The 101,078-nt window shown below is 68.3% G+C and carries 92 protein-coding genes and 1 tRNA gene; 50 read left to right on the top strand and 43 right to left on the bottom strand.

Going from position 1 to position 101,078, the window contains the following annotated elements; translation table 11 throughout:
- Positions 1–314: 314 nt before the first annotated feature.
- The 8 genes from ACYQ7X_RS16380 to ACYQ7X_RS16345 all read left to right on the top strand — a co-directional run bounded on the left by ACYQ7X_RS16380 (position 315) and on the right by ACYQ7X_RS16345 (position 10,034).
- Positions 315–608 (top strand): hypothetical protein, encoded by a 294-nt coding sequence (locus ACYQ7X_RS16380; protein ID WP_459698142.1) that lies wholly within the window; start codon positions 315–317, stop codon positions 606–608.
- A 560-nt stretch (positions 609–1,168) separates the two neighbouring features.
- On the top strand, positions 1,169–1,396 hold the full coding sequence (locus tag ACYQ7X_RS16375) for a helix-turn-helix transcriptional regulator (protein ID WP_459698141.1): 228 nt from the start codon (positions 1,169–1,171) through the stop codon (positions 1,394–1,396).
- Between the two features lie 67 nt (positions 1,397–1,463).
- Positions 1,464–2,729 carry a phage integrase gene (locus ACYQ7X_RS16370; protein ID WP_459698140.1) on the top strand — a complete coding sequence of 422 codons (1,266 nt, stop codon included), beginning with the start codon at positions 1,464–1,466 and terminating at the stop codon, positions 2,727–2,729.
- 327 nt (positions 2,730–3,056) lie between these two features.
- Positions 3,057–3,359 carry a hypothetical protein gene (locus ACYQ7X_RS16365; protein WP_459698139.1) on the top strand — a complete coding sequence of 101 codons (303 nt, stop codon included), beginning with the start codon at positions 3,057–3,059 and terminating at the stop codon, positions 3,357–3,359.
- Entirely contained in the window at positions 3,356–3,973 is a 618-nt protein-coding gene (locus tag ACYQ7X_RS16360; protein WP_459698138.1) for a hypothetical protein, read from the top strand. The genes ACYQ7X_RS16365 and ACYQ7X_RS16360 overlap by 4 nt, the downstream gene beginning before the upstream one ends.
- Before the next feature lies 1 nt (position 3,974).
- Positions 3,975–4,385, top strand: coding sequence for a hypothetical protein (locus tag ACYQ7X_RS16355; protein WP_459698137.1), 411 nt, complete (start codon positions 3,975–3,977; stop codon positions 4,383–4,385).
- 286 nt (positions 4,386–4,671) lie between these two features.
- On the top strand, positions 4,672–8,211 hold the full coding sequence (locus ACYQ7X_RS16350) for an AAA domain-containing protein (RefSeq protein ID WP_459698136.1): 3,540 nt from the start codon (positions 4,672–4,674) through the stop codon (positions 8,209–8,211).
- Positions 8,208–10,034 carry a phospholipase D-like domain-containing protein gene (locus ACYQ7X_RS16345; RefSeq protein WP_459698135.1) on the top strand — a complete coding sequence of 609 codons (1,827 nt, stop codon included), beginning with the start codon at positions 8,208–8,210 and terminating at the stop codon, positions 10,032–10,034. The genes ACYQ7X_RS16350 and ACYQ7X_RS16345 overlap by 4 nt, the downstream gene beginning before the upstream one ends.
- Here ACYQ7X_RS16345 and ACYQ7X_RS16340 read toward each other — a convergent pair.
- From ACYQ7X_RS16340 to ACYQ7X_RS16290, 11 genes are all read right to left on the bottom strand, one after another.
- On the bottom strand, positions 9,994–10,935 hold the full coding sequence (locus tag ACYQ7X_RS16340) for an S-4TM family putative pore-forming effector (protein ID WP_459698134.1): 942 nt from the start codon (positions 10,933–10,935) through the stop codon (positions 9,994–9,996). The genes ACYQ7X_RS16345 and ACYQ7X_RS16340 overlap by 41 nt on opposite strands.
- A gap of 469 nt (positions 10,936–11,404) precedes the next feature.
- Positions 11,405–11,481 (bottom strand) — tRNA-Arg (locus tag ACYQ7X_RS16335).
- Between the two features lie 81 nt (positions 11,482–11,562).
- Positions 11,563–12,675 (bottom strand): 3-isopropylmalate dehydrogenase, encoded by a 1,113-nt coding sequence (gene leuB, locus ACYQ7X_RS16330; RefSeq protein ID WP_459698133.1) that lies wholly within the window; start codon positions 12,673–12,675, stop codon positions 11,563–11,565.
- 53 nt (positions 12,676–12,728) lie between these two features.
- Positions 12,729–13,349 (bottom strand): 3-isopropylmalate dehydratase small subunit, encoded by a 621-nt coding sequence (gene leuD / locus ACYQ7X_RS16325; RefSeq protein ID WP_459698132.1) that lies wholly within the window; start codon positions 13,347–13,349, stop codon positions 12,729–12,731.
- Positions 13,350–13,351: 2 nt separating this feature from the next.
- The gene (gene leuC / locus ACYQ7X_RS16320) at positions 13,352–14,764 is read right to left on the bottom strand and encodes a 3-isopropylmalate dehydratase large subunit (protein ID WP_459698131.1); all 1,413 of its coding nucleotides are present in this window, start codon (positions 14,762–14,764) and stop codon (positions 13,352–13,354) included.
- Between the two features lie 258 nt (positions 14,765–15,022).
- Complete coding sequence (rplS, locus tag ACYQ7X_RS16315) at positions 15,023–15,430, bottom strand: 50S ribosomal protein L19 (protein ID WP_459698130.1); 408 nt, start codon at positions 15,428–15,430, stop codon at positions 15,023–15,025.
- A 26-nt stretch (positions 15,431–15,456) separates the two neighbouring features.
- Positions 15,457–16,218, bottom strand: a complete 762-nt coding sequence (gene trmD, locus ACYQ7X_RS16310; RefSeq protein ID WP_459698129.1) for a tRNA (guanosine(37)-N1)-methyltransferase TrmD — start codon at positions 16,216–16,218, stop codon at positions 15,457–15,459.
- The gene (gene rimM / locus ACYQ7X_RS16305) at positions 16,215–16,772 is read right to left on the bottom strand and encodes a ribosome maturation factor RimM (protein ID WP_459698128.1); all 558 of its coding nucleotides are present in this window, start codon (positions 16,770–16,772) and stop codon (positions 16,215–16,217) included. The genes trmD and rimM overlap by 4 nt, the downstream gene beginning before the upstream one ends.
- Before the next feature lie 28 nt (positions 16,773–16,800).
- Positions 16,801–17,151 (bottom strand): 30S ribosomal protein S16, encoded by a 351-nt coding sequence (gene rpsP / locus ACYQ7X_RS16300; RefSeq protein ID WP_459698127.1) that lies wholly within the window; start codon positions 17,149–17,151, stop codon positions 16,801–16,803.
- A gap of 75 nt (positions 17,152–17,226) precedes the next feature.
- Positions 17,227–18,630: a signal recognition particle protein gene (gene ffh, locus ACYQ7X_RS16295; protein WP_459698126.1), complete on the bottom strand. Its 1,404-nt coding sequence runs from the start codon at positions 18,628–18,630 to the stop codon at positions 17,227–17,229.
- Positions 18,631–18,777: 147 nt separating this feature from the next.
- Entirely contained in the window at positions 18,778–19,725 is a 948-nt protein-coding gene (locus ACYQ7X_RS16290) for an aldo/keto reductase (RefSeq protein WP_459698125.1), read from the bottom strand.
- Positions 19,726–19,957: 232 nt separating this feature from the next.
- On the opposite strand from ACYQ7X_RS16290, the gene ACYQ7X_RS16285 reads away from it, so the two are divergent.
- The 6 genes from ACYQ7X_RS16285 (at position 19,958) to ACYQ7X_RS16260 (ending at position 26,802) form a co-directional block, all read left to right on the top strand.
- Positions 19,958–20,851, top strand: a complete 894-nt coding sequence (locus tag ACYQ7X_RS16285) for a proline iminopeptidase-family hydrolase (protein ID WP_459698124.1) — start codon at positions 19,958–19,960, stop codon at positions 20,849–20,851.
- Positions 20,852–20,892: 41 nt separating this feature from the next.
- Positions 20,893–22,566 carry an ABC transporter substrate-binding protein gene (locus ACYQ7X_RS16280; RefSeq protein ID WP_459698123.1) on the top strand — a complete coding sequence of 558 codons (1,674 nt, stop codon included), beginning with the start codon at positions 20,893–20,895 and terminating at the stop codon, positions 22,564–22,566.
- A gap of 171 nt (positions 22,567–22,737) precedes the next feature.
- Positions 22,738–23,784, top strand: a complete 1,047-nt coding sequence (locus tag ACYQ7X_RS16275) for an ABC transporter permease (RefSeq protein ID WP_459698122.1) — start codon at positions 22,738–22,740, stop codon at positions 23,782–23,784.
- 6 nt (positions 23,785–23,790) lie between these two features.
- On the top strand, positions 23,791–24,765 hold the full coding sequence (locus ACYQ7X_RS16270; protein WP_459698121.1) for an ABC transporter permease: 975 nt from the start codon (positions 23,791–23,793) through the stop codon (positions 24,763–24,765).
- On the top strand, positions 24,755–25,798 hold the full coding sequence (locus ACYQ7X_RS16265; RefSeq protein WP_459698120.1) for an ABC transporter ATP-binding protein: 1,044 nt from the start codon (positions 24,755–24,757) through the stop codon (positions 25,796–25,798). Before ACYQ7X_RS16270 ends, ACYQ7X_RS16265 begins: the two co-directional genes overlap by 11 nt.
- Positions 25,795–26,802: an ABC transporter ATP-binding protein gene (locus tag ACYQ7X_RS16260; protein WP_459698119.1), complete on the top strand. Its 1,008-nt coding sequence runs from the start codon at positions 25,795–25,797 to the stop codon at positions 26,800–26,802. Before ACYQ7X_RS16265 ends, ACYQ7X_RS16260 begins: the two co-directional genes overlap by 4 nt.
- 109 nt (positions 26,803–26,911) lie before the next feature.
- Here the strand turns inward: ACYQ7X_RS16260 and ACYQ7X_RS16255 are convergent, their stop codons facing one another.
- A complete protein-coding gene (locus ACYQ7X_RS16255) occupies positions 26,912–27,685 on the bottom strand; it encodes a DeoR/GlpR family DNA-binding transcription regulator (protein WP_459698118.1) in 774 nt (257 codons plus the stop codon).
- Positions 27,686–27,923: 238 nt separating this feature from the next.
- On the opposite strand from ACYQ7X_RS16255, the gene glpD reads away from it, so the two are divergent.
- From glpD to dhaM, 6 genes are all read left to right on the top strand, one after another.
- Positions 27,924–29,411, top strand: coding sequence for a glycerol-3-phosphate dehydrogenase (gene glpD, locus ACYQ7X_RS16250; RefSeq protein WP_459698117.1), 1,488 nt, complete (start codon positions 27,924–27,926; stop codon positions 29,409–29,411).
- A gap of 52 nt (positions 29,412–29,463) precedes the next feature.
- Complete coding sequence (gene glpK, locus ACYQ7X_RS16245; protein WP_459698116.1) at positions 29,464–30,963, top strand: glycerol kinase GlpK; 1,500 nt, start codon at positions 29,464–29,466, stop codon at positions 30,961–30,963.
- Between the two features lie 31 nt (positions 30,964–30,994).
- Positions 30,995–32,011, top strand: a complete 1,017-nt coding sequence (locus ACYQ7X_RS16240; RefSeq protein WP_459698115.1) for an MIP/aquaporin family protein — start codon at positions 30,995–30,997, stop codon at positions 32,009–32,011.
- Positions 32,012–32,103: 92 nt separating this feature from the next.
- Entirely contained in the window at positions 32,104–33,105 is a 1,002-nt protein-coding gene (gene dhaK / locus ACYQ7X_RS16235) for a dihydroxyacetone kinase subunit DhaK (protein WP_459698114.1), read from the top strand.
- Positions 33,106–33,165: 60 nt separating this feature from the next.
- Positions 33,166–33,810 carry a dihydroxyacetone kinase subunit DhaL gene (gene dhaL, locus ACYQ7X_RS16230; protein WP_459698113.1) on the top strand — a complete coding sequence of 215 codons (645 nt, stop codon included), beginning with the start codon at positions 33,166–33,168 and terminating at the stop codon, positions 33,808–33,810.
- A 30-nt stretch (positions 33,811–33,840) separates the two neighbouring features.
- Entirely contained in the window at positions 33,841–36,171 is a 2,331-nt protein-coding gene (dhaM, locus tag ACYQ7X_RS16225; RefSeq protein ID WP_459698112.1) for a dihydroxyacetone kinase phosphoryl donor subunit DhaM, read from the top strand.
- A 61-nt stretch (positions 36,172–36,232) separates the two neighbouring features.
- Here the strand turns inward: dhaM and ACYQ7X_RS16220 are convergent, their stop codons facing one another.
- Positions 36,233–36,553: an EthD family reductase gene (locus ACYQ7X_RS16220; RefSeq protein WP_459698111.1), complete on the bottom strand. Its 321-nt coding sequence runs from the start codon at positions 36,551–36,553 to the stop codon at positions 36,233–36,235.
- A 189-nt stretch (positions 36,554–36,742) separates the two neighbouring features.
- Between ACYQ7X_RS16220 and ACYQ7X_RS16215 the strand changes: the two genes are divergently transcribed.
- Together ACYQ7X_RS16215 and dmeF are read left to right on the top strand one after the other, a co-directional pair.
- Positions 36,743–37,021, top strand: a complete 279-nt coding sequence (locus ACYQ7X_RS16215; RefSeq protein WP_459698110.1) for a metal/formaldehyde-sensitive transcriptional repressor — start codon at positions 36,743–36,745, stop codon at positions 37,019–37,021.
- Between the two features lie 4 nt (positions 37,022–37,025).
- Positions 37,026–38,330, top strand: a complete 1,305-nt coding sequence (gene dmeF / locus ACYQ7X_RS16210; RefSeq protein WP_459698109.1) for a CDF family Co(II)/Ni(II) efflux transporter DmeF — start codon at positions 37,026–37,028, stop codon at positions 38,328–38,330.
- Positions 38,331–38,381: 51 nt separating this feature from the next.
- Here dmeF and folD read toward each other — a convergent pair whose 3' ends face one another.
- The 7 genes from folD to dapA all read right to left on the bottom strand — a co-directional run bounded on the left by folD (position 38,382) and on the right by dapA (position 44,113).
- A complete protein-coding gene (gene folD, locus ACYQ7X_RS16205; RefSeq protein WP_459698108.1) occupies positions 38,382–39,248 on the bottom strand; it encodes a bifunctional methylenetetrahydrofolate dehydrogenase/methenyltetrahydrofolate cyclohydrolase FolD in 867 nt (288 codons plus the stop codon).
- 12 nt (positions 39,249–39,260) lie between these two features.
- A complete protein-coding gene (purU, locus tag ACYQ7X_RS16200) occupies positions 39,261–40,142 on the bottom strand; it encodes a formyltetrahydrofolate deformylase (protein WP_459698107.1) in 882 nt (293 codons plus the stop codon).
- Between the two features lie 112 nt (positions 40,143–40,254).
- A complete protein-coding gene (locus ACYQ7X_RS16195) occupies positions 40,255–40,938 on the bottom strand; it encodes a GTP cyclohydrolase II (protein WP_459698106.1) in 684 nt (227 codons plus the stop codon).
- On the bottom strand, positions 40,935–42,086 hold the full coding sequence (gene ribD / locus ACYQ7X_RS16190) for a bifunctional diaminohydroxyphosphoribosylaminopyrimidine deaminase/5-amino-6-(5-phosphoribosylamino)uracil reductase RibD (RefSeq protein WP_459698105.1): 1,152 nt from the start codon (positions 42,084–42,086) through the stop codon (positions 40,935–40,937). The genes ACYQ7X_RS16195 and ribD overlap by 4 nt, the downstream gene beginning before the upstream one ends.
- Positions 42,079–42,744 (bottom strand): phosphatase PAP2 family protein, encoded by a 666-nt coding sequence (locus tag ACYQ7X_RS16185; protein WP_459698104.1) that lies wholly within the window; start codon positions 42,742–42,744, stop codon positions 42,079–42,081. Before ACYQ7X_RS16185 ends, ribD begins: the two co-directional genes overlap by 8 nt.
- On the bottom strand, positions 42,741–43,232 hold the full coding sequence (gene smpB, locus ACYQ7X_RS16180) for an SsrA-binding protein SmpB (RefSeq protein WP_459698103.1): 492 nt from the start codon (positions 43,230–43,232) through the stop codon (positions 42,741–42,743). Before smpB ends, ACYQ7X_RS16185 begins: the two co-directional genes overlap by 4 nt.
- Before the next feature lie 2 nt (positions 43,233–43,234).
- A complete protein-coding gene (dapA, locus tag ACYQ7X_RS16175; RefSeq protein ID WP_459698102.1) occupies positions 43,235–44,113 on the bottom strand; it encodes a 4-hydroxy-tetrahydrodipicolinate synthase in 879 nt (292 codons plus the stop codon).
- A 234-nt stretch (positions 44,114–44,347) separates the two neighbouring features.
- On the opposite strand from dapA, the gene ACYQ7X_RS16170 reads away from it, so the two are divergent.
- From ACYQ7X_RS16170 to ACYQ7X_RS16160, 3 genes are read left to right on the top strand one after another with little or no spacing between them, the layout of a single operon-like run.
- Positions 44,348–46,324, top strand: coding sequence for a lytic transglycosylase domain-containing protein (locus tag ACYQ7X_RS16170; RefSeq protein ID WP_459698101.1), 1,977 nt, complete (start codon positions 44,348–44,350; stop codon positions 46,322–46,324).
- Complete coding sequence (locus ACYQ7X_RS16165) at positions 46,321–46,785, top strand: phosphatidylglycerophosphatase A family protein (protein WP_459698100.1); 465 nt, start codon at positions 46,321–46,323, stop codon at positions 46,783–46,785. The genes ACYQ7X_RS16170 and ACYQ7X_RS16165 overlap by 4 nt, the downstream gene beginning before the upstream one ends.
- A gap of 9 nt (positions 46,786–46,794) precedes the next feature.
- Entirely contained in the window at positions 46,795–47,298 is a 504-nt protein-coding gene (locus ACYQ7X_RS16160; protein WP_459698099.1) for a CinA family protein, read from the top strand.
- A 15-nt stretch (positions 47,299–47,313) separates the two neighbouring features.
- Here the strand turns inward: ACYQ7X_RS16160 and ACYQ7X_RS16155 are convergent, their stop codons facing one another.
- From ACYQ7X_RS16155 to ACYQ7X_RS16130, 6 genes are all read right to left on the bottom strand, one after another.
- Complete coding sequence (locus ACYQ7X_RS16155; RefSeq protein ID WP_459698098.1) at positions 47,314–47,613, bottom strand: putative quinol monooxygenase; 300 nt, start codon at positions 47,611–47,613, stop codon at positions 47,314–47,316.
- Between the two features lie 121 nt (positions 47,614–47,734).
- Positions 47,735–49,474 carry an NADPH-dependent assimilatory sulfite reductase hemoprotein subunit gene (locus tag ACYQ7X_RS16150; protein ID WP_459698097.1) on the bottom strand — a complete coding sequence of 580 codons (1,740 nt, stop codon included), beginning with the start codon at positions 49,472–49,474 and terminating at the stop codon, positions 47,735–47,737.
- A 7-nt stretch (positions 49,475–49,481) separates the two neighbouring features.
- On the bottom strand, positions 49,482–51,284 hold the full coding sequence (locus ACYQ7X_RS16145; RefSeq protein WP_459698146.1) for a diflavin oxidoreductase: 1,803 nt from the start codon (positions 51,282–51,284) through the stop codon (positions 49,482–49,484).
- An 11-nt stretch (positions 51,285–51,295) separates the two neighbouring features.
- A complete protein-coding gene (locus tag ACYQ7X_RS16140; protein ID WP_459698096.1) occupies positions 51,296–51,886 on the bottom strand; it encodes a precorrin-2 dehydrogenase/sirohydrochlorin ferrochelatase family protein in 591 nt (196 codons plus the stop codon).
- Between the two features lie 95 nt (positions 51,887–51,981).
- A complete protein-coding gene (locus tag ACYQ7X_RS16135) occupies positions 51,982–52,992 on the bottom strand; it encodes an alpha-E domain-containing protein (protein WP_459698095.1) in 1,011 nt (336 codons plus the stop codon).
- Entirely contained in the window at positions 52,989–54,452 is a 1,464-nt protein-coding gene (locus ACYQ7X_RS16130) for a circularly permuted type 2 ATP-grasp protein (protein ID WP_459698094.1), read from the bottom strand. The genes ACYQ7X_RS16135 and ACYQ7X_RS16130 overlap by 4 nt, the downstream gene beginning before the upstream one ends.
- A gap of 223 nt (positions 54,453–54,675) precedes the next feature.
- Between ACYQ7X_RS16130 and ACYQ7X_RS16125 the strand changes: the two genes are divergently transcribed.
- Entirely contained in the window at positions 54,676–55,293 is a 618-nt protein-coding gene (locus tag ACYQ7X_RS16125; RefSeq protein ID WP_459698093.1) for a hypothetical protein, read from the top strand.
- Positions 55,294–55,467: 174 nt separating this feature from the next.
- The gene (locus tag ACYQ7X_RS16120; RefSeq protein ID WP_459698092.1) at positions 55,468–58,020 is read left to right on the top strand and encodes a DNA translocase FtsK; all 2,553 of its coding nucleotides are present in this window, start codon (positions 55,468–55,470) and stop codon (positions 58,018–58,020) included.
- A 44-nt stretch (positions 58,021–58,064) separates the two neighbouring features.
- On the opposite strand, the gene ACYQ7X_RS16115 is transcribed toward ACYQ7X_RS16120, so the two are convergent.
- The 3 genes from ACYQ7X_RS16115 to ACYQ7X_RS16105 form a co-directional block, all read right to left on the bottom strand.
- Complete coding sequence (locus ACYQ7X_RS16115; protein WP_459698091.1) at positions 58,065–58,436, bottom strand: response regulator; 372 nt, start codon at positions 58,434–58,436, stop codon at positions 58,065–58,067.
- A gap of 43 nt (positions 58,437–58,479) precedes the next feature.
- Positions 58,480–60,534, bottom strand: a complete 2,055-nt coding sequence (locus ACYQ7X_RS16110) for an NAD(+) synthase (protein WP_459698090.1) — start codon at positions 60,532–60,534, stop codon at positions 58,480–58,482.
- A gap of 82 nt (positions 60,535–60,616) precedes the next feature.
- Positions 60,617–61,222, bottom strand: coding sequence for a pyridoxamine 5'-phosphate oxidase family protein (locus ACYQ7X_RS16105; protein ID WP_459698089.1), 606 nt, complete (start codon positions 61,220–61,222; stop codon positions 60,617–60,619).
- A gap of 265 nt (positions 61,223–61,487) precedes the next feature.
- On the opposite strand from ACYQ7X_RS16105, the gene ACYQ7X_RS16100 reads away from it, so the two are divergent.
- The 4 genes from ACYQ7X_RS16100 (at position 61,488) to ACYQ7X_RS16085 (ending at position 64,327) form a co-directional block, all read left to right on the top strand.
- Positions 61,488–62,036: a gluconokinase gene (locus ACYQ7X_RS16100; protein ID WP_459698088.1), complete on the top strand. Its 549-nt coding sequence runs from the start codon at positions 61,488–61,490 to the stop codon at positions 62,034–62,036.
- A gap of 46 nt (positions 62,037–62,082) precedes the next feature.
- Complete coding sequence (gene pncA, locus ACYQ7X_RS16095; RefSeq protein ID WP_459698087.1) at positions 62,083–62,709, top strand: bifunctional nicotinamidase/pyrazinamidase; 627 nt, start codon at positions 62,083–62,085, stop codon at positions 62,707–62,709.
- A 147-nt stretch (positions 62,710–62,856) separates the two neighbouring features.
- Complete coding sequence (recA, locus tag ACYQ7X_RS16090) at positions 62,857–63,894, top strand: recombinase RecA (RefSeq protein WP_459698086.1); 1,038 nt, start codon at positions 62,857–62,859, stop codon at positions 63,892–63,894.
- Entirely contained in the window at positions 63,878–64,327 is a 450-nt protein-coding gene (locus ACYQ7X_RS16085; RefSeq protein ID WP_459698085.1) for a cytidine deaminase, read from the top strand. The genes recA and ACYQ7X_RS16085 overlap by 17 nt, the downstream gene beginning before the upstream one ends.
- On the opposite strand, the gene ACYQ7X_RS16080 is transcribed toward ACYQ7X_RS16085, so the two are convergent.
- Positions 64,328–66,202 (bottom strand): ABC-F family ATP-binding cassette domain-containing protein, encoded by a 1,875-nt coding sequence (locus ACYQ7X_RS16080; protein WP_459698084.1) that lies wholly within the window; start codon positions 66,200–66,202, stop codon positions 64,328–64,330.
- Between the two features lie 116 nt (positions 66,203–66,318).
- Between ACYQ7X_RS16080 and ndk the strand changes: the two genes are divergently transcribed.
- Positions 66,319–66,741 (top strand): nucleoside-diphosphate kinase, encoded by a 423-nt coding sequence (gene ndk, locus ACYQ7X_RS16075; RefSeq protein ID WP_459698083.1) that lies wholly within the window; start codon positions 66,319–66,321, stop codon positions 66,739–66,741.
- A gap of 52 nt (positions 66,742–66,793) precedes the next feature.
- Here ndk and purN read toward each other — a convergent pair whose 3' ends face one another.
- Positions 66,794–67,381: a phosphoribosylglycinamide formyltransferase gene (purN, locus tag ACYQ7X_RS16070; RefSeq protein WP_459698082.1), complete on the bottom strand. Its 588-nt coding sequence runs from the start codon at positions 67,379–67,381 to the stop codon at positions 66,794–66,796.
- Positions 67,381–68,457, bottom strand: coding sequence for a phosphoribosylformylglycinamidine cyclo-ligase (gene purM / locus ACYQ7X_RS16065; protein WP_459698081.1), 1,077 nt, complete (start codon positions 68,455–68,457; stop codon positions 67,381–67,383). The genes purN and purM overlap by 1 nt, the downstream gene beginning before the upstream one ends.
- A 181-nt stretch (positions 68,458–68,638) precedes the next feature.
- Between purM and ACYQ7X_RS16060 the strand changes: the two genes are divergently transcribed.
- From ACYQ7X_RS16060 to ACYQ7X_RS16040, 5 genes are read left to right on the top strand one after another with little or no spacing between them, the layout of a single operon-like run.
- A complete protein-coding gene (locus ACYQ7X_RS16060) occupies positions 68,639–69,742 on the top strand; it encodes an AI-2E family transporter (protein ID WP_459698080.1) in 1,104 nt (367 codons plus the stop codon).
- 9 nt (positions 69,743–69,751) lie between these two features.
- A complete protein-coding gene (locus ACYQ7X_RS16055; RefSeq protein ID WP_459698079.1) occupies positions 69,752–70,522 on the top strand; it encodes a P-loop NTPase family protein in 771 nt (256 codons plus the stop codon).
- A gap of 9 nt (positions 70,523–70,531) precedes the next feature.
- Entirely contained in the window at positions 70,532–72,787 is a 2,256-nt protein-coding gene (locus tag ACYQ7X_RS16050) for an RNA degradosome polyphosphate kinase (RefSeq protein WP_459698078.1), read from the top strand.
- Between the two features lie 3 nt (positions 72,788–72,790).
- The gene (locus ACYQ7X_RS16045; RefSeq protein WP_459698145.1) at positions 72,791–74,290 is read left to right on the top strand and encodes a Ppx/GppA phosphatase family protein; all 1,500 of its coding nucleotides are present in this window, start codon (positions 72,791–72,793) and stop codon (positions 74,288–74,290) included.
- Positions 74,291–74,292: 2 nt separating this feature from the next.
- Positions 74,293–75,720 (top strand): FAD-binding oxidoreductase, encoded by a 1,428-nt coding sequence (locus ACYQ7X_RS16040; RefSeq protein ID WP_459698077.1) that lies wholly within the window; start codon positions 74,293–74,295, stop codon positions 75,718–75,720.
- Between the two features lie 26 nt (positions 75,721–75,746).
- Here the strand turns inward: ACYQ7X_RS16040 and ACYQ7X_RS16035 are convergent, their stop codons facing one another.
- Entirely contained in the window at positions 75,747–76,997 is a 1,251-nt protein-coding gene (locus tag ACYQ7X_RS16035; RefSeq protein ID WP_459698076.1) for a D-alanyl-D-alanine carboxypeptidase family protein, read from the bottom strand.
- A gap of 259 nt (positions 76,998–77,256) precedes the next feature.
- Here ACYQ7X_RS16035 and ACYQ7X_RS16030 point away from each other — a divergent pair, with 259 nt between their 5' ends.
- The 3 genes from ACYQ7X_RS16030 (at position 77,257) to clpA (ending at position 81,059) form a co-directional block, all read left to right on the top strand.
- A complete protein-coding gene (locus tag ACYQ7X_RS16030; protein WP_459698075.1) occupies positions 77,257–77,883 on the top strand; it encodes a phasin family protein in 627 nt (208 codons plus the stop codon).
- Positions 77,884–78,217: 334 nt separating this feature from the next.
- Positions 78,218–78,556, top strand: a complete 339-nt coding sequence (clpS, locus tag ACYQ7X_RS16025) for an ATP-dependent Clp protease adapter ClpS (protein WP_459698074.1) — start codon at positions 78,218–78,220, stop codon at positions 78,554–78,556.
- Between the two features lie 172 nt (positions 78,557–78,728).
- Positions 78,729–81,059 carry an ATP-dependent Clp protease ATP-binding subunit ClpA gene (gene clpA, locus ACYQ7X_RS16020; protein WP_459698073.1) on the top strand — a complete coding sequence of 777 codons (2,331 nt, stop codon included), beginning with the start codon at positions 78,729–78,731 and terminating at the stop codon, positions 81,057–81,059.
- Between the two features lie 107 nt (positions 81,060–81,166).
- Here clpA and ACYQ7X_RS16015 read toward each other — a convergent pair whose 3' ends face one another.
- Complete coding sequence (locus ACYQ7X_RS16015) at positions 81,167–81,739, bottom strand: HdeD family acid-resistance protein (RefSeq protein ID WP_459698072.1); 573 nt, start codon at positions 81,737–81,739, stop codon at positions 81,167–81,169.
- Between the two features lie 245 nt (positions 81,740–81,984).
- On the opposite strand from ACYQ7X_RS16015, the gene ACYQ7X_RS16010 reads away from it, so the two are divergent.
- Positions 81,985–83,190, top strand: coding sequence for an alpha/beta fold hydrolase (locus tag ACYQ7X_RS16010; RefSeq protein WP_459698071.1), 1,206 nt, complete (start codon positions 81,985–81,987; stop codon positions 83,188–83,190).
- Between the two features lie 24 nt (positions 83,191–83,214).
- Here ACYQ7X_RS16010 and ACYQ7X_RS16005 read toward each other — a convergent pair whose 3' ends face one another.
- From ACYQ7X_RS16005 to ACYQ7X_RS15975, 7 genes are all read right to left on the bottom strand, one after another.
- Entirely contained in the window at positions 83,215–84,216 is a 1,002-nt protein-coding gene (locus ACYQ7X_RS16005) for a Tim44 domain-containing protein (RefSeq protein ID WP_459698070.1), read from the bottom strand.
- A gap of 62 nt (positions 84,217–84,278) precedes the next feature.
- Positions 84,279–85,613 (bottom strand): TldD/PmbA family protein, encoded by a 1,335-nt coding sequence (locus tag ACYQ7X_RS16000; protein ID WP_459698069.1) that lies wholly within the window; start codon positions 85,611–85,613, stop codon positions 84,279–84,281.
- A complete protein-coding gene (locus ACYQ7X_RS15995) occupies positions 85,610–86,875 on the bottom strand; it encodes a M16 family metallopeptidase (RefSeq protein WP_459698068.1) in 1,266 nt (421 codons plus the stop codon). The genes ACYQ7X_RS16000 and ACYQ7X_RS15995 overlap by 4 nt, the downstream gene beginning before the upstream one ends.
- Before the next feature lie 19 nt (positions 86,876–86,894).
- Positions 86,895–88,295, bottom strand: coding sequence for a threonine synthase (gene thrC / locus ACYQ7X_RS15990; RefSeq protein ID WP_459698067.1), 1,401 nt, complete (start codon positions 88,293–88,295; stop codon positions 86,895–86,897).
- A 113-nt stretch (positions 88,296–88,408) separates the two neighbouring features.
- Entirely contained in the window at positions 88,409–89,503 is a 1,095-nt protein-coding gene (gene ychF / locus ACYQ7X_RS15985) for a redox-regulated ATPase YchF (RefSeq protein ID WP_459698066.1), read from the bottom strand.
- 1 nt (position 89,504) lies between these two features.
- Positions 89,505–90,083 (bottom strand): aminoacyl-tRNA hydrolase, encoded by a 579-nt coding sequence (pth, locus tag ACYQ7X_RS15980; RefSeq protein ID WP_459698065.1) that lies wholly within the window; start codon positions 90,081–90,083, stop codon positions 89,505–89,507.
- A gap of 34 nt (positions 90,084–90,117) precedes the next feature.
- Positions 90,118–90,798 (bottom strand): 50S ribosomal protein L25/general stress protein Ctc, encoded by a 681-nt coding sequence (locus ACYQ7X_RS15975; protein ID WP_459698064.1) that lies wholly within the window; start codon positions 90,796–90,798, stop codon positions 90,118–90,120.
- A gap of 184 nt (positions 90,799–90,982) precedes the next feature.
- On the opposite strand from ACYQ7X_RS15975, the gene ACYQ7X_RS15970 reads away from it, so the two are divergent.
- The 5 genes from ACYQ7X_RS15970 (at position 90,983) to trmB (ending at position 95,676) form a co-directional block, all read left to right on the top strand.
- The gene (locus ACYQ7X_RS15970) at positions 90,983–92,041 is read left to right on the top strand and encodes a glycosyltransferase family 4 protein (protein ID WP_459698063.1); all 1,059 of its coding nucleotides are present in this window, start codon (positions 90,983–90,985) and stop codon (positions 92,039–92,041) included.
- A 122-nt stretch (positions 92,042–92,163) separates the two neighbouring features.
- Positions 92,164–92,886: an acetoacetyl-CoA reductase gene (gene phbB, locus ACYQ7X_RS15965; protein WP_459698062.1), complete on the top strand. Its 723-nt coding sequence runs from the start codon at positions 92,164–92,166 to the stop codon at positions 92,884–92,886.
- A 38-nt stretch (positions 92,887–92,924) separates the two neighbouring features.
- Positions 92,925–93,686, top strand: a complete 762-nt coding sequence (gene dapB / locus ACYQ7X_RS15960; protein ID WP_459698144.1) for a 4-hydroxy-tetrahydrodipicolinate reductase — start codon at positions 92,925–92,927, stop codon at positions 93,684–93,686.
- A gap of 104 nt (positions 93,687–93,790) precedes the next feature.
- Positions 93,791–94,978, top strand: coding sequence for a methionine adenosyltransferase (gene metK, locus ACYQ7X_RS15955; protein ID WP_459698061.1), 1,188 nt, complete (start codon positions 93,791–93,793; stop codon positions 94,976–94,978).
- Positions 94,979–95,055: 77 nt separating this feature from the next.
- Positions 95,056–95,676, top strand: a complete 621-nt coding sequence (gene trmB / locus ACYQ7X_RS15950; protein WP_459698059.1) for a tRNA (guanine(46)-N(7))-methyltransferase TrmB — start codon at positions 95,056–95,058, stop codon at positions 95,674–95,676.
- Here the strand turns inward: trmB and ACYQ7X_RS15945 are convergent.
- Positions 95,649–96,866: an acyltransferase family protein gene (locus tag ACYQ7X_RS15945; protein ID WP_459698058.1), complete on the bottom strand. Its 1,218-nt coding sequence runs from the start codon at positions 96,864–96,866 to the stop codon at positions 95,649–95,651. The genes trmB and ACYQ7X_RS15945 overlap by 28 nt on opposite strands.
- A 76-nt stretch (positions 96,867–96,942) precedes the next feature.
- Positions 96,943–97,572, bottom strand: coding sequence for a YbhB/YbcL family Raf kinase inhibitor-like protein (locus ACYQ7X_RS15940; protein WP_459698057.1), 630 nt, complete (start codon positions 97,570–97,572; stop codon positions 96,943–96,945).
- A gap of 257 nt (positions 97,573–97,829) precedes the next feature.
- Here ACYQ7X_RS15940 and rimP point away from each other — a divergent pair, with 257 nt between their 5' ends.
- From rimP to ACYQ7X_RS15920, 4 genes are all read left to right on the top strand, one after another.
- On the top strand, positions 97,830–98,390 hold the full coding sequence (gene rimP / locus ACYQ7X_RS15935; RefSeq protein WP_459698056.1) for a ribosome maturation factor RimP: 561 nt from the start codon (positions 97,830–97,832) through the stop codon (positions 98,388–98,390).
- Positions 98,391–98,427: 37 nt separating this feature from the next.
- Positions 98,428–99,951, top strand: coding sequence for a transcription termination factor NusA (gene nusA, locus ACYQ7X_RS15930; RefSeq protein ID WP_459698055.1), 1,524 nt, complete (start codon positions 98,428–98,430; stop codon positions 99,949–99,951).
- Positions 99,952–100,033: 82 nt separating this feature from the next.
- Entirely contained in the window at positions 100,034–100,639 is a 606-nt protein-coding gene (locus tag ACYQ7X_RS15925; protein ID WP_459698143.1) for an RNA-binding protein, read from the top strand.
- Between the two features lie 2 nt (positions 100,640–100,641).
- On the top strand, positions 100,642–101,078 hold a 437-nt coding region (locus ACYQ7X_RS15920), incomplete at its 3' end, for a translation initiation factor IF-2 associated domain-containing protein (RefSeq protein WP_459698054.1).

Raw genomic sequence — 101,078 nt, 5'->3', positions numbered from 1 at the left:
GGGGGCGGCCCTTCAAAGGGCCGCCCCCCTCCCCCACACTTAGCTATTCAGGGCGGCGATTTTGCCGGAAAAGAGGAGGGTGCCTCCGCTTCGGACACGGAGAACCAGCTGCGCGCCCATGCCGCCATAATCGCAACCGCGTGCATGATGGCCCGGCCGATCGTGCCAGCGAGGTATCGAGTGCCGGCTTCGCTGGGCCGCCGCCGCAGCCTCGTCCACCAGCCGCATGTCATGGTCGTGCTCGCGCGTGCGGGCACCAACCCGAGACCTCAGCCCCCGCAAGGGCTCGGGTCTCTCATTTGGAGATCCCCGACATGAACACGATCCAACAAGAGACGCTGGCGGCGCTGGTGGAGCGCCACGCCGGCGAGCACGACCTGCCGCGGCACGTGCTCCGCATAGGCTTCGGCGAGGCGCTGAGCCGCGGAGATGACCCCCTGCACATCCTGCAGTATCTCAAGGATGTCGGCGTTGCCGTAGCAACGTTGGAGCAGTTGTTCGAGGTGGTCAGCGACCCGGGAGAGGAGGATATGGAAGCATTCCGGGTGGAAGATGGCGTCGCCGTCTACCTCGCGGTTGATGGTCAGTGGCTGCTGTTCACACGGTGAGGGACGCAGGCATGGTAGCGCCATCGCCGTGCAACGCGACGCCCGGGGTGGCCAACCCGCGCCGCCGGCAGTCGCCTTCGAGCCCGGCGCCGCACGGTCGCTGTACCCGTGGGCGGTGGCGCGCGCCGAGCTGTTCTCGATCGCTCTGTGTGCAGACCCGGATGGGGGGTGACGCCGGGCCGCTCCTGGTGGGGATCGACCTGGCGCTCTCCACATGGCTCCCCGTCACGCCCTGGCGGCGCCGCTGCTTGGAGGCGAGGCGCTCGGTGCGCGAGGCGCTCTCGGTCCTGCCCGGGCTTGTCTGACCCGCGGCGAGCCGGCGCACTGAGCCCGTGGCGGCCTTGCAGGCCCAGGGCGTCAGTGGGCGCCCGGCAGCAGCCATCCGGCGATGCGCCTTTGCTAGTCGGGTGGCGGTAGGCCAGGCCGCGGATAGCGGCCGGGTTCAGGGGAGCGCCGGCGCGGAGCAAATTTGGCCAACGAGGGCGAGAGCGGACGTTAACAGTCCATTGGGTCGAGCGGGAGGCAAAGGCTCCCGCGCCCGAGGGAACGAGAGGCCACCCATGGACGACATTGAGACCGCAGCCGCAAAGCAGGTCGACCGCCTGCTGAGCCCAAGGGAGGCGGCTGCCTATCTGGGGGCCACCGAGGCGGCATTGGAGCGCTGGCGCAGCACGGGCGAGGGACCGCCCTTCATCAAGCTTAGCCACCGCTGCGTGCGCTACGCCCGGGTGGACCTGGATACGCACATCAGCGCCAGCCGGAGGCGCAGCACCGCGGACCGCGGCTGAGCCGCGGCTGCGGTCCGGCGAAGCCACGAAAAGAACATCCACAACCCTAGACACGAGAGGAGGCCCCATGGCCACGGCCACGATCACGCGCGCGCTGCTGAAGGAGCTGCCGCCCCTGCCGGAGGGCGTCGCCAAGCAGCGCATCTTCGACGACAGGCTGAGCGGCTTCATCGCCGAGCAGCGCGCCTCCGGCATCACATTCTACCTGCGCTACGCGGACGTGCGGCGCCGTCGGCACGAGCTCCGAATTGGCAAGCTCGGTGACGTGACCGTCGACCAGGCGCGGAGGCGGGCAGAGAAGCTGAAGGCCGAGGTGAGCCTGGGCGGCGATCCGGCGGCCGACCTGGCGAAGCTCCGCGCGGTGCCCACGGTCGCGAACTTCGCGCACGACCGCTACCTGCCCTACGTGCGGGAGACCCTGCAGCCGCGGTCCGGCGGAAACGTCGAGGGCTACCTGCGCCTCCGCATCCTGCCGGCGATCGGGCGGAAGGCGCTGGACGAGGTGACCCAGCAGGACGTGGCCGATCTCCGGCGCCGGCTGGTCGACGAGGGCCTCGCCAACGGAACGGTGAACCGGCACCTGGCGACCCTGCGGGCGATGTTCAACCTGGCCCTCAAGTGGCAGCTCTACGAGGGCCGGAACCCGGCCGCCTCGCCCGGGATGCTGCGCGAGACGCACCGCGACCGCTACCTCTCGCCGACGGAGACGCAGGCGCTGATGCGGGCGCTGGACGCCGATAGCGACCAGACGGCGGCGGCGGCGCTGGCGCTGCTGATCGTCACCGGCGCCCGGCGGAACGCGGTGATCATGGCGACATGGGAGAACGTCGACCTCGGGCTGGGGATGCTGACGGTGCCGCGCTCGAAGAACGGCCGGACGCGATACATTCCGCTCTCGCCCTTCGCGGGAGCGATACTGCAGCGCCAGCTCGCCAGGCACAGGTCGAGAGAGGAGGACCGGCTGGCGGGGCTCGCTGCGGCGCGCGCCAGGGGGCAGGCCGCCGATGATGCGGGCCCGAACCCGTTCGTGTTCCCGAGCCGCCGGCGGCCGGGCGCGCCGCTGGAGGGAATCCGCGGCGCCTGCGCGCGGGCGAAGCGGTCGGCGGGCCTCCCCGCCGACCTGCGCATCCACGACCTCCGGCACTCCTTCGCCTCGGCGCTGGCGAACGCGGGGACGCCACTGAACGAGATCGGCACGGTGCTCGGCCATACCCAGCTCTCGACGACGATGCGCTACGCGCACCACTCGCCGCAGCGGTTGATCGCCACGGCCACCGCGGCCTCGAAGGTCTGGAACCTGGCGCCCGAGCCGGAGGAGCAGGGCGTTGGATGAGGGGCATCGGGTAGGCGCACAACCGGGCGCTCGCGTGAAGCGGCTGCGGGACCGGCTGGCGATCGCCCTTACGCGCATCAGGGCGCCGAAGAGGGTCGCTCTGCTGGCGCCGGAGGTGATGGTGTGCCTATGGCTGAGCCGAGATCTACTACTCACGGCGGCGGTACGGTTGCTGACCTGACGGGACCGAGAGCGCCGTCGGGATGGGCAGCGCAAGAGGTCACCCGACCGGATGCATGTGATGAGGTTGCTCAGGCAATGAGCGTCCCGTCAACCAGAGCCCGACCCTGAAGAGGGTCGGGCTCTTTGCGTTTGGAGCCTCAATCAATGGAGACAGCACAGGAGCCGCTCAGCGCGCTGCTGCGGCGCTATGCCGACGAAACAGGGGAGCCGCGGGACGTCCCGCGCATATCCTTCGAAGAGGCCGTGGCACGGGGGGACGACCCGCTTCACGTCCTGCCTTATCTGGCCGGGCTAGGCATCGTCGTCCGGACCATGGACGACCTGCTCATGATCAACGGCGACGGCGGCGAGGAAGAGATCAGCGCCTTCCCGGTCGAGGAGGGCGTGGCCGTCGTGGTGGCGAGCGATGGCGCCTGGCTGCTCTTCCAGCGGGGAGCGGCGCTATGATCGAGATTGAGCCCGAGGACATCGTGGCGACCCGCCTCGCGAGCGACGGGCGCTTCCTGATCTTCCTGTCATACGGCGTGACGCCGGGCTGGCCGCTGAAGTTCTGGGGCGTGGTCGCCGACACCGGCAGCGACGGCCACGGCATGCTGGTGAGGCTCGACGCGATGGTGGCGTGCGACGGCTGGACCCTCCCTCAGCTCCTGAAGGTGGCCCGCGCGCGGCTGGCCGCCGAGCGCGAGCGGGCCGGGGACAGTGCGCGCGAGGCGGAGTCGGCCGTCGTCTACCTCGACCGTGCCCTCGCCGTCTACGCGAACCTGCCGGTGTCGATGAGCGCCGAGGTCACCTTCGAGGCGGGGGAAGCGCCGTCGCCCTACCCCTGGACTGTGGCGCGCTTCGGCGAGTTCGACCTGCCGCTGTGCCCCGACCACGTGGGGCGGGAGGAGGGGATCACGCCGGAGCAGCTCCTGATCGTCATGGACCAGATGCTCGAGGACTGGACGAGGGCGGCGCCTCAGCTCCGGAAGGCCTGGGAGCTCCGTGCCGCCGTGCGGGGCGCGCTTGCGGCCGAGGTGCTTCGGTCAGAACGTTATCGGGCCGCGGCGGGGGGAACTTGACGTGCGGATGCTCAGCCACGTGGGCGAAACCGTGGTCGATGTCACTGTGGCGGGTGACCGGGCCGCCGCTGCGGAAGCGGCGGCGGCAATCGTCGTGCTCGCGCTGCGTGACGCCGGCGCGTCGGTGGAGCATCCGGGCATCGGCTTCGGCAGCGTGCTCGGCCATTCTCTCAACGGCGCGCACGTGGTGATCCGCATAGGATGGGGGCGGTCGTTGCCGAGCTTGGCGCTCTCCGCGCCTCGCGGCCCCCCCTGGGGCTCTTTCGGCCGGATCGCGCTCTACCTCGTGCTGGTGTTCGCGTTGCTTTCGGCGGAGCTGAGGGCTCGCCTTGGCTTGCGGCTGGATGTCGTTATCACAGCGGCGGCATTCTGGTGGTTCTGGCGGCGCACCCAGTATCGAAACAAATGGTGATCGGGGGTGGTGAAGGAAGGGAGGCTGCCGCGCCTCCCTTCCGGTGGTACATTCTTTTTTTCAGCGATGCGGCAAAGGCGGCCTGTCTGTAGTAGCGGCTGCAGCGCTGCAGTTCGTTCTCCGGGTGGACTTTGCTTTCGCCCACACTGCAAACTGGCCACCGCCACCCGCGGAGCGTTGAGGTGGTTTTGTCTGCTCACGGAGGGTTTAATGTCGACTTGCTGCACGCGGGCCGCCGCCTTAGGCTTCGAAGGATCAGAAGAGATGACAAGGACCGTGTAAATCGATGCCGGCTAATGTCGTTGCCGGGCGATATCGCCTTACCAGGAAGATACTCGCCGGCGATCCGCGCCGGGGAATCCCGACTCTTTGGCAGGCCGAAGATGCAGGGGATATCTACTTTGTTAAGGCCTGGCGGCGCCGCGGGGATGACCGCGCCGACATCAAGGCGATGTGGAACAGGGAGATCCGCGGGCTGACGAGGCTGCAGGGGCATCCCGGCGCGTCGGAACTCTTCGTCAGGCTTCACGACCTTCTCAGCGATGACCGGAACTACTATGCGATCCTGAACGGTGGCCGGCGTATAGTGCTCGCGGATGCCTTAAGAGCCCGGAATACTCATCCTTGGCTGACTAACCTCAACGAGGTCGGGAGGCGAAGGCCGCTGTGGGAAGGACTGCTGCGGATCGCCAAGGCACTCGCGATGCTGCACGGCAGTGGCACGCTGCACCGATGCCTGACTTCCAATGCTGTCTTCGTTTCACCAGAGGGGATGGGCGATTTTCGGTTGAGCGGATTCGAATGGTCACTTCGGATCTCGGGCCGTGAGGGGGCGGCGGCCTCGGTCGGGCGCTCCCGGGGCCTAGTGGCGCCAGAGCTCGCGGGATCGTCAGCCGAATATTCGACCGCAACCGATTGGTTCGACTTCGGGCTCGTCGCAGCAGAGCTTATGGGTGCGCCAACGATCTCGCTGAACAGCCGCGAGGGCGTAAGGAAGAACGTGTCGGTTTTGGCCAACCTGAGGGAGGCTGAGCGCGCCTTGGTCCTACGCCTGCTCGACGAGCAGTCAGAACGGCGTTTGGCGTCGGGCCGGCAGGTGGTCGACGAGATCGGTCAACTCGTCCGTGATCTAGGTGCCGTCACGGCCGGCCCGGCGCGAAGTGTCGTCTTGGCGGTCAGGCTAGGTCCGGACTCAGCGCTTTCGCGTGCGGTACAACAGGCGTCCGGCCAGAGAGCCACGGTAGACATGCCCGTAGCCCAGCGCGAGTGGATCGTGAAGGACTTGCGTGGGGATCCCAGGATAATCGCGCGGGTGCTCCCTAGGCCGCAGTTTGTCCTTCGCGGCGAGAACCTGGAGTATGTGGTTAAAGCTTGGAACCTGAACGGTGTCGAAACCTGGGACATCGGCTTTTGTGAAGGTGTTGACGCTGTGCCGCGGCCTTCACCGGATGACCAAAGCTTCGGTCTCGGTGCCAGGCGGCTCGAAATCGTCCAATATCCAGAGGCACGAAGGACCTTTCAAACTATCCGAGACCGGGCAGCCTCCTGGGCAAAGGCGTTCGCGCTGCCCCGCCCATCGGCGCAGTTGGATGTCCATCTCAAAGATGTCCACGACTTCTTTCGGATCACACAGCAAATCGATACGGCCCTGACCGCCGCCCGAATTTGTCCCGTGGAGGTGCTGCATGCTGATGTCGGCACAAGTGGGACCACTGTGACGATAACGCCGCGCGAGGAGCCGGAACGCAACCTCCTGGCCCAACATCTTGACCTAGACCCGCCCTCGGAGCAGCTGAGGGACTGGTTTAAGCTAGGGGCTGACACGCTCGGAGCCGACGACGAGGACGGTCCTGTACTGGGCACGTGCCAGCTCCTTTATCGTCGGACGATCGACAGCGAGGGCATTTCTGCGAGGTGGCGCTTTCACAGCGGTTCCGACACCTTAGACGGCCCGATCTATAAGCTAACCTGCACGGCCAACGTGCCAGTAAGGCCAGGGCAGATGTACCTCGCGCGCGATCATGGTGGCACCATTGCGCAGATCAAGCGCCGCCATAAGGCCATCGAGGAGATGCGGGAGCACGAGGACCTGCTGCACCTCCTGGCCGATCCTGGCGCTTCGGCTAGGAGTGTTGGCGATCCGGTCCCTCCAGTCCGCGTACCGATCAAGCTGGACAGGTCCAAGACCGAGGCGCTCGAGAAGCTCTGGGGGACTCAGCCGTCATTCGCCGTTCAGGGTCCTCCAGGGACCGGAAAGACCACTCTGATACAGGCTTTCGCAGACCGACTGTTGGCTGCAGATCCGGGCGCGCAAATCCTTTTGACCGCACACTCCCACCATACCGTGGACGACGTTCGCGGGAAGCTTGCAAGCCTTTTGGGCGAGCTGCCCGCTGAGGATCGACCGCTGATGTTGAGGCTTGGTGCGGAGTCCCCTGATGAACATGGTGTGGGCCCAGTAACTGCGGCCCTGTTGCGCCGCCTCAAGGGAAGCGAGCTAGCCCGACGCATGCCTCAATCGCTTTTAAGCCGCCTGGAACGGATACTGCCCGACGATCCAGGTCACGACGAGGCGGCAGATATTGAGCTGCGGACGCTGCAGATGCTTGTCCAGGATGCCGCAAACCTGACATTCTCGACCATGAACGCGCCGGAGCTGGAGGAACTTGCCGCTCGCGGCCGCCGGTTCGACTGGTCTGTTGTTGAGGAAGCGGGTAAGGCACACGGTTTCGATATGGCCGCTGCACTGCAGCTTAGCCACCGCCTCCTCCTAATTGGCGACCACTTTCAACTTCCCCCGTTCAACGCTCAGGTTTTCAGAAAGCTGCTGGGAAATCCGCTCCGGGTCCGGAAGGCATTACAAGCAGGACGCCAATTTGCCCCCAGGTTGGTGGATCCCGCCATTGCTGAGGAGGAGGAAGGGCGGGAGCCTTTTGCGGCCCGTTGCGATCGCTGGAGAGGGATGATCAACTTGTTTGGGCGCTTCTTCGAGGCGAGTCTCGGTGACGATCGGGACCGCCCAGGCCCGGCCGCCACGCTGACGGACCAACATCGGATGCATCCGCACATTGCCGAGTTGGTCGGGAGGGTATTCTACCCTTTTCAAGAGGAGGCGGTTGGTGAGGTTTTTCGCTCGGACCGAGACGAGGTGGTCAGCACAATCCTGGTCTCGCCGCGGGAGACACACGCAAGATTTGAGGCCGATCCCCCTTTTCTGACAGAGCTAGGCACTTGGCTGCCGCCGGCGAGGGTTGTTTGGTGCGACGTGCCGTGGAGGCAGAAGACAAAATTTGCCGAGGGGGAATCAGACGGAGTTTTTTCGTCTCCCATCGAGGTCAAGGCGGTAGTTGCCATCCTGGAGCAGCTACGTCCCAGAGGGTGCGAGCCTTGCCACATTCAGGTGCTTTCCCCCTACAATGACCAATTGACAGCGATCAGGGAAGCCCTTGGCGCAGCGAGAGAAGCCGGGCGTCTGGAGTCCTTATACTCGGAGCCATTCAATCTCAGCTTTGGAAAGCGCGCCGGTGCCACGGTAGACGAGTTCCAGGGAAGCGAGGCAGATGTCGTCATTGTCAGCCTAGTCCGGAACAATGCGCTGGTGCCATGGAAGAGCGTGGGATTCCTCAAGGAAGCTAACAGGATGAACGTGCTGCTCAGCCGCGCCAGGCACAAGCTGGTCATCGTGGGCAGCTGGGAGTTTTTCAGGTCGCGCGTTGATGGCGACACCCCGGTAGATGCAGAATACCGCTATCTTGGCGACATGATGAGGGAGATGGAGAGGGCCGAGCGGGAGGGGCATCTTGCGCGGGTGGAGTTCGCACCTTGAAGGTTGTCTACGTGCCGGTGTTCAGGGTAGCGATCAGCTATGCCGTCACGCTCGGAAGGCGATGGAGCCTCCTGGACCACATACTCCTGATTGAACTGGCGGAGGCTCGTCGGTCACTGACGGAACTCTCGGCCGCAGCTGACCTGCCCGAGCGTGTTGTCATCGAGGCGCTCATCAACCTACTAAGGGTTGGGTGGATCGAGGTCCGCTCAGATCAGGACAAGGCAATTTTCGCCGCAACTTCCGTCGGCAAGCGCCGTGCAGCGGACAACGAACTTCAGCCCGAACTCAAACGTGAGGTGAAGTGGACTTCGCTGTGCATGGAGAGGCTTACAGGCCGCTGGCTGCGTACCGACGATCTCGAACTCGTCTATCAGGGTGATCTGCCCGACGGCGCCCAAACACTCGAGCCGGTCGTCTCCTCTCTGAACTATGACGACCCTGACGTACGGGAACTCATCAACCTCAGCTCAGACGAGGGGTTCGACGGTTTCCTGCCAGCAGCGAAACCTCCCGCAAGGCCCTTCGCCAGGGTTATCGTTTCGCATGGGCAGGTTACGAGCGGTGTCCCTGCGGGCTCCTCGATGGGGATGCTCGAGGCTATTTCGGTGGCCGCTGGCGCCCTGCCCGAGGAGATGCACAGCGGGGGGAAGAATGCTCGGGAGGAGAGGACGGACGACGGCATCGCCCGGTGTGAGATCCGGCCAGACGACGTCGTAGCCGGCGGCCCGGAGCACCTCCACCTGCTGCGGAGCTGCCTCTCGTCGGCTAGGACTCACATCGTCGTGCACTCCTGCTTCCTAAACCCGTCCACCGTGCGCCAGCTGCTGCCAGACCTGAATCGGGCTGCGGCGAGGAACGTTCGCGTCGATCTGCTCTGGGGACTGCGGGAAGATGTGGAGGCGAATAGCCGGGCAAGGCCGCTTTCAGAGACGTTGGCCGAACTCAAGCACCTCGATCCTCGCACGAGGGAGAAGGTCCACCTGTCCCCATTCTCTTCAAAGTCCCACGCAAAGATTATCGTGTATGACGAACTCGAAGATGGAAGTTGGACTAGCGTCGTAGGAAGCTGCAACTTCCTCTCCAGTGAGTTCGACTGGCTAGAGCTTTCAGTCCGCGTCCGGAGTCATCGGATCGCCTCGCGCCTCCTCGCGCACCTGATTGCTGGTCAAATACCCGCTTCTGGTGCCTGGCCACCGGCGGCGCGCCGGATGGAGAAGAGCTGGGCCCTTGTTCGGCGGCTGTCGCAGAAACATCCAGAACAAGGCAGGCATAAGTTGGACCTTCTCGTCGATGCTGATCATTACGCGGCGGTGACCCGCGCGCGGGACGTGGCGTCGCGCGACATCATTCTTGGATGCGACCTGTTCGGCGCGGCGGCCGAGACGTCGGTGCTCGTCCCGCTGGAATCAGCGGCTCGTCACGGCGTCGGTTCTCGGCTCGTCTACAACCGGGCCAGCAAGTACCTCCGAGAGACTGGAATCCACCCGGTGTCGGCAGACCTTGTGGCGAGAGGGCTGGACCTGCAGGTGTTCGACAAGCTCCACGCCAAGTTTCTGGCCTGGGACGACGATGCCTTGGCGATCACAAGCTTCAATTGGCTTGCGACAGTCGTAGCCGAAACCCGCAGCCGAGGCGCCGAGATAGGGCTCATGGCAACCGGCCCCGGACTGCGTGACATCCTTACGGAACGCGTGGCCGCTGCCTCGGGTGGTTTGCTCGACCTGCGAGTGATCGCCGGCCGACCACCGACCGGGTCTAGCAGGGTCGACTTGTCCCTGGTCAGCCGCGCGACGCGACAGGAATCTCAACCTGAGAGGTAGAGTGCGCCAAGCCGGTTGCTTGGCGCACGAGCTCGGCGGCGCCGGCTGACATCTCCCGCTCCATAGAGGCGCGCAAACGACCATACAACCAGGGCAGAGGCAGAGGACTGGCCGCGCGGCGCAAGAAGATCGCATCCTGGAACTCCCGCGAGCGGCGCGCGCTCTGCACATCATCGGCTCCGGATTGGACGGCCTCCTCCCAGAACGCCTCTGCGGCCGACTTGATCTGCTCTAGAGCATCCGCCGTGTCTCCCTGTCGAAAGCGTTCACGGATCGCCCAGGTCGCCAGGGGAGACACGGGAACGACCAGCGTCATGATGAAATCCCGAAGGGAGAGCCCAAGCACAAGACCTGTAAGCCAGAGCAGCACGACCGTCGCGGTCGTCGTCCAGAGTAGGACTGCTCCGCCGCGGCGCCTCAAAGTGCTATTGTACCACAGATTTTCCCGCTGGCAGACGAGGCGGGCCAAGGCGAGCGGGATGTTTCCGATCTCGCTTGGAGCATACCATTCTCGCAACGTATTCGGGTCCCGCGTCGAGGTCGCTGCGGCGGCCTCGACCACCTCGGGCTCCGGCCGCTTCCCGGCTACGAAGTCGTTCCACGGCATTTGGAGGACCTCACAATCGAACAGCTCGGACACTCCGGCTGCAACCCTCAGGCGGCTTTTCAGGGCGCGATCGAGCCATGCTGTGTCGAGAAGGGCAGAGAGGACAGCAAGCGCGGCCACCCAAGGCCTCAAGCCTGCTAACGCCAACCCGGCCATAACACCAAGGACCGGTGCGGCGGCCGCTACGGCAAACTGGGCGACCTGCAGCCGCTCAGCTTCGTCATAGATCCGGCCTCGCGCAAGAAGGAGCCGCAACATCTGAGGCGTATTTTGCTTCTCTGGTATCTGGTTCATCGTCGCCCCTTCCACCGCCACGTTGCGTGCCACCGGCTGTCACAGCTATCGCCTGGCCGGAGTTGGACGGGCGTCGTCCTGCCAACCGCTACGGCGTCCACCATGCGATCCTGGTATCACACCGGCATAGATGGCGCATCCGTTTGCGCATCGACCGCCTGTGGGCGAGTCCGCCCCGCTTCTTCAGTCCTCAAGGCGGGAGATTCGCTACGCGCGGACCCGGGTTTGGCAGCTGTCGCAGGAGCCGCGCGGGGCGGTGGAGGGGGGTCTGGTCGCGGCCCATCCTAATGGGTCCGCCGTCGCGGTAAGGCGCCGGCGGGCGTGATCGAAGCTGAACGGCGGAGCGCGATTGTTTGCCACTGCTGCCGCGCTACAATACCCTCCTGGTGGGAACGTGGGGGGCGCGACTTCCGGCCTGAGCCCGGGAGCAGAATCTGACCGAAAGATACCCACAAGTTCAGAGAGATAGTGGCGCACCCGTGAGGACTCGAACCTCAAACCCCCAGATTCGTAGTCTGGTGCTCTATCCAATTGAGCTACGGGTGCAGCGGCGTGGCGGGGGTTTACCGAAAGGGTGGGGGCGCCGCAACCCCCAACCGTCATAAAAAGCCCCTCGCGGGACGCAGATCAGGCCGCCAAGCCCTCCAAGGCCCGCAGGACGGCGGCGCCCATCTCGGCCGTCGTCACGCGGGTTTTGCCCTCCTGCATGATATCGGCGGTGCGCAGCCCCTGTTCCAACACTGAGAGCACGGCGCGCTCGACGAGCGCCGCCTCCTCCTTCATATCGAAGGAATAGCGCAGCAGCAGGGCGAGGCTGAGCGTCTGCGCCAGCGGGTTGGCGATGCCCTGGCCCGCGATATCCGGCGCCGAGCCGTGGATCGGCTCATAGAGCGCGTGGCGGCGGCCGGAGGCATCCGGGCTCCCCAGCGTCGCCGACGGCAACATGCCAAGCGAGCCCGTGCACATCGAGGCGAGATCGGAGAGCAGATCGCCGAAGAGGTTGCCGGTCACGATCACGTCGAACTGCCGCGGGTTGCGGACCAGCTGCATGGCGCAGTTATCGGCATACATGTGGCTGAGCGCGACGTCCGGATAGTCTGCCGCACCCAGCGCCGTCACCGTCTGGCGCCAGAGCAGCCCGCTTTCCATGACGTTCGCCTTCTCGACCGAGCAGACGCGCCCCTGCCGCTGGCGGGCGAGCTCGAAGGCGACGCGCGCCACCCGCTCGATCTCCCCGGTCGTATAGACCTCGGTATTGATGCCGCGCTTCTGCCCGTCGGGCAGTGTCTCCACCCCGCGCGGCTCGCCGAAATAGATGCCGCCGGTGCTTTCCCGCACGATCATGAGGTCGAGCCCGCGCACCACCTCGGGCTTCAGCGTGGAAGCGTCGATCAGCGGGTCGAAAACCGGGGCCGGGCGCAGATTGGCGAAGAGGCCAAGCTCGCGGCGGAGGGTGAGGATGGCGATTTCCGGCCGCATGTCGAAGCCGAGCTTATCCCATTGCGGGCCGCCGACGGCGCCGAAGAGCACGGCGTCGGCGGCGCGGGCACGCGCCACCGTCTCGGCCGAGATCGGCCTGCCCTCGGCCTCGATCGCCGCGCCGCCGACCAGCCCTTCGCTGATCTCGAAGCTCGCGATGCGGCGGCGGTCGAGCCATTCGAGGATGCGGGTCACCTCTGTCATGACCTCGGGGCCGATGCCGTCACCCGGCAGCAGGAGGAGTTTCTTGTTCGCGGGCATCGGTATCGCCTCTCTGGTGAGCGGGGAGGGTCGGCGGGGCGCGGCCGGCCGCGTTAGGCGGAGATCTGCGGCAGCCAGGGCTTGGCGGTGGCGCGCGCCGCCTCGTAGCCGGAAATGGCCGCCGCCCGCGCCATGGTCTGGCCGATCTCGTCCAGCCCTTCGAGCAGCATGTGGCGGCGGAAGGGATCGACCTGGAAGGGGATCTCCTCGCCCGAAGGGCGCACCACCACCTGGCGGGTGAGATCGACGGTGATCCGCGCATTGCCGCCGAGCTTGGTGTCTTCCATCAGCTCGTCGCAGGTCGCGCGCGGCAGCACCACCGGCAGGATGCCGTTCTTGAAGCAATTACCGTGGAAGATATCGGCGAAGGAAGGCGCGATGACGCAGCGGATGCCGAAATCGAGCAGCGCCCAGGGGGCATGCTCGCGGGAGGAGCCGCAGCCGAAATTCTCATGCGCGATGAGGATCTCGGCGGCGCGGAAGGGCTCGCGGTTGAGCACGAAATCCGGCCGCTCGGCGCCTTGATCGTCGTACCGGTAGCCGGCGAGCAGATGGCGGCCGAGGCCCGAGCGCTTGATCGTCTTGAGGAAGCGCGCGGGAATGATCTGGTCGGTATCGACATTGGCCAGCGGCAGGGGGGCGGCGATGGCCGAGAGAACGGTGAAGGCCCGCATGATCAGACAAGCTCCCGGATATCGGTGAGGCGGCCCGTCACGGCGGCGGCGGCGGCCATGGCGGGCGAGAGCAGATGGGTGCGGCCGCCCTTGCCCTGCCGCCCCTCGAAATTGCGGTTGGACGTGCTGGCGCAGCGCTGGCCGGGCTCCAGCTTGTCCGGGTTCATCGCGAGGCACATGGAGCAGCCAGGCTCCCGCCATTCGAACCCGGCTTCGGTGAAGATCGCGGCCAGGCCCTCTTCCTCGGCCTGTTTCTTGACGAGGCCCGAGCCGGGCACGACGAGCGCGCGCACATTCGGCGCCACATGCCGCCCGCGGGCAACCTCCGCCGCCGCCCGCATATCCTCGATCCGCGCATTGGTGCAGCTGCCGATGAAGACGACATCCACCGGGATCTCGGTGAGCTTCTGGCCCGGTTTCAGGCCCATATAGTCGAGCGCGCGGCGCATCTGCGCCCGCGCCGCCTCATCCGCCGCGTCTTCCGGGTTGGGCACGCTGCCGGTGATCGGCAGCACCGCCTCGGGGTTGGTGCCCCAGGTGACCATCGGCACGATCTCGGACCCGTCGATCCGCACCACGGTATCGTAATGGGCGCCCGGATCGGAGGGGAGCGTCTTCCAATAAGCGACGGCGCGATCGAAATCCTCGCCCTTGGGCGCGAAGGGGCGGCCCTTGATATAGGCGAAGGTCGTCTCGTCCGGCGCGATGAGGCCGGCGCGGGCCCCTGCCTCGATCGACATGTTGCAGACGGTGAGGCGCCCCGCCATGTCGAGCGCGCGGATGACCGGGCCGGCATATTCGATGACATGGCCGTTGCCGCCGGCCGTGCCGATGCGGCCGATGATGGCGAGCACGACATCCTTCGCCGAGCAGCCGGGGGGCAGTGTGCCGGTCACTTCCACCAGCATGTTCTTCGCCGGCTTCTGGGTCAGCGTCTGCGTCGCCAGCACATGCTCGACCTCGGAGGTGCCGATGCCGAAGGCCAAAGCGCCGAGCGCGCCATGCGTCGAGGTATGGCTATCGCCGCAGACGATCGTCATGCCCGGCAGGCTGATCCCCTGCTCCGGCCCGATGATATGGACGATGCCCTGGCGTTCATCCAGCACGTCGAAGAAAGGGACGCCGAAATCCCGCACGTTTTCCTGCAGCGTTTCGACCTGCAGGCGGCTTTCCGGCTCGGCGATGCCGTTCTTGCGGTCGCTGGTCGGCACGTTGTGATCGACGGTCGCGATCGTATTGGCCGGCGCATGCACGCGGCGGCCGGCGGCGCGCAGGCCCTCGAAGGCCTGTGGGCTCGTCACCTCATGGACGAGGTGGCGGTCGATATAGAGGAGGGCCGTGCCATCCGCGAGCTGTTCGACGACATGATCATCCCAGATCTTGTCGAAGAGCGTACGTGGGCGGGTGGCGGACATGATCTTCTCCTCTGACCGGGCCTTGAACGGCAAAACCGGCCGCACCCTTTTGGGGGCGCGGCCGGTTAAAATGAGTAAAAACCGCCGGTCAGGCCAGAAGCCTGGCGGCAGGGCCGGCCTGCTTTGCGCACAAGGCCTGAGCCTTTACGGAGGCCTTCATCCAGGGACTTCACCGGGGCTTTCAGCACGAGGCCCGAGGCTTGGCGCGGAGCGACCCGCGCGCGCTCTCTCTCGGTTCGGCGAAGCCCGGCCGGGATCTCAGCCGGCCGCAGCGGCGGTCTCGTCCGCCTTGCTCTCGGTCGGCAGGTCGCGCGGGCGCTCGGCGATGCGGGCGGACTTGCCGCTGCGGTCGCGCAGGTAATAGAGCTTCGCACGGCGCACTTTGCCGCGGCGGACGACGGCGATTTCCGCGATCGTCGGCGAATAGAGCGGGAAGACGCGCTCCACGCCTTCGCCGTAGCTGATCTTGCGCACGGTGAAGCTGGAATGCAGGCCCTTGTTGGAGCGCGCGATGCAGACGCCCTCGAAAGCCTGGGTGCGGGTGCGTTCGCCTTCCACAACCTTCACGGAGACGCGCAGCGTATCGCCGGCCTCGAATTCCGGGACGGGGCGGTCGGCGGCGAGGCGAGCGATCTGCTCGGCCTCGATGGTCTGGATCATGTTCATCGAAACTTCCTCTCGTGAAGCGGCTTTTAGGGTCCGCGCGATGCGGTTGCAACAGATTGCGCCATGCCGGGCGGGGTGGTCCGCCCTGCCTGGCCGCGGGAAAGATGGGCGGCCCAGAGATCGGGGCGGCGGAGCCGCGTCGCTTCCTCTGCCCGGGCGCGGCGCCAGGCGCGGATGGCGGCATGATCGCCCGAAAGCAGAACGGGCGGCACCGGCCGGCCATCCCATTCCGCCGGGCGGGTATAGTGCGGATATTCCAGCAGGCCCGCGGCGAAGCTTTCTTCCTCGGCGCTCGCCTCGCCCCCCATGACGCCGGGCAGCAGGCGCAGGCAAGCATCGAGCAGCACCAGCGCCGCCGGCTCCCCGCCCGAGAGCACGTAATCGCCGATGCTGATTTCTTCGGCGCCGAAGGCCTCGATCACCCGCTGGTCGAGCCCTTCATAGCGCCCGCAGATGAGCATGAGGCCGGGGCCGGCGGCGAAGGTCTCGGCATCCGCCTGGGTGAAGAGCCGCCCGCGCGGCGTGAGGTAGATGAGCGGGCGCGGATCGCCCTCCGGCCGGTGCGCGGCGATGGCCGAGGCCATGACATCCGCGCGCATGACCATGCCGGCGCCGCCGCCGAAGGGCGTATCGTCCACGCTGCGGTGCCGGCCGAGGCCGTGGGCGCGGATATCATGCGCCGTGAGCGACCAGATCCCCTCCGCCAGCGCCCGCCCGGCGAGGGAAGCGCCGAGCGGCCCGGGAAACATCTCGGGGAAGAGGGTGAGGATGGTGGCCTGCCAGCTCATGCCGCCGTCCCCTCGTTGGGCGGCCGCGCCTCAGGCTCTCCCATGATCTCCGCCGGCGGGGCGATGACGATCCGCCCGCCCGCGATATCGACGATCGGCACCGCCGCCGCCGTGAAGGGCAGGAGCAGCGGGGCGCCGCCCGCGGCAGGGCGGATCTCGAGGCTGGTGCCGCCGCCGTAATCATGCACCTGCGCGACATGGCCGGTGAGCCGGCCCTCGCCATCCTCGGCGCGGAGGCCGATGAGATCGGCGAGGTAATACTCATCCTCCTCGGCCGGCGGCAGACTGCTGCGCGGCACATAGAGGCGGGTATTGGTCAGCGCCGCGGCGGCATCCCGGTTATCCACCGGTACATCCCGCCCCGCCACCCGCTCGGCGATGCGGGCGATGCCGTCCCGTTCCCAGGTGAGGGTGAAGGCGCGGCCGCGCTCATCGGTGAGCAGGCCGTATTCGGCCAGCGCCTCCGGATCGGCGGTATAGCTATGGACGTGGACAAGCCCCCGCACGCCGTGCGGCCGGCCGATCACGCCCATCAGGATGCGCTCTTCAGGCAAGGATCATGCCCTTGGGGGATCGCTCGGCTCAGCCTTCGGCGGCAGCCGCGGCGGCGGCGGCTTTGGCCCGCTCCTGCGCCTTCTTCTTCGGCGCGGACTGCTGCGGCTGCTCGCGCCAGGCCGGCATCGGGGCGAGTCCGGCCTTGCCGAGGAAGCGGGCGACGCGATCGGTCGCCACCGCGCCGTGCTGAAGCCAATGGGTGATGCGCTCGCCCTGCAGGCGAACGCGGTCGGCATGCTCGGCCGGCAGCATGGGGTTGTAGCTGCCCACCTTCTCGATGAAGCGGCCGTCACGCGGGCTGCGGCTATCGGCGATCACGATGTGATAGAAGGGGCGCTTATGGGCGCCCGCGCGGGCCAGCCTGATCTTGAGGGACATTGGTTCGTCAGTCTCCGTTGGTGGTCGAAAATGCCCCGGCGCGGCAGGCGCCGCTCCGGGTGGGTGAAATCCGTCTCAGAAGGGCCGCCGGCCGCCGGGCTTGCCCATGCCGCCCATGCCGCCGCCCATACCGCCCATCAGGGCGCCGAGGCCGCCGCGCATGAGGCCCTTCTGGCCGAGCTTGTTCATGCGCTTCATCATCTGCGTCATCTGGTCGAACTGCTTGAGAAGCTGGTTGACCTCCTGCACCGAGACGCCCGATCCGGCGGCGATGCGCTTCTTGCGGCTCGCCTTGATGATGTCCGGGTTGCGACGCTCGGCAAGCGTCATCGAGCTGATGATGGCCCCCTGCTTCTTGACGATCTTGGTATCGAGATTGGCGCCTTCGATCTGGTCCTTGATCTTGCCCATGCCGGGCAGCATGCCGAGGATGCCGGAGATCGAACCCATCTTGCTGATCTGCTTGAGCTGCTTGGCGTAATCGTCGAGGTCGAAGCGGCCCTTGGCCATGCGGGCGGCGAGCTTCTCCGCCTCGTCCTTGTCGATCGTCTCGGCCGCGCGTTCGACGAGGCTGACGATATCGCCCATGCCGAGGATGCGGCCGGCGATACGCTCGGGGTGGAAGGGCTCCAGCGCGTCGAGCTTCTCGCCCGAGCCGGTGAGCTTGATCGGCGCGCCGGTGATCGCGCGCATGGAAAGCGCCGCACCGCCGCGCGCATCGCCATCCATCCGGGTCATGACGATACCGGTGACGCCGACGGCCTCGTTGAAGGCGCGAGCGGTATTGACCGCATCCTGGCCGGTCATGGCATCGACGACGAGCAGGGTTTCCGCCGGGTTGGTGGCAGCGCGGATGGCGCGCACCTCCTCCATCAGCTCCTCGTCGATCGAGAGGCGGCCGGCGGTATCGAGGATGACGATGTCGTAGCCCTCGCGCCGCCCCGCCTCCATCGCACGGTTCGCGATCTGCACCGGCGTCTGGCCTTGGATGATAGGCAGCGAGGCAACCTCCGCCCGTTCGGCGAGCTGCGCCAGCTGCAATTGAGCGGCCGGGCGCTGGGTATCGAGGCTCGCAAGCAGGATGCGGCGCTTCTCGCGGCTGCGCAGCATGAGCGCGATCTTGCCGGCCGTCGTCGTCTTGCCTGAGCCTTGGAGGCCGACCATCAGCACCGGCACGGGGGCGGCGGCATTGAGGTTGAGCGGCACCGCGCCTTCGCCGCCGAGGCTTTCGATCAGCACGTCGTTGACGATCTTGATGACCTGCTGGCCGGGGGTGACGGAGCGCAGCACTTCCGCGCCCACCGCCCGCTCCCGCACCTTGGTGATGAAGTCCTTCACCACCGGCAGCGCGACGTCAGCCTCCAGCAGCGCGAGGCGAACCTCGCGCATGGCTTCCAGCACATCCGTCTCGCTCAGCGCGCCTCGGCCGCGCAGGCGGTCGAAGACGGAGGAGAGTCGGGTCGAGAGGGTTTCGAACATCCGTCATCCCAAAACAAAGCGCGCCGCTGCGCGAACACTCGCGGAGCGACGTCTTAGGCTGCATGGCTTCTGACGCCGAGCGGGACCGGAGTCAAGGACGCGCTGCAACTCCCTGCAGCACGTCCGGGTTGCGCGGGCGCCCGAGGCTCAGGCGCTTGCGTCGTCGAGTATGGTGATCTGCGCCGGCGAAAGCCTGAGAGCGCAGGCCCGCACCAGATCCTCGACCTGTTCCAGTCGGGTGGCGCTCGCGATCGGCGCAGTGATGGCGGGGCGGGCCATCAGCCAGGCGAGGGCCACCTGCGCCGGTGTGCCGCCGGTCTCGCCCGCGACCCTATCGAGTGCCGCGAGCACCGCGCGCCCCTTGTCGGTGAGGTATTTGCCCATGCCCTGGCCACGCGCGGCACTTTTGCCGAGATCGGCGGCACTCCGGTATTTGCCGGTGAGGAAGCCGGAGGCGAGCGAGAAATAGGGAATGACGCCGAGCTTTTCCTTGAGACAAAGCGCTTCGAGCGAGCCTTCGAAGAGCGGCCGCTCGATCAGGTTGTAATGCGGCTGGAGCGAGACGTAGCGCGGCAGGCCATGCGCCTCGGCCACCCGCAAGGCTTCCGCGAGCCGCGGCGCCTCATAGTTGGAGGCCCCGATCGCGCGCACCTTGCCGTCGCGGATGAGATCGGCGAAGGCGCCGAGCGTTTCTTCGAGCGGCGTCTCCGGATCGTCCCGATGCGCCTGGTAGAGGTCGATCACATCCGTCTGCAGGCGCTTGAGCGACCGCTCGACCGAGGTTCTGATCCAGGCGGCGGAAAGCCCTTTGCCGTCCGGCATCTCCATGCCGACCTTGGTCATGATCACGCAGCGATCGCGCCCGCCGCGGGCGGCGAGCCAGCGGCCGATGATCGCCTCCGATTCGCCGCCCCGATGCCCGGACACCCAGGTGGAATACATATCCGCCGTGTCGATGGCGGTGAGGCCGGCTTCGGCCAGGGCGTCGAGCAGGCGGAAGGACGTCGCCTCATCCGCCGACCAGCCAAAAACATTGCCGCCGAAAACCAGCGGTGGAATCATGATGCCGGACGTGCCGAGTGCGCGTTTTTCCATCTCTGGCCTCGCTTTCCTGTCTCTGCCGCCGATGAGAGCGGAGCCTGCCCCGCCTGTCCAGCGGCCTCGTGCGCCGCAGGTGGCGCCGCTTTCCGTGCGAAGCTGGCTTGCCAAGACGCGGCAAGTTGTGGAACAGAATTTGCTTCAAACTGTCGTGTTTGAGCATCTTTTCCTGTCATGCGGCGGCGGCGCCTATCCCCGGGGGCTCGGGGCCACGCCGGATCGAGGTTCCATGAATCAGACTGAAGGCTTCGTCGAGGGGCCGTACGGACGCACCTGGTACAAGATCACCGGGGATCTCGGGGGCGCCAAGGCGCCGCTCGTCATTCTGCACGGCGGCCCAGGCTGCACCCATGATTACGTCGATCGTTTCGCCAAGCTCGCCGCCACCGGCCGCGCGGTGATCCATTACGACCAGCTCGGCAATGGGCGCTCCACCCATCTGCCGGAGCGGGCAGGGGATGGTGCTTTCTGGACGGTCGGGCTTTTCGATGACGAACTGAAACGTCTCGTCGCGCATCTCGGCATCGCCGGCCGTTACGACGTGCTCGGCCAGTCCTGGGGCGGCATGCTCGGCGCGGAACATGCGGTGCGGCAGCCGCCGGGGCTCCGCCGGCTCGTCATCGCCAATTCCCCGGCCTCGCTCCGCACCTGGGTTGCGGAAGCCAACCGCCTGCGGCGCGATCTGCCGCCCGAGGTGCAGGAGACGCTTTCCCGGCACGAGGCCGCCGGCACCATCGACAGCGCGGAATATCAGCAGGCGTCGATGGTTTTTTATGCGCGCCATGTCTGCCGCGTGCAGCCGATGCCGCCCGAGGTGCAGCGCACCTTCGATGCCATCGCGGCCGACCCCACCGTCTATCACACCATGAACGGGCCAACCGAGTTTCACGTCATCGGCTCGATGAAGGACTGGACGATCGAGAGCCGGTTGCACCAGATCACGGTGCCGGTGCTCCTCATTTCCGGCCGGCATGACGAGGCGACGCCGCTCTGCGTGCAGCCCTATGCCGACCATATCCCCGATGTCCGCTGGCGTATTTTCGAAAACTCCAGCCACATGCCGCATGTCGAGGAAGAGGCGGCCTGCATGGCCGCCGTCGCGGAATTCCTCGACGCGGCCTGACCCTTCGTGCAATCGCTCCAATAGAGAGATCGGAGAGACACATGACCTTGCGACGATGGCTTCAAGGTTCCGCGCTCGCCCTGCTGGCGACGGCGGGCCTTGCCGCGGCGAGCCCGGGCGCGGCCTGGGCGGCGGATAATCACATGGGCGGCACGCTGCGCCTGACGGGCGCCGCCGCTGCGGGCACGATCGATCCGCAGATCAACTATACCAGCCAGTTCTGGTCTGTCTTCTTCGTCACCAATGACGGCCTCGTCGCCTTCGAGCATGTCAACGGCCCCGCCTCCAACACGGTCGTCGCGGATCTCGCGACCGCGGTGCCGAAGCCCCAGGACGGCGGCAAGACCTATGTCTTCCACCTCCGCAAGGGCATCAAATTCTCCAACGGCAAGGAGGTGACGCCGGATGACGTGGTCGCCACCTTCCAGCGCATCTTCAAGGTGAGCAACCCGAATGCGGGTTCGTGGTACAACGTCATCGTCGGCGCCGATGCCTGCCTCAAGACGCCGGCCACCTGCACGCTCGCGGGCGGCGTGGTGGCGGATGACAAGGCCGATACCGTCACCTTCCATCTGACGCAGCCCGATTCCGAATTCTTCTACAAGCTCGCCGTGCCCTTCGCCGATATCGTGCCCGCCGGCACCCCGGCCAAGGATCTCGGCACCACCGCCGCCCCGGCCACCGGCCCCTACATGATCACGAGCTACGATCCGCAGAAGGGCATGACGCTCAAGCGGAACCCGTATTACAAGGAATGGAGCAAGCTCGCGCAGCCGGCGGGCTACGTCGATCAGATCGACTATACCTTCGGCCCCAAGCCCGAGGATGAAGTGACGGCGATCGAGAATGGCGAGCAGGATTGGATGTTCGACAGCCCGCCCTCCGACCGCCTGCCCGAGATGGCGACCAAGTATCCGAAGCAGATCCACATCAATCCGCTCTTTGCCATCTTCTACGCGCCGATGAATGTGAACATCGCGCCGTTCAACAACAAGGATGCGCGCCTCGCGGTGAATTACGCGATCAACCGCGCCTCCACCGTGAAGATCTACGGCGGCCCGCGCCTCGCCGTGCCGAACTGCCAGATCCTGCCGCCCGGCTTCCCTGGCTACAAGCCCTATTGCCCCTACACCAAGAACCCCGGCACCAAATGGTCCGCGCCCGATATGGCGAAGGCCAAGTCGCTGATGAAGGCCTCCGGCCAGATCGGCCAGAAGGTGACGGTGATCGCCGATGACCAGAACGTCGATCCGGCGCTTGGCACCTATCTCGTCAGCGTGCTCAACGAGCTCGGCTTCAAGGCGACGCTCAAGGTGATCTCGGCCAATATCCAGTTCACCTATATCCAGAACACCAAGAACAACGTGCAGATCAGCGTCAGCCAGTGGTACCAGGATTACCCGGCGGCGTCGGACTTCATCAACGTGCTGCTGAGCTGCAGCTCCTTCCATCCGGGTTCGGATGCCTCCATCAATATCTCGGGTTTCTGCGATAAGAGCATCGATGCCGAGATCAACAAGAACCTCATCACCGCGGTGACGGACCAGAAGGCCGCCAATGCCGAATGGGCCAAGCTCGACCACGAGCTGACCGACCAGGCGCCGTGGGCGACGATGTTCACGCCGAAGCAGCTTGATTTCGTCTCCAAGCGTCTCGGCAACTTCACCTTCAGCGACCAGTTCCACATGATCTATTCTCAGGTTTGGGTTCAGTAAGATCCCCGATCCCGAGACCGGCCGCCCGGTATTCCGCAAGGGATGCCGGGCCTGGGGGCTGGGATGGCGCGCGGCTTCGGCGCGTGGGCGTGCCATCCCGCCGCACTTGCCTCATGAGGCTTCTTCCAATGTCCTTTCCGCTTTTCTCCGCCCCGCGGGAGACCTTTTCCCATGTCTGACGCTATGACCGAGGCCGCGGCCGAGCCGGCCGTCACCGCGCCCGCCGCATCGCGCGCCGAAGGGCCCTGGGCCGCGGGCCTGCGCAAGCTGCGGCAGGACCGCACGGCGATGGGCGCGGTGATCGTGCTCGTGCTCATCGTGCTGGCCTGTTGCGCCGCGCCGCTCTATGCGCGCTATGTCTCGCACAGCGATCCCTTCCAATCCAATATCGACGGGCAGATCACGCTGAACGGCCAGCAGGTCGATATCATGCAGTCCGATTCCGCGGGCCTCGGCCTCGGGGTGACGCCGATCGGGCCGACCTGGCACGGGCAGTATTTCTTCGGCGCCGATAGCCAGGGCCGGGATGTCGCCGCGCGCATGCTCTACGGCGGCCAGAACTCGCTCCTCATCTCCTTTTGCTCGACGATCCTGACGCTGGTGCTCGCAGCCCTCGTCGGCACCGTCGCCGGCTTCATCGGCGGGCTCACGGATACCATCCTCGCCCGCCTGCTCGACGTGCTCTGGGCCTTTCCGATCTATCTGCTGGCGATCTCACTTTCGATCGTGCTCATCGCCAAGGGGCTCGTCATCGGCCCGATCCATATCGCCTCCAACAGCCTCATCCTGCCCATCCTCATCATCGGCATCGTCTATGTGCCCTATGTCGCGCGGCCCATCCGCGGGCAGGTGATGTCCCTCACGCGGAGCGATTTCGTGCTCGCCGCGCGCTGCCTCGGCGTGCCCTCCGCGCGCATCCTCTGGCGGGACATTCTGCCCAATGTGACGACGACGCTCATCGTCTTCGCCCCGCTGATGATGGCGCTCAACATGCTGACGGAATCGGCGCTCTCCTTCCTCTCGATCGGCGTGCAGCCGCCGGCCGCGAGTTGGGGCACCATCATCCAGGATGGCGAGGATCTGCTCTATACCCAGCCGATGGTCGCGATCGCGCCGGGGCTCGCCATCATCATCACCGTGCTCGCGCTCAACTTCTTAGGAGACGGGGTGCGCGATGCCTTCGATCCGCGCGCCAAGCTGCGCGTGCGCAAGGGTTAGGCCGCCATGCTGCTCCCGGTGATCCGCCGCCTCGGCGAAATGCTCTTCGTGATGTTCGGCATCAGCGTCGTCGTCTTTCTCATCTTCTTCGCGACCCCCGGCGCCGATCCGGCCGCGCGCATCGCCGGACGCAACGCGACGCCGCAGGTTCTCGCGCAGGTGCGCCACTCCTTCGGCTTCGATAAGCCGCTGCCGGTGCAATATGTGAAGGTGATGGAGAAGCTCTTCATCCAGCGTGATCTGACCTCCTTCGTCAATCGCGGCGAGGAGGTCATTCCCGCCGTGGTCGAAGCAGCCCCCGTCACCCTCTCGCTCGTCTTCGGCGCGGCCGTCATCTGGGTTGTCTTCGGCATCATCGTCGGCGTGCTCGCGGCCGCCAATCGCGGCGGCATTCTCGACCGATTATTGATGTTCGCCGGTCTCGTCGGCATTTCCATGCCGGTCTTCTGGGTGGGCTCGGTCGCCAATCTCATCACCCAGTCGCGCTTTCACGATACCTGGCTGTTCCACTGGGTTCCGGGGCTCGGCTATACGCCGCTCACACAGAACCCGCTGCTCTGGTTCAAAAGCCTCGTCGTGCCCTGGATCACGCTCGCCATCCTCTATATCGGCCTCTACGGCCGGGTGCTGCGCGCCAATCTGGTGGAAGCCTATCAGGAGGATTTCATCCGCACCGCGCGCGCCAAGGGCCTCAGCGAGACCCGCATCATGTTCCGCCATGCGCTGCGCACCTCGCTCATCACCTTCGTCTCAATGTTCGGGCTGGATTTCGGCGCGCTCGTCGGCGGTGGGGCGCTGCTCACCGAGGTCGTCTTCAACCTCCCCGGTGTCGGGCGGCTCACCTATGTCGCGCTGCAAAGCCTCGACCTGCCCTTCATCATGGCGACCGTGATGTATTCCTCCTTCTTCGTCGTCATCGCCAATGCGGCGGTGGATATCGCCTATGCCTGGCTTGATCCGAGAGTGCGCGATGCCCGTTGATCCCTCCCCCCTTCCGGCGGACCCGCTGCTCGAGGTGCGGGATCTTTCGGTCTCCTTCCGCTCGGAACGCGGCATCATCCGCATTCTGGAGGATGTCTCCTTCACCCTGGGGCACCGGGAGATCCTCTCGATCGTCGGTGAATCGGGCTCCGGCAAGAGCATGACCTCGCTTGCCATCATGCGGCTGATCACCGATCCGAATGCCATCATCTCGGGCGCGATCCGCTATCGCGGGCGGGATCTGCTGCAGCTTTCGCCGCGCGAGATGCGGGATCTCCGCGGGCGGGAGATCGCCATGATCTTCCAGGACCCGATGACGGCGATGACGCCGGTCTATACCATCGGCTGGCAGATCGAGGAGCAGTTGCGCGCGCATCAGAAGCTCTCGCGCCGGGCGGCGCGCGCCCGCGCGGTCGAACTCCTCGGCGAGATGGGCATTCCCGCCCCGGCCAAGGCCGCCACGCGCTATCCGCACCAGCTCTCGGGCGGCTTGCGGCAGCGCGCGATGATCGCCATGGCGCTCTCCTGCAACCCCTCGCTGCTCATCGCCGATGAGCCGACGACCGCGCTCGACGTGACGGTGCAGGCGCAGATCCTCGAACTCATCCAGCGGCTGCGGGCGGATTTCGGCTCCTCGGTCATCCTCATCACGCATGACATGGGGGTGGTCGCCACCGTCTCGGACCGGGTGATGGTGATGTATGCCGGCATCATCGCCGAGCGCGGGCCGAAGCCTGCGGTGCTCGGCGGCCCGCAGCACCCCTATACGCTCGGGCTGCTGCACTCGATCCCGCCGATGCATGGGGAGCGGCCGCACCGCCTGCCCTCCATCCCCGGCAGCCCACCGACGCCGCTGGCGCGCCCCGCCGGCTGCCCCTTCCAGCCGCGCTGCGCCTTCGCCATGGATCGCTGCGCCGAACGCCCGCCGCTCTTCGCCCATGGCAGCCAGGAAGCCTCCTGCTGGCTCGCGGAAGCGGGGGCGCCGGATTGGGCGCATGAGCGAGCGATCCGCCTGGCGGGAGAAGCGGCATGAGCCCGGTGCAGAACCCGCCGATGCTGGAAGCAGCGGGGCTTTCCAAAACCTTCCGGCTGGGCAGCCGCTTCCGGGCGGGCGGCATCCAGCATCTGCAGGCGCTCAAGGATGTCTCCGTCACCGTGCTGCCGGGGGAGGTGCTCGGCCTCGTCGGTGAATCGGGCTGCGGCAAATCCACCCTCGGCCGCTGCCTGCTGCGGCTTTACGACGTGAACGAGGGGCGCATCACCTTCAAAGGGCAGGAGATCACGCATCTCAGCCAGCGGGAGTTGCGGCCGCTGCGCGCCGATATGCAGATGGTCTTCCAAGATCCCTATTCCTCGCTCAACCCGCGCCGGCGGGTGGGCGATCTCATCGCCGAGCCGCTCCGCGTGCACGGGCGGCATTCCGAGCGGGAGATCGCGGCGCGCCTGCAGGAGCTGATGGCTCTGGTCGGCCTCGCCCCTGAATTCCTGACCCGCTTTCCGCACGAATTCTCGGGCGGCCAGCGCCAGCGCATCGGCATCGCGCGGGCCATCGCGCTATCCCCGAGCCTTATCGTCGCCGATGAGCCGGTCTCCGCGCTCGACGTTTCGGTGCAGGCGCAGGTCGTCAACCTCTTCATGGATCTGCAGGAGAAGCTCGGCCTCACCTACGTCTTCATCGCGCATGATCTCTCGGTGGTGCGGCAGATCGCGACGCGCACGGCGGTGATGTATCTCGGCAGCATCGTCGAACTGGGCGAGACCGATCGGGTGCTGCATCACCCGGCGCATCCCTACACGGCGGCCCTCATCTCCGCCGTGCCGGAGCCTGATCCGGCAGGCCAGATCAAGGCGCGCACCATCCTCAAGGGAGAGCCGCCGAGCCCGGTCAACCCGCCCTCGGGCTGCCGCTTCCATACTCGCTGCCCGATCGCCCAGCCCCGCTGCGCCGAGGAGGTGCCGCGCCTCATGCCGCTCGGCGATGGCCGGGCGGCTGCCTGCCACTTCCCGCTCGACGGCAAGGCGGCGCCGCTCGGGTAGGGCCGGCGGCGAGGCCCGCACCGGCGGCCGCAGGCATGGCCGTTCGCCGCCGGGCGGGTCGTTCACCGGCATCCCCTGGCCGGATGACGTCATCCGCCCAGGATCGGCGCTAAGTGGCGATCTCCAAGGTGCTGCCGGCCTCTTCGAGCAATTGCGCGATATGCTCGGGCGGCGGCGCATCGGTATAGAGCGCCGAGATCTGCCCGAGATGCCCGACCCGGACGAGTGCCGGCCGGCCGAACTTCGAATGATCGGCCAGCAGGAAGACGCGCCGCGAATTGCGGATGATCGCTTGCGTGCACATCACCTCATCGAGGTCGTAGTCGAAGAGGCCGCCATCCTTGTCCACGCCCGAGACCCCGATGATGCCGATATCGGCGCGGAACTGCTCGAACATCTGCACGGCGAGATGCCCGGTGACGGCGCCATCGCGGTTGCGCACCTTGCCCCCGGCGATGACGATCGAGCAGCGCGGATTGTCGCTCAGGATCTTCGCGACATTGATGTTGTTGGTGATGACTTGCAGGTTTTCGTGCGAAAGGAGGGCGCGCGCCGCCTGCTCGGTGGTGGTGCCGATATTGATGAAGAGGGAGGCATTCTCCGGCACGTCCTGGGCGACGAGGGCGGCGATACGCTGCTTGGCGGTGAGGTTCACCACCTGCCGCCGCTCGTATTCCATATTCTCGATCGAGGAGGAGAGGCCGGCGCCGCCGCGATAGCGCGACAGCCGCCCTTCGGAAGCGAGGATGTTCACGTCGCGCCGGATGGTCTGCACCGTCACGCCGAAATGTTGCGCCAGCGCTTCGATCGTCTGAAAGCCGCGTTTGGAGACGAGATCGATGATGCCGCTCAGCCGGTCCTCGCTGTTCTGCTTCTCTGACAAGCGCCTCACCTCATTGCTTTTGCTCATCATAAGAGTTGCCCGCGGCCGGCACCAGGGAGGCGCGACGGCGCGGCCATGTTGCAGCGCGAAAAAGCGCCGGGGATGAAATTGCGAATACACGGAGAAACGAACCGGCGCATTTTCGCTTGCGAACATCACCGCGTCTGGTTTATGGATCGATAGAACAGAACGGACCGATTGAGCCCATCAATCGGCCAAATGAGGGGAAACGCGGCCGGTGCTTCAGCGACTAACGCCAGGCGAGCCCGTTGATCTTTTGGTGGTGGGCGGCGGCGTCAATGGCGCCGCCATCGCCCGGGATGCCGCCGGGCGCGGGCTTTCGGTGCGGCTGCTGGAACAGCATGATCTGGCGCAGCATACCTCCTCGGCGAGCACGAAGCTCATCCATGGCGGCTTGCGCTATCTCGAATTCTATGAGTTCCGCCTGGTTCGCGAAGCGCTGATGGAGCGCGAGCGGCTGCTCGCAATCGCGCCGCATATCATCTGGCCGCTGGAATTCGTGCTGCCCCATGCGAAGCATCTGCGCCCGGCCTGGATGATCCGCGCCGGCCTCTTCCTTTACGACCATCTCGCCCGCCGCAAACGGCTCCCTGCCTCGCGGGCGGTGTCCTTCAAGAGCCATCCGGCCGGCCAGGTGCTGCAACCCGCCTATCGCCGCGGCTTCGCCTATGCCGATTGCTGGGTCGAGGATTCCCGCCTCGTCGTGCTCAACGCGCTCGACGCGGCGGAGCGCGGCGCCGTCATCTCCCCGCGCTGCAAGCTGCTCTCGGCGCGGCCGGTGGAGGGGCTGTGGCAGGCCGAGACGGAGGCAGGGCGTGTCACGGCGCGCGCGCTCGTCAACGCCGCGGGGCCCTGGGTTGCCGATGTTCTCAACCGAAAGCTCGGCCACAATGCCGAAAGCACGGTACGGATGATCAAGGGCAGCCATATCGTGACGCGGCGGCTGCATGAGGGGGACTATGCCTTCATCCTGCAGAACCCGGACGGGCGTATCGTCTTCGTCATCCCCTATGAGCGGGATTTCTCCCTCATCGGCACGACCGATACGCCCTTCGACGCCGATCCCGCCCTCGTCGAGATTTCGCCGGAGGAGACCGAATACCTCTGCGAAAGCGTCAGCCGCTATTTCCGCAAGCCAGTGACGGCGGCAGACGTCGTCTGGTCCTATGCCGGCGTCCGGCCGCTCTATGACGATCATGCCGCCGAGGCGCGCGCGGTGACGCGGGATTACGTGCTCGATCTCAAGCATGATGCATCAACGCCGCCGCTGCTCTCCGTCTTCGGCGGCAAGATCACGACCTCGCGCAAGCTCGCCGAGCATGCGCTCGAGAAGCTGCTGCCCGCCATGGGCCGCCCGGTCGGCCCATCCTGGACCGGGCGCGAGGCGCTGCCGGGCGGCGATTTCGCGGATTTCGACGCCTATCTCGCGCAGTTCCGCGGAGAGTATCCGGCGCTTCCCGGCGCCCTGGCGCACCGCCTGGTGCGCGCCTACGGCACCCGTGCCGCGCGTTTCGCCGGGCAGGACATGGGGGAGGATCTCGGCGGCGGGCTCAGCGAGGCGGAGGTCGCCTATCTCGCGGGGCAGGAATGGGCGCGCACATCAGAGGATATCCTCTGGCGCCGCTCCCGCCTCGGGCTGCACGTGCCAGAGGGCACCGCCGCCCGGCTCGATTCCTATCTCGCGGGGCTGCGGGTGAACAGCTGACGAGACCAAGACCAAGACCAAGACCAAGACCAACAGAGGGAGGATGACCAGCATGAGCAGATATGTCGGCGCGATCGACCAGGGGACCACCAGTTCGCGCTTCATCGTTTTCGACAAGACCGGCAACATCGTCTCGGTCGCGCAGAAGGAACATCAGCAGATCTACCCGAAGCCGGGCTGGGTGGAGCATGATCCGGTGGAGATCCTGAACAACACCAACGAGGTGATCGGCGCGGCGCTGGCCCGCGCCGGGCTCGCCCCGGGCGATCTCGCCGCCGTTGGCATCACCAACCAGCGCGAAACCACGCTGTTGTGGGACAGGCGCACCGGCCGGCCGCTCTACAATGCCCTCGTCTGGCAGGATACGCGGGTGGATGGCTACGTCGCCGAATTCGCGGCCGAAGGCGGGCAGAACCGCTTCCGCAGCAAGACCGGCCTGCCGCTTGCGAGCTATTTCTCCGGCCTCAAGCTGCGATGGCTGCTCAATAACGTCGAAGGCGCGCGGGAGAAGGCGGCCGCCGGCGATGCCCTCTTCGGCACGATCGACAGCTGGTTGACATGGCACCTGACCGGCGGGGTCGAAGGCGGCGTCCACATCACCGATGTCACGAATGCGAGCCGCACGCAGCTCATGAACCTCGCGACCTGCGATTGGGATGAGGAGATGCTCGCCGCCTACGGCATTCCGCGCGCCTGCCTGCCGCGCATCCTGCCGTCTTCGACGCTCTATGGCGAAATCCGCATCCCGGCGCTGCGCGGCGCCAAGCTCACCGGTATCCTCGGGGATCAGCAGGCCGCCCTCGTCGGCCAGACCTGCTTTTCGCCGGGGGAAGCCAAGAATACCTACGGCACCGGCTGCTTCATGCTGATGAATACCGGCACCGATCCCGTGCAGTCGAAAGCCGGGCTGCTCACCACGCTCGCCTATCAGTTCGAGGGCGGCAAGCCGCATTACGCGCTCGAAGGCGCGATCGCCATCACCGGCGCGCTCGTGCAATGGCTGCGTGACAACCTCAAGCTGTTCGACGTGGCGCCGCAGATCGAACCCTTGGCGCGGAGCGTGCCGGATAATGGCGATGTCTATATCGTGCCGGCCTTCTCCGGCCTCTACGCGCCCTATTGGAAGGAAAGTGCCCGCGGCGTCATCGCCGGCCTCACCCGCTTCGCGACGCGCGCCCATCTCGCCCGCGCGGCCCTGGAGGCGACCGCCTATCAGACGCTTGACGTGGTCTCCGCCATGGAAGCCGATAGCGGCATCAAGCTCTCCAGCCTCAAGACCGATGGCGGCATGGTCGCCAACGAACTCCTGATGCAGTTCCAGGCGGATATCCTGGACGTGCCGGTGGTGCGGCCGAAAGTGACCGAGACGACGGCGCTCGGCGCGGCCTATGCCGCGGGCCTCGCCGTCGGTTACTGGCGCAACACGGAGGATCTGCGCAGTAACTGGGGCGTGGACAAGACATGGACGCCGAACCTCCCCGCCGAGAAGCGCGACGCCTATCGCAAGTCATGGAAGAAGGCGGTGCAGAGGTCGTTCGACTGGGTTGATTGAACAAAAACAAGAAATACCTGGGGAGGAAACAATGAATGCAAATGTAAGCGAACGCGCGGCGGAGATCGGCACCCAGTCGATACCCGCGCCCCGGTTCGGCATCAAACACGGGTGGCGGGCGAAATCGGTATGGTCCGAACTCCTGTCGGAGTTCCTCGGCTGCCTCGTGCTCATCGCCTTCGGGGATGGCGTCGTCGCGGTCGCGGTCGCCGGGCTCACCGAATCGGGCCGCACCCTCGTCATCTTCCAGGGGGCGGGCGGCTGGCTCCTGATCACCTGGGGCTGGGCGATGGCCGTCGTCATGGCGGTCTATGTCGCGGGCGGGGTCAGCGGCGCGCATCTCAATCCCGCCGTCACGCTCGCTTTCGCGACCAAGGGGGATTTCCCCTGGCGCAAGGTGGTGCCCTATTGGGCGGCGCAGATCGCGGGCTGCTTCACCGGCGCCGCTCTCGTGATGCTCGACTACTTCAAGGCGATCAATGCCTGGAACATGGGCCATCACGTGGTTGATCGGGCATCCGCCGCCGGCCTCACCACCTTCAGCATCTTCGCGACCTTCCCGGCGAGCTATCTCGGCGGGCAGCTCGGTCTCGCCTTCGTCGATCAGCTGCTCGGCACCTTCTTCCTGGTTCTCTTCGTGCTCGCCATCATCGATGGCACCAATACCGGCCCGCAATCGAATATGGGGCCCTTCATGGTCGGCATGGCGGTCGCCGCGATCGGCATGTCCTTCGGCGTCGATGCGGGCTACGCGATCAACCCGGCACGCGATTTCGGGCCGCGGCTCTTCGCCTGGCTCGCCGGTTGGGGGCCGAACGCCTTCCCCGGGCTGCAGGGCTATTGGTGGGTGCCGATCCTCGGGCCCATGGCCGGCGGCGTGCTCGCGATCTATGTCTATAAGTGGTTCATCGCCGACACGCTCAGCGCGCGGGCCGCGCTGATGAAGCCGGCGCGGCCGGCGCAGGAGGAGACGAGCCTCGGCTTCAGCCTCGAACGGCTGCAGCAGGTTCTGGACGACGTGAAGCAGAAGCACGGTTCCGCCACCTGATCGGCGGCCTGGCAGCGGCATGGGCGGCAGCGGCCTCGCCTGGCCGCTGCCGCCGGCGTTGATCGTCTTTCACCCGGATCCTGGAGGCCTTCATGAAAAAGTTCATCAACGCGCCCGATCACGTCGTGCAAGAGGCGCTGGCCGGCATGGCGCTCGCCCATCCCGGTCTTCTCACGGTGCGCTTCGAGCCCACCTTCATCATGCGCGCCGATGGCCCGGTGCCGGGCAAGACGGCGCTGCTTTCGGGCGGCGGCTCGGGGCATGAGCCGATGCACGGCGGCTTCGTCGGCCGCGGCATGCTCGATGCCGCCTGCCCCGGCGCGGTCTTCACCAGCCCGACGCCCGACCAGATCCTGGCCGCGACCGAGGCCGTGCAGGCCGGCGCCGGCGTGCTCCACATCGTCAAGAACTACACCGGCGACGTGCTGAATTTCGAGATGGCCGCGGATCTCGCCAAGGAGGCGGGAATCCCGGTCGAAGCCGTCGTCATCGATGATGACGTGGCGGTGCAGGACAGCCTCTATACCGCCGGGCGGCGCGGCGTCGGCGGCACCGTGCTCGCCGAGAAGATCTGCGGCGCGGCGGCGGAGGCGGGGTGGGATCTCGCCGCCCTCGCCGGGCTCTGCCGCCGGGTCAATGCCAATGTCCGCTCCATGGGTGTCGCCCTCACCCCCTGCACGGTGCCGCATGCCGGCAAGCCGAGCTTCACCCTCGGCGAGGATGAGATGGAATTCGGCGTCGGCATCCATGGCGAGCCGGGGCGGAAGCGCATCAAGATGGAAAGCGCCGATCGTGTGGCCGAGATGCTGATGGAGCCGATCCTCGCCGATCTGCCCTTCAAGGCGGGGGATAGCGTGCTGCTCTTCGTCAACAGCCTCGGCGGCACGCCGCTGATGGAGCTTTACGTGCTCTACCGCAAAGCCGCGGAAATCGCGGCTGCGCACGGCCTCACCATCGCGCGCTCGCTCGTCGGGCCCTATATCACCAGCCTCGAGATGGCCGGCACCTCGCTGTCCCTGCTGAAGCTCGATGCGGATATGCTCGGCTTCTGGGATGCGCCGGTGGTGACGCCGGCGCTTCGCTGGGGCGCCTGACGGCCAGCAAGGCAAGGGCGCGCGGAAAGCGTGCAGCGGCAAGCAGGGGAGGAGAGGGCGATGGCCGAGGTTTTGGACGTGGCGGTGCTGACGGCCTGGCTCACGCGGGCGGAGAAGCTCATCGTCGCGCGGCAGGCCTATCTGTCAGATCTCGATGCAGCGATCGGCGATGGCGATCACGGCGCCAATCTCGCGCGCGGCTTCCAGGCGGTCATCGCCAAGCTCGGCACGCCGGAAGATCCGGCAGCCCTCTTCAAGACCGTCGGCATGCGGCTGATCGGCACCGTGGGCGGCGCCTCCGGCCCGCTCTACGGCTCCTTCTTCATCGAGATGGCCAAGGCGGCGGCCGGCAAGCCGGTGCTGAACCTTGCCGATTGGCGCGCGGTCTTCGCCGCCGGGGTGCAGGGCGTGGCGGCCCGCGGCAAGGCGGTGGCGGGGGAGAAGACGATGCTCGATGCGCTCGGCCCGGCGGCGGCGGCGCTCGGCACCGCGCCCGATCTCGCCGCCGCCCTCGCGGCCTCGGCCGAAGCCGCCGAGGCAGCGGCCGAGGGCACGGCGCCGCTCGTCGCCCGCAAGGGCCGCGCCTCCTATCTCGGGGAGCGGTCGGCCGGGCATGTCGATCCCGGTGCCGCCTCCTCAGCCCTGCTGCTCGCAGCACTCGCCAAAGCGGCCAAGGCCGGCGCGGGCGCGGCGCGGGCCCATTGAAACCGCCGCCGCGCTCCAGAGAGCTTCCCCATGGTCAAGGCCCGGATCGCCCTGCTGCTGGTCTCCCATAGCCTCGCTCTCGCCGCCGCCACCGAGGCGCTGGTGCGGCAGATGACGGAGGATCGCCTGCCGATCGCGCTTGCCGCCGGGACCGGGCCGGAGCGGGCGGAGCTTGGCACCGATCCGCTCGCCATTCTGGAGGCGGCTGAAAGCCTCGCGGCGTGCGAGAGCATCCTCGTGCTGATGGATGTGGGCAGCGCCGTGCTGAGCGCGGAAATGGCGCGCGATCTCGCCGAGGAGCCGCTGCGGGGGAAGCTGCATCTCTGCGCCGCCCCTTTTGTCGAGGGCGCTCTGGCGGCCGGCGTCGCGGCGGCGGCGGGGCTCGCGGTCGCGGCGGTCGCAGCGGAGGCGGAGAGCGGGCTGCTGCCGAAGCAGGCAGCCCTGGGTGAGGCACCGGCGGCCGCGGGTGCGGCCTCACCGCCGGAAACGGCGCCCTCGGCTGAGGGCATTCTGCGCACCGTCACGCTTCAGGATCCGCAGGGGCTGCACCTCCGCCCGGCGGCCGGGTGCGTTGCCGCCGCCGCGCGTTTCTCGGCGCGGGTGACGCTCGGCTTCCAGGGGCGCGAGGCGGGGCTCGAAAGCCTCACCGGGCTCATGGCGCTTGGCGTGCCGGGCGGCGGCGAGGTCATGATCCGCGCAAGCGGGCCGCAGGCCGCGGCGGCGGCCGAGGCGATCGCCGGCATCCTCGGCGCCGCATCCGCGGCGGGCGCCGAGGCCGAGGCGGCGGCCCCGCCCGATGCCGCCGGGCGGCAGGGGCTACTGCCCATCGCCCCCGGGCGGATCGCCGGGCCGCTCTTCCTCGCCCGCCGGGAATTGCCGCCGCTGCCCGCAGCCCCGGCGCTGCCGCCCGCGGAAGGCTGGGCGCAGCTGGAGCGGGCCATCGCCACCGCAAGCGCGGCGCTGGCGGGAGAGGGCATCCTGGCGGCGCAGGCGGCCTTGCTGGCCGATCCCGCCATCCTGGAGCCCACCCGGCACGGCGTCTTCGCCGAGCGGCTGCATCCGGCGGTGGCCTGGAACCGGGCGATCGAACAGGCCGCCGCCGGCTATGCGGCGCTGGAAAGCCCCTATCTGCGGGCGCGTGCGCAGGATGTGCGGGAGGTCGGGCACAGCGTGCTCGCCCTGCTGCTCGGCGGTAGCGGCCTCGCCTGGCCGGAAACCCCGGCGATCATCCTGGTCGATGAGCTGAGCGCGGCCGAGGCGGCCGCCCTGCCGCCCACCGTCCTCGGCGTGCTCGATCGGCGGGGCGGCCGCACCAGCCACGCGGCCATTCTCCTGCGCGCCGCCGGCCTGCCCTGCCTCGGCGGTGTCACGCTCGATCCGCCGCCGCGCGCGGTCGCTTTCGACGGCGGGACCGGGGAGCTGATCGCCGACCCCGATGCCGAGACGCAGGCGCGCTTCCAGCCCACGGCCGCCAGCGGCGCGGCGGAGGGGGCAGCGGGCCCGGCGTGCCTGGCCTTGCCGGATGGCACGCGGCTGGAATTCTGGGCCAATGTCACCGGGGCGGCGGATGCCGCCCGCGCCGCCCGCGCCGGCGCCTTCGGCATCGGCCTCGCCCGCACCGAGATGCTCTTCCTCGATCGGGCGGATTGTCCGGCGGAAGAAGAGCAGGCGGCGCGTATCGGCGCCATGCTGGCCCCCTTCAAGGGCCGGCCGGTTACCGTCCGACTGCTCGATGCCGGGGCGGATAAGCCCGTGCCCTTCCTGCGGCTCGCGCCCGAGGAGAACCCGGCGCTCGGCGTGCGGGGCGTGCGCGCCCTGCTCGGCGCGGCGGATTTCACCCGTGCCCATCTGCGCGCCATCCTGCGCGGCGGGCGCGGGCATGATCTGCGGGTGATGGTGCCGATGGTGACCTTCCCGGAGGAGATGCTCCGCATCCGCGCCTGGCTGGCCGAGGCCGTGCGCGAGCTTGGGGAGGCTGCGGTGCCGCCGCTCGGCGCGATGGTCGAGGTTCCGGCAGCCGCGCTCAGTCTCGCCGAGCTGGTGCCCTGCTGCGATTTCTTCTCGATCGGCACCAACGACCTCACGCAATACGTCATGGCGGCGGAGCGTGGCCATCCCGCACTTGGCGCCTTTGCCGATCCGTCCCACCCGGCGGTGCTCGATCTTTGCGCGCGGGTGGTGCGCGATGCGGGGGAGCGTCCGGTCTCGGTCTGTGGCGAGGCCGCGGGGGATCCGGCGGCCGCGCGCCTGCTCGTGCGTGCCGGCATCCGCAAGCTCTCGATGGGGGCGGCGCGGCTCGGCGCTGTGCGCGCCCTCTGGCAGCCGGCACCCTCGGCCGCCGCGCCTGAAGCCGCGCGGTGACGAGCCCGCAGCATTGCCGCCCGTCGCAGAGGGGCAGGTGAGGCGGTAGGGGAGCCCCGCGCTACCGCGTCGCGCGCAGCTGCACCGGCATGATATCGGTGAACTGGCCGACATCGGCGGCGAGGCCCGGCATCGCCGGGGAGGCGTAGCAGGCGGTGAGCGCCGCTTCGTCGCGGTAGCGGCATTCGCAGATGGCGATGGTGCCGCTCTCCTGCCGCGGCGGGAAGAAGGCCTCGGCGCTGGTAAGGCCCAGCGGGCCGAAGAGCCGGCGCAGCATCGGCAGATGCCGCTCCAGGTAATAGGCGCGGTCGAAGCGCGAGTCGGCGCTGCCCTGGTAGGTGACGAAGATGATCACCTCGCCGTTTCGGCCATAGTCAGACATCGTTGCAGGTCCTTCACCCAAGCGCTCTGCCGCAGGCTGGACCGGTTCTGCGGTTCTTTGAAGGCAGCTGCAAGCTTGGCTGCCCTGGCCCGAACGCCGCCACGCGCAGCCCCGCCCCGCTCCCATCGCCCGCCCATCGTCATGGCGGCGGGGCTTCCAAGGGATAGGGGGGTAGGGTATAGCGGCCGGATGGCCCATACCATTCGAGACAAGCAGCGCCTGCTGGCGCGCGTGCGCCGCATCCGCGGCCAGGCGGAAGCGATCGAGCGCGCGCGCGAGACGGAGGCGGGGTGCGAGAAGGTCATGCACCTGCTCGCCGCCATGCGCGGCGCCACGGCCGGGTTGATGGCGCAGATCGTCGAGGATCACGTCCTCCATCATCTGGTCGATCGCGAGGCGCATCCGGGCGCGTTCAACGAGGATGCGGCGGAGCAGCTGCTCGAAGTCGTCCGCAGCTATTTGAGGTGAGCGCATGCGCTTGAACCAGGAGATGGCCGCTGCCGGCCACGACCATATCTTCCTCGGCGCCGACCATGCCCGGAGCGAGCGGCGGACCTGGTGGGTGATCTGGCTCTGCGGCGCGATGATGGTGGCCGAGATCGTCGGCGGCTGGATGTTCGGCTCGATCGCGCTCATCGCCGATGGCCTGCATATGAGCACGCATGCCGGCGCCCTGCTGCTCGCCGCCCTCGCCTACCGCTATGCGAGGCGCCACGCGCGTGATCCGCGCTTTTCCTTCGGCACCGGCAAGTTCGGCGATCTCGCCGGCTTCACCAGCGCCATCATCCTCGCCATGATCGCCCTGCTGATCGGCTTCGAGGCGCTTCGCCGCTTCCTCGCCCCGGTGCCGATCCACTTTGCCGAGGCGATCCCCATCGCCTGCCTCGGGCTCGTCGTGAATATCGCGAGCGCGGTGCTGCTCGCCGGCGGGCATGATCACGGGCATGGGCACGGCCACGCGCACGGACATGGCCACGGGCATGGGCACGGCCATGCGCATGACCATGATGAGGAGAGCCATCTTCTGCAGACCGCGGCGGGCGAGATCCGGCTCGCGATCTTCGAGGATGGCGTGCCGCCGCGCTTCCGCCTGCAGGGCGCGGCCGCCCAGCCGCTTGCCGCCGATGCGGTGACGATCGAAACCCTGCGGCCCGATGGCACCCGCCAGAGCTTCGCCTTCGCGGCGCGCGACGGCTACCTCGAATCGCATGACGAGATCCCCGAACCGCATGCCTTCACCGCCCGGCTGCTGCTCGCCGGCGCGGCGCATGAGGTGGTTTTCGAGGAACACGACCATGCCAATGCCGCCGCCGGGCGAGACAACAACATGCGCGCCGCCGTCGTCCACGTGGCCGCGGATGCCGCCGTCTCGCTGCTCGTGATCATCGGCCTGCTGCTCGCCCGCGCCTTCGGCTGGCTATGGATGGACCCGCTGGCCGGGCTCGTCGGCGCCGTCGTCATCGCGGGTTGGGCCTGGGGGCTCATCCGCGATACCGGCGGCATTCTTCTGGACATGACGCCCGATCCGGCGTTGGCCGGGAAGCTGCGCGAGGCAATCGAGCGGGATGGCGATGCGCTGGCCGATCTGCATCTCTGGCGGCTCGGCCCCGGCCATCTCGGCGCGATCCTCGCGATCGTCACCGCAAGCGCCCGCTCGGCCGAGGATTACCGCCAGCGGCTCGGCCGCTTCAAATCCCTCTCGCATCTGACGATCGAGGTGCGCCCCTTCCAGCCGTACGCGGCCCGGCCTGACGCGGCTCATCCGCCGGAAGGCTGAGGCAGGGCTCCCGCGAAAGCGGCAGCAGGCTTGCGCGGACCCGAGCGGCAATCAGCCGCGGGCGGCCAGGGCTGCCGTCAGCGTATTGCGCAGCAGGCAGGCGATCGTCATCGGCCCGACGCCGCCCGGCACCGGGGTGATGCGGCCCGCGACCTCCACCGCCTCCGCGAAGGCGACATCGCCCACCAGCCGCGTGCCCCCGCCTTCGCCTGCGATGCGATTGATGCCGACATCGATCACCGTGGCCCCCGGCTTGATCCAGCTCCCGCGCACCATCTCCGGCCGGCCCACGGCGGCGACGAGGATATCCGCCTCGCGGCAGACGGATGGCAGATCGCGCGTGCGGGAATGGGCGATGGTGACGGTGCAATTCTCCTGCAGCAGCAGTTGCGCCATCGGCTTGCCGACGATGTTGGAGCGGCCGAGCACAACCGCGCGCAGCCCGGTGAGATCGCCGAGCGCGTGCTTGAGCATGAGCAGGCAGCCGAGCGGGGTGCAGGGGGTGAGGGCGGGCAGCCCCGTCGCCAGCCGCCCGGCATTGATGACGTGAAAGCCATCCACATCCTTGGCCGGCGCCACGGCATCGAGCACCCGGGCGCTCGCGATATGCGGCGGCAGCGGCAGCTGCACGAGGATGCCGTGCACCGCCGGATCGTCGTTCAGCTCGGCGATGAGGCTGAGGAGGGCTTGCTCGCTGGTCTCCGTGGGCAGGCGGAATTCGAAAGATTCCATCCCCGCCTCGCGCGTGGTGCGGGCCTTGTTGCGGACATAGACCTGGCTTGCCGGATCTTCCCCCACCAGCACCACGGCGAGCCCCGGCACCCGGCCGCCGGCGGCGCGGATCGCCGCGACCTCCGCCGCCACCTCTGCCACCACTCGGCCTGCGAAGGCTTTCCCGTCGATGATCTCAGCCGCCATGAAGCACCACCCTTAATCGGTGAAGACGACGGTCTTGCCGCCATTGAGGATGACCCGGCCATCGAGATGATAGCGCACCGCCCGCGCCAGCACCCGCCGCTCGATATCCCGCCCCTTGCGCACCAGATCGTCCGGCGTGTCGCCATGCGAGATGCGTTCCACGTCCTGCTCGATGATCGGGCCTTCATCGAGGTCGCTCGTCACGTAATGGGCGGTGGCGCCGATCAGCTTCACCCCGCGGGCATGCGCCTGGTGATAGGGCTTGGCGCCTTTGAAGCCGGGCAGGAAAGAGTGGTGGATGTTGATGCAACGGCCCGAGAGCTTGGCGGTGAGCCCGTCGGAGAGAACCTGCATGTAGCGGGCGAGGACGACGAGATCGGTCCGCGTCTCGCGCACCAGATCCCACAGCTCGGTCTCCTGCTCCATCTTGGTATCCTTGGTGACGGGCAGGTGATGGAAGCGGATGCCGGCGAAATCCACCCCGGCATAGGTCTCGCGCGGGTGGTTGGCGACGATCGCGGTAATCTCCATCGGCAGCTCGCCGTTCCGCCAGCGATAGAGCAGATCGACCATGCAATGATCGAACTTCGAGACGAGGATCATCACCCGGCGGCGCTCCAGCCGGTCCCTCAGCAGCCAGTTCATCGCGAAGCGCTCGGCGACGGCACGGAACTCCTCGCGAAACCGCTCGGCATAGCCGTCCGGCGCCGCTTCCGGCGTGAAGACGACGCGCATGAAGAAGCGCCCGCTCTCGGTATCGTCGAACTGCTGGGCTTCGAGGATATTGCCGCCCGCCTCGAAGAGGAAGGTGGTCACGGCGGCGACGATCCCGGGCCGGTCGGGGCAGGCGATGGTGAGCACATATTGAGGCTGAAGGCTGGATGGCGGGGCCATGGACGCGTCTTTCAGGTCAAGATGATAGGGTTCGGTGCGCCGGAGGATGGGGCATCCGCGCCCCGCGGCGGGCGCACGCATGCGACCTCGGATTTGGCTGTTTGCGCCCGGCCTAGCCTTTCTTCGCGGCGGCCGGCGCCTCGGCCAGCAGCAGCGCGAGCGGATCGATCGTATGGCGGTGGCGGGCCTTGGCCGCGAGATAGGCGCGGTTCGCCGCCGTCACATAGACCCCGGTGCGCCGCACTTCCGCAACCGTTACGCCGGCGGCTTCGAGCTGGGCCACCTTGTCCGGATTATTGGTCAAGAGCCGGATGGCGGTGATGCCGAGCGCTTGCAGCATGCGCGCGCCGATCGTGTAGTTCCGCCCATCCTCGGGCAGGTTGAGCCAGCGATTGGCGGTGAAGGTGTCGATGCCCTGATCCTGCAGGCGATAGGCGTCGAGCTTGGCATAGAGCCCGATGCCGCGCCCCTCCTGGCGGAGATAGAGGAGGATGCCGCCTTCCTCCGCCAATTGCCCGATCGCCTCCTGCAGCTGGGCGCCGCAATCGCAGCGGGCGGAGGCGAAGATGTCTCCCGTCAGGCATTCCGAATGCAGCCGCACCAGCGGCGGCTTGCCGGCTTCGGGATGGCGGCCGGCGAAACGGATCGCGACATGCTCATGCCCGTCCTCGAACCCGTCGAAGCCCATGAATTCGGCAGGCACGCCGTCCGGCCCGAGCGGGATCGTGACCGAAGCGCGGGGGCGAAGCTCAGCCATGGCCGGTTCCGGCAGGGCGATCGGTTGCATATGCGTCATGAAACGGGCGGCCTCGCGGCGGCGGGCTCGGCCGCCGAACGGATGTCATAGGTCTCCAGAACATCCTCCTCATACTCCTGCCGGGCCAAAAGTCGCAGGCGTATAGCGTCTGCCAGCCTTGAGATGCCAAGGCCTTGAAGCGCCGGCAAGCCGCTGTCGCCGAGCAGCAGCGGCGCGCGGTGCCAGGCGAGCCGATCGACGAGCCCGGCGCGGAACAGCCCGCCCGCGAGCTTCGCCCCGCCTTCGTTGAGGATGCTGGTGAGCCCGAGGGTCTTGAGCGCGGCGAGGCCGGCCGCGAGATCGAGGGTGCCATCGGCGCCGCGCGGGATGCTGAGGAGGCTCACGCCGGCGTCGCGCAGCGCCGCGGCCCGTGCCGGCGGCGCATCCTCGGCGGCGAGCAGGACGAGGGGGTGGCGCGCGGCCTGGCGCACAAGCTGGCTCGCAGGCGGGGTGCGAAGCGCGCTATCGGCCACCACCCGCCAGCGGGGCCGATCCTCAAAGCCCGCAATGCCGCAGCGCAGGCCCGGATCGTCGGCGAGCACGGTGCCGATGCCGACCAGCACGGCATCATGCTCGGCCCGCATGCGCTGCACCACCTGCCGCGCGCCGGGCCCGGTGATCCAGCGGCTTTCCCCGCCGCGCGTGGCGATGCAGCCATCGAGCGTCACCCCGAGCTTTACGGTCAGCCAAGGCCGGCCCATGCGCTGGGCGGTGAGGAAGCCGCGCAGGATCTCGGCCGCGTCCTGCTCCATGAGCCCGGTATCAACCACGATGCCCGCCGCCCGCAGCATGGCGATGCCGCGGCCTTGCACACGGGGATCGGGGTCATGCGCATAGGCGACAACGACGCGGCCGATCCCGGCCGCGATCAGCGCCGCGGCGCAAGGCGGCGTGCGGCCATGATGCGAACAGGGTTCGAGCGTCACGTAAGCCGTGGCCCCGCGGGCGGCCGCCCCCGCCTCGGCCAGCGCCACGGCCTCCGCATGCGGCCGGCCGCCGGGCTGGGTCGCCCCGCGCGCGATGATCGCTTCGCCTTGCGCGATGACGCAGCCGACAGCCGGATTGGGCGCGGTGGTGCCGAGGGCGCCCCGCGCCTCGCCCAGGGCCGCCAGCATCATCCGCCGATCCGTGACGCTCCATTCAGCCATGCGCGGCACGATCCTCCGGAGGCCAGGGAAGCGCAAGCACCGCCGTGCCGATGGCGAAGCCGAGCGCGCCGCCGGCCAGGATGTCGCTCAGGAAATGGATATTGCCGCAGAGCAGGCCGAGGGCGGTGAGCGCGACGAGCGCCGCCCAGAGCGGGCGGTGGCGCGGCTGCCGCCACCAGAGCACGCCGATGACGGCCGCGATCGCCGCCGTATGGCCGGAGGGGAAGGAGGACCAGCCCGCCCCGCCATGGAAGGGATGGAAGCCATAGACCCCGTCGCGGATGAGGGAAGGATTGCCGTCAACCCAGGTTTCCGGCCAGGTGCGGCCGGCGAAGGCCTTGAGCATGTCCTTGGCGGCGATGGTGAGCCCGGTGGCGAGGCCGCAGGCGATGGCGAGCCAGCCGCGCGAAGCCGGCCGCCAGCCGCAGACGCCGCTGATCGCCGCGAAGCCGAGGCCGGGCAGCGCGAAGGTCAGCGGCACCTGGCCGATCGCGGCGAGGAGGAGGAACCAGGGGCTATGGTGAAAGAGCCGGTGCATGAGGAAGGCCGCCGGCCGGTCGAGCCAGAGGTAGGAGGCGCAGACCGCGAGCAACACGCCAGCGGCAGCGAGCCCAAGCCCGCGCGGCGTGATGCGCGGCGGCGCGGCCGCGCCGCTCACCCCCGGTTGCGCAACAGGCGCGCCTTGTCCCGCTGCCAATCCCGCGCGGCGACGGCGGCCCGCTTATCGGCCTTCTGCTTGCCTTCACCCACGCCGAGCAGAACCTTGGCGCGGCCACGCTCGTTGAAATGAATGTCGAGCGGCACGAGGGTGATGCCATTGCGCGCGATCTGCCCGGCGAGCTGGTTGATCTGCTTGGCCTTGAGCAGCAGCTTGCGCGGCGCCCGCGGCTCGAAGCGGGAGAGCACGCCCGCCTGATATTCCGGGATATAGGCGTTGAACAGCCACATCTCGCCATCGCGCTCGCCGGCCCAGGCCTCGGTCAGCGTCGCGCGGCCATGGCGGAGGGATTTGACCTCCGCCCCCTTCAGCACGATCCCGGCCTCCACCGTTTCGCGGATCGCGTAGTCGAACCGCGCCTTGCGATTCTGCGAGGCGATGCCGTGCGAGATGAGGCCGGATTTCGACTTTTCCCTGCTCTCCGCCATGGTCAGTTGAGCAGCCCCGCCGCCACCATGGCGGCGCGCACCTGCTCGCGCACCGGCGGCGAGACGGGAGCGAGCGGCAGCCGGCAATCGGGCGCGCCGAAGCCGAGGAGGTGGGCGGCGTATTTCACCGGGCCCGGGTTGGTCTCGGCGAACATCGCATCATGCAGCGGCACCAACCGGTTCTGAATCGCCATGGCGCGCGCCAGATCCCCCTGCTGCCAGGCGCTATGCATCTCGGACAGCAGGCGCGGCGCGACATTGCCGGTGACGGAAATGCAGCCCACCCCGCCCGAGGCGAGGAAGGCGAGGGCGGTGTGATCCTCGCCCGAAAGCTGGCAGAATTCCTCGCCGCAGGCGGCGCGGGTATGCAGCGGGCGGGTGAGATTGGCGGTCGCGTCCTTCACGCCGACGATATTGGGATGGCGGGCGAGCCGCGCCATGGTCGCGACACTCATATCCACCACGCTGCGGCCGGGGATATTGTAGATCACCACCGGAATATCGGCCTGATCGGCGATCGTGCGGAAATGCAGGTAGAGACCTTCCTGCGTCGGCTTGTTGTAATAGGGCGTCACCACCAGCACCGCATCGGCGCCGGCCTTGCGGGCGTGCTGGGCGAGGCTGACCGCCTCGGCCGTGCTGTTGGAGCCGGCCCCCGCGATGACCGGCACGCGGCCACGGGCGATGGCGATGGTGATCTCGACCACCCGGCGATGCTCGGCATGGCTGAGGGTGGGCGATTCGCCGGTGGTGCCGACCGGCACGAGCCCGTGCGTGCCCTCGCCGATCTGCCAATCGACGAAACGCTCCAGCGTTTTTTCATCGACCGCGCCATCCTCCAGCATCGGCGTGATGAGGGCGACAAGCGAGCCCTTGAACATGGATCAGATCCTCGAATGACGGCGGGGTGAAAGGCATCGGCCCCCGGGGCCCGGGAAGGTAGGACCGCGCTTCGCCCATCGCAAGCCATATGCGCCTCAGCCGCGGCATGCGCGCCGGAGGGGGCGCTGCCCCGCCGGCTCCCACGGCTTATTCGCGCGCCATCGCCATTCCCGCCTTTGCGAAGCCGGGCCGCTCGGGCAAAGATGGTGCGGCATGATGAGGTTCTCCCGCCCGTGACCCGACGCTTCCGCGCCCTGAGCGCCGCTTTCGGCGCCGTCAGCCTGATGGCGCTTGCCACCCCCCCTGCCACGGCCCAGACGACGGCCACCCCGATGCAGGCGGTCGCCCAGCATGATTGGGCCACGGCGGCGGCGATGGCGGCGCAGAACCCCGATCCGGTCGCCGCCAAGCTCGTGACCTATTACCGGATGCTGACGCCGGACCAGGCCTCGGCGCCCGAGATCATGGCCTTCATGCAGCAGAACCCCGACTGGCCCTATCAGCCGCTGCTCGAAAAGCGGTGGGAGGCGGCGCTCGTCAATACGCCGGACGAGGCGACCGCCCTCGGCCAGTGCCAGGCACGGCTGCCGGAGGGCGCGCCCGCCCTGCTGCGCTGCGCCACCGCCTTCGCCGCCGCCAATGATGCGCAGGATGCGGCGAAAGCCGCCCGGCAGGCCTGGACCGGCACCGGCATCACCGATCCGGCCGAGGTCTCCGCCTTCCTCGCGCAATGGGGCAGCCTGTTGCAACCGGAGGATGAATGGGCGCGCTTCACGGCGCTCGCGCGCGCCTATTCGCCGGCGGCGGCGGCGGAAATCCCCCGCCTGCCGGCGGGCCGGCAAGCGGCGGCGACGGCCTGGGTCGCGCTCGAAACCGGGCAGCCCGATGCCCAGGCGCAGTTGCAGGCGCTGCCCGATGCCGCGCAGAGCAACCCCGGCCTCTTCCTCGCCGCCGCGCGCTATCTCCGCCGCAATACCACGGATGCCGAGGCGCTCGGCTTCTGGATGGCCAAGGGCTCGGCCGCGATGGATGCGGGCGATCCAGCGCAGCAGCACGCGCTTTGGGCGGAAGCCGCCTATCTCGCCCGCGCATTGATCACCGATGGCGATGCCCGGGATGCCTATGGCCTCGTCCATCAGCTGGCGCCGCGCGACGCGGCGGACCAGGCGGACCAGGATTTCCTCGCGGGCTTCATCGCGCTGCGCCTGCTGCACAACCCGGCCGAGGCCGAGCCCGCCTTCCGCCGCCTCGCCGGGCTCTCGCCCTCGGTCATCACCTCGGCGCGGGCGCATTACTGGCTCGCCCGCAGCCTCGCCGCGGAAGGCCGCACCATGGAGGCGACGGCGGAATACAAGCGCGCCGCCGCCTATCCCACCGCCTTCTACGGGCAGATCGCGGCGCTCGCGCTGGGCGATAGCCCGGCCCAGCTCAACGCCCGCATCATGGCGGTGCCCGAGCCCGGCTGGAGCACGGCCGATGCGCTGGATTTCGCCGGGCGGGAGGTGGCGCGCGCCGCCGCCCTCCTGGTCTCCTGGGGGGAGCCGCGGCGCGCCGTGGGCTTCCTGCTCGATATTGCCCATATCGCGCCGGACGCGGTGGATCAGGCGATCGCCGCCGATCTCGCGGGCGGCTTCGGCATTCCCCAGGCCGGCGTCTTCATTGCCCGCATCGCCGGCGCCGAGGGCACCATGCTGCTGAAGGCCGGCTGGCCGATGCCGGTTTCCCCGCCGACCGGGGCGGGGGTGGAACCGGCCGTCGCCCTCGGCCTCATGCGGCAGGAAAGCAGCTTCGATGCGGAGGCGCTGAGCCCCTCCGGCGCGCTCGGCCTCATGCAGCTGATGCCGGCGACGGCGCGGCTCCAGGCCCGCGCGCAGGGCGTGCCGCTCGGCTCCACTTGGGCGCTCACGGCGGACCCCGCCCTCAACATGACCTTGGGCACCGGCTATTTCGCGGGCGTTCTGGCGCATTTCGACGGCTGCCTGCCGCTCGCCATCGCCGCCTATAACGCCGGGCCCCATCGGGTGGATGAGTGGCTGGCGCAGAACGGCGATTTCCGCGCCCCCGGCGGGCCGGACGTGCTGGACTGGATCGAGCTGATCCCCTTCAGCGAAACCCGCAACTACGTGCAGCGGGTGGTGGAGGGCATCGCCATCTACCGGGCGGAAGAAGGCGTCGCCCAGCCCTACCCGCTGCAGGCCTGGCTCCATTGACGGCGCCGCCTCTGGCCCGCTGGGTGGCGGCGGCGGGCGGCGCCGGCTTCTTCCCTTGGGCTCCGGGCACCGCGGGCTCGCTCCTCGCCCTGCCGCTCGGCTGCGGGCTGCTCGCCTGGGGCGGGCATCTGCTGCTGCTGCTCGGTGTCCTGCTCGCGAGCCTGCTCGGCTTCTGGGCGATCCGCGCCGCCGGCGCGACGGATGACCCAGGCTGGGTGGTGATGGACGAGGTCGCCGGGCAATGGCTCACCCTGCTCGGGCTCGGCGGGGTTAGCTGGCTCGGCGCGCTCGTCGCCTTCGCGCTCTTCCGCCTGCTCGACATCACCAAGCCCGGGCCGATCGGCTGGGCGGACCGGCATGCGAGTGCGAGCGGCATCATGGGCGACGATCTGATCGCGGGCGCCATCGGGGCCGCCATCCTCGGCGCGCTCACGCTCTGGCATCCCGGCATCTTCCGGTAGGAGGGCGGCATGTTTCCCGAAGATCTGCTGGCCGCGGCGGAAAGCCTGCTCACGGCGGCGCGCGCGCAGGGGCGCCGCATCACCACCGCCGAAAGCTGCACCGGCGGGCTGATCGCCGGGCTGCTCACCGCCATTCCGGGCTCGTCCGATATCGTCGATAGCGGCGCGGTGACCTATTCCAACGCTGCCAAGACGCGCATGCTCGGCGTGCCGGCGGCGATGATCGCGGCTCATGGCGCGGTGAGCGAGGCGGTGGCCCGCGCCATGGCCGAGGGCGCGCGGGCGGCGAGTGGCGCCGATCTCGCGATCGCGGTGACGGGGATCGCCGGGCCCGGCGGCGGCAGCGCGGAAAAGCCGGTGGGCCTCGTCTGGTTCGGCCTCGCCGCGCCCGAGGGCACGCTGAGCCGGCAGGAAATCTTTCCCGGGGACCGCACGGCCATTCGCCTCGCCACTCTGCGGGAGGCAGTCGCTCTGCTCGCCCGCGGGCTCGATCGCGGCCGGCGCTATGTCTGAGCGCCGGGCCCGCCCTCAGGCATCTTCCAGCAGATAGACATCGGCCTGGGCGATGAGATGCTTCGCCCGCTCCATGAAGCCGCGAAGGGCCGGGGCGGCGTTATGGGTATCGAGCGCCGCCTGGCTCTCCCAGGTCTCGATCACCACCAGCGTATCGGCGCCGAATTTCACCGGCGAATGCGCGGCATCCACCACGGGCCGGTATTCGATGCAGCCGGGCTCCTCGCGCACCGCGGGCACGATCTCCTGAAAGGCTGCGAGCAGGGAGGGACGGTGGCCGATCTTGGCGGTCAGCACGGCGATGACGTGGATCATTCTCGGTCCTCATGAAAGCCTATCGGCGGCGTTTATCGCGCGCGCATCGCCACCGCGACAAGAGCCGCGATGGCGATCGCGATCGGCGCGCCGCCGCCCGTGGCCGGGCCCGCGCCCTGCCTCAGGCGAGGGCGAGATTGGCGTGGAAGTTGTTCCCCGCCGTCGTCGCCGCGATATGGCCGGTGCGGATCACGAAATCGCCGAAACGCTCCCCGGCCTGCCGCTCTCGCGCATAGGCGCGCAGGAGCGGGCCGAGCTTGGCGAGGATCGCCGCCTCGTCCACATCCTGGGCATAGAGCTTGTTGAGCCGCTCGCCCGCGAAATCGCCGCCGAGATAGAGGTTGTAGGTGCCCGGGCCGCGCCCGACGAAAGCGATCTCCGCGAGGTAGGGCCTCGCGCAGCCATTGGGGCAGCCGGTCATGCGGATGACGATCTCGTCCTGAGCGAGGCCGGCCTCCGCCAGCTCCGCCTCCAGCAGCGTCAGCAGATGCGGCATGTAGCGTTCGCTTTCGGCGAGAGCGAGGCCGCAGGTCGGCAGTGCCACGCAGGCCATGGCGTTCCGCCGCAGCCCGCTATCGGCGGTGATCTCCATCCGGTGCTCGGCGAGCAGCGCCTCGACGGCGGCTTTCTGCCCCTCCGCGATATTGGCGATGGTGAGGTTCTGGTTCGGGGTGAGGATGATCACGGCCTCGCCCTCCAGCATCCGCGCGATCTCGCGCATGCCGGTCTGCAGCTTCTTCTCCGGCCAGTCCTTCACGCGCCCGCTTTCCAGGAAGAGCGTGACATGCCAGCGCCCGTCATCGCCCTGCACCCAGCCATAGCGATCGCCCCGGCCCGCGAAGACCGGGCTTTGCGGCGCGCCCAGCTTGTAGCCGAGGCGGGATTCGACCTCCGCGCGGAACCAGTCGATCCCGCGCCGCTCGATCGTGTATTTCAGTCGCGCGTGCTTGCGTACCGAACGATCGCCGAAATCGCGCTGCACCAGCACCACCTTCTCGGCCACATCCACCGCCTGATCGGGCGTGCAGAAGCCGAGCACATCGGCGGTGCGCGGGAAGGTGTCGGTCTCGCCATGGGTCATGCCCATGCCGCCGCCCACCAGTACATCCCAGCCGATGATCCGATCCCCTTCGAGGCGCGCGACGAATGACAAGTCATGCGCATAGACATCGACATCGTTCTGCGGCGGCACGGCGACCGTCGCCTTGAACTTCCGGGGCAGGTAGGTCTTGCCGTAGATCGGCTCCTCGTCCTCCCCCGCCTCGCCGGAGGCGTCGATCACCTTTTCCCCATCCACCCAGATCTCGTGATAGGCGGTGGTGCGCGGGGAGAGATGATCGCTGATATCCTGCGCGAGCTTCAGCGCCTCGGCATGGATCGCGCTCTGATAGGGGTTGACCGCCGCCATCACGTTGCGGTTGACGTCGCCGCAGGCCGCCAGAGTGTCCATCAGCGCCTGGTTGATGCTGTTGATGGCGGGTTGCAGGTTGCTCTTGATAATGCCGTGGAACTGGATCGCCTGCCGCGTCGTCACCCGCAGCGTGCCGTTGGCGCGCTCCTCGGCGATATCGTCGAGTGCCAGCCACTGCGCCGGCGTCATCTGCCCGCCCGGCACACGCACGCGCGCCATGAAGCTGAAGGCCTTCTCCATCTTCTTGCGCCCGCGCTCAGGCCGCAGGTCCCGGTCATCCTGCTGGTAGATGCCGTGGAACTTGGTGAGCTGGGTATCGTCCTCATCCAGCTGGCCGGTGATGACATCGCGCAAACCCTGGGCGATGCCGCCGCGCAGGCCCCGGCTCGCGGCCTTGATACCCTCGTTGCGGGAGAGCGGCTTCTTGTCGGTTTCGTCGGTCATGGTCATGCGGCTTTCAATAGACGTCGCGCAGGTAGCGGCCGTCGCGGCGGAGCGTGTCGAGCCTGGCACCGGCGGCCACCTCGTCGATCCCGGCCTGGTCGGCGATGACGCGGATGAGGGCGTGGTTCACATCGCGCGCCATGGCATTCGCGTCCCCGCAGACATAGATCGCCGCCCCCTCCTCGATCCAGCGATAGAGCTCCTGCCGCTGCTCCCAGAGGCGGTGCTGGACATAGACCTTCTCCCGCTGATCCCGCGAAAACGCGGTGTCGATCCGCGTCAGCAACCCGCTCTTCTTCCAGTCCTGCCATTCGAGCTGGTAGAGGAAATCATGCGTGAAGTGGCGGTTGCCGAAGAAGAGCCAGTTGCGGCCCGTCGCACCATCCGCTTCGCGCTCCTGGCAGAAGGCGCGGAAGGGCGCGACGCCGGTGCCCGGCCCGATCATGATGACGCTCTGATCAGGGTTCGCCGGCAGGCGGAAATGCGGGTTCGGCTTGAGATAGACCGGGATCGTGCCGCCCTTCTTCCGCCGCTCGGCGATATCGACCGAGGCGACGCCATGCCGCTTCCGCCCATGCGTCTCGTACCGCACGGCGGAGACAAGGAGATGCACTTCGTCTTCGGCCGCGCGGGCGCTGGATGCGATGGAATAGAGCCGCCCGGGCAGCGGGCGGAGCAGGCTCGTCAGCGTGCTGGCGTCCAGCTTGATCGGCGCTGCCTCCAAAAGGTCGATCACCTGCCGCCCCGGCAGCCAGGCGCGCAGCGCATCGGCATCGGCGGCCAGCGCGCGGAGTTCCGCGCTATCGGTGAGCTTGGCGTAAGCCTCGATCTGCGGGCGCGTCAGCGTCGTGATATCCTGGGCTTCGGTCAGCGCCTGCCGCGCCGTCTCATCCCCGGCAAGCCCGGTGACGGCGAGGATCTCTTCGACCAGCCGGGGATCGTTCTCGGGCACGATGCCGAGCGCATCGCCTGGCAGATGGGCAAGGCCTGAGCCTTCGAGACCGAGTTCGACATGCCAGGTCTCGGCCGAGGAGCCGGTGCCGTTGAGGTTGATAAGCTCGCGGATCTCGGCTTGAAAGGGGTTGGCGCGGGTATAGAGCGGCTCGCCCTCCTCGTCGCTCTCGGCGGCCTCGGCCGGCACTTGCCGCGCGAAATCGACATGGATGACGGCGTGATCCGCCTCCGTCTCCTTCTGCAACGCTTTGAGCGTCGTCTCGATCCAGCTTTTGGCCGGGGCCGCGAAATCGACATCGCATTCGACGAGCGGCGCGAAGCGGCGGGCGCCGAGGGCCGCCAGCCGCTCGTCGATCTCATGCCCGGTCTGGCAGAAATTGACGTAGGCGCGGTCGCCGAGTGCCAGCACGCTGAAGCGTGTCTTCTCGAAGCGCGGCGCATCCGCCGCCCGGAGCGCCGTCATGAAATCCTGCGCCCGCTGCGGCGGGTCTCCCTCGCCCCAGGTGCTGGCGATGAGCAGCACGTTTTCGGCGCGGGCAAGCTCGGCCAGCGGCAGATCGGCGACATCGGCGACGCGGGCGGCGAAGCCCGCCTTCTGCGCCGCCTTGCGCGCTTGCGCGGCAAGCGTCTCGGCATTGCCCGATTCGGTCGCGAAGGCGATCAGCAGCGGCGCCTTGCGCGCCGGCGCCTGGGGGGCGGCGGCCGCGGCGGTGGCTGGTGCCGCCGCTGCCTGGACGCCGGCGAGGAAGCCTGAGAGCCAGGCGCGCTGCTCCGGCGTCGCTTTCGTGAAAACGCCGTTGAGTGCCGCGATCTCTTCCGGCCGGAAGGGGGCGGATTGGGGCAGAAGGGGCTGGCTTGCCATGGTCGTCACTGTCACTTTCGCTGCGGCGCCAGCTCGTCGAGCCAGCCGGTCTCTTGCAAAAAGGCGTCCGTCTTGGCGGCGAGCGCGGGCAGCTCATCGCCCGCCGCGCGCCATTCCGCGCGCTTGCGGCCGAGGATCGCCAGGCGCTCGGCCCATTCCGGCCCGAAGAGCATGCCGAGCCGGCTGCGCAGCTTCTGCGCGAGGCCAGGGCTCTGCCCATTGGTCGAGATCGTCAGCAGCAGATCGCCGCGCCGCACCTCGGCAGCGTTATGAAAGACGCAATGGGCCCGGCGATCCTCGACATTGACGAGGATCTTCTGGCCGCGCGCCCGCTCGGCAAGGGCGATCGCTTCCGCATCGGGCATGCCGACGATCCAGAGCACGTCGAGCTTCGCGAGGCTCGCCTCATCCGGCAGGCCCTCCCGGTAGCGGGGGCCCGCGGCGGCGGCGAGCACCGCATCCGGCTCGTCGGCGAAGCAGAGCGCGGTATCGGCGCCCGCTTCGGCCAGCAGCTGCCAGCGGCGCTGGGCCGAGCCGCCATGGCCCGCCAAGGCCAGGCGCAGCGCCCGAGGATCGAGGGAGACCGGAATCATGCGCGTCATAAAAAGGATTTTCTCTGACGCAGCAAGACAATCCCCTATCCGGGAAAGTTCTTCTCCGCTATGCGCGCGGCGGGCGGGTCGTGCCGCGCCGCGCCCTAGATTTGCCGGCTCATCTGGGTTTGTTCTTGTTTTTCAGCCTCGAAGGGTCGCCAATCGCGGAAGAAGCCGGTGCCGATGGCACCTGCCAGGCGGATCAGCGCGCGCTGCATGCCGTCGAGGAAATCATGCAGGCCGATTGAAATGATCGCCTCGGCAGATTGATTGAGCACGGCCGCGCGCATCTCCTCGATCTGCTCCAGCGGGGCCAGCGTGCCGCGCAGCCCGTAGGTGGTGCGCAGCCGCGAGAGGTGCCATTCCGTCTGGCTGATGCAGAGCAGCAGGCTACGCGGAAAGCACGGGTCGGCGAGCAGGAAGGAGACGACATCGCCCGGCGTGAAGGTAACGGGGGCGACCCGGCGGAAGGCGTGATAGCCGGCGACCGCGCGCAACAGCCCGCCCCATTGGGTGAGTTCCTCCTGCCGCTTCTCTTCCCAGCCGCGCGGCGAGAGGCGGTGGAACTTGATGTCGAGCAGGCGGGTGGTCTGGTCGGCACGCTCGATCAGCCGGCCCATCTCGTAGAAGTGCCAGCCCTCGTCGCGGAAGAAGGTGCCTTCGGTGATGCCGGTATGGGCCTGCACCGCTTCCTTGATGCGCGAGCAGAGGCGGGAGAGGTTGTCGCCGTCGAGATCGGCCTCGGTCAGCCGCAGCAGGTCGCGGTGCAGATCGTTGAGCTGCTTCCACATCTCGGTGCTGATGATCGGGCGCAGCGTCCGCGCGTTCATCCGCGCCGCCTCGATCGAGGCGACGATGGAATTGGGGTTCTCGCGGTCGAGCAGGTAGAAGCGCTTCACCGCCTCGGCCGAGGGGGCGCCGTAGCGGGCGGTGAAATCAGTCTCGTCGGCATGGATGCGGATGAGGGAATCCCAGGCCTCGGTTTCGAGCCCGGGGCTCTCGAAGGTCTGCGTCACGTCCACCAGGCGCGCGAGGTTCTCCAGCCGCTCCATGTAGCGGGCCATCCAGAACAGGCTCTCGGCATAGCGGGTGAGGAGGGAGCCGGCCTGTCTCATCGCGCGGTCTCCCCGCTCAGCACCCAGGTATCCTTCGACCCGCCGCCCTGGCTGGAATTGACGATGAGGCTGCCTTCCTTGAGCGCCACGCGCGAGAGGCCGCCCGGCAGCACCCAGGTGCTGCGGCCGGTGACGGCGAAGGGCCGGAGATCGAGATGGCGCGGGCGGATGCCGTCTTCCGTCAGCGTCGGCCCGACCGAGAGGCCGATCACCGGCTGGCTGATCCAGTTGGCAGGATTGGCAATGAGCGCCGCCCGCGCTGCTTCGAGCTCGGCCGCGCTCGCCCGCGGGCCGATCGTGATGCCGTAGCCGCCCGATTCGCCCACCGGCTTCGTCACCAGCTGGTCGAGATGGGCGAGGGTATGGGCAAGCCCCTCCGGCTCCCGGCAGATATGGGTCTCGACATTGGCGATGATCGGCTCCTGGTCGAGGTAGTATTTGATGATGCGCGGCATGTAGGCATAGACCGCCTTATCGTCCGCGACGCCGGTGCCGACGGCATTCGCCAGCGCCACATTGCCGCGCCGCCAGGCCCGGATGAGGCCGGGCACGCCGAGCATGCTTTCGGGGCGAAAGACCGTGGGGTCGAGGAAATCGTCGCCGAGGCGGCGATAGATCGAATGGACGGCGCGTAAGCCGGCCGTCGTCTTCATGAAGACCCGGTCGTCCTCGACCACGAGATCGGCACCCTCGACGAGCGGCACCCCCATCTCGCGGGCGAGGAAGACATGCTCGAAATAGGCGGAGTTGTAGATGCCGGGAGAGAGCAGCACCACCTGCGGATCCTCCACCCCCTCGGGCGCGATCTCGGTCAGCGCCTCGCGGAGCCGCCGCCCGTAATCATCCACCGGCATGAGCGGAATGCCGGCGAGCAGATCGGGGAAGGCGCGGCGCATGAGGTGGCGGTTCTCGACCACATAGGAGACGCCGGACGGGGTGCGGGCATTATCCTCGAGCACGCGGAAATCACCCTGCTGGTCGCGGATGATGTCGATCCCGCAGATATGGACATAGGTGCCGAAGCGGACGGGGAAGCCCTCCATCTCCGGCCGGTAGTTGGCATTGCCGAGGATCAGCTCGGCCGGCACCGTCCCGTCCCGCAGGATATGCCGCTCATGATAGATGTCGTGCAGGAAGGCGTTGATCGCGGCAACGCGCTGCTGCACCCCGGCTTCGAGGCGGCGCCATTCGGCGGCGGTGATGATGCGGGGGATGCAGTCGAAGGGCAGGATGCGGTCGATCGCAGTCGCATCCGAATAGACGGTGAAGGTGACGCCGAGGCTCATGAGGTCGTTTTCGGCGGCTCTCGCCCGGCTGCGCAGCCCTTCGAGGCCGATGGCGCTGATGCGGTCCCGCACCATCTGGGCGATGCCGTTATCGCCTGGCCGGCCTGGGGCGAGTTCGCACACATAGGGGCCAGGGTCGCAGTGGTGAAAAAGATCCTCTGGAATGTCAGCCACCCCTTTTCCCTGTCATGCCGCTTTCGTCTATGAACACCTTCCGCTTTCCGCTCGCGGAATTCAACTCCCTGAAAGCGCCCGATTTTTGCGCCGCACAGCAGGCCGCGAGGCCGCTGGCACCTGAAGAATTTTATTTGCAAATCTGAGGAATACCGGCTTTACCTCACACGTCTTGCCGAGCCCTTGATCTCCAAAGACCGCAGTCATTGACCCGGAGTTACCCATGCGACGCCTGCTCGCTTCCTTGATGGCCACCGCTTTGCTCGCTCCCGGCGTGGCCTCAGCGGCTTGCCTGAAGCCCTACGACGGAACCGCCATCAACGTTGCCGGGCTCAAGAGCCAGCTCATGGTGACCGCCCTCGCCTGCGACGTGCGGGATCGCTACAACAGCTTCGTGCTGTCCTTCCGGCCGACGCTGCAGCGCGAGGATACCGCGCTCAACAGCTATTTTTCGCACCGCTACGGCCGCAGCTGGCGGAGCGAGCATGACAGCTACATCACCCAGCTCGCGAATGTGCAGTCCGATGCCTCGATCAAGGAAGGCACGCTCTTCTGCCAGCAGAATGTCGGCCTCTTCGATCAGGTTCTGGCGCTGAAATCGGCCAAGGCGCTGATGGATTTCGCCAATGACAAGCCGATGCTGCAGCCCTCGAACTTCGATTACGATATCTGCGGCCTGCCGCATCATCCGGTCTATCACCCGGTCTATAAGCCCCTCCTGGTGCAGGCGAGCGCGCCGTCCGAGGTGCGCGCCGCCTCCGCCGACGGCAAGCCCGCCGCCGGTGGGCAGAAGCGCGGCTTCTTCGGCAATGTCGCGCATGGGATCGCGAGCATCTTCTGATCAGGGGCCGGGGCAGCCGGGCGCTCCGCCTGCGGGGGGTTCGTCCGAAGCTCCGCGCCAGGGTGCGCTGCAGGTCGGGGCCGGTCAGGGCGCCGGGCCAGGATGACGGCGCCGCCCGGGCCCATCGGCGCATAGCGAGACCGCAAGGATAGCCAGGCGAGGACAAGGAAGCACATGGCCGCAATCGCCGAAGCGCGCCGCCTCATCTCCCCCGCATTGCTGGCGCTGCTACGCCGGCGCTTCGCCTCTCTTGCCGGCATCCTGCTCGGCTTTTGCGGCGTCGCCCTCGCCGTCGCCCTCGCCTCCTACCATCCGGCGGATGCCTCCTTCGATACCGCCGGCACGGTGGTGCGCAACCTTGCCGGGCCGACGGGCGCGGTGGTCGCCGATCTCGCCTGGCAGGGCTTCGGCATCGTCGGCACCTTGCCGGTCTGGATCATGCTCATCTGGGGCTGGCGGATCGCGGAAAGCTGGCGCTTCACGCATCTCTCCTTCCGCCTGCTCGCCTTCTTCTTCGCCATGCCACTGCTCGCCGGGAGCGTCGCGCATCTGCCGGTGCCGGGCGGTGCCGCCTCCTGGCTCGCCGCCGGCTGGGGTGGCGCGGTCGGCTATGGCGTGAACCACATCCTCATCCAGTCGATGCGCAGCCTCTTCGGTCCGCTCGGCGCCGCGATCGCCTGGAGCCTCGCGACCGTCATCGGCCTCGGCCTCGCCGCCTTCGGCCTTGGCCTCACGGCCGGGGAGTGGCGGGCGATCGGCGCGCAGGCGCGCCAGGGCGCGGCCAGCACCGCGGTGCTCTCCGTCCGCTCCGGCCGCAGCTTCGCCTTCGGCCTCGGCAGCCTCGGCCGCCGCCTGCCCGCGCTCTTCGCCTATCTGCCGGATTGGGGGCGCGGCCAGCGCGCCGAGGAAGCGGCGCCGCACCCGATCTTCAACCTGCCGCCGATGCCGCCCGATGGCGCGGCGGTGGAGGATGGGCTTCGCCGGCGCGAAGCCGGCCCTGCCAAGGCCGCGCGCCAGGCGGCCGCAGGCCTCGGCACCCAGGCCAGTGCGGCTTCAGGCGCTGGCGCGGCGGGCGCTGCCGGCATCGGGGCGGTGGGGCTCGCGGCTGGCGGCCGTGCCGGCGCGGCGGCGGCCGCGGGCGATACACGCATCCGCGCCCGCGAGCGCAACCCCGGCCTGCGGGACGAGCCGCCGCCCTCCATCAGCCATGCCGGCTGGGAACTGCCGCCGATCACGCTCCTCAAGGAACCCCCACCGCAGCACGAGCAGGCGATGACGGCCGAATCCCTCCAGGCCAATGCCCGGCTGCTGGAGACGGTGCTCTCCGATTACGGGGTGCAGGGCTCGATCGTGGAAATCCGCCCCGGCCCGGTGGTCACCCTCTACGAGCTGGAACCCGCGCCCGGCATCCGCTCCGCCCGCGTCATCGGCCTGGCGGACGATGTCGCCCGCAGCCTCTCCGTCACCGCTGTCCGCATCGCGACCGTGCCGGGCCGCAACGTCATCGGCATCGAGGTTCCGAACGCCAAGCGCGAGACGGTCTATCTGCGGGAGCTGATGTCAGTCGGGGAATGGGGCAGCCATTCCGGCCGCCTGCCGCTGGCGCTCGGCAAGGATATCGGCGGCGCGCCGGTCATCGTCGATCTCGCCCGCATGCCGCATCTGCTGGTCGCCGGCACCACCGGCTCGGGCAAGTCGGTCGGCATCAATGCGATGATCCTCTCGCTGCTCTTCCGCCTCTCGCCCGAGGATTGCCGCCTCATCCTCATCGACCCGAAGATGCTCGAACTCTCGGTCTATGATGGCATTCCCCATCTCATGGCGCCGGTGGTGACGGAACCGGCCAAGGCGGTGACGGCGCTGAAATGGACCGTGCGCGAGATGGAGCGGCGCTATCGCGCGATGAGCCAGCTCTCCGTCCGCAATATCGGTGGCTATAACGAGCGTGTGGCCGAGGCCCGGGCCCGCGGCGAGGTGGTGACCCGGCGGGTGCAGACCGGCTTCGACGCGGAGACCGGCCGCCCGATCTTCGAGGAACAGCCCCTGGCGCTGGAGCCGCTGCCCTTCCTCGTCGTCGTCATTGACGAGATGGCCGATCTCATGATGGTCGCCGGCAAGGAGATCGAGGCCGCCGTCCAGCGCCTCGCGCAGATGGCGCGCGCCGCCGGCATCCATGTCATCATGGCCACACAGCGGCCCTCGGTCGATGTCATCACCGGCACCATCAAGGCGAATTTCCCGACCCGCATCAGCTTCCAGGTGATCAGCAAGTTCGACAGCCGCACCATCCTGGGCGAGCAGGGGGCCGAGCAGCTGCTCGGCCAGGGCGACATGCTCTACATGGCCGGCGGCGGGCGCATCACCCGCGTCCATGGCCCCTTCGTCAGCGATCGCGAGGTCGAGGATGCGGTCGCCTTCCTGCGCGAACAGGGCGAGCCGAATTACCTCGAGGAAGTGACGGAAGCGCAGGACGAGCCAGGCGGCGGCGGCCTCAACGCCATGCCCGGCGCCAATGATGGCGAGAAGAGCCTGTTCGATCAGGCGGTCGCCGTCGTCGCGCGGGAAGGCAAGGCGAGCACCAGCTTCATCCAGCGCCACTTGCAGATCGGCTACAATCGCGCCGCGCGGTTGATCGAGCAGATGGAGAAGGAAGGGATCGTGGGCCCGGCGAACCACGTCGGCAAGCGTGAGGTGCTCGTCCGCCGCACGGCGGATGAGGAGGTCTGAGCGGCGCGTTCAGGCCGGCCGGTCGCCGCAGTCCCTTCCGCGCCTTAGCCCGGCACGAGGTCGAGCAGGACGCGTTCGAGATCGGTGGGGCGGAAGGGTTTCTTGAGGCAGGGGCGAGCCCGGAAGGTCGGGCTCAGCACCGTCTCGTCATAGCCGGTGCTGAAGACGAAGGGGCGGCCCAGCCGTGCCAGCGCCTCGGCTACCGGGTCGCTCTTCTGGCCGGAGACGTTGACGTCCAGAATGCCGATGTCGCACCCTTCCGGCTCGGCCTGCAGAAACGCGAGCGCTTCCGCGCAATGGCCGAAAGGCCCGACCATGCGGCAGCCGAATTCCGTCAGCACGTCTTCCAGCAGCATGGAGAGCAGTGCTTCATCTTCGAGCACGAGCACGCGCAGGCCGGTCAGCTTCGTCGTCATAGCCCCTTCGATCAGACTGCGCCGGCGCTGGCAAGAGGCCGCCTCACGCCGAATCGCCGTCAGGCACCCTGGTCTCCAATTCGTGTAGCCAGGCGCGGGCATTGCCGTCGGAAGGTGCCCGCCAGTCCCCCCGCGGGGAGAGGCTGCCGCCGGCCGAGACCTTCGGCCCGTTCGGCATGGCCGAGCGCTTGAACTGGCTGAAGGCGAAGAAGCGCTGCAGGAAGACGCGCATCCAGTGCTTGATCTCGGGCAGTTGGTATTGCTGCCGCCGTTCCTGCGGGAAGCCGGGCGGCCAGGCGCCGCGGCCGGCATCCTCCCAGGCCATCAGCGCGAGATAGGCGATCTTGGAGGGGCGGAAGCCGTAGCGGAGCACGTGGAACAGCGTGAAATCCTGCAGCGCGTAAGGCCCGATCTTCGCCTCCGTGCTCTGCGGCTTCTCGCCCGCCGCTGCCGGCACCAGTTCGGGGGAAATCTCGGTCGCCAGAATGCGGCCGAGCACCGCGCCGACTTCCTCGGAGAACTGGCCGGAGGCGATGACCCAGCGGATGAGATGCTGGATGAGGGTCTTCGGAATGCCGCCATTGACGTTGTAGTGGGACATCTGGTCCCCCACGCCATAGGTGCACCAGCCGAGCGCCAATTCCGACAGATCGCCGGTGCCGATGACGATCGCGCCCTGCTGGTTGGCCAGGCGGAAAAGATAGTCCGTGCGCAAGCCCGCCTGCACATTCTCGAAGGTGATGTCATAGACCGGCTCGCCCCGGCCAAAGGGGTGGCCCATGTCGCGCAGCATCTGGGTCGCGGCCGGGCGGATATCGAGTTCCGCCCATGTCACGCCGAGCGCCTGCATCAGCCGGATGGCGTTGGCGCGGGTCTCGTCCGAGGTCGCGAAGCCGGGCAGCGTATAGGCGAGGATATGGGAGCGCGGCAGGCCGAGCCGATCAGCCGCGCGGGCGGCGACGATCAGCGCATGCGTCGAATCGAGCCCGCCCGAGACGCCGATGACCATCTTCGGCAGGCCGATGCCGCGCAGCCGCTGGATGAGCCCGGCGATCTGGATGTTGTAGCCCTCGTAGCAATCCTGATCGAGCCGGCGGGGATCGGCCGGCACGAAGGGGAAGCGGGCGAGGGGGCGCTTCAGCCCGAGGTCCCGCCGCGGCGGCTCGAGCCGGAGGCCGATGCGCCGGAAATCATCCGCTACAAGCCCGATGGCGCGCCCGTTATCCTCGAAGCTGCCCATGCGGAGCCGCTCCTGGCGCAGCCGGTCGAGATCGATATCGGCGATCGCCCGCTGGGCGGCGAGGGGGAAACGCTCGGTCTCGGCCAGGGCTTCGCCGAGTTCGAAGATCGAGGCCTGGCCATCCCAGGCGACATCGGTGGTCGATTCCCCGGCACCGGCGGCTGCGTAGAGGTAGGCGGCGAGGCAGCGGGCGGATTGGCTCGCGGAGAGCTGGTCCCGCGTCTCCGCCTTGCCGATGGTGATATTGCTGGCGGAGAGGTTGGCGAGCACGGTGGCGCCCGCCAGCGCGCCATGGGCGGAGGGCGGCACCGGCACCCAGAGATCCTCGCAAATCTCGACATGCAGGACGAAGCCCGGCAGGTCCTCGGCTTCGAAGAGAAGGTCTGGCCCGAAGGGGATCTCCGTGCCGCCCAGGCGGATGGTGCAGCCCTCGGTACCGGCGCCCGAGGCGAAATGCCGCTTTTCGTAGAATTCGCGATAGTTCGGCAGGTAGGTCTTGGGCACCACGCCGAGGATTTTGCCGCGATGGATGACGGCCGCGCAGTTATAGAGCCGCGCGCCGTGGCGGATGGGCGCGCCCACCAGCAGGATGGGGGTGAGGTCGCGGCTCGCCTCGGCGATGCGGGCGAGCGCGCTCTGCACGCCATCCAGCACCACATCCTGCAGCAGCAGATCGTCGATGGCATAGGCCGAGACCGAGAGTTCCGGAAAGACGCAGAGCACGGCGCCCGCCGCGTGGCAGGCCCGGGCCTCGGCGATCAGCGCCTCGGCATTGGCGGCGGGGTCGGCCGGGCTGCTCGCGATGGTGCAGGCGGCGACGCGGGCGAAGCCGTGTTCGTAGAGGCTGCGGAATTCCATCCGCCTAGTCTAGCAGAGCTTGCGCGGCCGGTTAACCGGGCCGCCTTCTGCCCGCCATGCGCGGGCGCCTTCTGACGCACCCTTAGTAGAGCGTCTCGAGATTGCGCGCCGGCGCCGCCCGATCATAGGCCTGGGCGTCGATCTTGCCGCCCGAGGCGCTTTGCAGCATCTGGCCGAGCGTCGGCACTGGCCGGTCTCCGGGCCAGGCTTCGGTCTCCCACAGATGCGAGCGGAGGAACGCCTTCGGGCAATGGACATAGACGCTCTCGATCGTCACCAGGATGACGGTCTTGGGCAGCTTGCCGCCGACGGGGAAGCGGGCGAGCATCCCGGGCTCGGCCGAGATCGCGCCCCGGCCGTTGACGCGCAGCGTCTCCCCCACCCCCGGCACCATGAAGAGCACGGAAATGCGCGGATCGCGGATGATGTTGCGCAGATTGTCGATGCGGTTGTTGCCGGGCCGGTCGGGGATGGCGAGGGTCTGATCGTCCAGGATTTGCACGAAGCCGGGCGCGTCGCCTTTCGGCGAGCAGTCGAGCCCCTCGGGCCCGGCGGTCGCGATGACGACGAAAGGTGAGGCTTCCACGAAGGCGCGGTATTCGGGGCTGAGACTGTGCAGCTCCTTCTCGATCGAGCGCGGACTCGCCGGCCCGTAGAGCGCCTCCAACTCCGCGATCGTGGTGATCATGGCGTCAGCCTTTCCCCTGCTTGCGGCCCAGTATAGGCGGGATCATGCGTGAAGGGCAGCGCCCCGTCTCGGCGCCGGGTGCGACATCGAGCCCGATCCCCGCGTGGCCTGCCGCGCGCCGCCGGGGCGCGAGGCGATGGCCGAGCCAGCCGGGAGAGCCGGTGAGCCGGATGCGCATGACGCTTTTCTAGCGGTCTGCGGCGCCCCCTGTCACAGGGGGCAAAAATCACCTATTGCGGAAGGCAACCCGAGCGGAGCCGCGCCCTTGCCCGACAGCACGAAGTTTCCCTCCGTCACCGCCCTGATCTTCATGGGCGTCTCCGGCAGCGGCAAATCGACCATCGCGGCCGAGGTCGCGAAGCAACTCCGCTGGCCGATGATCGAGGGGGATGATCTGCATCCGCCGGCCAATATCGGCAAGATGACCGCCGGCATCCCGCTCACCGATGCCGATCGCAAGCCCTGGCTCGAAAGCATCGCCGCGCGGATCGAGGAGGCGCGGGCGCGCGGGGCGCACTGCGTCATCACCTGCTCGGCGCTCAAGCGCGCCTACCGCGCCATCCTGCGCGCCGGGCATGAGGATGTGCTGTTCGTCTTTCTCGACGGGAGTTACGATCTGCTGCTCGGCCGCATGCAGCACCGCAAGCGGCATTTCATGCCCGCCTCGCTGCTGCGCAGCCAGTTCGACGCGCTGGAGCCGCCGGGTGCGGATGAGGCGATCGCCGTCAGTATCGACCAGCCGGAAGAGGAGATCATGGCCGAGGTGATGGCCAAGCTCGCAGCGGTGCAGGCGGGCGATCATCCCGCGCCGTGATGGCGCGCACGGGCAAAGAAGGCGCGCGGAGGCGGAGGGCAGAAGCATGGGTGGCAGCGGCCGGGCGCTGATCGTGGTTGATCCGCAGAAGGATTTCCTGCCGGGCGGCGCGCTCGGCGTGCCGGGGGGCGATGGCATCATCCCCGCCGTCAACCGTCTCGCTGCCGCTTTCGAGACGGTGGTGCTGACGCAGGATTGGCATCCGCGCGGGCATTCCTCCTTCGCCTCCAGCCATCCCGGCCGGCAGGTTTACGAGCGTGTGGAAGCCTTCTACGGCCCGCAGGTGCTCTGGCCGGATCATTGCGTGATGGGCACCGAAGGCGCGGACTTCGCCCCCGGCCTCGCCATTCCCCATGCCAGCCTCATCCTGCGCAAGGGCCTGCACGCGGCGGTGGATAGCTACTCCGCCTTCCTCGAAGCCGATCGGCGGACCCGCACCGGCCTCGATGGCTGGCTCGCCAGCCGCGGCATCGGGGAGGTTGTCATCTGCGGCCTGGCCACCGATTTCTGTGTCGCCTGGACGGCGATCGATGCGCGGCGCTTCGGCCTCGCCGTCTCGGTCGTGGAGGATGCCTGCCGTGGGATCGATGTCGATGGCTCGCTCGCCGAGGCGCAGCGGAACATGGACAGTGCGGGGGTGAATATCGTAACGCTTATGCAACTGACGGGTTGAGGGCCGAAGGCGAGGGCAGGGGCAAGGGCAGGGAGCTTTCCTTGCTGGGGAGTTGCCAAATTGTTCCTATTCCCTCAGACTCACCGGTGAGTTTCGGCGCAGCGCCGAGTCGCGCGCGGCTGTTTTGCCGCCCTGAGAGGGATGATTATGGAAAAGACCAAGGCTCTGGACGCCGCTTTGCAGCAGATCGAGCGGGCCTTCGGCAAGGGTTCCGTGATGCGCATGGGCTCGCGCAGCTCGGACGAGCAGATCGAGATCATCCCCTCGGGCTCCATCGGGCTCGATCTCGCTTTGGGCATCGGCGGCATGCCGCGCGGGCGGATCATCGAAATCTACGGGCCGGAAAGCTCGGGCAAGACGACGCTCGCGCTGCACACCATCGCCGAGGCCCAGAAGCGCGGCGGCACCTGCGCCTTCATCGATGCCGAACACGCGCTCGATCCGGTCTATGCGCGCAAGCTCGGCGTCGATGTCGATAACCTCCTCATCAGCCAGCCCGATGCCGGGGAGCAGGCGCTCGAAATCGCCGATACGCTGGTGCGTTCCGGCGCGATCGACGTGCTGGTGGTCGATAGCGTGGCAGCCCTGGTGCCGCGGGCGGAGCTGGAAGGCGAGATGGGGGATAGCCATGTCGGCCTGCATGCCCGCCTCATGAGCCAGGCCCTGCGCAAGCTCACGGGCTCGGTCTCGCGCTCCAAGACGACCTTCATCTTCCTCAACCAGATCCGCCTCAAGATCGGCGTCATGTTCGGCAGCCCGGAGACGACGACGGGCGGCAATGCGCTGAAATTCTACGCCTCCATCCGCCTCGATATCCGCCGGATCGGGCAGATCAAGGAGAAGGAGGATGTCGTCGGCAATCAGACGCGGGTAAAGGTCGTCAAGAACAAGCTCGCACCCCCCTTCCGGCAGGTCGAGTTCGACATCATGTATGGCGAGGGCGTCAGCAAGATGGGCGAGCTGATCGATCTCGGCGTCAAGGCCGGGATCGTCGAGAAGTCCGGCTCCTGGTTCAGCTTCGACAATCAGCGCATCGGCCAGGGCCGCAACAATGCCAGGCAGTTCCTGCTCGATAACCCGGCGATCGCGGATGCCATCGAATTGAAGATTCGCGAGCAGTCGGGCATCGTGGTCAACGCCATGATGACCGACCCGACGGGAGACGAGCTTGAGGCTGCCGAATGAAACCGAACCGGGCGTCGCCGTCGAGGCGCTGACGGAGGCGGATGAAGCGCTCATCGAAGCGGCGCGGGAGACCATCGCCCGGCACTACAAGCCCTTCTGGCACATGGTCTCGGCCGCCATCCGCGGGCGGGACGGGCGGATCTGGACCGGCATCCATCTGGGTGCGACCGTCGGGCGGATGCAGATCTGCGCCGAGCCCATCGCCCTCGGCCGCGCCATTCTCGAAGGGGATGGCACGGTGGAAACCGCGGTCGCCATCCGCCACCCCAAGGCCGAGGAGGATGATCGTACGCTCGCCATCGTCTCGCCCTGCGGCGCCTGCCGGGAGATGCTGATGGACCATGCGCCGGAGGCGAAAGTCATCCTCCCCGGGCTCATCGCGCCGATCAAGCTGCCCATCCGCGCGCTGATGCCGCTGCCCTACCGGCGGTAGCTACCCCGCTTCTTCCAAGGCCGCCGAAGCTTCGAGCCAGGCTTCCTCCGCCGCCTGCAATTCCCGCGCAATGGCAGCGAGCTTCTGCTGCCCGCGGGTGATCTCGGCCGCACCGTATTTCTCGTAGAAGCCGGGATCGGCGAGGATGCCTTCGATGCGCGCGCGATCGGCTTCGAGCTTGGCGATCTTCTTCTCCGCCTCCTGTGCCGCACGCCGCAGGGGCGCGAGGGCGGCGCGCGCCTCGGCACGCTCCCGCCGGTCGTCCTGGCGTGTCGGCGCCGAAGCCTCCACCCGCGCCGGGCCGCTCGCCGCACCCGCGATCTTCTGCCGATACTCCTCCATGTCGCCGTCGAAGGGGCCGGCCGTGCCGTCCGCCACCAGCCACAGCCGGTCCGCCACCAACTCCACCAGATGCGGATCGTGGGTGATGAGCAACACCGCGCCCGTGTAATCGGCTAAAGCGCGGATCAGCGCCTCCTTGGCATCGATATCGAGATGGTTGGTCGGCTCGTCGAGGATCAGCAAATGCGGCGCATCGCGCGTCGCGAGCGAGAGCAGCAGCCGGCCCTTCTCGCCGCCCGATAGCTCGCCGACCTTCGTCTCCGCGCGGTCGGCATCAAGGCCGAAGCGGGCAAGCTGCGCGCGGACCTGGGCGGGCGTCGCCTTCGGCAGCGCCCGGGCCATGTGGTCGATCGGCGTCTCCGACAGCACCAGCGCCTCCGCCTGATCCTGCGCGAAGTAGCCCACTTTCAGCCCCGGCGCCCGCCGGCTCTCGCCGCTCAAGGGCGCGAGGGAGCCGGCGATGAGCTTGGCGAGCGTCGATTTGCCGTTGCCGTTGGCGCCGAGCAGCGCCACCCGATCGTCCGTATCGAGGCTGAGCGAGATGCCCCGCAGCACCGGCTTGCCGGCATAGCCGACGGCGACACGATCGAGGGTGAGGATCGGCGGGGCAAGCCGCGATGGCTCGGGGAAGGCGAAGCGCGTCGGCGCGTCTTCGACGACGGTCTCCACGGGAGGCAGCCGTTCCAGCGCCTTGAGCCGGCTTTGCGCCTGGCGGGCCTTGGTCGCTTTCGCGCGGAAGCGATCGACGAAGGCCTGGATGCGCGCCCGCTCCTCCGTGACCCGCTCGGCCATACGCTTCTGCTGGGCCGCGCGCTCGCCCCGGATACGCAGGAATTCGGCGAAGCCGCCGGGGTAGAGCGCGATCTTGCCGCGGTCGAGATGGGCGATGGCTTCGACAGAGCGATCGAGCAAGCCGCGATCATGCGAGACGATGAGCGCGGCGCCCGGGAAGCGGGCGAGCCAGGTTTCCAGCCAGAGGGAGGCTTCGAGGTCGAGATGGTTGGTCGGCTCGTCGAGCAGCAGGAGGTCGGGGTTGCCGAAAAGCGCGGAGGCGAGTGCCACGCGCATCCGCCAGCCGCCCGAAAGCGCGCTCATCGGCCCCTGCTGGCGTTCGAGCGAGAAGCCGAGCCCGCTCAGGATGGCGCCGGCGCGGGCCGGCGCGCTCTCCGCCTCGATCGTGCGCAGGCGCTCATGCACTTCGGCCAGGCGATGCGGATCGGTCTCCGGCGCTTCCGCCTCGGCGAGCAGGCTGGTGCGCTCGCGATCGGCGGCGAGCACGACCTCGATCGGCGTGATCGACCCGCCCGGCGCTTCCTGGGCAACGGCGCCCATCCTGGCCCGGACGGCGAGGCGGATCTCCCCGCCATCGGGCGTGAGATCACCACCGATCGCCCGCATCAGCGTCGATTTGCCAGTGCCGTTGCGGCCGACGAGGCCGATGCGCCGGCCGGGATCGACCGTGAGATCGGCATTCTCGAGCAGCGGCCGGCCCTTGATGGAGATGGAGAGATCGCGGATCGTGAGGAGGCTCATAGGGGCGGGATGTAGCGAGAATCGGCGGCGTTAGAAACCGTGTCGGCTTGCGGGGGATGGCCTGACCCTCTAAAGCCGCGCGCAGAGATCTTCACGTCGAGAGAAAGACCGGACCCATGGCTATCGAGCGCACTTTTTCCATCCTGAAGCCGGACGCGACCCGCCGCAACCTGACCGGCGCCATCAACGCGGTGTTCGAGAAGAACGGCCTCCGCATCGTCGCCCAGAAGCGGGTGCAGCTTTCCCGCGCCCAGGCCGAGGGTTTCTATGCGGTGCATAAGGAGCGGCCCTTCTTCAACGACCTCGTGACCTTCATGATCTCCGGCCCGGTCGTGCTGCAGGTGCTGGAAGGCGAGAACGCGGTTGCCCGCAACCGCGAGCTGATGGGCGCGACCAACCCCAAGAACGCGGAGCCGGGCACCATCCGCGCCGAGTTCGCCGAGAGCATCGAGGCGAATTCCGTGCATGGCTCGGACAGCGCCGAGAATGCGGCGATCGAGATCGCCTATTTCTTCGCCGGCACCGACATCGTCGGCTGAAAAAGGCCTCCGGTGTGAACCGGAAGGGCGGGGGCCAAGGCTCCCGCCTTTTTTATGACGCGAGCCCCGCGGCAAATGCCTTGAGTGCTGCCGGGTAGAGCTTGTGCTCCTCCGCCAGCACCCGTTCGGCGAGGTCTGCGGGCGTATCGCCCGGCATAACGGGGACGCGGGCCTGGGCCAGGATCGGGCCGGAATCGAGATCCTCCGTCACCAGATGCACCGTGCAGCCATGCTCGGCATCGCCCGCTTCGATCGCCCGCTCATGGGTATGCAGGCCCTTATGGGCGGGCAGCAGGCTCGGATGGATATTGAGCATCCGCCCCGCCCAGGCTGAGACCAGGAAGGGCGAGAGCAGCCGCATATAGCCCGCGAGGCAGACGATTTCGACGCCCGCGGCGCGCAGCGCGCCGTCGATCTCCGCCTCATGCGCCGCGCGGTCCCGTCCGAAGGGGCGGTGGTCGATCGCGCGCGTCGCGATCCCGTGCGCGGCGGCGCGGGCCAGCCCGCTCGCCTCCGGGTTGTTCGAGAGCACGAGCACGATCTCGGCCGGGTAGGCCGGCGCCTTCGCGGCGTCGATGAGGGCTTCCATGTTCGAGCCGCGCCCGCTGATGAGCAGGCCGACCCGGCGCCGTCGCACCATCACAGCGGCCAGCCCGCGGGCAGGGCGATCTCGGTGCGCGGCGCGCCCGCCGCCGCTTCGACGGCGCCGATCGGAAACACCGTCTCGCCCTCGGCTTCCAGCAGCGCCTGTGCCTCGGCCGCATCCCCGTCCGCAACAATCACCGCCATGCCGATGCCGCAGTTGAAGACGCGCAGCATCTCCTCGGCCGCGATGCCACCTGCGCGCGCGAGCCAGGGGAAGACGGGCGGCAGGCGCCAGCTTGCGGCGTCGAGCCGGGCGAGCGTGCCATCGGGCAGCGCGCGCGGCAGGTTGCCGGGCAGGCCGCCGCCGGTGATGTGGGCGGCCGCCTTGAGCAGGCCGCGCCGGTGCAGCGCGAGCAGCGAGCGTACGTAGAGCTTCGTCGGCGCCATCAGGCTCTCGGCGAGGCTCTGGCCCGGGGCGAAGGGCGAGGGGCCGGCCATATCGGCGCCTGCCAGCTCCACCACACGGCGGACGAGGGAGAAGCCGTTGGAATGCACGCCGCTGCTGGCGAGGCCGAGCACCACATCCCCCGGCGCCACATCGCGCGGCAGCAGCGCATCCCGCTCGGCCGCACCCACCGTGAAGCCTGCGAGATCGTAATCCCCGGCCTTGTACATGCCCGGCATCTCGGCGGTCTCGCCGCCCACCAGGGCGCAGCCCGAAAGGCGGCAACCCTCGGCGATGCCGGCGATGACGCGCCGCGCCTGCGCGACGTCGAGCCCGCCGGTCGCGAAATAGTCGAGGAAGAAGAGCGGCTCCGCCCCCTGCACCACGAGATCGTTGACGCACATGGCGACGAGATCGATGCCGACCGTATCATGCAGCCCGCAATCGATCGCGATCTTGAGCTTGGTGCCGACGCCATCGGTGGAGGAGATCAGCACCGGATCCCGGAAGCCGGCGGCCTTGAGATCGAAGAGCGCGCCGAAGCCGCCGAGCGAGCCCATCACGCCAGGGCGCGCCGTGGCGCGGGCAAGCGGCTTGATGGCATCGACAAGCGCGTCGCCCGCGTCGATATCGACGCCGGCTTCGGCATAGGTCGCGCCTTGGGGGGTGTCAGCCGCTCTGGTCATCAGGGCCCTCGATGCGCTAGGCGTTGGTCCGGGCAGCGGCCACATTTGGTGGCTTCAGGCGCCGGGCAATGCGGGAAGATCGTTTGGCAAGGCGCGGAAACAATCACAGGGCGCGTCGTGGCGCAACCGGGGGCTGGGGCGCAAGCGCTGGTCGGCCGCGCCCTGCCATGAGCGCGCGGGCATGATGCCAGGGCCGCGGCCGGCCGGCCGGTCGAGCCGGGGCCAGAGGATCGCGCTGATCCTTGGCCTCTTCGCGGCCTTCCTGGTCTTCCTCTACCTCTTTTCCTCGATCCTGCTGCCCTTCGTGGTGGCGAGCGGCATCGCCTATTTCCTCGATCCGGTGGCGCTGCGGCTCACCCGTTTCGGCGTGCCGCGCTGGGCGGCGGCGCTGCTCCTCGTCATCGGGCTCGCCGCCGGCGTCGCCGCCTTCGCCTTTCTTCTGTATCCGATCATGCTCTCCCAGATCGGCCTGCTGCTCGCCCGGGTGCCGGAATACGTCGTCAAGGTGCAGGCCTGGGCGAATGGCACGCTCTCCCATCTGCAACAGCATCTCGGCGCCGATTTCGTCGATACCAAGCTGCGGGAGATCGTGGCGAGCCATGCCGGCGCGATGATCCCCTATGCGGTGGGGGCGCTGAGCCGGGTGCTCGGCAGCGGCTTCGCCATCGTCAATGCCATCACGCTGCTCGTCGTCACCCCCATCGCCGCCTTCTACCTGCTGCGGGACTGGCCGCGCCTGGTGGCGCTGATCGACCGCATCCTGCCGCGCCGCTATGCCGGCATCATCCGCGCCCAGGTGCATGAGGTGGATCGCATCCTCTCCGCCTGGCTGCGCGGGCAGCTGCTCTGCTGCCTCATCCTCGGCGCCTTCTACGCGATCGGACTGACAGTGGTCGGGCTTGATCTCGGCCTCATCGTCGGGCTGATGGCGGGCGCGCTCTCCTTCATCCCCTATGTCGGGTTGATCACTGGCTTCTTCACCTCGGTCGGCCTTGCCATCGCGCAATTCCCGACCTGGGCCGGGGTCTTCTGGGTCATCGCCGTCTTCATGCTCGGCCAGGTGCTGGAAAGCTACGTCATCTATCCCCGCCTGCTCGGCAACCGGGTCGGGCTGCACGACGTGCTGGTGATCTTCGCGCTGCTCGCCGGCGGGGCGGCCTTCGGCTTTCTCGGCGTCCTGCTCGCCGTGCCGGTCACGGCCGCGCTCGGCGTCCTCGCCCGCTTCTGGCTCCGCCGCTACCTGCAAAGCCCGCTCTATCTCGACCCGCCGCCGGGTGACGAATAGATTGCGCCGATGAGCGCCGACGCCCCCGAGCCCATCCGGCAACTGGCCCTGCCTTTCGCGCATGTCCCGCGCTTTCGGGTGGAGGATTTCATCGCCGCCCCCTCCAACGAGGAGGCGCGTGCCTGGCTCGGCCGGGTGCCGGGCTGGCCTGCCGGGCGGCTCGCACTCTACGGCGAGGCCGGCTGCGGCAAGACGCATCTGCTGCAGCTCTGGGCCGAGCGGCATGGCGCGCTGCTCATCGCCGGGGCGGCGCTCCGCCGTCTGCCGGAACTCGCCGGCACCCCGGCGATCGCCCTCGACGATGCCGATACGGTGCCGGACGAGACGGCGCTCCTGCATCTCATCAACCTCGCGGGCGAGATGCGCCGCCCGCTGCTGCTGGCCGGGCGGCAGGCGCCGGCGCGCTTCCGCGTGGCGCTGCCCGATCTTGCGAGCCGGCTGCGCGCCATGACGGCGGTGGGGCTGCGCCCGGCGGAGGAGCCGCTCCTGCGCGCGCTCTTCGCCCGCCTGCTCTCGGACCGGCAGCTCATCCTTGCCGAAAGCCTGCAGGAATGGCTGCTCGCCCGCCTGCCGCGCCACCCGGCGGCGCTGCGGGAAGCGGCCGCCCGGCTCGACCGGCAGGCGCTGGCCGCGGGCGGGCGCATCACACGTGCGATGGCGGCCGATCTCGTCGCCCGTCTGGCCGGTGACGGCGCAGAGGAAACCGCCGCCCAACCGGCGGATGACGTTTCCGATAAGCCCGTGCGCGCCGCCTCCCCAAGCGAAGAGATTCTCCTCTAGGATGGCCGGATGACAGCCGCAGATGTGATCCCCGCCGCAGCATCCTCCGCCCTCGCTTCGCCCGCGCCGGAGCCCGCGAAGAGCCACCGCGCGCCGGCGTCCACCGCCGGGGCCAGCGCCGAACAGCCGGCGATCGGCCCTGATTCGACTCAGCGCTTTAGCAACCGGGAACTCTCCTGGCTCGATTTCAACCATCGCGTCGTCGAAGAGGCGGAAAACCGCCACCACCCCCTGCTGGAACGGCTGCGCTTCATCTCGATCAGCGCCTCCAACCTCGACGAGTTCTATTCCGTGCGCGTCGCCGGCCTCGTCGGCCAGGCCAAGGCGGGCGTCGTCACCACATCGCCCGATGGGCTGACGCCGGCGCAGCAACTCGCCCAGATCAATACCCGTGCCCGGCGGCTCCTCGCCGATCAGCAGCATGCCTGGACCCGCGTGCGGGCCGAGCTTGCCGCCGCCGGCCTCGTCGTCGCCGATATCGACACGCTCTCCCCGGCCGATCGGGAATGGCTCGACGCCTATTTCATGGACCGCATCTTCCCGGTGCTGACGCCGCTTGCGATCGACCCGGCGCATCCCTTCCCCTTCATCCCCAATATGGGGCTGGTGGTGGCACTGCTCCTGGTCTCGAACCATGACCGGCACGTCATGCGCGCCCTCATCCCGCTGCCGAGCCAGGTGGAGCGCTTCATCCGCCTGCCGGGCGAGGCCGGGGCGCCGATCCGCTTCGTGATGCTGGAAGACGTGGTGGGGCTGTTCCTCGAACATCTCTTCCCCGGCTATGCGCGGGAGGCGCAGGGCCTCTTTCGCGTCATCCGCGATACCGATGTCGAGTTCGAGGATGAGGCGGCCGATCTCGTGCTCTCCTACGAAACCGCGCTCAAGCGCCGCCGCCGCGGGGTGGCGATCAACCTCGCGCTCCAGGCCTCGATGCCGGAGGAGCTGAAGCAGATCGTGCGCGATGCGGTCGCCGCCCCGCCGGAGGAGGTTTTCGAGGAGGCGGGCATCCTCGGCGTCGTCGATCTCAAGCAGCTCATCGTGGACGATAGGCCGGACCTGCTCTTCACCCCCTATACGCCGCGCTTCCCCGAGCGCATCCGCGATTTCGGCGGGGATTGCTTCGCCGCCATCCGCGCCAAGGACATCATCGTCCACCATCCTTTCGAGAGCTTCGACGTGGTGGTGCAGTTCCTCCGCCAGGCGGCGCAGGACCCGGCGGTGGTCGCGATCAAGCAGACGCTCTACCGCACGAGCAAGGACAGCCCGATCGTCAAGACGCTGATCGAGGCGGCGGAGGCGGGCAAATCCGTCACCGCCATGGTGGAACTGCGCGCCCGCTTCGACGAGGAGGCCAATATCCGCCTCTCCCGCGCGCTGGAAGCGGCCGGCGTGCAGGTCGTCTTCGGCTTCACCGAGCTCAAGACCCACGCCAAGCTCTCGCTCGTCGTCCGCCGCGAGGGATCGGGCGTGCGCTCCTACGCGCATTTCGGCACCGGCAACTATCACCCGATCACGGCGCGGATCTACACCGACCTCAGCTTCTTCACCTGCGATCCGGAACTCACCCGCGATGCCGCGCGGCTGTTCAACTTCATGACGGGCTATGCCAAGCCCGAGAAGATGGATGCGATCGCCTATAGCCCGCTCACCACCCGCAAGCGGATCACCCATCTGATCGAGGACGAGATCAAGGCGGCGCAGGAAGGCCGCCCCTCCGGCATCTGGCTGAAGGTCAATGCGCTCGTGGACGAGACGATGATCGACCTGCTCTACAAGGCCTCCCGCGCCGGGGTGCCGGTGAAATGCGTGGTGCGCGGCATCTGCTGCCTGCGGCCCGGAATCCCTGGGCTTTCCGAGAATATCCGGGTGAAGTCGATCGTCGGGCGGTTTCTCGAACATGCCCGCATCGTCGCCTTCGGCAATGGCCATGCCCTGCCGAGCCGGCATGCCAAGGTCTATATTTCGAGCGCCGACTGGATGGCGCGCAACCTCGACATGCGGGTCGAGACCTTCGTGCCGATCCGCAACCCGACGGTGCATGCCCAGGTGCTGGACCAGATCATGGTCGTCGATCTCAAGGACAATCTGCAATCCTGGGAACTCGGCGCCGATGGCAGCTGGCGGCGCGTCACCGCCGGGCGCAAGCCGATCTCGGCGCATAACTACTTCATGACCAACCCGTCGCTGTCGGGCAGGGGCTCGGCCTTGCACGGGCCGGCGCTTTTGCAGCACATCGGCCGCAAATCCCATGCAACGAAGGACTGACCGCTGACCTTACCCCGCTGCGCTGTCGTTGATCTGGGCTCGAATTCGGTCCGGCTCGTCGTATTCGAAGGAGAGTCGCGCAATCCGGTCGCCATCTTCAACGAGAAGGCGGTGCTGCGGCTCGGCCGCGGCCTGCAGCAGACCGGGCGGCTGAACGAGGAGGGCGTCGCCCAGGCGCTCACCGTCATGCGGCGCTACCATGAGGTGGCGCGCGCCATGGGGGCGGACCCCTTCGAGGTGCTGGCGACCGCGGCGGTGCGGGATTCGGAGAATGGCGCCGAATTTGTGGAAGGGCTCAAGGCGCGCATGCCGGGGGTGCCGATCCGCATCCTCTCCGGCCATGAGGAGGCGGCATTCTCCGCCGCCGGTGTGCTCTGCGGCATTCCCCAGGCCGAGGGCATCCTGCTCGATATCGGCGGCGGCTCGCTCGAAGCGGTGCGGCTCATCGGCGGCCAGGCGATCCGCAGCGAGACCATGCCGCTCGGCGTCATCCGTCTGGCTGACCGGGCGGGGGGCGATCTGCTGCGGGCGCGGGTGATCGTGGAGGAGGATACCGCGCGCATCCCCTGGCTCGCCGAGGCGGCGGGGCAGGATCTCTACCTCGTCGGCGGCGCCTTCCGCGCGCTCGCCCGTATCCACATGGCGCAGACGAGCTACCCGCTCAACATGCTCCACCACTATACGATCGAGCGGGACGAGGCGCGGGATCTCGCGGGCGTGGTGGCGGGTGCCAGCCGCCGCGCGCTGGAGCGGCTCCCCGGCCTGCCGCGCCGGCGGATCGAGGATCTGCCCTTCGCCGCCGTCGTGCTGCGGCGGCTGTTGCGCATCACGGGGGCGAGCCGCGTCGTCTTCAGCGCCAACGGCCTGCGCGAAGGCTGGCTCATGCACATCATGCCCCCCGCCGTGCGCGCGGCCGAGCCGATCACCGCCGCCGCGCGGGACATGGCGCTCGCCATGAGCCGCGATCCCTCCCTGCCGCCCGGCCTCATCGAATGGACCGCCGGGCTCAACCCGCGCGAGACGGCGAGCCAGCGGCTCCTGCGCGAGGCCGCCTGCTGGCTTTCGGACGTGGCGAGCCACGACCATCCGGAATATCGCGCCGAGCAGGGGTTTCTGCGCGTGCTGCGCCAGCCCGGCACCGGGATGGACCATCATACCCGCGCCTTCCTGGCGCTGACCATCGCCATGCGCTACGAGGCCGAGCCGGATGCTCCCTACCTCGCCCCGGCGCGCATGCTGCTCGACATGTATTCCGTCCAGCGGGCCGAGACCCTTGGCGCGGCCCTGCAGCTTGCCTACACCCTCTCGGGCGGCACGCCGCGGCTGCTCTCCCAGGCATCGCTGACCGTCTCGGGCGAGCGGCTGGTGCTGGATCTCGAAGAGAATTCGGGCGTCTTCGCGGGCGAAAGCGTCATCCGCCGGCTGGCGCGCCTCGCCGGCTCCCTCGGCCTCGAACCCTATACCGGCGCGACACGCCTCGTGCCGGGCGTGAGCCCGGGCTGAGGATGGCCGCGGCCCTCATCCCGGCGCTCGAAGCCCTGCTCGGCGCCGATGCGGTGCTCACCGATGCGGCGGAGATGGCGGGCTATGCGGCGGATTGGCGGCGGCTCTACCAGGGCCGCCCGCGCGCCGTCATCCGCCCGCGGGAGACAGCGGCCCTCGCCGAGGCGATCCGGCTTTGCGCCGCGGCGGGGGTGCCGGTGGTGCCCCAGGGCGGCAATACCTCGATGGTCGGTGGCGCGACGCCGGGGCCCGAGGGCGAGGCGATCGTCGTCAGCCTGGAGCGGATGCGGGCGCTGCGGGCGATCGACCCGGTCGAGATGACGATGACGGTCGAAGCCGGCGTCACCCTCGCCGCCGCCCAAGGGATGGCGGCCGAGGCGGGGCTGCTGCTGCCGCTCTCGATCAGTTCGGAAGGCAGCGCGCAGATCGGCGGCGTGCTCGCGACCAACGCCGGCGGCAACAACACGCTCCGCTTCGGCAATGCGCGGGAGATGGTGCTCGGCGTCGAGGTGGTGCTGGCCGATGGCCGCGTCTGGCACGGGCTGCGGCGGCTGCACAAGGACAATACCGGCTACGCGTTGCGCCAACTCTTCGTGGGCTCCGAGGGCACGCTCGGCATCATCACCGCCGCCGTGCTGCGGTTGCAGCCCGGCGTCTCGGCGCGGGTCGGCGCCTTCTGCGCGCTGCCGGCGGTGGGCTCGGCGCTCGCCCTCCTCGGCCGGCTGCGGCAGCGGGATGCCGCGGCCCTGCACGCCTTCGAATATATGAGCGCGGAATCGCTCGGCCTCGTGCTCCGCCACATCCCGGGCGCCAGCCTGCCGGTGGAGGCTGCCCCGCACTACATCCTGCTCGATTGCGCGGGCGGCGGCGGGGAGGAGGCGCGGCGCGGCTTCGAGGCGATGCTGGAAGAGGTGCTCGGCGCGGCGCTCGACCAGGGGGAGATCAGCGATGCCGCGCTCTCCCAGAACGAGGCGCAGCGCCTCTCCTTCTGGCGGCTGCGGGAGGAGCATGCGGAAGCGCAGAAGCGGGCCGGCCTCTCCGTCAAGAACGATGTCTCGGTCGCGGTCGGAGATCTGCCGGCCTTCCTCGAAGAGGCGGCGGAGGCGGCGCGCGCGGCCCTGCCGGGGGTCATCGTCGCGCCCTTCGGCCATCTCGGCGACGGCAATATCCATTTCAACCTGGTGCAGCCGGAGGGCATGGCGGCGGCGCGCTTCGAGGCGGCGGCCGGCGCGCTGATGGAGGCCGTCAACGCCGTGGTGCGCCGCCATGCGGGCAGCTTCTCGGCCGAGCATGGCGTCGGGCGGCTCAAGACCCCGCTGATGGCCAGCTGGCGCGGCGGCGTGGAGCTTGACCTCATGCGCCGGATCAAGGCGGCGCTCGATCCCGCCGGGCTGTTCAACCCGGGCGTGCTCTTCCCCCCCGAGGCGTAGCGAGCGGGCGCGGGTGCCGCTCGCCCTTAACGCTGCGCCATCTCGCGCCCGTTACGGAAGGCGCCTGGCGTCATCGGATAGCAGGTGCGGCCGTAATGGTTCATCGCCGTGCAGGTGCTGCGCGCGCGATCCTCGCTGACATTGGTGACATAGGCGTGCCACAGCACGCGCCGCGCCTTGGTATGGATCATCGCGAGATGGGCGACGCCGCCATCGGCCTTGCGCCGCGCGATGCGGAGCGCGAGGTAGGCGGCGGATTTTTCCTGATAGGTGCCGAGATCGAGGTTCCAGTTGGCGATGCCGCCCGTGGCTCCTGCCGCCGCCTCGCGGGCATGGAGCGCGGCCGGATCGGTCGCCGGGATCACCGGGGCCTGCGGATGCGCCTGGGCCTGGCGCGCGGCGGCTGCGGCATCCGCCAGAGCAAGGGCGGAGCCGCCGCCGAATTCCTGGGCGAAGCCGTTGTTCAGCATCGCCGTCATGTCCCGGTCGCGCGTCAGGTTGGAGGGTGCCGCCATCACTACGCCGATCAGCCGCACCCCGTCGCGCACCGCGCTCGTCACCAGGTTATGGCCGGCGGCATTGGTGTAGCCGGTCTTCATGCCATCCGCGCCGGGATAGGATTTCAGCAGATAGTCGTGGTTGCGGATGATCATGCCGTGGAAATCGAAGCTCGGCGTCGAGAAGTAGTGGTAGTCCTCCGGGAAATCGACGATCAGGCGGCGGGCGAGGATCGCCACGTCATGCGCCGTCGTCACCTGCGCCGGGTCCGGCAGGCCGGAGGCGTTCCGGAAAACGGTATGCGTCATGCCGAGCGTATGGGCCTTCAGCGTCATCAGCGCGCCGAAGCGCGTATCATCGCCGCCGGCGAGGAATTCCCCGGCAACCGTCGCCGCGTCGTTGGCGGAGAGCGTCACCATGCCGAGGATCGCTTCCTGCACCGTCAGCCGCGAGCCGGGGGCGAGGCCGAGCTTCACCGGCTCGACGCGGGACGCATGGACCGAGACGGGCATCATCTGGTTGAGGGTGATGCGATGATCGCGCAGCGCCTCGAACAGGAGATAGAGCGTCATCAGCTTGGTGAGGCTCGCCGGAAAGCGCGGATCATTGGCGTGCAGCGCATAGAGGATCTTGCCGGTCTTGGCGTCCATCACGATCTCGGCGGTGGGCGGCAGGGCGGCGTCACTCGGCTTCGGGGCGAGGAGGCCGACGAGCAGCGTGCACAGCGCCGCCACGACGAGGCCGAGATGCGTGCCTGAGCGCTTCCGCGTAACGTTCATGGAGAGTTCCTGCCGCTGAGACCGGGCGCCGCCACCAATCAGCGCCCCGCCATGCTTTGACGCAAGTTAGTGGTGATTGCAATCACTTAGACGCCAGCTCTCAGATTTTGCACGATGCACCCGCGCCGCCGCGCCGGAAAACCCCGGAAAAGGTCGTTGTGCACCGCACAAAAAGACTTGAATTGCGGCAGGAGGTGGCGCTAAAAGCATCATGCTGCATCGCAACAGAGAGCGGTCGTGACAGGCTGAGGTCGCCGCGATGGGGCCTGAAGCGAAACTGTCTTATCCGAGCGAAGGAGTGAGAAGCATGGCGAGAGCGCGAACGGTGATCAGCCGCGAGATGGCTACGGCAGTGGATGCCGGCCAGACGGTGGCCGAAGCGGCAGAGGCCGCGATGACGAAGGTGGCTGAGGAGGTTGCGGCGGAAGCCGAGACCTTGGCGACCGAGATGGCTGAGACGACGAAATCCCGGATGGCGGCGGCATCGCATGCGCTGGCCCAGCCGGGCGTGACTTTCAAAGAAGGGATGACCAAAACCATGAAGACTGCTGAAGAAGTTGTGGCCTTCGGCCAGGGTAACGTCGAAGCGCTGATCAAGTCCGGCCAGATCTGGTCCACCGGCCTGCAGGATCTTTCCAAGCAGATGGCCTCCTCGATGCAGGCTTCCTATGAAGAGGCGCTGGCCGCCTTCAAGGCGATGACGACCGTGAAGTCGCTCAAGGAAGCGGTGGATCTGCAGGTCGGCTTCACCCGCTCGGCGATCGAGAAGAGCATGGCCGAGTCGAGCAAGTACACCGATGCCTCCTTCAAGCTGGCCGAGCAGGCGATCGCGCCGATCTCGAGCCGCATGACGATGGCGGTCGAGAAGTTCACGAAGTCCGCCTAAATCCTCGGCGGTCCGGCTCAGCCGGGCCCTGACGGAACGCGAAGGGGTCCGGGCCGCAAGGCTCGGGCCCTTTGCCATGAAAGCGGCCCCCGTCGGGCGGGGGCCTGTGCGGCTCGGTTGCCAGCCGTGTGCGCGCCGCATCGCATGCTTGGCCTGCCCGCAGGTCGCTTCACAAGACCTTGCCGCCATCCAATCTTGTCTTTGCCGCAAAGGCCGCATGCTCTTATTGTTCGCGTGAACCAGCTCCGGCGGCGGATCGGCCAATCTGGCGATTTCGGCGGTGCCCTTCACGGCAGTAAGGTTCTTTTCACTAGGAAGGATACACGGTAGCGCGATGAGCGACAGCGATAGGCGCAATGGCGGCCGCGATGGAACGGGGACGGGCACCGGGGTCGTCGTCAAGAGCCGGACCAAGACGCGCAAGCCGGCGATGTACAAAGTTCTGATGCTGAACGACGATTACACGCCGATGGAATTCGTCGTGCATGTGCTGGAGCGCTTCTTTCAGAAGACGCGCGATGAGGCGACGCGCATCATGCTGCACGTCCATCGCCGGGGCGTCGGCGTTTGTGGTGTCTTCACCTATGAGGTGGCCGAGACCAAGGTCACGCAGGTGATGGACCTCGCCCGCCAGAACCAGCATCCTCTTCAGTGCACCATCGAAAAAGAGTAACCCTGAGCAAAAGTTAATGCTCCGGCGCGCGAACATGGTGCAGGATACCGCTTCGGCTGCTTGGCTAGGCGTGCAACGCTAAACCGACGCAGAGGAAGAGCATTGGCTGGTGCCGGAAGGGCCGCCGAACAAGCGGCAAGCCACCAGCTTCGAGTAAGATAGGAGCGTCGGCATGTTGTCCCGTAACCTTGAGCAGACTCTCCACCGCGCCCTTTCGCTGGCGAGCGAGCGCAAACATGAATACGCAACCCTGGAGCATCTGCTTCTCGGCCTGACCGAGGATACCGATGCGGCCACCGTTCTGCGCGCCTGCGGCGTCGATCTCGACAAGCTGCGCGGCGATCTCACCGAATTTCTCGACAAGGATCTCGCGGGCCTGGCGACAGACCGGCCGGGCGACCCGAAGCCGACCGCCGGTTTCCAGCGCGTCGTGCAGCGGGCGGCGATCCATGTGCAATCCTCCGGCCGGGACGAGGTGACGGGGGCCAATGTCCTCGTGGCACTCTTCAGCGAGCGGGAGAGCCATGCCGTCTATTTCCTGCAGCTGCAGGATATGACGCGCCTGGACGCGGTGAATTTCATCAGCCACGGCATCGCCAAATCTCCCGGCAAGGCGGCGCCGCGGCCGGAGAAGGCCTCCGCCGAGGCGCCGGACCCCGAGGAGAAGCCGAGCCGCCGCAGCCAGGATGCGCTCTCCACCTATTGCGTCAACCTCAACAAGAAGGCGCAGGGCGGCAAGGTCGATCCGCTGATCGGGCGGGAGACCGAGATCGAGCGGACCATCCAGATCCTCTGCCGCCGCACCAAGAACAACCCGCTCTATGTCGGCGATCCCGGTGTCGGCAAGACCGCGATCGCCGAGGGGCTGGCCAAGCGCATCGTCGAAGGCGACGTGCCCGAGGTGCTGACGAAATCGACGATCTATTCCCTCGACATGGGCGCGCTGCTCGCCGGCACCCGCTATCGCGGCGATTTCGAGGAGCGGCTGAAGGCCGTCGTCACCGAGCTCGAAGCCCAACCCGGCGCCGTGCTCTTCATCGACGAGATCCATACCGTGATCGGCGCGGGGGCGACGAGCGGGGGCGCCATGGATGCCTCCAACCTCCTGAAACCCGCGCTTGCCGCCGGCACGCTGCGCTGCATCGGCAGCACGACCTATAAGGAGTTCCGCAACTACTTCGAGAAGGACCGCGCGCTGGTGCGGCGCTTCCAGAAGATCGACGTGCCGGAACCCTCGACCGAGGATGCGGTGCGCATCCTGCGCGGCCTCAAGACCGTGTACGAGAAGCACCACAAGGTCCGCTACACGGATGAGGCGATCCGCGCCGCGGTCGATCTCTCGGCCAAATACATCCACGACCGCAAGCTGCCCGACAAGGCGATCGACGTGATCGACGAGGTGGGCGCGAGCCGCATGCTGCTGCCCGAGCATAAGCGCCGCAAGACGGTGACCCTCAAGGATGTCGAGGAGATCGTCGCCAAGATCGCGCGCATTCCGCCCAAATCCGTCTCCGCGGATGACAAGGAGACGCTGCGCCATATCGAGCGTGATCTGCGCTCCATGGTCTTCGGCCAGGATCAGGCGATCGACGCGCTGTCCGCCGCGATCAAGCTCTCCCGCGCTGGCCTGCGCGATCCGGAGAAGCCGATCGGCAACTACCTCTTCTCGGGGCCCACGGGCGTCGGCAAGACCGAGGTCGCCCGCCAGCTGGCGAGCGTGCTCGGGATCGAGCTCATCCGCTTCGACATGAGCGAGTATATGGAGCGGCATTCCGTCTCGCGCCTCATCGGCGCGCCGCCGGGCTATGTCGGCTTCGATCAGGGCGGCATGCTGACCGACAGTATCGACCAGCATCCCCATTGCGTGCTGCTGCTGGACGAGATCGAGAAAGCGCATCCCGATCTCTTCAATATCCTGCTGCAGGTGATGGATCACGGGAAGCTCACCGACCATAACGGCAAGACGGTCGATTTCCGTAACGTCATCCTGATCATGACGACGAATGCCGGGGCGGCCGACATGGCCAAGGCCGCGATCGGCTTCGGCCGGGAAGCGCGGGTGGGCGAGGATGAGGATGCGGTCAAGCGCATGTTCACCCCCGAATTCCGCAACCGCCTCGATGCCGTCATCCCCTTCGCGGCGCTGAGCCAGGAGGTGGTCGCCCGCGTCGTCGAGAAGTTCGTCATGCAGCTCGAAGCCCAGCTCGCGGACCGCAACGTGACGATCGAACTCTCCTCCGCCGCCAAGGAGTGGCTGGCCGAGCGCGGCTACGACAAGCTCTATGGCGCGCGGCCGCTGGCCCGGGTGATCCAGGAGACGATCAAGAAGCCGCTGGCCGAGGAGCTGCTCTTCGGCAAGCTCGCCAAGGGCGGCTCGGTGAAGGTCGGGCTGAAGGAAGGCAAGCTCGATTTCGAGATCACCGAGGCGCCGCTCGTCGCCGCCGCCCGCCCGGGCAGCGAGGAAGGCGGTACCGAGCGGGAAGAGCCGGAGGAAGTCGAGTAAGCGCGGCCCCGCGCGCGGGGCGGGCTTCGGCCGGCGCCGATGCAAAAGCGGCCTTCCCCCCGGGGAGGGCCGCTTTTTTCATGGGCGGCCGGGCTCCGCGCGCAAGCTCAGCTCTGGTGCAGTTTCTTGAGCGCGAAGCCGAACTGGATCCAGGCGATGCCGAAGAACACCAGCTCGATCGCGATCAGCGTGCCGAGCACCCAGAGGCTCGACCAGGGCAGGCTCTCATAGAGGAGCCCGCCGACGATGATGCTGACGATGCCCGAGAGGATGACGAGCCAGAGGCCCGGCATGTGCCGGTGCGTCGCCGCCAGCACCAGCCGGGTCACGCCGCTCACCATCAGCAGCACGGCGATGACGAGGGTGATGATGAGCGAGCCGCGCAGCGGTTCGGCCATCAGCAGAAAGCCGCCCAGGATGTAGAGCGCGCCGAGGATGAGATAGAGCAGGAAGCCGCCCCAGCCGCGCACGGCATAGGCATGCACCATCTGGAAGATACCGCCCACCACCAGCAGGGCGCCGATGATGAAGACGCCGGCGAGGCTCGCCGCCGTCACGTCGATCCAGCAGAGCAGGCCGACCACGATCTGCACCGCGCCGAGCGCCACGAACCAGCCCCAGCGATGGCTGGGCACGGATTTGGGGTCGGGAATCTGGGGGGAAAGTCCGAAGCCGGACATCGCGCATCTCCTTTTACAAGCGTAAGGAAGAGCTTATGCCAGCCCGTGCCCATGGGCGCCATGCGCGGCCGCATGACGCTTCGGCCGGCAGGGCGGCCAGTCCCGCCCCGGCCGTGATCGCGCCCCGCCCATTCGATCCTCTGGCGATCGAGTGTATCGCAAGCCGGGTGGATTATACCGCAGCGCCCAAGCGTCTATCTCCCGTTCCGCCCCACCCTCGGATTCAAAGCGATAGGAGACGCGCCATGAAGATTGCGGCAAACGGCATCACCCTGCATGCCTCGGATGAGGGGGCCGGCCCGCTCGCCCTCGTCTTTCTGCATTACTGGGGCGGCACGGCGCGCAGCTGGCAGCCAGTCATCGCCGCGCTGCCGGCGGATCTGCGCAAGATCGCGCTCGACGCGCGGGGCTGGGGCGGATCGGATCGTCCGGCCACCGGCTATGATATGGCGACCATGGCCGATGACGTGGCGGCGGCGATCGGCGCCCTCGGCCTCTCCCGCTATGTCCTGATCGGCCATTCCATGGGCGGCAAGGTCGCCCAGCTCCTCGCCTCCCGCCAACCTCAGGGCCTTGCCGGCCTCATCCTCGTCGCGCCCTCGCCGGCGCAAGGCAAGAGCCTCGCCCCGGAGGAGCGGGAGGCGATGGCGGCAGCCTATGCCGAGCCGGAGGCGGCGGGCTGGACGGTCGATACCATCCTCTGCGCCCGGCCCCTCCCGCCGGCGCTGCGGGCGGAGGTCATCGCCGGCAGCCTCGCCGGCGCCGCGGCGGCCAAGCACGCCTGGCCGCAGGCCGGGATCGGCGAGGATGTCAGCGCCGATCTCGCCCGGATCGCGGTGCCGGTGCTCGTCATCGGTGGCGAGAAGGATCAGGTGGATCAGGTCGAGATGCTGCGCGCCCGGGTGCTGCCCGTGCTGCCCACCGCCCGGCTCAGCATCGTGCCGGATGCCGGCCACCTGCTGCCGCTGGAAGCGCCGGCCGAGCTGGCCGCGCAGATCCAAGGCTTCGTGGCGGGGCTCGCGGAAGTGCCGCGTCCGTCTGCCATGCAGCAGGCCACCGGGCCGGCCGCGATGCGGCCGGAGGATCTGCCGCCGCTCTTCGACGCGGCGTTCAACGCCGGCGACCTCGATGCCGTCCTGGCGCTCTTTCATCCGGCGGCGACGATGCGGATGACGGACGGCACCCTCGTCACCGGTGGTGGAGAGGCGCTCCGCGCGGCGCTCGGCGGCTTGCTCGCGCTCAAGCCGCGCTTGCAGAACCACGTCCGCCGCGTGCTCGTCAGCGAAGATCAGGCGCTGATCCTCGCCGAGTGGCAGATCGTGATGCCGGGGCCAGGGGAGGCGAGCACGGCGCGCGGCGTGGCGACCCAGGTGGCCGGGCGTGGCGCGGATGGCGCCTGGCGCCTCCGGATCGCCAATCCCTTGGGCGTCAGCGAGACGCCGCTCGGCTGAGGCCGGCCGCGCCCGGCCTTGCGGTCAATTGACCTGCTGGATGGCGGAGAGCACCCAATGGCTGCCGGGCCGGCGGGTGAAGGTCCAAACCTCGCTGACCAGCGCCCGCAGGTCCGGACTGCCGTCCACCACCCGGTTGGCGGCATCCACTGTCACGTCGATCAACGAGAAGCGCATGGCGACGGTCGCGAAATCGGCGCCCGCCTCGCTCCAGGCTTCGGAAAGCTCCATCGCCTCGATCTGCACGCCCGAGACGCGGTTGCGCAGCCCCTGGCGGGCGAGGTTCGCCGCCTGCTCGGCGAAATAGCGGGTGAGTTCCGGTGTCGCGACCTGGGCGATAGCCTTGAGATCCCCCGCCCCCCAGGCGTCCTGCACATAGATCAGGCATTGGGCGAAGGCCTGGCGGTCGGCCGCGGTCAGCTGCAGCGGCGTGATGCGCGGGCCGCCCGGGTTCGGCCCATGGGCGAAGCCGCCGAGGCCGGTGGCGGCGCTGCCCGCGCCACCGCTCGCCGCGGCGTCCGGCATGCGCAGGCTGGCGGGCCCGCCAGCATTGGCCCGGGGCGGCGGCGGGGCGCCCGGCATCGCGGGCCGGCCGATCCCCCGCCCGCCGCCGGTGAAAAGCCGCACCAGCCAGCGCACCACCAGCAGAATGAGCAGGATCTGCAGCAGGAGCCCGATGATCGAGCCGAAGCCCATGCCGAAGCGGAACAGCCCGCCGCCGAAGAACAGGCCGAAGAGGCCGGCGCCGAGAAAGCCGCCGAGCAGCCCGGTCGCAAAGGGGCGACGGTTGAAGAAGCCGCCGGCGCCGGCAGCACCCGGCGCGCGGCCGATCGCTGTGTTCGGCACCTGCGTCCGCTCCAGCGGGGCGATCGCCGGGGCGATCCTGGTCTGCCGCGGCGCGCTGAAGGTGCGGCTGCCGCGGCTGCCCATGGAATGGCCGCCGCCGGCCCGCGCATCGGCCGGCTGCGGGGCAAGCAGGGACAGAAGCGGCAGAAGGGCTGCCGCCAGGATTAGAAACCGGCGCATGACGCAGGCACGCTCCCTCAATCGAACGAGCCCCAGCCTATAGCGGAAAGCGGGCGGGATGGTCAGGCCCCGGCCATCGTCATGCCGTCGATCCGGATGGTCGGCGCGTCGGTGCCGCGCCGGAAGCGCAGATCGTTCGCCGGCACGAGGCGGGCGAACATGCCGATGAGATTGTCGGCGATGGTGATCTCCGCCACCGGCTCGGCCAGCTGGCCATCGCGGATCATGAAGCCGGCCGCGCCCCGGCTGTAATCGCCGGTGATGCCGTTGATCCCGGAGCCGATGAGCTCCGTCACGTACAGCCCTTCGCGGATATCGGCCATCAGCGCGGCGGGGCTGAGCTCGCCCGGCGCCATATAGAGGTTGGTGGTCGCGGGGCCGGGCGGGGCGGAGGTGCCGCGTGCCGCATTGCCTGTGGTCTTGAGGCCGAGTTGCCGGGCGCTGCGTCCATCCAGCACCCAGGTCTTGAGGATGCCGTCCTCGATGATGTCGAGCGGCGCCGTCGGCTGGCCTTCGCCGTCGAAGGGGCGGGAGCGGAGGCCGCGGCGACGGTGCGGATCGTCGCGGATGAGAAGCCCGGGCGCGAAAACCCGCTCGCCCATCTTCTCGCGCAGGAAGCTGGTGCCACGCGCGATGGCGGCGCCGTTGACGGCGCCGGCGAGATGGCCGAGCAGGCTCGCCGAGACCCGCGGGTCGTAGATCACGCTGAGCGTCGCGGTCTTCGGCCGGCGGGGATTGAGCCGGGCGAGGGCGCGTTCCGCCGCCCGCCGGCCGATCTCGGCCGGGTCGTCGAGATCCGCCTCATGCACCGCGCTCGTATAGTCATAGTCGCGCTGCATCCCAGTGCCCGAACCGGCAAGCGCCGTCGCCGAGACCGAGAAGCCGGTGCGGCCCCAGGCGCCGGCGAAGCCGCGGCTCGTCACCAGCACCGCTTCGCTGCGGCTATAGCTCGCATCCGCGCCTTCGCTATTGGTGATGCCGGAGACGGAGAGCGCCGCATCCTCGGCCGCCGCCGCCCGCGCGCCGAGCGCCGCGGCATCGGGCTCGGCCTGATCGACGAGGTCGAGATCGAGCGCCGGGATCGCCCCTGGGTCGAGCAGCCCGCCATAGGGGTCTGCCGGCACCAGCCGCGCCATGGCGACGGCGCGTTCGGCGATATCGGCGAATTGCGCGGGGTCGAGCCCCGGAGCCGAGACGATCGCCGACCGTTCGCCCACGAAGACGCGCAGGCCGAGATCGCGCCCCTCGGCGCGTTCCACATGCTCGATCGCGCCGAGCCGCTGGCTGACGGAGAGCGAGGCGCCGGCGACATAGACGGCATCCGCCTCGTCCGCCCCGGCGCGCCGGGCGGCGGCGAGGAGATCGCCGAGCAGCCCGGTTTCCTTGTGCAAGCTCATGCGGCCAGCGTCTCCGTGATGGTGGCGAGCCCGGGGACCCGCCCGGCCGGGCCGAGCACGGCGAGCGTCGGGCGCGCGCGGAACAGGCGGGCGGCCGCGCGGCGGATATCCTCCGTGCTCACCGCCTCGATCTGCGCCACCATTTCGGAGACCGGCACGATGCGGCCATAGACCTGCAACTGCCGGGCGAGCTGCTCGCAGCGGCTGCCAGTGCTTTCGAGGGACATCAGGATCGAGGCTTTGGATTGCGCGCGTGCCCGCGCCAGTTCCGCCTCCGTCACGTCGGTCTGCACGCGGCGCAATTCTTCGAGCGTCACGGGCATCAGCTCCGCCGCCTCGCTCTCCCCGGTGCCGGCATAGATGCCGAAGAGGCCGCAATCCTCGGCCGGCGCGGTGAAGGCGTAGATGGAATAGACGAGGCCGCGCTTCTCGCGGATCTCCTGGAAGAGGCGGGAGGACATGCCGCCGCCGAGCAGCGTCGAGAGCAGCATCGAGGGGTAGAAATCGGCATGGGTATAGGAGACCGAGGGGAAGCCCAGCACGATATGCACCTGGTCGAGATCGCGCTCCTCGCGAAACTCGCCCCCGACATAGGCGGCGGGCGCGGCCGCCGGCACCGGCGAGGTCGGCAGATCGGCGAAGTGCCGCTCGGCCAGGCGCACCACCTCCTCGTGGTGGAGATTGCCCGCCGCGGCGACGACGACGTTGCGCGTGCCATAGTGGTTGCGCATATAGGTCATCAGCGCCGTCCGCGGCATGGCGCGGATCACCTCCTCGGTGCCGAGCGTCGGCCGGCCCATCGGCTGGTTGGGGAAGGCGGCTTCCTGGAAGTGGTCGAAGATGATGTCGTCCGGCGTGTCGTTCGCCTGGCCGATCTCCTGCAGGATGACGCCGCGCTCCCGCTCCAGCTCCTCCGGCTCGAAGGTGCTGTGGGTGAGGATATCGCCGATGATATCGGCGCCGAGCGCCATGTCCTCCTTCAGCACCTTGACGTAGTAGGCGGTCTGCTCGCGCGCGGTATAGGCGTTGATATGTCCGCCCACCGCCTCGATCTCCTCGGCGATCGCGGCCGCCGAGCGGCTTTGCGTGCCCTTGAAGGCCATGTGTTCGAGGAAGTGGGAGACGCCGTTTTCTTCCGCCATCTCGTGCCGCGTGCCGGCCGAGACATAGGCCCCGAAGGAGACGGTTTCGACGCGCGGCATCGCCTCGGTGACGACGGTGAGGCCGGAGGCGAGGGTCTGGACGCGAATGGCGTCGCTCATCGGCAGTTTCCTTCAGGCTTCAAACGTTGCGGCCGACGAAAGCGCGAATGAGGCTTTCCACGGCGGCAAGCTCGTTGGGCGCGCGGGTGACATGCTCTTCGGCCGTCATCAGATGGCGCAGATGCGGCGGCAGGGAAGGGCGGATGCCGGTGGCGGCGGCGACCGCATCGGGAAATTTCGCGGGATGCGCCGTCGCCATGGCGATCACCGGCGCGGATTCGGCCAGATGCGCGTGGCGCGCCGCCTCGATGCCGATGGCGGTATGCGGGTCCGCCAGATAGCCGGTCGCGGCATGCAGGGCGCGGATCGCGCTGGTGGTCTCGCCATCGCTCAGCGCCAGGCCCTGGAAGAGGCTGGTCGCCTGCCGCCAGGCCGCCTCCGGCACCGGCATATGGCCGGTCTTGCGGAAGGCCTGCATGATCTCGGCGGTGCGGGGCGCGTCGCGGCCGAGCAGCTCGAAGAGCAGCCGCTCGAAATTCGAGCTCACCTGGATATCCATGCTGGGCGAGAGGCTGGGCTCCACGCCGCGGGCCGTCATGTCGTTCGTGGCCAGGAAGCGGGTGAGGATATCGTTGCGGTTGGAGCCGATGATCAGCCGCGAGATCGGCAGGCCCATGCGCCCTGCTGCATAGGCCGCCAGCACATTGCCGAAATTCCCCGTCGGCACCGCGAAGGCGACCGGGCGATCGGGCGCGCCGAGGGCGAGCGCCGAGGCCACGTAATAGGGGATCTGTGCTGCGATCCGCGCCCAGTTGATGGAGTTGACGGCGGTGAGCTTCATCTCCCCGCGGAAGGCCTCGTCGGCGAAGAGACCCTTCACCATGTCCTGGCAGTCGTCGAAAGTGCCGGAGACGGCGATGTTGAAGACGTTGCGGGCGCTAACCGTCGTCATCTGCCGGCGCTGCACCTCGCTGGTGCGGCCCTCGGGGTGGAGGATCGCGATCTTGATGCGCGCCCGGTCCCGGCAGGCTTCGATGGCGGCGGAGCCGGTATCGCCCGAGGTCGCGCCGACGATCGTCACCTGCTCGTCCCGCTCGGTCAGCACATGTTCGAAGAGCTGGCCGAGGAGTTGCAGCGCCATGTCCTTGAAGGCGAGCGTCGGGCCGTGGAACAGCTCCTGCACCCAGAGGTTCTGGTCGAGCTGGATGAGCGGCACCCGGGCCGGATGGTCGAAATGCGCATAGGCGCGGTCGCAGAGCATGCGCAGCCGGTCGAGGGTGATCGTCTCGCCCACGAAGGGGTGGATGATCTGGGCGGCGAGTTCGGCATAGGGCATGTCGCGCAGCCGGCGCCATTCGGCAGCCGTTCGCTCCGGCCAGCTTTCGGGCATGAAGAGGCCGCCATCCTCGCCAAGCCCTGCGAGGAGAACACCAGCGAAGTCGCGCGGCTCGGCCTGGCCGCGGGTCGAAATATAGCGCATCTCCCTGAGCTATCGTACAGGGCCTGGCTTCGCCAGCCTCAAGGCCGCATGGCCGCTGCTTCCGCCCGCTCGCGGCGGCTTCCCCGGCGGGCCTCAGCGCTTTCCGCCGCGCCTCAGACGTTGAAGCGGAAGAGCAGCACGTCGCCGTCTTTGACCACGTATTCCTTGCCTTCGATCCGCAGCTTGCCGGCATCCCGCGCGCCGGCCTCGCCGCGATAGGCGATGTAGTCGTCATAGGCGATCGTCTCGCAGGCGATGAAGCCGCGCTCGAAATCGCCATGGATGACGCCCGCCGCCTGCGGCGCCTTCATGCCGCGCTCGATCGTCCAGGCGCGCGTCTCCTTCGGCCCCACCGTGAAATAGGTGATGAGGCCGAGCAGCCCGTAGCCCGCCGCGATCACCCGCGCGAGGCCGCTTTCGGCAAGCCCCAGCCCTTCCAGAAACTCCGCCTGCTCGGCTTCCGGCAATTGGCTGACCTCGGCCTCGATCGCGGCCGAGACGACGACATGCGCCGCGCCCTTCTCGGCCGCCATCGCCGCGACCCTTGCCGAGAAGGCATTGCCCGTCGCGGCCGAACCTTCCTCGACATTGCAGACGTAAAGCACGGGCTTGGCCGTCAGCAGTTGCAGCCGCGCGGCCGCCTTCCGGTCGGCCGGTGCGATCGCGCTCCAGGCCGAGCGGCCCTCGGTCAGCGCTTTCACGATCGGCTCCATCAGCTCGACCTGCGCGGCACTCTCCTTATCCCCGCCGCGCGCCTTCTTCTGCAGGGCGGGCAGCCGCTTCTCCAGGCTTTCGAGATCGGCGAGCATCAGCTCGGTCTCCACCACCTCGGCATCGCGCACCGGATCGACCGAGCCTTCGACATGGGTGATGTCGCCATCCTCGAAGCAGCGCAGCACATGGATGATGGCGTCCGTCTCGCGGATATTGGCGAGGAACTGGTTGCCCAGGCCTTCGCCGCGGGAGGCGCCGCGCACGAGGCCGGCGATATCGACGAATTCCAGGCTGGTCGGCACCAGCTTGGCCGATTTGCCGATGGTGGCGAGCGCGGCGAGGCGCGGATCGGGCACCGCGACGCGGCCGACATTGGGTTCGATCGTGCAGAAGGGATAGTTCGCCGCCTGGGCGGCGGCGGTCGCCGTCAGCGCGTTGAAGAGGGTCGATTTGCCGACATTGGGCAGGCCGACGATGCCGCAGTTGAAGCCCATCTTAACTCACCTTCCGCATGTCTTCGGCGATGCCGCTCATGAACTCTTCCGCCCGCCCCTCGGCGAGCGCCGCGGCGCGATCGGCGATCGCGTCGAGAAAGGGCAGCAGCCAGGACTGGTCCGCCTTGGCGAAATCGCCGAGCACATAGCCGTGCACCCGGTCCTTGTGGCCGGGATGGCCGATGCCGAGGCGCACGCGCCCGTAATCCGGCGTGCCGATCATCTGGTCGATGCTGCGCAGCCCGTTATGCCCCGCCGCCCCGCCGCCGCGCTTGACGCGCAGCTTGCCGGGGATGAGGTCGAGCTCGTCATGGAACACGGTCATCGCCGCCGGTTCGATCTTGAAGAAGGCCAGCGCCTGCTGCACCGCCTCGCCCGAGCGGTTCATATAGGTCATCGGCTTGAGCGCCAGGATCTTCTGGCTGCCGACGCGCCCTTCCGCGACGAGGCCCTTGAAGCGCGGCCGCCACGGCCCGAAGCCGTGGCGGATCGCGATCACATCGAGCGCCATGAAGCCGATATTGTGGCGCTGTCTGGCCATTCCCGGCTCGGGATTGCCGAGCCCGACCCAAAGCAACATGGGCGGACCGAGCCTCCGAGCCGGTTACAGTCCCTTACTTCTTCTTAGCGGCGGCGGCCGGCTTGCCGCCCGCCTTGCCACCCTTGGCGGCGGCGGCGGCAGCCGCGGCCTCAGCCTTGGCGGCATCTTCCGCCGCATCGGCCGCGTTCTGGGTCGGCGCCGCGACGGTCGCGACCACGAAGTCGCGCTCGGTGATCGTCGGCCGCGTGCCCTCGGTGCCGCGCAGATCGGAGAAGCGCACGGTGTCGTTGATGTCGAGGCTGCCGAGATCGGCGGTGAAATGCTCGGGCACCGTCTCCGGATCGGCATAGACCTCGACCGTGTGGCGCACCACGTTCAGCACGCCGCCGCGCTTGAGGCCGGGGGAGGTGGCTTCATTCTCGAAGACCACGGCCACCGCCACGCGGATCTGCTCGCCCGGCGCCAGGCGCTGGAAATCGACATGCTCCGGCTGGTCGGAGACCGGGTGGAACTGCACGTCGCGGATCAGCGCGCGCGGCTTGTCGGCGCCGAGGTCGATCTCGTAGAGGCGCGAGCGCCAGCCGCCGCGATGCAGCTCCTTCAACACCGAGCGCGGATCGAGCGCGATCAGCGTCGGCTCCTGCTTGGCTCCATAGATAACGGCGGGAACCTTCCCCGCCCGGCGTGTCGCGCGCGCTGCCCCCTTACCTGCCCGCTCGCGCAGCTCGGCCGGGATAGACGTGAAATTGGCCATCACTCGCTCCTTCAGGAAATGCGTAAAACGCCGGCCTCCAGGGGTGCCGACGTCCGGGGGCGGGCTGTAGCCGAGACGCGGGCGGGAGGCAACCATCCGGCGGCGCATGCCGCCCCGGCGGCCCGCTCTTGCCCAGGCTGCGCGCTTCGGCGATGGTCCCGCCCCGCCGGCTTTGGGGCTTTCGATGACACTGCACGCCGTTCTCACCCACGCCCTCTTCCTGCTCTGCCTGACGCTGCTTTCGGCCGCGGCGGTGCGCGGCATGATCGCGCTCGGCGTGATGGACCATCCCGAGGGGCGCAAGGCGCATGAGCGGCCGACGCCCAAGCTCGGCGGCGTCGGCATCGTCCTCGCCTATCTCCTCGGCATCATCATCCTCTACCGCTATGCGCAGTTCGCCCGCCTCGCCGACCCCTATTTCCGCGGCATGATCCTTTCGGCCTTCCTCATCGCGATCGTCGCGCTGTTGGACGACATCTACGACTACCGCTTCATCGTGAAGCTCGCGGCCCAGGTGGTGGCGGCGCTCAGCGCGGTGCTGACCGGCCTCTACGTCGCCGCCTACCACCTGCCCTATATCGGCGGCGTCGCCGCCGGGCCGCTCGCCATTCCCTTCACCCTCTGCTGGATCCTGTTCGCCACCAACGCGATGAACTTCATCGACGGGATGGACGGCATGGCGGCCGGCATCACCTTCATCACCTGCGTCTTCCTCAGCATCTTCTCGCTGCACGCCCATGGCTGGTTCACCTATTTCGCCGCCGCCCTGCTCGCCGCCGGCACGCTCGGCTTCCTGCCCTTCAACTATCCGCGCGCGCGGATCTTCATGGGCGATGTCGGCAGCCAGTTCTGCGGCTTCGTGCTCGCCATGCTCGCCGTCGCCTCCTCGCGCTTCGAGAGCAGCGAGCTGTCCTTCGTCCTGGTGCCGATGATGCTGGCGGGCGCGCTCTACGATGTCGCCTTCACCCTCCTCCGCCGCTTGCTGCGGGGCGAGAACATCACCCAGGCGCATCGCGGGCATCTCTTCCAGGTGGCGCAGCGCGCGGGGATGGATCCGCGGCTCATCACCTTCATCTATTGGGGCTTCACCGCCTTCGGCGCGCTCGCCGCCTGGTGCTTCCTCGCCGCCCCCTCGCTCTACAAGCCGCTGGTGGTGCCGGTGCCGCTGCTGCCGCCGATCGTGTGGACCATCTATGTCATCGGCCGCGCCAAAAGAGCGCGGGTTGGGCGTTGGTCTCATTGAACAATTTCCCTATCCGGCCGAAATGATCCCTGGCGTTCGCGGCCTTTCTGCGGAAGATTGAACCGCGCGGCATGGGCGGAAGAGCCTGGCCAGCGCGAAAGCGAGATCGGGGGGGAGACGAGATGGCACGGGTAGCATTGGTCACGGGTGGCACGCGCGGCATTGGGGCGGCCATCAGCATCGCGCTCAAGGAGGCGGGCCGAACCGTCGTCGCGAGCTATGCCGGCAATGTCGAGAGGGCGGAGGCCTTCTCCCGCGAGACCGGCATCGCCAGCCTCAAATTCGATGCCGGCGATTTTGCCGAATGCCAGGCGGCGGTGGCCCAGATCGCGGCTGAGCACGGGCCGATCGAGATCCTCGTCAACAATGCCGGCATCACGCGGGACGCGACGATGGCGAAGATGACGCGGGACATGTGGGATGCGGTGATCGACACCAATCTCGGCTCCTGCTTCAACCTCTGCAAGCTCACCTTCGACGGCATGCGGGCGGGCAAGTTCGGCCGCGTCGTCAATATCGGCAGCATCAACGGCCAGGCCGGGCAATACGGACAGGTGAACTATGCCGCGGCCAAATCCGGCATCCACGGCTTCACCAAGGCCTTGGCGCAGGAAGGCGCGCGCTTCGGCATCACGGTCAACGCCATCGCCCCCGGCTATGTCGATACCGACATGGTGCGCGCGGTGCCCGAGGATGTGCTCGCCAAGATCGTGGCGCGCATTCCGGTCGGCCGGCTCGGGCATGCCGAGGATATCGCGCGTGGGGTTGTCTTCCTGACAGCCGATGATGCGGGTTTTGTCACCGGATCGACGCTCTCGATCAACGGTGGGCAGCACATGTACTGATACTGAGCGCGGCAAGGGATCAACATATATTGATGTCTATGCGGATCGGCATTGCCGGCATCTCCGGCCGGATGGGCCAGCTGCTGGTGGAGGAGGTCGAGGCGGCGGGCGCCGTGCTCGCGGGCGGCACGCGCCGCCGCTACGCGACGCAATCTTCCGTGCCACTCTTCCCCGATGTCGCGGCGCTGGCCGCGGCGGCCGATGTGGTGATCGACTTCACCCGCGCCGGCACGGCGGAAGCGCATGCGGCGGCGCTGATCGCCGCGGGCAAGCCCTGGGTGCTCGGCACCTCGGGCCTCTCGGCTGCCGAGGAGGCGGCGGTGGCGGAGGCCGGGCGGGTTATCCCGATCGTCTATGCCGCCAATTTCTCGCCCGGCGTCACCCTCGTCCTCGCCATCGCCGAGCAGATGGCCGCCGCCCTGCCAGCGGCGCAGTACGATGCCGAGATCGTCGAGATGCATCACCGGCAGAAGGTGGATGCGCCCTCTGGCACCGCGATCGGCCTCGGCCGGGCGGTGGCGCGCGGCCGCGGCGTCGATCTCGCCGCCGTCATGCAGAGCGGGCGGGACGGGCATACCGGCCCGCGCCCCGATGGCGCCATCGGCTTCGCCGCCCTGCGCGGCGGCCAGGTGGTGGGGGAGCACAGCCTGCTCTTCGCCGGCGCGGACGAGCATATCGTTCTCACGCACAAGGCTTTCGACCGCCGAACCTTCGCCACCGGCGCGGTGCGCGCCGCCCTCTGGCTCGGCCGCCAGCCGCCCGGCCTCTATGCGATGCGCGACGTGCTCGGCCTCCGCTAAGCCCGCCAAGGCCCGCCAAGGCTTGACCCCGCGGCCGCTTTGGGCGAAATCCATCGGCCCTCGCCGGGTCGGTGAGGAAATCTCCTGGCAGTTCGGAGCTTCTCATGCGCGATACCGGCGAATATCTGTTCACGTCAGAATCGGTCTCGGAAGGCCATCCCGACAAGGTGGCGGACCGGATCAGCGATACCGTGCTTGATGCCTTCCTCGCGGCCGATCCCTATGCGCGCGTCGCCTGCGAAACCCTGGTGACGACCAACCGCATCGTGCTGGCCGGTGAAACCCGCGGGCCGGACACCATCACCCACGAATATCTCGCCCATCTCGCCCGCATGGCGGTGCATGACATCGGCTACGATCAGGAGGGCTTCTCCTGGCGCAACGCCACCGTTGAATGCCATCTGCACGCGCAATCCGCCGATATCGCGGTCGGCGTCGATGCCGCCGGCAACAAGGACGAGGGCGCGGGCGATCAGGGCATCATGTTCGGCTATGCCTGCCGCGAGACGGAAGATCTGATGCCGGCGCCGCTCTATTACTCCCACCTGATCCTGCGCCGGATGAGCGAGATGCGCCGCAACAAGGATCTCTCGGTCGCGGGCCTGCAGCCGGACGCCAAGAGCCAGGTGACGCTGCGCTATGTGGACGGCAAGCCGGTGGGCGCGACGAGCGTCGTCGTCTCCACCCAGCATGATGCCGATGTCAGCCTGGCGAAGGTGCGCGAGATGGTGCTGCCCATCATCCAGAGCAGCCTGCCCGAAGGCTGGATGCCGGCGGAGAGCGAGATCTATATCAACCCGACGGGCACCTTCGTCGTCGGTGGCCCGGATGGCGATTGCGGCCTCACCGGGCGCAAGATCATCGTCGATACCTATGGCGGCGCGGCCCCGCATGGCGGCGGCGCCTTCTCCGGCAAGGACCCGACGAAGGTCGATCGCTCGGCGGCTTACGTCTGCCGTTATCTCGCCAAGAACGTCGTCGCCGCCGGCCTGGCCGAGAAATGCACGCTGCAGATCTCCTACGCCATCGGCGTCTCGCATCCGCTCTCCGTCTATGTCGATCTGCACAATACGGGGCGGGATGTGAATGAGGAGAAGCTCGAGCGGACGCTGCGCGAACTCGTCAACCTCTCGCCGCGCGGCATCCGCGAGCATCTTCATCTGAACCGCCCGATTTATGCGCCGACCTCGGCCTATGGCCATTTCGGCCGCACGCCGGATGAGGAGCGCGGCACCTTCACCTGGGAGCGGACCGATCTGGTGCCGGCGCTGAAATCGGCCTTCAACCGCTGATCGCCGCCAAGGCGCAGCCCGACCGGCTCTATGGGCGGCAGCGCGGCCATGCGCTGCGCCCGCGCCAGGCCTGGCTGATGGCGCATGTGCTGCCGCGCCTGCGCGCGGCGGAAGCCGCGCTCGCCGAACCCGGCGCGCTCTTCGCCGCACCGGTCTCGGAACTCTGGGTCGAGGTCGGGTTCGGCGGCGGGGAGCATGCGCGGGCCTTGGCAGCCGCGCATCCCGAGATAGGGCTCATCGCCTGCGAGGTTTTCGAGAACGGCATCTGCTCGATGCTCTCGGCGCTGGTGCCCGATGACGGGACGGAGGCGATCCCGCCGCTTCCCGCCAATCTCCGCCTCTGGGACCGCGATGCCCGGCATCTGCTGGCGAGGCTGCCCGATGCCGCGCTCTCCCGCCTCTATCTGATGTTCCCCGATCCCTGGCCGAAAGCCCGCCACGCCAAGCGGCGCTTCGTGCATCCGGCGAATGTGGCGCTCGCCGGGCGGCTGATCCGCCCCGGCGGGCTGTGGCGCATCGCGAGCGACGACCCGACCTATCAGGCCTGGGTCGCCGAGGTGATGGCGGCGCAGGATTTCTTCGAGGTGCCGCAGCCCAGCGCCGAGCGGCCGGAGGGCTGGCCGCCGACGCGCTATGAGGCGAAGGCGCTCAAGGCCGGGCGCCAGCCGCTCTATTGGAGCCTGCGGCGCAAGGGCTGAAGCCCGCGCGCGGGCAGTCGCCGACCATCGGGGCCGAGGATGAGCGCCCGGCTCCAGCGGCGGCAGGGTTCCTCGACCGCGTGATGGACGAGGGCGGCGAGGGCGAGCGGCAGCAGCACCGCGGCAGGCCCCCAGAGCAGCGAGAACAGCCGCCAATCCCCCTGTGCCAGGGGGCCGAGCGCCAGCATCAGCAGGCGCTGCACCGGCACGTGCAGGAGATAGAGGGGGTAGGAGATCGCCGCCGCCGTGCTGAGCGCCGGCTGGGCGAGCAGCGCGCCGAGCAGCCGGCCGCCCCGGCCGAGACCGGCTTCGGCGATGAGGCAGAGCGTCCAGGCGAGCGGCACGAGGAGTGCGGGGCCGCCGCCCGCGCCGAGGCTGAGGCCGAGGGCTGCCAGCAGGACGAGGCCGTAGCCGCGTCGCGCCGCCGGATCATGCGGCCGGGCGAGGAGCGGCGCGCTCGCCATGCCGAGCGCGAAATACCAGGCTTCGCGCGGCAGGAAGGCGCGGCCGAACTGCCAGGCGGCAGGCGCGAGCGGCAGCGCGCTGCCGAGCAGGCCGAGCAGGATGAGGCCGGCTGCGGCCGGCGCGATACCGCCGAGCGGCCCGCGGGCGGCCGGCCGCAACAGCCAGGGCGCCGCCGCGAGGGCCAGCGCCAGCAGTGCGTAGAACTGCCATTCGGTGCTGAGGCTCCAGGCCGGGCCGAGCAGGGCGTATTCCGCATCGGGCAGCACCGCCGGCGGCAGCAGGCCCTGGACGAGGGCGAGATGGGCGGCGAGATGCGCCGCCGGGGCGGCCGGCCAGCCGGGGGCGAGGATATCGCGCACCGCGCCCTCCACCCCGGCGCCGGCGGTGGCGAGCCAGGGCATCAGCGGATAGGGATTACCCGCCCAGAGGCTGAGTGCGGCCAGCAGCAGCGCCAGGAGATAGACCGGCAGCAGCCGCCCGGCGCGAAGTGCCAGGAAGCGTTTCGCCTGAAGAGCGCCCTCCAACCCCCCGGCGCCGAGGGCGTGGAGAATGACGAGCCCGCTCAGGCAGAAGAAGAGATCGACCGCCGCCCGCCCGTGCGAGAAGAGGCCGGTGAGCCACCCGGCCCCCGGCACCGGCCAGAGCAGGGGCAGGCTGTGGCCGGCCAGGATATAGAGCGCAAGCAGGCCTCGCAGCCCGTCCATCGCGCGCATGCGGGGCGCCATCGGCGAACTTTCAATGCGGGTCTGCAATGATAGGGCGGCGAGGACGCGCCTGGCGAGTCCTCTTTGCGGAAAGCCTTCAGTGCAGGCCGTAGCGCGGGGTGAGGCTCGCATGGCCGAGGGCATGGCGGCGCAGATAGACCGCGACCGTCTCTGCCGGCGTGCCGTTCTTGAAGGGCAGGGCCTGCTCGCCCACCGCCCAGACGGTGATGAGGTAATGATGCGCGAGCCGCCCGGCCTTCGGGCAGGGGCCGGTATAGCCGAGCGCATCGAACCCGTTGCGCGCCTGGGCCGCGCCAGTCGGCAGCTTCGCCTGATCGGCCGCCGCATTGGCGGCAAGGCCCGTCGCTTCCGCCGGGATGTTGAACATGAGCCAGAGCCAGACGACGCCGACCTTGGCGTCGAGATCGGCCATGCTCACCGCATAGCTCTTCGTGCCGGCCGGCGGATGCGCCCAGCCGAGCGGCGGGGATTGGTTGGCGCCGTGGCAGCTGCCGCGGGCGCCGACATAGGCGGGCGGCATGCGCGCGGCGGTGCGCACGGTCGGGCTCGTCAGGGTGAAATGCGGCGACGCTGCCTTGGCCGCCGCCTCGGCGCGGGCTGAAACAAGGCCCGCCGCGGCAAGAGCGCAGAGCAGCGCCGCGCGGGCCGCATGCAAAAGCGGGCTGAAGCGGCCCCGCCGCCGCATGAAAGCTGTTGGCAGGGCCATCGGTTGCGGGCTAGTCTTCACGCAACAACAACTCCCGCGCTTAGTGGGGCCAAACATCCAAGAAACTGAAAGGGTGGCCTCTGGCCGCCTTTTTTATTGCTTGAAACCCGGTTTAACGGCGCCGCCCGAGGATTGGCAAGGCGCCCAGGCCGGATGCGCGCGCCGCCCTGCCCTGCGCCCTTCGCTTCCGGCTTGCGCCCCCTTGGCCTGCCGCTTATATGACAGGCCTTCCCTTCACCGCTGGATGAGAGACGGGGGTGGCCCAAAAGGCCGCCTTTTTTGCTTTGACCGACGAAAACACGCCGCATCATACGGGCTTCGAGGCCCGCCTCGCCGAGATCATCATGCCCCGGCTGATCGCCATGGGCTTCGAGCTGGTGCGCGTCCGCGTGCTCGGGCGAGAGCGGCCGACCGTGCAGATCATGGCCGACCGCGCCGATGGCAGCCAGATCACCATCGAGGATTGCGAGGCGATCAGCCATCAGATCGGCGCCGTTCTCGATGTTGAAGATATCGTGCCTGGCGCCTGGACTTTGGAAGTAAGCTCCGCCGGAATCGACCGGCCGTTGACCCGGCCCCGTGATTGGAACCGGTTCGCCGGCCATGCCGCGAAGGTGGATATGGCACTCCCGACGCCGGATGGGCGCAAGCGTTTCTCAGGCATCGTGCTCGGCGCCGCCGAGGGCCAGGGGCGGCTTCGGCTGGATGACGGCACGGAGGTGAGCCTGCCGCTCGCCGATATCAAATCCGCCAAGCTCGTGCTGACCGACGCGCTGATCGAGGCGACCGCCCAGCCGGCGCCGGAAGACCTTCACTGATTTTGACCGCCTGAGACCGAACCTAAGAGGCAAAGCCATGGATACCGCGATCGCCCGCCCGGAGCTTCTTCTGGTCGCCGATGCCGTCGCCCGTGAAAAGTCCATCGACCGCGAGGAAGTGCTGGAGGCGATGGAGCAGGCGATTCAGAAGGCCGGCCGCGCCAAATACGGGCATGAGAAGGACATCCGCGCGACGATCGACCGCAAGACCGGCGATGTCCGCCTCTCCCGCTGGACCGAGGTGGTGGAGACCGCGGAGAACGAGGATACCCAGATCCCGCTGCATATCGCGCGGAAGTTCAAGCCCGAGATCAACCTCGGCGAATTCATCATCGACCCGCTGCCGCCGATCGATTTCGGCCGCATCGCGGCGCAGACGGCCAAGCAGGTGATCGTCCAGCGCGTGCGCGAATACGAGCGGCGCCGGCAATTCGCCGAGTTCAAGGACCGCGTGGGCGAGATCGTCAACGGTGTCGTCAAGCGCACCGAATACGGCAACCTCATGGTCGATCTCGGCCGGGCGGAAGCGCTGCTGCGGCGGGACGAACTCATCGCGCGCGAGAGCTTCCGCAATGGCGACCGCGTGCGCGCCTATATCTATGACGTGCGGGAAGAGCCGCGCGGGCCGCAGATCTTCCTGAGCCGCACCCATCCCGGCTTCCTCGCCAAGCTCTTCGCCCAGGAAGTGCCCGAGATCTACGACGGCATCATCGAGATCAAGGCGGTGGCGCGCGATCCGGGCAGCCGCGCCAAGATGGCGGTGATCAGCCGCGATGCCTCGATCGACCCGGTGGGCGCCTGCGTCGGCATGCGCGGCAGCCGCGTGCAGGCGGTGGTGCAGGAGTTGCAGGGCGAGAAGATCGACATCATCCCCTGGAGCGCCCAGGCGGCGACCTTCGTCGTCAACGCGCTCGCCCCCGCCGAGGTCACCAAGGTGGTGATGGAGGAGGAGACCGGCCGCGTTGAAGTGGTGGTGCCCGATACGCAGCTTTCGCTCGCCATCGGCCGGCGGGGCCAGAACGTGCGGCTCGCCAGCCAGCTCACCCGCTGGGATATCGACATCCTCACCGAGGCCGAGGAGAGCGAGCGCCGGCAGGAGGAATTCCGCCGCCGCTCCGGCCTCTTCGTCGAGGCGCTGGATGTGGATGACGTGATCGCCGGCCTGCTCGTCACCGAAGGCTTCACCACGCTCGAAGAGCTGGCCTATACGCCGATCGAGGAACTGGCCGAGATCGAGGGTTTCGACGAGGCGGTGGCGGCCGAGCTCATCCGCCGCGCGGAGGATTTCCTCAACGCGCGGGAGCGTGAGCTGGAGGAGAAGCGCGTGGCGCTCGGCGTGACGGACGATGTCGCGGCCTTCGAGATCTTCTCGGCGCAGGCGCTGGTGGCGCTCGGCGAAAAGGGGGTCAAGACGCTGGACGATCTCGCCGATCTCGCCTCCGACGAGCTGATCGAGATCGTGGGCTCCGGCCTCGACGAGGAAACCGCCAATGCGGTGATCATGCAGGCGCGGGCGCATTGGTTCGCGGAGGATGGCAGTTCTGAGCCAGACGCAGAATGAGCCCGCGCAGCTGACAGACGCGGCGGCCGGCGGCCTTGAAGCCGCGGCCGCGCGCGCAGCCGAAAGCGCGCCCGCAACGCCGGTGGAGGAGGCCGAGGAGACCGGCCCGCTCCGCCGCTGCGCGGTGACGCGCGAACGCCTCGCCAAGGAGCGCATGATCCGCTTCGTCATCGGGCCGGAGCGGATGCTGGTGCCCGACCTTCAGGCAAGGCTGCCCGGACGGGGAATGTGGTTGAGCGCCCGGCGGGATGTGATAGAAGCAGCAATTACTCGGAAAGCCTTCTCTCGCGCCTTGCGGGCGGAGGTCATGGTGCCGGCGGATGTGCCGGGCATCGTCGAGCTAGCGCTCAAGCGGAGAGTGATCGAGCTTCTCGGCCTTGCCCGACGCGCAGGCCAGGCGGTTGCCGGATTTACCAAGGCGCGTGAATGGCTGGCCGCGGGCCGCGCGGTGCTGATCGTCCAAGCAGCGGATGGCAGCGCCGACGAGCGCGCGAGGATGTTGAGTGGACGAGCGGTACCCGTCATCGCCCCGGTGGCTGCCGAAGAATTGGGGCAGATTTTTGGGCGTGACCATGCCGTGCATGTAGCAGTATCAGCTGGGCGGCTGGCCGAGATGCTGCGGACAGAGAGTGAGCGCCTGGACGGTTTCATCAAGGGACCGGGCAGGGCTGATCAACCGGGCGGATGACATTGAGCGATACGAAAGACCAAGACGGCAAGGCGAGATTATCCCTGCGTCCCTCCGGACGCCTGGAACTGGGGCGGACCGTGGATGCGGGGTCCGTGCGCCAGAGCTTTAGCCATGGACGTTCCAAGGTGGTGCAGGTCGAGGTGCGCAAGAAGCGCGCGCCGGGCACCCCGCCGCCCGCCGTGCCGGCCTCCGGGGCGGCACCGTCCGGCGGTGGCGGCAGCGGCCGCCCGCAAGGTGGCGGCCGTGGCGGCCAGCAGAGCGGCGGTGGCCGCGCGCTGACCGCGAGCGAGCTTGCGATGCGCCAGCGCGTGCTGGAGGAGCAGAAGCGCGAAGCCGCCCGCCGCGAGGCCGAAGCCCGCGAGCAGGAAAAGATCATGATCCTGTCGGCCGCCGAGGAAGCGCGCCGCCGGGAAGAGGAGGCGCGCCGCGCCGCCGA

It is taken from the genome of Acidisoma sp. C75 (assembly GCF_054665095.1).
This window is presented reverse-complemented; position numbering and strand designations above follow the sequence as displayed.

Bases quoted from the DNA above. Each gene is read 5' to 3' on its own strand.
- ACYQ7X_RS15940 (WP_459698057.1), bottom strand. From the start codon at position 97,572: ATGGCCCTGCCAACAGCTTTCATGCGGCGGCGGGGCCGCTTCAGCCCG.
- ACYQ7X_RS16350 (WP_459698136.1), top strand. From the start codon at position 4,672: ATGCCGGCTAATGTCGTTGCCGGGCGATATCGCCTTACCAGGAAGATA.
- ACYQ7X_RS16220 (WP_459698111.1), bottom strand. From the start codon at position 36,553: ATGTCTGACTATGGCCGAAACGGCGAGGTGATCATCTTCGTCACCTAC.
- dhaL (WP_459698113.1), top strand. From the start codon at position 33,166: ATGGCCGAGGTTTTGGACGTGGCGGTGCTGACGGCCTGGCTCACGCGG.
- ACYQ7X_RS16050 (WP_459698078.1), top strand. From the start codon at position 70,532: ATGACAGCCGCAGATGTGATCCCCGCCGCAGCATCCTCCGCCCTCGCT.
- ACYQ7X_RS16150 (WP_459698097.1), bottom strand. From the start codon at position 49,474: ATGACCATGACCGACGAAACCGACAAGAAGCCGCTCTCCCGCAACGAG.
- ACYQ7X_RS16340 (WP_459698134.1), bottom strand. From the start codon at position 10,935: ATGAACCAGATACCAGAGAAGCAAAATACGCCTCAGATGTTGCGGCTC.
- ACYQ7X_RS16240 (WP_459698115.1), top strand. From the start codon at position 30,995: ATGAATGCAAATGTAAGCGAACGCGCGGCGGAGATCGGCACCCAGTCG.
- ACYQ7X_RS16375 (WP_459698141.1), top strand. From the start codon at position 1,169: ATGGACGACATTGAGACCGCAGCCGCAAAGCAGGTCGACCGCCTGCTG.
- thrC (WP_459698067.1), bottom strand. From the start codon at position 88,295: ATGCGCTATATTTCGACCCGCGGCCAGGCCGAGCCGCGCGACTTCGCT.
- metK (WP_459698061.1), top strand. From the start codon at position 93,791: ATGCGCGATACCGGCGAATATCTGTTCACGTCAGAATCGGTCTCGGAA.
- rpsP (WP_459698127.1), bottom strand. From the start codon at position 17,151: ATGTCCCTCAAGATCAGGCTGGCCCGCGCGGGCGCCCATAAGCGCCCC.
- dmeF (WP_459698109.1), top strand. From the start codon at position 37,026: ATGCGCTTGAACCAGGAGATGGCCGCTGCCGGCCACGACCATATCTTC.
- glpK (WP_459698116.1), top strand. From the start codon at position 29,464: ATGAGCAGATATGTCGGCGCGATCGACCAGGGGACCACCAGTTCGCGC.
- folD (WP_459698108.1), bottom strand. From the start codon at position 39,248: ATGGCGGCTGAGATCATCGACGGGAAAGCCTTCGCAGGCCGAGTGGTG.
- smpB (WP_459698103.1), bottom strand. From the start codon at position 43,232: ATGGCGGAGAGCAGGGAAAAGTCGAAATCCGGCCTCATCTCGCACGGC.
- nusA (WP_459698055.1), top strand. From the start codon at position 98,428: ATGGATACCGCGATCGCCCGCCCGGAGCTTCTTCTGGTCGCCGATGCC.
- ndk (WP_459698083.1), top strand. From the start codon at position 66,319: ATGGCTATCGAGCGCACTTTTTCCATCCTGAAGCCGGACGCGACCCGC.
- pncA (WP_459698087.1), top strand. From the start codon at position 62,083: ATGGGTGGCAGCGGCCGGGCGCTGATCGTGGTTGATCCGCAGAAGGAT.
- ribD (WP_459698105.1), bottom strand. From the start codon at position 42,086: ATGGCTGAATGGAGCGTCACGGATCGGCGGATGATGCTGGCGGCCCTG.
- ACYQ7X_RS16215 (WP_459698110.1), top strand. From the start codon at position 36,743: ATGGCCCATACCATTCGAGACAAGCAGCGCCTGCTGGCGCGCGTGCGC.
- ACYQ7X_RS16120 (WP_459698092.1), top strand. From the start codon at position 55,468: ATGGCCGCAATCGCCGAAGCGCGCCGCCTCATCTCCCCCGCATTGCTG.
- dapA (WP_459698102.1), bottom strand. From the start codon at position 44,113: ATGTTCAAGGGCTCGCTTGTCGCCCTCATCACGCCGATGCTGGAGGAT.
- ACYQ7X_RS16030 (WP_459698075.1), top strand. From the start codon at position 77,257: ATGGGGCCTGAAGCGAAACTGTCTTATCCGAGCGAAGGAGTGAGAAGC.
- dapB (WP_459698144.1), top strand. From the start codon at position 92,925: ATGCGGATCGGCATTGCCGGCATCTCCGGCCGGATGGGCCAGCTGCTG.
- trmB (WP_459698059.1), top strand. From the start codon at position 95,056: ATGGCGCATGTGCTGCCGCGCCTGCGCGCGGCGGAAGCCGCGCTCGCC.
- ACYQ7X_RS16040 (WP_459698077.1), top strand. From the start codon at position 74,293: ATGGCCGCGGCCCTCATCCCGGCGCTCGAAGCCCTGCTCGGCGCCGAT.
- ACYQ7X_RS16080 (WP_459698084.1), bottom strand. From the start codon at position 66,202: ATGAGCCTCCTCACGATCCGCGATCTCTCCATCTCCATCAAGGGCCGG.
- ACYQ7X_RS16135 (WP_459698095.1), bottom strand. From the start codon at position 52,992: ATGAGACAGGCCGGCTCCCTCCTCACCCGCTATGCCGAGAGCCTGTTC.
- ACYQ7X_RS16365 (WP_459698139.1), top strand. From the start codon at position 3,057: ATGGAGACAGCACAGGAGCCGCTCAGCGCGCTGCTGCGGCGCTATGCC.
- leuD (WP_459698132.1), bottom strand. From the start codon at position 13,349: ATGCGGGCCTTCACCGTTCTCTCGGCCATCGCCGCCCCCCTGCCGCTG.
- ACYQ7X_RS16280 (WP_459698123.1), top strand. From the start codon at position 20,893: ATGACCTTGCGACGATGGCTTCAAGGTTCCGCGCTCGCCCTGCTGGCG.
- ACYQ7X_RS16285 (WP_459698124.1), top strand. From the start codon at position 19,958: ATGAATCAGACTGAAGGCTTCGTCGAGGGGCCGTACGGACGCACCTGG.
- ACYQ7X_RS16110 (WP_459698090.1), bottom strand. From the start codon at position 60,534: ATGGAATTCCGCAGCCTCTACGAACACGGCTTCGCCCGCGTCGCCGCC.
- ACYQ7X_RS16055 (WP_459698079.1), top strand. From the start codon at position 69,752: ATGAGCGCCGACGCCCCCGAGCCCATCCGGCAACTGGCCCTGCCTTTC.
- ACYQ7X_RS16125 (WP_459698093.1), top strand. From the start codon at position 54,676: ATGCGACGCCTGCTCGCTTCCTTGATGGCCACCGCTTTGCTCGCTCCC.
- ACYQ7X_RS16275 (WP_459698122.1), top strand. From the start codon at position 22,738: ATGTCTGACGCTATGACCGAGGCCGCGGCCGAGCCGGCCGTCACCGCG.
- ACYQ7X_RS16160 (WP_459698099.1), top strand. From the start codon at position 46,795: ATGTTTCCCGAAGATCTGCTGGCCGCGGCGGAAAGCCTGCTCACGGCG.
- ACYQ7X_RS16370 (WP_459698140.1), top strand. From the start codon at position 1,464: ATGGCCACGGCCACGATCACGCGCGCGCTGCTGAAGGAGCTGCCGCCC.
- ACYQ7X_RS16360 (WP_459698138.1), top strand. From the start codon at position 3,356: ATGATCGAGATTGAGCCCGAGGACATCGTGGCGACCCGCCTCGCGAGC.
- pth (WP_459698065.1), bottom strand. From the start codon at position 90,083: ATGTTGCTTTGGGTCGGGCTCGGCAATCCCGAGCCGGGAATGGCCAGA.
- ACYQ7X_RS16140 (WP_459698096.1), bottom strand. From the start codon at position 51,886: ATGACGCGCATGATTCCGGTCTCCCTCGATCCTCGGGCGCTGCGCCTG.
- phbB (WP_459698062.1), top strand. From the start codon at position 92,164: ATGGCACGGGTAGCATTGGTCACGGGTGGCACGCGCGGCATTGGGGCG.
- ACYQ7X_RS16105 (WP_459698089.1), bottom strand. From the start codon at position 61,222: ATGATCACCACGATCGCGGAGTTGGAGGCGCTCTACGGGCCGGCGAGT.
- ACYQ7X_RS16260 (WP_459698119.1), top strand. From the start codon at position 25,795: ATGAGCCCGGTGCAGAACCCGCCGATGCTGGAAGCAGCGGGGCTTTCC.
- ychF (WP_459698066.1), bottom strand. From the start codon at position 89,503: ATGGGCTTCAACTGCGGCATCGTCGGCCTGCCCAATGTCGGCAAATCG.
- dhaM (WP_459698112.1), top strand. From the start codon at position 33,841: ATGGTCAAGGCCCGGATCGCCCTGCTGCTGGTCTCCCATAGCCTCGCT.
- ACYQ7X_RS16015 (WP_459698072.1), bottom strand. From the start codon at position 81,739: ATGTCCGGCTTCGGACTTTCCCCCCAGATTCCCGACCCCAAATCCGTG.
- ACYQ7X_RS16035 (WP_459698076.1), bottom strand. From the start codon at position 76,997: ATGAACGTTACGCGGAAGCGCTCAGGCACGCATCTCGGCCTCGTCGTG.
- clpS (WP_459698074.1), top strand. From the start codon at position 78,218: ATGAGCGACAGCGATAGGCGCAATGGCGGCCGCGATGGAACGGGGACG.
- ACYQ7X_RS16005 (WP_459698070.1), bottom strand. From the start codon at position 84,216: ATGCGCCGGTTTCTAATCCTGGCGGCAGCCCTTCTGCCGCTTCTGTCC.
- ACYQ7X_RS15995 (WP_459698068.1), bottom strand. From the start codon at position 86,875: ATGAGCGACGCCATTCGCGTCCAGACCCTCGCCTCCGGCCTCACCGTC.
- purN (WP_459698082.1), bottom strand. From the start codon at position 67,381: ATGGTGCGACGGCGCCGGGTCGGCCTGCTCATCAGCGGGCGCGGCTCG.
- ACYQ7X_RS16265 (WP_459698120.1), top strand. From the start codon at position 24,755: ATGCCCGTTGATCCCTCCCCCCTTCCGGCGGACCCGCTGCTCGAGGTG.
- leuB (WP_459698133.1), bottom strand. From the start codon at position 12,675: ATGCCCGCGAACAAGAAACTCCTCCTGCTGCCGGGTGACGGCATCGGC.
- ACYQ7X_RS16270 (WP_459698121.1), top strand. From the start codon at position 23,791: ATGCTGCTCCCGGTGATCCGCCGCCTCGGCGAAATGCTCTTCGTGATG.
- ACYQ7X_RS15970 (WP_459698063.1), top strand. From the start codon at position 90,983: ATGACACTGCACGCCGTTCTCACCCACGCCCTCTTCCTGCTCTGCCTG.
- rplS (WP_459698130.1), bottom strand. From the start codon at position 15,430: ATGAACATGATCCAGACCATCGAGGCCGAGCAGATCGCTCGCCTCGCC.
- ACYQ7X_RS16115 (WP_459698091.1), bottom strand. From the start codon at position 58,436: ATGACGACGAAGCTGACCGGCCTGCGCGTGCTCGTGCTCGAAGATGAA.
- ACYQ7X_RS16000 (WP_459698069.1), bottom strand. From the start codon at position 85,613: ATGAGCTTGCACAAGGAAACCGGGCTGCTCGGCGATCTCCTCGCCGCC.
- purU (WP_459698107.1), bottom strand. From the start codon at position 40,142: ATGGCCCCGCCATCCAGCCTTCAGCCTCAATATGTGCTCACCATCGCC.
- ACYQ7X_RS16145 (WP_459698146.1), bottom strand. From the start codon at position 51,284: ATGGCAAGCCAGCCCCTTCTGCCCCAATCCGCCCCCTTCCGGCCGGAA.
- ACYQ7X_RS16010 (WP_459698071.1), top strand. From the start codon at position 81,985: ATGAAGATTGCGGCAAACGGCATCACCCTGCATGCCTCGGATGAGGGG.
- clpA (WP_459698073.1), top strand. From the start codon at position 78,729: ATGTTGTCCCGTAACCTTGAGCAGACTCTCCACCGCGCCCTTTCGCTG.
- recA (WP_459698086.1), top strand. From the start codon at position 62,857: ATGGAAAAGACCAAGGCTCTGGACGCCGCTTTGCAGCAGATCGAGCGG.
- ACYQ7X_RS16380 (WP_459698142.1), top strand. From the start codon at position 315: ATGAACACGATCCAACAAGAGACGCTGGCGGCGCTGGTGGAGCGCCAC.
- purM (WP_459698081.1), bottom strand. From the start codon at position 68,457: ATGACCAGAGCGGCTGACACCCCCCAAGGCGCGACCTATGCCGAAGCC.
- ACYQ7X_RS16290 (WP_459698125.1), bottom strand. From the start codon at position 19,725: ATGGAAAAACGCGCACTCGGCACGTCCGGCATCATGATTCCACCGCTG.
- ACYQ7X_RS15975 (WP_459698064.1), bottom strand. From the start codon at position 90,798: ATGGCCAATTTCACGTCTATCCCGGCCGAGCTGCGCGAGCGGGCAGGT.
- ACYQ7X_RS16195 (WP_459698106.1), bottom strand. From the start codon at position 40,938: ATGACGCATATGCAACCGATCGCCCTGCCGGAACCGGCCATGGCTGAG.
- ACYQ7X_RS16060 (WP_459698080.1), top strand. From the start codon at position 68,639: ATGATGCCAGGGCCGCGGCCGGCCGGCCGGTCGAGCCGGGGCCAGAGG.
- leuC (WP_459698131.1), bottom strand. From the start codon at position 14,764: ATGTCCGCCACCCGCCCACGTACGCTCTTCGACAAGATCTGGGATGAT.
- dhaK (WP_459698114.1), top strand. From the start codon at position 32,104: ATGAAAAAGTTCATCAACGCGCCCGATCACGTCGTGCAAGAGGCGCTG.
- ACYQ7X_RS15945 (WP_459698058.1), bottom strand. From the start codon at position 96,866: ATGGCGCCCCGCATGCGCGCGATGGACGGGCTGCGAGGCCTGCTTGCG.
- ACYQ7X_RS16155 (WP_459698098.1), bottom strand. From the start codon at position 47,613: ATGATCCACGTCATCGCCGTGCTGACCGCCAAGATCGGCCACCGTCCC.
- trmD (WP_459698129.1), bottom strand. From the start codon at position 16,218: ATGAGCTGGCAGGCCACCATCCTCACCCTCTTCCCCGAGATGTTTCCC.
- ffh (WP_459698126.1), bottom strand. From the start codon at position 18,630: ATGTTCGAAACCCTCTCGACCCGACTCTCCTCCGTCTTCGACCGCCTG.